Annotated in this window: 80 protein-coding genes, 3 tRNA genes and 1 rRNA gene; 51 read left to right on the plus strand and 33 right to left on the minus strand. The window is 70.3% G+C overall.

The window, feature by feature from the left end; genetic code table 11:
* Positions 1 to 239, plus strand: a 239-nt coding sequence (locus DS837_RS26410) for a TRAP transporter large permease subunit (protein WP_149166867.1), incomplete at its 5' end; no start/stop codon positions are given.
* A gap of 77 nt (positions 240 to 316) precedes the next feature.
* On the opposite strand, the gene mgrA is transcribed toward DS837_RS26410, so the two are convergent.
* Together mgrA and DS837_RS26420 are read right to left on the minus strand one after the other, a co-directional pair.
* Positions 317 to 1357: an L-glyceraldehyde 3-phosphate reductase gene (gene mgrA / locus DS837_RS26415; RefSeq protein ID WP_149167459.1), complete on the minus strand. Its 1041-nt coding sequence runs from the start codon at positions 1355 to 1357 to the stop codon at positions 317 to 319.
* Between the two features lie 210 nt (positions 1358 to 1567).
* Positions 1568 to 2359, minus strand: coding sequence for a GntR family transcriptional regulator (locus tag DS837_RS26420; protein ID WP_425599276.1), 792 nt, complete (start codon positions 2357 to 2359; stop codon positions 1568 to 1570).
* 259 nt (positions 2360 to 2618) lie between these two features.
* Between DS837_RS26420 and DS837_RS26425 the strand changes: the two genes are divergently transcribed.
* From DS837_RS26425 to DS837_RS26445, 3 genes are all read left to right on the plus strand, one after another.
* On the plus strand, positions 2619 to 3053 hold the full coding sequence (locus DS837_RS26425) for a methylglyoxal synthase (protein WP_145687336.1): 435 nt from the start codon (positions 2619 to 2621) through the stop codon (positions 3051 to 3053).
* 197 nt (positions 3054 to 3250) lie between these two features.
* Positions 3251 to 4654 carry a glucuronate isomerase gene (gene uxaC, locus DS837_RS26435; protein WP_149167461.1) on the plus strand — a complete coding sequence of 468 codons (1404 nt, stop codon included), beginning with the start codon at positions 3251 to 3253 and terminating at the stop codon, positions 4652 to 4654.
* Between the two features lie 181 nt (positions 4655 to 4835).
* Complete coding sequence (locus tag DS837_RS26445) at positions 4836 to 6359, plus strand: UxaA family hydrolase (protein WP_149167462.1); 1524 nt, start codon at positions 4836 to 4838, stop codon at positions 6357 to 6359.
* Between the two features lie 128 nt (positions 6360 to 6487).
* On the opposite strand, the gene gcvA (DS837_RS26450) is transcribed toward DS837_RS26445, so the two are convergent.
* Complete coding sequence (gcvA, locus tag DS837_RS26450) at positions 6488 to 7402, minus strand: transcriptional regulator GcvA (RefSeq protein WP_149167463.1); 915 nt, start codon at positions 7400 to 7402, stop codon at positions 6488 to 6490.
* 123 nt (positions 7403 to 7525) lie between these two features.
* Here gcvA (DS837_RS26450) and DS837_RS26455 point away from each other — a divergent pair, with 123 nt between their 5' ends.
* The 10 genes from DS837_RS26455 (at position 7526) to DS837_RS26495 (ending at position 17752) form a co-directional block, all read left to right on the plus strand.
* Entirely contained in the window at positions 7526 to 8278 is a 753-nt protein-coding gene (locus DS837_RS26455; RefSeq protein WP_247890141.1) for a TSUP family transporter, read from the plus strand.
* 306 nt (positions 8279 to 8584) lie between these two features.
* Positions 8585 to 8752, plus strand: coding sequence for a hypothetical protein (locus DS837_RS32200; protein WP_170295986.1), 168 nt, complete (start codon positions 8585 to 8587; stop codon positions 8750 to 8752).
* 52 nt (positions 8753 to 8804) lie between these two features.
* Positions 8805 to 9776 (plus strand): Bug family tripartite tricarboxylate transporter substrate binding protein, encoded by a 972-nt coding sequence (locus DS837_RS26460; protein WP_149167465.1) that lies wholly within the window; start codon positions 8805 to 8807, stop codon positions 9774 to 9776.
* A gap of 62 nt (positions 9777 to 9838) precedes the next feature.
* Complete coding sequence (locus DS837_RS26465) at positions 9839 to 10816, plus strand: Bug family tripartite tricarboxylate transporter substrate binding protein (RefSeq protein WP_247890142.1); 978 nt, start codon at positions 9839 to 9841, stop codon at positions 10814 to 10816.
* Positions 10817 to 10887: 71 nt separating this feature from the next.
* A complete protein-coding gene (locus tag DS837_RS26470; RefSeq protein ID WP_114859909.1) occupies positions 10888 to 11376 on the plus strand; it encodes a tripartite tricarboxylate transporter TctB family protein in 489 nt (162 codons plus the stop codon).
* A 27-nt stretch (positions 11377 to 11403) separates the two neighbouring features.
* The gene (locus DS837_RS26475) at positions 11404 to 12936 is read left to right on the plus strand and encodes a tripartite tricarboxylate transporter permease (RefSeq protein WP_149167466.1); all 1533 of its coding nucleotides are present in this window, start codon (positions 11404 to 11406) and stop codon (positions 12934 to 12936) included.
* A 27-nt stretch (positions 12937 to 12963) separates the two neighbouring features.
* Positions 12964 to 13635, plus strand: coding sequence for a TerC family protein (locus tag DS837_RS26480; RefSeq protein WP_149167467.1), 672 nt, complete (start codon positions 12964 to 12966; stop codon positions 13633 to 13635).
* Positions 13636 to 13648: 13 nt separating this feature from the next.
* Positions 13649 to 14527, plus strand: a complete 879-nt coding sequence (locus DS837_RS26485; protein ID WP_149167468.1) for a universal stress protein — start codon at positions 13649 to 13651, stop codon at positions 14525 to 14527.
* Between the two features lie 38 nt (positions 14528 to 14565).
* Positions 14566 to 15240 carry a response regulator transcription factor gene (locus tag DS837_RS26490; RefSeq protein ID WP_035682711.1) on the plus strand — a complete coding sequence of 225 codons (675 nt, stop codon included), beginning with the start codon at positions 14566 to 14568 and terminating at the stop codon, positions 15238 to 15240.
* The gene (locus tag DS837_RS26495) at positions 15227 to 17752 is read left to right on the plus strand and encodes a sensor histidine kinase (protein ID WP_149167469.1); all 2526 of its coding nucleotides are present in this window, start codon (positions 15227 to 15229) and stop codon (positions 17750 to 17752) included. The genes DS837_RS26490 and DS837_RS26495 overlap by 14 nt, the downstream gene beginning before the upstream one ends.
* A gap of 38 nt (positions 17753 to 17790) precedes the next feature.
* Here DS837_RS26495 and DS837_RS26500 read toward each other — a convergent pair whose 3' ends face one another.
* Complete coding sequence (locus tag DS837_RS26500; RefSeq protein WP_149167470.1) at positions 17791 to 18399, minus strand: hypothetical protein; 609 nt, start codon at positions 18397 to 18399, stop codon at positions 17791 to 17793.
* A gap of 519 nt (positions 18400 to 18918) precedes the next feature.
* On the opposite strand from DS837_RS26500, the gene DS837_RS26510 reads away from it, so the two are divergent.
* The 5 genes from DS837_RS26510 (at position 18919) to DS837_RS26530 (ending at position 24049) form a co-directional block, all read left to right on the plus strand.
* Positions 18919 to 19326: a glycine-rich domain-containing protein gene (locus DS837_RS26510; RefSeq protein WP_149167472.1), complete on the plus strand. Its 408-nt coding sequence runs from the start codon at positions 18919 to 18921 to the stop codon at positions 19324 to 19326.
* Between the two features lie 157 nt (positions 19327 to 19483).
* Positions 19484 to 20539, plus strand: coding sequence for a helix-turn-helix transcriptional regulator (locus DS837_RS26515; RefSeq protein WP_149167473.1), 1056 nt, complete (start codon positions 19484 to 19486; stop codon positions 20537 to 20539).
* Positions 20540 to 20724: 185 nt separating this feature from the next.
* Complete coding sequence (locus DS837_RS26520; RefSeq protein ID WP_149167474.1) at positions 20725 to 22290, plus strand: ABC transporter substrate-binding protein; 1566 nt, start codon at positions 20725 to 20727, stop codon at positions 22288 to 22290.
* On the plus strand, positions 22287 to 23225 hold the full coding sequence (locus DS837_RS26525) for an ABC transporter permease (protein ID WP_149167475.1): 939 nt from the start codon (positions 22287 to 22289) through the stop codon (positions 23223 to 23225). Before DS837_RS26520 ends, DS837_RS26525 begins: the two co-directional genes overlap by 4 nt.
* Entirely contained in the window at positions 23222 to 24049 is an 828-nt protein-coding gene (locus DS837_RS26530) for an ABC transporter permease (RefSeq protein ID WP_149167476.1), read from the plus strand. Before DS837_RS26525 ends, DS837_RS26530 begins: the two co-directional genes overlap by 4 nt.
* 13 nt (positions 24050 to 24062) lie before the next feature.
* Here the strand turns inward: DS837_RS26530 and DS837_RS26535 are convergent, their stop codons facing one another.
* The 10 genes from DS837_RS26535 to DS837_RS26580 all read right to left on the minus strand — a co-directional run bounded on the left by DS837_RS26535 (position 24063) and on the right by DS837_RS26580 (position 33757).
* On the minus strand, positions 24063 to 24833 hold the full coding sequence (locus DS837_RS26535; protein WP_149167477.1) for a GntR family transcriptional regulator: 771 nt from the start codon (positions 24831 to 24833) through the stop codon (positions 24063 to 24065).
* Positions 24834 to 24914: 81 nt separating this feature from the next.
* A complete protein-coding gene (locus tag DS837_RS26540; RefSeq protein WP_149167478.1) occupies positions 24915 to 26186 on the minus strand; it encodes a TRAP transporter large permease in 1272 nt (423 codons plus the stop codon).
* A 29-nt stretch (positions 26187 to 26215) separates the two neighbouring features.
* Positions 26216 to 26821, minus strand: a complete 606-nt coding sequence (locus DS837_RS26545; RefSeq protein WP_247890143.1) for a TRAP transporter small permease — start codon at positions 26819 to 26821, stop codon at positions 26216 to 26218.
* Positions 26822 to 26853: 32 nt separating this feature from the next.
* A complete protein-coding gene (locus DS837_RS26550; protein WP_149167480.1) occupies positions 26854 to 28242 on the minus strand; it encodes an amidase in 1389 nt (462 codons plus the stop codon).
* The gene (locus DS837_RS26555) at positions 28239 to 28448 is read right to left on the minus strand and encodes a hypothetical protein (RefSeq protein ID WP_149167481.1); all 210 of its coding nucleotides are present in this window, start codon (positions 28446 to 28448) and stop codon (positions 28239 to 28241) included. The genes DS837_RS26550 and DS837_RS26555 overlap by 4 nt, the downstream gene beginning before the upstream one ends.
* Before the next feature lie 76 nt (positions 28449 to 28524).
* The gene (locus DS837_RS26560; RefSeq protein WP_149167482.1) at positions 28525 to 29289 is read right to left on the minus strand and encodes a GntR family transcriptional regulator; all 765 of its coding nucleotides are present in this window, start codon (positions 29287 to 29289) and stop codon (positions 28525 to 28527) included.
* A complete protein-coding gene (locus tag DS837_RS26565; protein ID WP_149167483.1) occupies positions 29286 to 30476 on the minus strand; it encodes a CaiB/BaiF CoA transferase family protein in 1191 nt (396 codons plus the stop codon). The genes DS837_RS26560 and DS837_RS26565 overlap by 4 nt, the downstream gene beginning before the upstream one ends.
* Positions 30477 to 30575: 99 nt before the next feature.
* Positions 30576 to 31751: an acyl-CoA dehydrogenase family protein gene (locus DS837_RS26570; protein ID WP_051140958.1), complete on the minus strand. Its 1176-nt coding sequence runs from the start codon at positions 31749 to 31751 to the stop codon at positions 30576 to 30578.
* Between the two features lie 23 nt (positions 31752 to 31774).
* Positions 31775 to 33181: an MmgE/PrpD family protein gene (locus DS837_RS26575; protein ID WP_149167484.1), complete on the minus strand. Its 1407-nt coding sequence runs from the start codon at positions 33179 to 33181 to the stop codon at positions 31775 to 31777.
* 78 nt (positions 33182 to 33259) lie between these two features.
* Positions 33260 to 33757 (minus strand): MaoC family dehydratase, encoded by a 498-nt coding sequence (locus DS837_RS26580; RefSeq protein ID WP_094306085.1) that lies wholly within the window; start codon positions 33755 to 33757, stop codon positions 33260 to 33262.
* Positions 33758 to 33892: 135 nt separating this feature from the next.
* On the opposite strand from DS837_RS26580, the gene DS837_RS26585 reads away from it, so the two are divergent.
* The 3 genes from DS837_RS26585 to dctP all read left to right on the plus strand — a co-directional run bounded on the left by DS837_RS26585 (position 33893) and on the right by dctP (position 37207).
* On the plus strand, positions 33893 to 34789 hold the full coding sequence (locus DS837_RS26585; protein ID WP_149167485.1) for an HpcH/HpaI aldolase/citrate lyase family protein: 897 nt from the start codon (positions 33893 to 33895) through the stop codon (positions 34787 to 34789).
* Positions 34790 to 34842: 53 nt separating this feature from the next.
* Positions 34843 to 36045, plus strand: coding sequence for an MFS transporter (locus DS837_RS26590; protein WP_170295988.1), 1203 nt, complete (start codon positions 34843 to 34845; stop codon positions 36043 to 36045).
* A 130-nt stretch (positions 36046 to 36175) separates the two neighbouring features.
* Positions 36176 to 37207 (plus strand): TRAP transporter substrate-binding protein DctP, encoded by a 1032-nt coding sequence (gene dctP, locus DS837_RS26595; RefSeq protein WP_149167487.1) that lies wholly within the window; start codon positions 36176 to 36178, stop codon positions 37205 to 37207.
* 81 nt (positions 37208 to 37288) lie between these two features.
* On the opposite strand, the gene DS837_RS26600 is transcribed toward dctP, so the two are convergent.
* From DS837_RS26600 to gcvA (DS837_RS26620), 6 genes are all read right to left on the minus strand, one after another.
* The gene (locus tag DS837_RS26600) at positions 37289 to 37990 is read right to left on the minus strand and encodes an SDR family oxidoreductase (protein ID WP_211102417.1); all 702 of its coding nucleotides are present in this window, start codon (positions 37988 to 37990) and stop codon (positions 37289 to 37291) included.
* Positions 37991 to 38126: 136 nt separating this feature from the next.
* The gene (locus DS837_RS33155) at positions 38127 to 38252 is read right to left on the minus strand and encodes a hypothetical protein (RefSeq protein ID WP_282187590.1); all 126 of its coding nucleotides are present in this window, start codon (positions 38250 to 38252) and stop codon (positions 38127 to 38129) included.
* Between the two features lie 207 nt (positions 38253 to 38459).
* Positions 38460 to 39590, minus strand: coding sequence for a glycosyltransferase family 9 protein (locus DS837_RS26605; protein ID WP_149167489.1), 1131 nt, complete (start codon positions 39588 to 39590; stop codon positions 38460 to 38462).
* A complete protein-coding gene (locus DS837_RS26610; protein WP_149167490.1) occupies positions 39587 to 42226 on the minus strand; it encodes a tetratricopeptide repeat protein in 2640 nt (879 codons plus the stop codon). The genes DS837_RS26605 and DS837_RS26610 overlap by 4 nt, the downstream gene beginning before the upstream one ends.
* Before the next feature lie 126 nt (positions 42227 to 42352).
* Positions 42353 to 42883 (minus strand): ankyrin repeat domain-containing protein, encoded by a 531-nt coding sequence (locus DS837_RS26615; RefSeq protein WP_149167491.1) that lies wholly within the window; start codon positions 42881 to 42883, stop codon positions 42353 to 42355.
* A 30-nt stretch (positions 42884 to 42913) separates the two neighbouring features.
* Positions 42914 to 43834 carry a transcriptional regulator GcvA gene (gcvA, locus tag DS837_RS26620; RefSeq protein WP_149167492.1) on the minus strand — a complete coding sequence of 307 codons (921 nt, stop codon included), beginning with the start codon at positions 43832 to 43834 and terminating at the stop codon, positions 42914 to 42916.
* A gap of 117 nt (positions 43835 to 43951) precedes the next feature.
* Between gcvA (DS837_RS26620) and DS837_RS26625 the strand changes: the two genes are divergently transcribed.
* The gene (locus DS837_RS26625; RefSeq protein WP_149167493.1) at positions 43952 to 44164 is read left to right on the plus strand and encodes a YjiS-like domain-containing protein; all 213 of its coding nucleotides are present in this window, start codon (positions 43952 to 43954) and stop codon (positions 44162 to 44164) included.
* Positions 44165 to 44171: 7 nt separating this feature from the next.
* Here DS837_RS26625 and DS837_RS26630 read toward each other — a convergent pair whose 3' ends face one another.
* The gene (locus DS837_RS26630; RefSeq protein WP_149167494.1) at positions 44172 to 44555 is read right to left on the minus strand and encodes a hypothetical protein; all 384 of its coding nucleotides are present in this window, start codon (positions 44553 to 44555) and stop codon (positions 44172 to 44174) included.
* A gap of 218 nt (positions 44556 to 44773) precedes the next feature.
* On the opposite strand from DS837_RS26630, the gene DS837_RS26635 reads away from it, so the two are divergent.
* The 3 genes from DS837_RS26635 to DS837_RS26645 all read left to right on the plus strand — a co-directional run bounded on the left by DS837_RS26635 (position 44774) and on the right by DS837_RS26645 (position 47387).
* A complete protein-coding gene (locus DS837_RS26635; protein WP_014200037.1) occupies positions 44774 to 45169 on the plus strand; it encodes a VOC family protein in 396 nt (131 codons plus the stop codon).
* Between the two features lie 99 nt (positions 45170 to 45268).
* Positions 45269 to 45787 carry a hypothetical protein gene (locus DS837_RS26640; RefSeq protein WP_014200038.1) on the plus strand — a complete coding sequence of 173 codons (519 nt, stop codon included), beginning with the start codon at positions 45269 to 45271 and terminating at the stop codon, positions 45785 to 45787.
* 28 nt (positions 45788 to 45815) lie between these two features.
* A complete protein-coding gene (locus DS837_RS26645) occupies positions 45816 to 47387 on the plus strand; it encodes a GMC family oxidoreductase (protein WP_149167495.1) in 1572 nt (523 codons plus the stop codon).
* An 84-nt stretch (positions 47388 to 47471) separates the two neighbouring features.
* Here DS837_RS26645 and DS837_RS26650 read toward each other — a convergent pair whose 3' ends face one another.
* Positions 47472 to 47864: a ribbon-helix-helix domain-containing protein gene (locus tag DS837_RS26650; RefSeq protein ID WP_149167496.1), complete on the minus strand. Its 393-nt coding sequence runs from the start codon at positions 47862 to 47864 to the stop codon at positions 47472 to 47474.
* 576 nt (positions 47865 to 48440) lie between these two features.
* Between DS837_RS26650 and glf the strand changes: the two genes are divergently transcribed.
* The 4 genes from glf (at position 48441) to DS837_RS26675 (ending at position 57023) form a co-directional block, all read left to right on the plus strand.
* Complete coding sequence (gene glf / locus DS837_RS26660; RefSeq protein ID WP_149167498.1) at positions 48441 to 50756, plus strand: UDP-galactopyranose mutase; 2316 nt, start codon at positions 48441 to 48443, stop codon at positions 50754 to 50756.
* 161 nt (positions 50757 to 50917) lie between these two features.
* Complete coding sequence (locus DS837_RS26665; protein WP_149167499.1) at positions 50918 to 52081, plus strand: glycoside hydrolase family 113 protein; 1164 nt, start codon at positions 50918 to 50920, stop codon at positions 52079 to 52081.
* Positions 52078 to 53844: an ABC transporter ATP-binding protein gene (locus DS837_RS26670; RefSeq protein ID WP_149167500.1), complete on the plus strand. Its 1767-nt coding sequence runs from the start codon at positions 52078 to 52080 to the stop codon at positions 53842 to 53844. The genes DS837_RS26665 and DS837_RS26670 overlap by 4 nt, the downstream gene beginning before the upstream one ends.
* 209 nt (positions 53845 to 54053) lie before the next feature.
* Positions 54054 to 57023 carry a PAS domain-containing protein gene (locus DS837_RS26675; RefSeq protein WP_149167501.1) on the plus strand — a complete coding sequence of 990 codons (2970 nt, stop codon included), beginning with the start codon at positions 54054 to 54056 and terminating at the stop codon, positions 57021 to 57023.
* A 70-nt stretch (positions 57024 to 57093) separates the two neighbouring features.
* On the opposite strand, the gene DS837_RS26680 is transcribed toward DS837_RS26675, so the two are convergent.
* Positions 57094 to 58404: a solute carrier family 23 protein gene (locus DS837_RS26680; RefSeq protein ID WP_149167502.1), complete on the minus strand. Its 1311-nt coding sequence runs from the start codon at positions 58402 to 58404 to the stop codon at positions 57094 to 57096.
* Between the two features lie 268 nt (positions 58405 to 58672).
* On the opposite strand from DS837_RS26680, the gene DS837_RS26685 reads away from it, so the two are divergent.
* Positions 58673 to 59689, plus strand: coding sequence for a sensor domain-containing diguanylate cyclase (locus DS837_RS26685; RefSeq protein ID WP_149167503.1), 1017 nt, complete (start codon positions 58673 to 58675; stop codon positions 59687 to 59689).
* Between the two features lie 40 nt (positions 59690 to 59729).
* Here the strand turns inward: DS837_RS26685 and DS837_RS26690 are convergent, their stop codons facing one another.
* Positions 59730 to 60209 carry a hypothetical protein gene (locus tag DS837_RS26690; RefSeq protein ID WP_149167504.1) on the minus strand — a complete coding sequence of 160 codons (480 nt, stop codon included), beginning with the start codon at positions 60207 to 60209 and terminating at the stop codon, positions 59730 to 59732.
* 553 nt (positions 60210 to 60762) lie between these two features.
* On the opposite strand from DS837_RS26690, the gene DS837_RS26695 reads away from it, so the two are divergent.
* Together DS837_RS26695 and DS837_RS26700 are read left to right on the plus strand one after the other, a co-directional pair.
* The gene (locus DS837_RS26695) at positions 60763 to 61830 is read left to right on the plus strand and encodes an Ldh family oxidoreductase (protein ID WP_149167505.1); all 1068 of its coding nucleotides are present in this window, start codon (positions 60763 to 60765) and stop codon (positions 61828 to 61830) included.
* 164 nt (positions 61831 to 61994) lie between these two features.
* Positions 61995 to 63335 carry an amidase gene (locus DS837_RS26700; protein ID WP_149167506.1) on the plus strand — a complete coding sequence of 447 codons (1341 nt, stop codon included), beginning with the start codon at positions 61995 to 61997 and terminating at the stop codon, positions 63333 to 63335.
* 43 nt (positions 63336 to 63378) lie between these two features.
* Here the strand turns inward: DS837_RS26700 and DS837_RS26705 are convergent, their stop codons facing one another.
* From DS837_RS26705 to DS837_RS26735, 7 genes are all read right to left on the minus strand, one after another.
* Positions 63379 to 64962, minus strand: coding sequence for a gamma-glutamyltransferase family protein (locus DS837_RS26705; protein ID WP_149167526.1), 1584 nt, complete (start codon positions 64960 to 64962; stop codon positions 63379 to 63381).
* A 32-nt stretch (positions 64963 to 64994) separates the two neighbouring features.
* Positions 64995 to 65252 (minus strand): hypothetical protein, encoded by a 258-nt coding sequence (locus DS837_RS26710; protein ID WP_149167507.1) that lies wholly within the window; start codon positions 65250 to 65252, stop codon positions 64995 to 64997.
* Between the two features lie 136 nt (positions 65253 to 65388).
* The gene (locus DS837_RS26715; protein ID WP_149167508.1) at positions 65389 to 66498 is read right to left on the minus strand and encodes a DUF1513 domain-containing protein; all 1110 of its coding nucleotides are present in this window, start codon (positions 66496 to 66498) and stop codon (positions 65389 to 65391) included.
* A gap of 3 nt (positions 66499 to 66501) precedes the next feature.
* Positions 66502 to 67614 (minus strand): imelysin family protein, encoded by a 1113-nt coding sequence (locus DS837_RS26720; protein ID WP_247890144.1) that lies wholly within the window; start codon positions 67612 to 67614, stop codon positions 66502 to 66504.
* Between the two features lie 34 nt (positions 67615 to 67648).
* Positions 67649 to 68905 carry a di-heme oxidoreductase family protein gene (locus DS837_RS26725; protein WP_149167509.1) on the minus strand — a complete coding sequence of 419 codons (1257 nt, stop codon included), beginning with the start codon at positions 68903 to 68905 and terminating at the stop codon, positions 67649 to 67651.
* A gap of 180 nt (positions 68906 to 69085) precedes the next feature.
* Entirely contained in the window at positions 69086 to 70366 is a 1281-nt protein-coding gene (locus DS837_RS26730; RefSeq protein WP_149167510.1) for an imelysin family protein, read from the minus strand.
* 174 nt (positions 70367 to 70540) lie between these two features.
* Complete coding sequence (locus DS837_RS26735) at positions 70541 to 71725, minus strand: cytochrome-c peroxidase (RefSeq protein WP_149167511.1); 1185 nt, start codon at positions 71723 to 71725, stop codon at positions 70541 to 70543.
* Between the two features lie 721 nt (positions 71726 to 72446).
* Between DS837_RS26735 and DS837_RS26740 the strand changes: the two genes are divergently transcribed.
* From DS837_RS26740 to DS837_RS26820, 17 genes are all read left to right on the plus strand, one after another.
* Positions 72447 to 72662, plus strand: coding sequence for a Flp family type IVb pilin (locus tag DS837_RS26740; protein WP_149167512.1), 216 nt, complete (start codon positions 72447 to 72449; stop codon positions 72660 to 72662).
* A gap of 34 nt (positions 72663 to 72696) precedes the next feature.
* Entirely contained in the window at positions 72697 to 73257 is a 561-nt protein-coding gene (locus DS837_RS26745; protein WP_149167513.1) for an A24 family peptidase, read from the plus strand.
* Positions 73248 to 74123 carry a Flp pilus assembly protein CpaB gene (gene cpaB / locus DS837_RS26750; protein ID WP_247890145.1) on the plus strand — a complete coding sequence of 292 codons (876 nt, stop codon included), beginning with the start codon at positions 73248 to 73250 and terminating at the stop codon, positions 74121 to 74123. The genes DS837_RS26745 and cpaB overlap by 10 nt, the downstream gene beginning before the upstream one ends.
* A gap of 31 nt (positions 74124 to 74154) precedes the next feature.
* Entirely contained in the window at positions 74155 to 75612 is a 1458-nt protein-coding gene (locus DS837_RS26755; RefSeq protein WP_149167514.1) for a type II and III secretion system protein family protein, read from the plus strand.
* Positions 75613 to 75635: 23 nt separating this feature from the next.
* On the plus strand, positions 75636 to 76301 hold the full coding sequence (locus tag DS837_RS26760) for a CpaD family pilus assembly lipoprotein (RefSeq protein ID WP_247890146.1): 666 nt from the start codon (positions 75636 to 75638) through the stop codon (positions 76299 to 76301).
* Complete coding sequence (locus tag DS837_RS26765) at positions 76298 to 77509, plus strand: CpaE/TadZ family protein (RefSeq protein ID WP_149167516.1); 1212 nt, start codon at positions 76298 to 76300, stop codon at positions 77507 to 77509. The genes DS837_RS26760 and DS837_RS26765 overlap by 4 nt, the downstream gene beginning before the upstream one ends.
* A complete protein-coding gene (locus tag DS837_RS26770) occupies positions 77506 to 78903 on the plus strand; it encodes a TadA family conjugal transfer-associated ATPase (protein WP_247890147.1) in 1398 nt (465 codons plus the stop codon). The genes DS837_RS26765 and DS837_RS26770 overlap by 4 nt, the downstream gene beginning before the upstream one ends.
* A 16-nt stretch (positions 78904 to 78919) precedes the next feature.
* Entirely contained in the window at positions 78920 to 79885 is a 966-nt protein-coding gene (locus tag DS837_RS26775) for a type II secretion system F family protein (RefSeq protein WP_149167517.1), read from the plus strand.
* On the plus strand, positions 79882 to 80904 hold the full coding sequence (locus DS837_RS32440; protein WP_211102418.1) for a type II secretion system F family protein: 1023 nt from the start codon (positions 79882 to 79884) through the stop codon (positions 80902 to 80904). The genes DS837_RS26775 and DS837_RS32440 overlap by 4 nt, the downstream gene beginning before the upstream one ends.
* 275 nt (positions 80905 to 81179) lie before the next feature.
* Positions 81180 to 81890, plus strand: coding sequence for a tetratricopeptide repeat protein (locus DS837_RS26785; protein ID WP_247890148.1), 711 nt, complete (start codon positions 81180 to 81182; stop codon positions 81888 to 81890).
* A 7-nt stretch (positions 81891 to 81897) separates the two neighbouring features.
* The gene (locus tag DS837_RS26790; protein ID WP_149167519.1) at positions 81898 to 82464 is read left to right on the plus strand and encodes a TadE/TadG family type IV pilus assembly protein; all 567 of its coding nucleotides are present in this window, start codon (positions 81898 to 81900) and stop codon (positions 82462 to 82464) included.
* A 5-nt stretch (positions 82465 to 82469) separates the two neighbouring features.
* Positions 82470 to 83069 carry a TadE/TadG family type IV pilus assembly protein gene (locus DS837_RS26795; RefSeq protein WP_149167520.1) on the plus strand — a complete coding sequence of 200 codons (600 nt, stop codon included), beginning with the start codon at positions 82470 to 82472 and terminating at the stop codon, positions 83067 to 83069.
* Positions 83066 to 84508 carry a TadE/TadG family type IV pilus assembly protein gene (locus DS837_RS26800; protein WP_149167521.1) on the plus strand — a complete coding sequence of 481 codons (1443 nt, stop codon included), beginning with the start codon at positions 83066 to 83068 and terminating at the stop codon, positions 84506 to 84508. The genes DS837_RS26795 and DS837_RS26800 overlap by 4 nt, the downstream gene beginning before the upstream one ends.
* A gap of 139 nt (positions 84509 to 84647) precedes the next feature.
* Positions 84648 to 85022 carry a response regulator gene (locus tag DS837_RS26805; RefSeq protein WP_035682866.1) on the plus strand — a complete coding sequence of 125 codons (375 nt, stop codon included), beginning with the start codon at positions 84648 to 84650 and terminating at the stop codon, positions 85020 to 85022.
* A gap of 95 nt (positions 85023 to 85117) precedes the next feature.
* A tRNA-Asn gene (locus DS837_RS26810) sits at positions 85118 to 85193 on the plus strand.
* Between the two features lie 4 nt (positions 85194 to 85197).
* Positions 85198 to 85274: transfer RNA gene (locus DS837_RS26815), tRNA-Asp, on the plus strand.
* A gap of 4 nt (positions 85275 to 85278) precedes the next feature.
* Positions 85279 to 85353 (plus strand) — tRNA-Gly (locus DS837_RS26820).
* 96 nt (positions 85354 to 85449) lie between these two features.
* On the opposite strand, the gene DS837_RS26825 is transcribed toward DS837_RS26820, so the two are convergent.
* Positions 85450 to 86217 carry an AraC family transcriptional regulator gene (locus tag DS837_RS26825; RefSeq protein ID WP_149167522.1) on the minus strand — a complete coding sequence of 256 codons (768 nt, stop codon included), beginning with the start codon at positions 86215 to 86217 and terminating at the stop codon, positions 85450 to 85452.
* An 83-nt stretch (positions 86218 to 86300) separates the two neighbouring features.
* Here DS837_RS26825 and DS837_RS26830 point away from each other — a divergent pair, with 83 nt between their 5' ends.
* Entirely contained in the window at positions 86301 to 86927 is a 627-nt protein-coding gene (locus tag DS837_RS26830; protein WP_149167523.1) for an MSMEG_1061 family FMN-dependent PPOX-type flavoprotein, read from the plus strand.
* Between the two features lie 227 nt (positions 86928 to 87154).
* Here the strand turns inward: DS837_RS26830 and rrf are convergent.
* Positions 87155 to 87227 (minus strand): 5S ribosomal RNA (gene rrf, locus DS837_RS33360); the annotation flags it as partial.

The raw sequence follows: 87227 nt of genomic DNA on the forward strand, positions 1-87227 counted from the left end.
TGCAGTACGGCATGGACCCGGTGCAGTTCGGCATCGTCATGCTGATCAACTGCGCGCTCGGCCTCAACACCCCGCCGGTCGGCACCACCCAGTTCATCGGCTGCGCCATCGGCGAGGTCTCGGTCGGCCAGGTCATGCGCTCCATCACCCCCTTCTACGGCGCCCTCTTCATCACCCTCCTCCTCGTCACCTACGTCCCCACCTTCTCCCTCTGGCTCCCCCATCTCCTCATGCGCTGAGGCAACCTCCGCAGGGTCATGAAAAAGGGCCGCGCCGGCATCCCCGGCGCGGCCCTTTTATGTTTGCCTATAACGGATCAGCCGGCTTCGGCGTTCGAGGAGTTTTGCCACAGGTTCAGCCCGCCATCGACGGCGTGGCGGTCGATCTCGCCCAATTCCTCCGGTGTGAAGGCGGTGTTCTTCAGCGCGTCGAGCGAGTTGTCGAGTTGCTCCACGTTGCGGGCGCCGATCAGGGCGGAGGTCACGCGCGGGTCGCGCAGCACCCAGGCGATGGCCATCTGGGCCAGCGTCTGGCCGCGCCGCTGGGCGATGGCGTCCAGGGCACGCACCCGCTCCAGATTCTCCGGCGACAGGAAATGCGCCTTCAGCGTGCCGCCCTTGGCGGCGCGGGCGTCGGTGGGCTGGCCGCTCAGATACTTGGTGGTCAGCATGCCCTGGGCCAGCGGCGAGAAGGCGATGCAGCCGATCCCGGTCTCCTCCAGCGCGTCGAGCAGCCCGCCCTCGATCCAGCGGTTCAGCATCGAGTAGGAGGGCTGGTGGATCAGGCAGGGGGTGCCAAGGTCCTTGAGGATCGCCGCCGCCCGCCGGGTCATCTCCGGCGAGTAGGAGGAGATGCCGACATAGAGCGCCTTGCCCTGCCGCACGGCGTGGTCGAGCGCGCCCATCGTCTCCTCCAGCGGGGTGCGCGGATCGACGCGGTGCGAGTAGAAGATGTCCACATAGTCAAGCCCCATCCGCGTGAGGCTCTGGTCCAGGCTGGCCGTCAGGTACTTGCGCGAGCCCCAGCTTCCGTAGGGGCCGGGCCACATGTCGTAGCCGGCCTTGGTGGAGACGATCAGTTCGTCGCGGTGGGCCTTGAAGTCGGTCGCCAGGACGCGCCCGAAATTCTCCTCGGCCGAGCCCGGCGGCGGGCCGTAGTTGTTGGCGAGGTCGAAGTGGGTGACGCCGCGGTCGAAGGCCCGGCGCAGCACGGCGCGCCCGGTCTCGAACACGTCGGTGCCGCCGAAATTCTGCCACAGCCCCAGCGAAATGGCCGGCAGGTCAAGCCCGCTCCGCCCGCTGCGGCGGTAGGTCATGGCGGTGTAGCGGGCCGGATCGGCGCGGTAGAGCGATTGCATCGCGGTCTCCTGGCTGTCTTGCGCGGTGTTGGGAGGAACGTGACTGATATATTAGAAATCAGCTACGGTCCAAAGCCAAGTGCGCAGAGCAGCCTCATACCGTGGGCGGGTGATGGCTTCCATCACCCGCCCACGGTCGGACCCGACAGATCAATGCGATAGCATTGATTGAAAGGGTGATACGGACGAAGCCGTCAGGCGTCGTCCGTATCAGACCGGCTCGGCCTCGTCTTCCGAAGGAGCGGTGAAGTAGAGCGGGTTGGCCTTCTGCGCGTCGGCGATGGTGACCTGGAGATAGTCCAGATGCAGGTCGATGGCCTTCGCCGCCGCCTCCGGGTCGTTGTTGGCGATGGCCTCGATGATGACCGAATGCTCGGCGATCACGTCCGGCACGCGGCCCAGCACCGGCAGGGTCAGCAGGCGGTAGCGGTCCACCTGCACCTTCACCTGCTGCGTCAGGTTCCAGAATCCGGGATAGCCGGCGGTCTCCGCCAGCAGCGCGTGGAAGGTCTCGTCGGCCTGGTGGAAGCCTTCGAAATTCTGGGCGGCCTCCATCTCGCGCTGGAGTTCCAGATTGGCGCGCAGCTTGGCGATCTGGCTGCGGGTGGCGCGCTTGGCGGCGTAGCGGACGGTCGCCTCCTCCAGCGCCTTGCGGATGGCGATGGCTTCCGGCAAGGCGCCCAGCGGGATGCGGGAGACGAAGGTGCCGGATTGCGGGAAGATCTCGATCAGCCCCTCGTCGGCCAGACGCAGCACGGCCTCGCGCACCGGGGTGCGGCTGACGCCGTAATCCTGGGCGATCACCTTCTCCGCGACCGGCTCGCCCGGCTTGCGGCGGAGCGAGACGATCTCGTTGCGCAGGTCACGGTAGATCGTCGCCGCCACGGTGGTGCCGCGCTGGGCCGGACGGGCGACCGCCGCCGCCGTGCGGCGCCGGGTCCGCGCCTTGACGCCCTCCACCTGTTCCGAATCCACCGCCGATGTCTGCGCCGCCTTTTTCAACACCCGCTCCTGCCAGGAAAAGTCAGGGCGCCGGATCTCCGGACAGCGGCGTCGAACCCATTGTTTCACGCCGCGGACGGTCCGCCCTTCATCGCAATATACTAATACCCGGCGGGGTGGGTCAAACGCCTTGGCCCCGCGCGGCGCCCCGACTCCGCGCCAGTTTGTCCCACCGGGAAGCGCGTTGCGTCGCTCGTCAGTATACTAGTATATTCTAGAAAGCTCCACCGCGGAGCGCACAGCCTCAAGGACCGCCACCGTGGACCGCAAACGCATCGCCCTCGTCGCCCACGACGCCCGCAAGCCCGACCTGATCGGCTGGCTCGGCGCCAACATCCGCGCGCTGGAGGGCAACGTCTTCTGGTCCACCGGCACCACCGGCCGGCTGGTCCGGGAGGCCCATCCCCAGCTGGACATCACCTCGCTGAAGAGCGGACCGCTGGGCGGCGACCAACAGATCGGCGCGATGATCGCGGAGGGCCGGATCGACCTGCTCGTCTTCTTCGTCGACCCGATGACCGCCCAGCCCCACGACGTCGACGTGAAGGCGCTGACCCGCCTCGCCACCCTCTACAACATCCCGATGGCCTGCAACGAGGCGACCGCCGACATGGTGATCTCCTCCCCCCTCTTCACCAGCGGCTACCGCCCGCGGGCCGTCGACTTCGCCGCCCACGATTCGCGCCGCCTCTGACCCGCGCCCTCTTGACTTGGGCATCGCGCAGACAGAATTGTGGGCGGGACGCACAAAGCTCTTGCATCCGGAACTGATATATTAATATATTCCGACATGCGGGGCACGACCGGCGCAGCACCGCGCGCCACACCCGAACCACCCATTCAAATGGGCACCGGACACCCGTCCGGCATCCCTCTTTCCGGAGATGAACGATGCTCCACCCCGACCGCCTCTTCCCCAGCGATCCCACGCAGCGCGACATCGCGCGCCGGCTGTACGCGGAGGTGGGCCACCTGCCGATCATCAGCCCGCACGGCCACACGGACCCGTCCTGGTTCGCGAAGAACGAGGCGTTCCCGAACCCGGCGTCGCTGTTCGTGGTGCCCGACCATTACGCCTTCCGCATGCTCTACAGCCAGGGCGTGCCGCTGGAGAGCCTGGGCGTGCCGCGCAAGGACGGCGGGGCGGTGGAGAGCGATCCCCGCAAGATCTGGCGCCAGCTCGCCCAGAACTGGCACCTGTTCCGCGGCACGCCGACGCGCATGTGGCTCGACCACGCCTTCGAGACGGTGTTCGGCGTGACGGAGCGGCTGAGCGGGGCCAGCGCCGACCGCATCTTCGACCAGATCGACGCCTGCCTGCAAAAGCCGGAATTCCTGCCGCGCGCCCTGTTCGAGCGCTTCAACATCGAGCTGCTGGCGACCACCGAGTCGCCGCTCGACACGCTGGAGCATCACCGCGCCATCCGCGAGAGCGGCTGGAAGGGTCGTGTCATCACCGCTTTCCGCCCCGACCCGGTCGTCGATCCGGAGTTCGAGGGCTTCCAGGCCAATGTCGAGCGGCTCGGCGCGCTGTCCGGTGAGAACACCGCGACCTGGGCCGGCTACCTCGCCGCCCTGCGCAACCGCCGCCAGTATTTCAAGGAGGTCGGCGGCGCCACCTCGACCGACCACGGCCACGCCACGGCGACCACCGCCGACCTGTCGGACGCCGACGCCGAGCGGCTGTTCGAGAAGGCGTTGCGCGGCACCATCACGGCGGCCGAAGCGGAGATCTTCCGCGGCCAGATGCTGACCGAGATGGCCAAGATGAGCCTGGACGACGGGCTGGTCATGCAGATCCACCCGGGCAGCTTCCGCAACCACAACCCGGGCGTCTTCGAGCGCTTCGGTCGCGACAAGGGCGCCGACATCCCGACCGGCACCGAGTATGTGCGGGCGCTGAAGCCGCTGCTCGACCGCGTCGGCAACGAGCGCGACCTGACCATCATCCTGTTCACGCTGGACGAGACCAGCTACGCCCGCGAGCTGGCGCCGCTGGCCGGCCATTACCCGGCGCTGCGCGTCGGCCCGGCCTGGTGGTTCCACGACAGCCCCGAGGGCATGCGCCGCTACCGCGAGATGATCACGGAGACGGCGGGTTTCTACAACACGGTCGGCTTCAACGACGACACCCGCGCCTTCTGCTCGATCCCGGCCCGCCACGACGTGGCCCGCCGCGTGGATTGCGCCTTCCTGGCCCGGCTCGTCGCCGAGCACCGGATGGAGGAGGACGAGGCCGCGGAGCTGGCGGTGGATCTCGCCTACACCCTCGCCAAGAAGGCGTACAAGCTCTGACCGGAGCCTGACGACAGCCCCTCTCCCGCCCCGGGAGAGGGTGCCCGCGAAGCGGGCGGGTGAGGGTCGTACGAGGATCAAGACGTTGATCCTTGTCGGCACCCTCACCCTCCCGCCGCAGGGCGGCGGGCCCCTCCCTCTCCCGGGACGGGAGAGGGGATTCAAGAAAAGGACCACCACCATGGCATCGCTGACCATCCGCCTGCATCCCGCGGACAACGTCGTCGTTGCCGGCGCCGACCTGCCGGAGGGCACCCCCCTGCCCGACACCGACATCGCCGCCCGGACCACGATTCCCTCCGGCCACAAGGTCGCGGTGCAGGCCATCGCGGTCGGCGAGCCGGTGCGCAAGTACAACCAGGTCATCGGCTTCGCGACCGCCCCCATCGAGCCGGGCGACCACGTCCACGTCCACAACATCGGCATGGGCGACAGCTTCGAACGCGACCACGCCTTCGGCGCCGACTCCCATCCCACGGACTTCGTGCCGGAGGCGGAGCGCGCCACCTTCCAGGGCATCGTCCGCCCGGACGGGCGCGTGGCGACCCGCAATTACATCGGCATCCTGACCACGGTGAACTGCTCGGCCACCGCCGCGCGGATGATCGCCGACCAGTTCCGCGGCGACGCGCTAGCCGCCTACCCCAACATCGACGGGGTGGTCGCGCTGACCCACGCCTACGGCTGCGGCATGGGCTCCCAGGGCGACGCCATCGACGCGCTGCGCCGGACCATCGCCGGCTACGCCCGCCACCCGAACTTCGCCGCCGTGCTCGTGCTCGGCCTCGGCTGCGAGGTGAACCAGATCGACAAGCTGGTCGAGGTCGAGGGGCTGACCGTCGGCGACACGCTGCAGACGCTGGCGATCCAGGAGAGCGGCGGCACCGCCGCCACCGTGCGGGCGAGCGTGGAGCGCATCCGCACGCTGCTGCCCCGCGTCAACGACGTGAAGCGCGAGACCGCGCCGGCCAGCCACCTGATCCTGGCGCTGCAATGCGGCGGCTCGGACGGCTATTCGGGAATCACCGCCAACCCGGCGCTGGGCCACGCCGTGGACCTGCTGATCCGCAACGGCGGCACCGCGGTGCTGAGCGAGACGCCGGAGGTCTATGGCGCCGAGCATCTGCTGACCCGCCGCGCCGTCAGCCCGGCGGTCGGCGAGACGCTGGTCGAGCGCATCCGCTGGTGGGAGGACTACACCAGCCGCACCGGCGGCGAGATGAACAACAACCCGTCGCCCGGCAACAAGAAGGGCGGCCTGACGACCATCCTGGAGAAGTCGCTGGGCGCGGTCGCCAAGGCCGGCACGACCAACCTCGTCGAGGTGGTGCGCTACGCCGAGCCGATCACCGGGCCGGGCCTCGTCTTCATGGACACGCCGGGCTACGACCCGGTGTCGGCCACCGGGCAGGTGGCGGGCGGCGCCAACGTGCTGTGCTTCACCACGGGCCGCGGCTCCGTCTTCGGCTGCAAGCCGACGCCCTCGCTGAAGCTCGCCACCAACACGGCGCTGTTCCGCAAGATGCCCGACGACATGGACATCGATTGCGGCCCCATCGCCACCGGCGACGCCACCATCGAGGAGGTCGGGCGGGCGATCTTCCAGCTCATCCTCGACACCGCCTCGGGCCGGAAGACCAAGAGCGAGGAGCTGGGATTCGGCTCCGACGAGTTCACGCCCTGGCAGATGGGCGCCGTCATGTGAGCAAAAGGGCTTGCGCTCTGAGTGATATACTAGTATAAGTGTTTTCGTTCGGTTATCCTTTGAAACCCAGTCGGCAGGCCGCACCGCGCGTATGGTTCCGCCGAGTGACGTTTCTCCAAAGTGCGACTTCAGACCGCCGGGGCACGCTCCGGCGGTCTTTTCTTTTCGGGGTCCGACGATCCGACGGCGGCGCGCAGCCAGTCGCGGAAAACGGTGAAGCCCGGCTCCCGGTGCCGCGCCGGCCGCGAGACCAGATACCACGCACGCCCCATCGGCACGGCCAGCGCGAAGGGCGTGACCAGCCGGCCCGCCGCCAGATCGTCGGCGATGTAGAGCCGTGCCCCCAGCGCCACCCCCACCCCGTCCGCCGCCGCCTGCAAGGTCATCGCGTAGCTGCCGAAGGACAGCCCCTTCGAGGACGGCGGCGCCAGCCCCGCCGAGGCGAACCAGTGCGGCCAGTCGTCCGCCCAGTGCGACACCGAGAGCAGCGTCGCCGACAGCAGATCCTCCGGACGGCGCAGGGTCGGTGCCAGGGCCGGCGCGCAGACCGGCAGCATGTCGGCGGTGAACAGCTCCTCCACCTCATAGCCCGGCCAATGCCCGTCGCCCAGCAGCAGGGCGCAGGTCCAATCCTCGCGGATCGGCGCGCCGGCGCCACCGGTGGCGATGCGCACCTCCACGTCAGGATGGCTCTCATGGAAGGCCGACAGGCGCGGGATCAGCCAGCGCACCGCGAAGGTGGCGCCCACCCCCAGGGTCAGCACCGGGCCGTCGCGCATGGCGGCGGCCCGCTCGACGCTGTCCGCGATCGCGTCGAAGGCGCCGGTCAGGCCGGGTTGCAGCGCCCGCCCACGGTCGGTCAGCTCCAGCGCGTTGGCCCGCCGCTCGAACAGCGGGAAGCCCATCCGCTCCTCCAGCAGGCGCACCATGCGGCTCACCGCAGCCTGCGAGACGTTCAGCTCGCCCGCCGCCCCGGTGAAGCTGCCGTGGCGGGCCGCGGCCTCGAACGCCCGCAAGGCGTTCAGCGATGGCAGGCGCCGCATCCGATCCCCTCCGCATCACCCCAACATTTCCTGGGGGTCAGCATCAGACAATCCCGTTTGCGGCACAAGCGTGCCAGGGGCATCATGACCTCCACAGCCAAAGAAAACTTTCGGATGAGCGGGATGCTGACGGTTCCCCTGACACTCGGACTCGGCCTTGCGGCATTGGTGACCTCGTTCCTGTCGGGCCTGTTCGGCATGGCCGGCGGCATGGTGCTGATGGGGTTGCTGCTGGTGCTGCTGCCGGTGTCCTCAGCCATGCTGCTGCACGGGATCACGCAGATGACCGCCAACGGCTGGCGGGCGTGGCTGTGGCGGCGGCATGTGCAATGGGGGATCGTCGCCCGGTTCCTGCTGGGCGGGGCGGTGGCGGTCGGCGTCTTTACCCTGATCCGCTATGTGCCCGGCAAGGCGGAGGCGCTGATCGTGCTGGGGCTGTCGCCCTTCATGGCGATGGCGGTTCCGTCGCACTGGTCGCCGAACGTGTCGCGGCGCGGCCACAGCACATTGGCCGGCGTCCTGTGCATGGGCGTGCAGTTGATCGCCGGAATCTCGGGGCCGCTGCTCGATGTGTTCTTCGTGAAGTCCAGCCTGTCGCGGCAGAGCGTCGTGGCGACCAAGGCGACGATGCAGGTCTTCGGCCACCTGTTCAAGACGGTCTATTTCGGCTCCCTCGTCGCGGCGTCTGAGGCGGAGGCGCTGGACATCACGGTGACGCTCGTCTGCATCGGCATGGCGATCCTGGGAACGAACCTGTCGCGCCGCGTGCTCGACGCGATGAGCGACGCCCAGTTCCGCAGCTGGAGCCAGCGTCTGGTCGCCCTGACCGGCACCGTCTATCTCGGCCAGGGGCTGTTCCTGCTGGTGGTGGGGTGACGGTCGGGGGCGACACACTTTAAATTCCCTCTCCCGCCCCGGGAGAGGGAGGGACCCGCCGCGAAGCGGTGGGAGGGTGAGGGTAGGACCAAGGATCAGAGTCTTGATCCTCGTACGACCCTCACCCGCCCGCTTCGCGGGCACCCTCTCCCGGGACGGGAGAGGGAAAAACAATCCGCACCGGTCTCCGCCTCTTCCGGGTGGAGCGCCGAAATTTTGTGTGCCTGGGTGGTGGCTGACAGGTTCATGACAGGTTCGCCTGATAAACAGTTGGAACAACCAACCACCGTTCCCGGAACCTCCACCATGGCGACCGAATCCGCAGCCCGAAAGCCGGCGGAACCCACGGCGAAGACCGCAGCGGCGGACGAGCGGACCCCGCTCTTTTATGGCGCCGCCTGCGGCGCGGGGGCCGGCGGCTCCGTCCTCCTCTACGAGGCGCGCCCGCGGAGTTCCACCGCCAAGGCACCGTAAGGCGCGCCAAGCGCCATCCAAAAAACAAAAAAGTCCATTCGGAGGAAACACCATGAGCCTCGGCAACCCCGCCAAAGGGATGCTGGCGGCGGCCGTGATGGCCGCTGCCGCCCTGTTCGCCGCTCCCGCGTCCGCGGAGATCAAGAATCTGGAGATCATTGCCCCCGCCAACGCCGGCGGCGGCTATGACCAGCACGCGCGCGCCATGCAGCAGGTCCTTCAGGACCACAAGCTGGCCTCCAGCGTCCAGGTGGTCAACATTCCGGGAGCCGGCGGCACCATCGGCCTCAGCCAGTTCGTCACCGCCAAGAAGCGCAACCCCGGCCTGATGATCTCCGGCCTCGGCATGATCGGGGCGATCCTGATCAACAAGTCGCCGGTGTCGCTCGATCAGGTGACCCCGCTGGCCCGCCTGACCGGCGAGTACCAGCCCATCGTCGTGGCCGCGGATTCGCCGCTGAAGACGCTCGACGACCTCGTCCGGAAGTTCAAGGCCGATCCGGGCTCCGTCTCCTGGGGCGGCTTCGCCGTCGGCAGCCCGGACCACATCCTCTACGGCCTGCTGGTCAAGGCGATCGGCGGCGACGTCTCCAAGATGAACTACATCGCCGCCGGAGCGGGCGGCGAGATGATGGCCTCGGTGCTCGGCGGCCACATCACCGTGGCGACCGGCGGCTACAACGAGATGGCCTCCCAGCTCCAGGCCGGAAAGCTGCGCGCCCTGGCGATCTCCGCCCCGCAGCGCCTCCCCGGCATCGACGTCCCGACCTTCAAGGAGCAGGGCGTGGATGTGGAACTGGTGAACTGGCGCGCGGTGATGGCGCCGGGCAACCTGAAGGCGTCGGAAAAGCAGGCCCTCGACGACGCGGTCGGTGCCATGGTCCGCACCGACGAGTGGAAGCGCATCGCCGCGGAGCGCGGCTGGATCGACCTCTACCTGCCGTCCGACCAGTTCGCCGCCTTCGTGAAGGACGAGCGGACCCGGATCGAAGGCGTCCTGACCGAGTTGGGCCTCGTCAAGTGACGAACAGCCGGCGGCGGCCCGCCGGTTTTCAAAACAAAAACACACCCATGGAGCGAAGCGTCATGACCATCCGCATGCCGGGCGCCGTGAAGGGCGTCCTGACCGCCGCCGTTCTCGCCACAGCCGCCCTCGCCGCCACCCCGTCACTGGCCGAGATCAAGGGGCTGGAGATCATCGCCCCGGCGAGCCCCGGCGGCGGCTGGGATCAGCACGCCCGCACCCTCCAGCAGGTTCTCCAGGACCAGAAGCTGGCTTCCAACATCCAGGTCGTGAACATCCCCGGCGCCGGCGGCACGGTGGGCCTCGCCCAGTTCGTCACCGCCAAGAAGCGCACGCCGACGATTCTGGTCGGCGGCCAGATCATGCTGGGCGCCATCGTCACCAACAAATCGGCGGTGACGCTCGATCAGGTGACCCCGCTGGCCCGGCTGACCGGCGAATACACCGCCATCGTCGTTCCCCCGGATTCGCCCATCAAGACCTTCGACGACCTCATCAAGACGTTCAAGGCGAACCCCGGCTCGGTCTCCTGGGGCGGCGGCTCGGCGGGCGGCAGCGACCAGATCCTCGCCGGGCTGATCGCCAAGGCGGTCGGCGTCGATCCCAACAAGGTCAACTACGTCGCCACCGCGGGCGGCGGCGAGCTGCTGGCCTCGGCGCTCGGCGGCCATGTGACCCTTGGCATGGGCGGCTACAGCGAGTTCGCCCCGCAGTTCCAGGCGGGCAAGCTGCGCGCCATCGCCGTCTCCGCTCCGCAGCGCCTGCCGGGCTCCGACACGCCGACCATGAAGGAGCAGGGCGTCGATCTGGAGTTCGTCAACTGGCGCGGCGTCTTCGCCCAGTCCTCCGCCAAGCCGGCGGAGCTGAAGGAACTCCAGGAGGCCGTCGCCAAGGCGGTCGCCAGCGACGAGTGGAAGCAGGCCGTGAAGCAGCGCGGCTGGATCGACCTCTATCAGCCCTCCGCCGAGTTCGCCTCCTTCCTGAAGCAGGAGCGCGCGCAGATCGAAGGCACGCTGAAGGACATCGGCCTCGTGAAGTAAAGGCCCGAACCAGATGGGCGCGGTCGCCGCGCCCATCGGTCCGCAAAAAAACAGTCTGGGAGGATGAAGCGATGACCACCGGTCGGAGCATGCGCGCCGGAGAGGCGGTGCTGGGCGGCGGGCTGATCGCCCTTGGGGGGCTGATCGCGGTCGAGACCATGCTGACGCCAAGCGTCGGCCGGGCGGTGGTCGGCCCCGCCCTGTTTCCCTACCTGATCTCGGGCGGCCTCGTCCTGGTCGGCCTGTCCCTGCTGCGCGAGGCCTTCGCCGGGGCCATCGCCCACGCCGAGGGGCTGGAATTGGACCTCTGGGCGGTGGCGCTGGTCGCGGCGGGGCTGGCCGTCCAGTTCCTGCTGCTCGACACGCTGGGCTGGATTCCCTCCACCACCATCCTGTTCGCCGCGGTCTCCCGCGCCTTCGGCGGCCGGCGGCTGATGGTCAATCTCGCCATCGGGCTGGCGCTCGCCGCCTTCACCTTCGTGGCCTTCAATTACGGGCTCGGCCTGAACCTGCCCGAGGGCAGCATCGTCGAACGGCTCACGTCAGCCGACGCCGAATAAGCCCCGCATCGGGAAGGAAACCGCACAATGGACACCCTTGCCGCCCTGGGCCACGGCTTCCTCGTGGCGCTGACCCCCTACAACCTGCTGTGGTCGGCGATCGGCGTGACCGTGGGCACCGCGGTCGGCGTGCTGCCCGGCATCGGCCCGGCGCTGACCGTGGCGCTGCTGCTGCCGGTCACCTACGGGCTGGAGCCGACCTCCGCCTTCATCATGTTCGCCGGCATCTATTACGGCGCGATGTACGGCGGCTCGACGACCTCGATCCTGCTGAACGCGCCGGGCGAGTCCGGCAGCATCGTCACCGCCATCGACGGCCACGCCATGGCCCGCCAGGGCCGCGGCGCCCAGGCGCTGGCGACCGCCGCCATCGGCTCCTTCATCGCCGGCACCATCGCCACCGCGGCGCTGACCTTCGTCGCCCCGCTGATGGTCAAGATGGCCCTGCTGTTCGGCCCGGCCGAGTATTTCGCGCTGATGGTGCTGGCGCTGACCACCGTGACCGCGGTGCTGGGCAGCTCGCTGGCGCGCGGGCTGGCGAGCCTGTTCCTCGGTCTGGCGCTGGGTCTGGTCGGCATCGACATGCAGACCGGTCAGGCGCGGCTGGCCTTCGGCGTGCCGGAGCTGCTCGACGGCATCGACACGGTGGTCGTCGCGGTCGGCCTGTTCGCGGTCGGCGAGACGCTCTACGTCGCCTCCCGCCACCGCTTCGAGACGGAGGAGATCTACGCGCTCAAGGGCTCCAAATGGATGAGCCGGGAGGACTGGAGCCGCTCGTGGAAGCCGTGGCTGCGCGGCACGCTGCTGGGCTTCCCCATCGGCACCCTGCCGGCGGGCGGCAGCGAGATCCCGACCTTCCTGTCCTATCTGGTCGAGAAGCGTCTGGCGAAGAAGCCGGAGGAGTTCGGCAAGGGCGCCATCGAGGCCGTCGCCGGTCCGGAGGCCGCCAACAACGCGTCGGCCGCCGGTGTGCTGGCGCCGCTGCTGTCGCTCGGCCTGCCGACCTCGGCGACCGCCGCCATCATGCTGGCCGCCTTCCAGCAGTACGGCCTGCAACCCGGCCCGACGCTGTTCGACAACAACCCGGAGTTGGTCTGGGGCATGATCGCCAGCCTCTACATCGGCAACGTGCTGCTGCTGGTGCTGAACCTGCCGCTGGTCGGCTTCTGGGTGAAGCTGCTGCTGATCCCGCGGCCCTGGCTGTACGCCGGCATCCTCGTCTTCTCGTCGCTGGGCGCCTACACGCTGAACAACAACGTCATCGATCTGGTCATCCTGTGGGTGATCGGGCTGGTCGGCTTCGGCATGCGCGTGCTGAACGTGCCGGTGGCGCCCTGCGTGGTCGGGCTGATCCTGGGGCCGCTGGCCGAACAGCAGTTCCGCCGCGCGCTGGCGATCAGCCAGGGTGACCCGTCGGTCTTCCTGACCCACCCGATCTCGGCGGCCCTGCTGATCGTCGCGGCCCTGCTGGTGATCGGCCCGATGGTCCTGCGCTACCGGAGCAACGGAGCGGGCAAGGGCGACAGCGCTTCCCGGTCCGACACCCATCCCGCGACGTAAGACCGCCACTCCGCGAAGGACTTCTCCATGGAAAGCGTCGATCTCTGGTCCCAGCTCGCCGCCTTGGGACAGGTCATCGCCATCGACCTCGTTCTGGCCGGCGACAACGCCATCGTCGTCGGCATGGCCGCCGCCGCGGTGCCGCTGGCGCAACGCCGCAAGGTGATCGTCTGGGGCATCGGGGCGGCCATCGTCCTGCGCATCTTCTTCGCACTGATCACCACGCAGCTTCTCGCCATCATCGGCCTGACCCTGGCCGGCGGCATCCTGCTGCTGTGGGTCTGCTGGAAGATGTTCCGCGAGCTGCGCTCCCACGGGATGGACGAGGTGGCGCCCGACGAGGCGATGGACGCCCCCGACACGCCGGTGGGCGTGTCCGGAAGCGCCGCCGCCGGTGCCGCGGTCGGCGGCGTCACGGTGGGCGCGGCGATCTGGCAGATCGTGGTGGCGGACGTGTCGATGTCTCTCGACAACGTGCTGGCGGTGGCCGGTGCGGCCAAGGACCACCCGACGATCCTGGTCATCGGCCTGCTGCTGTCCGTCATCCTGATGGGGGCGGCGGCCAACATGATCGCGCATGTCCTGCACAAGCATCGCTGGGTCGGCTGGGTCGGTCTCGTCATCATCACCTATGTGGCGCTCGACATGATCTGGCGCGGCAGCAACGAAGTCCTCATGCACACCTCCCGGCTATCGTGACGGAGCGCTTCCGATGATCAAGAAGGTACTCGTTCCCCTGACCGGACGGCCGCTAGACCGCCGCGCCATCGCCACAGCCTTCCTGCTCGCCACCCGCTTCCGCGCCCATGTGGAGGGGTTGAGCGTCATGCCGCAGGTCGAAATCCGCACCTCCGTGGAAAGCGCCGCGATCCCCAAGGCGCTGGTCGAGCAGCTCATCCGCATCGGGCAGGAGGATCAGGCGCGGGTGATCGACTCCGCCCACGGCCTGTTCGAGGAATTCCGCAACCACTTCGGCGCCGCGGAGGCGGACAGCCTGACCGGCGGCGGCGAGGGCGCGGACGGCCTGTCCGCCTCCTGGCAGCAGGCGACCGGCCCGCTGGCCGAGACCCTGGCGGAGGAGGCGCGGCTCGCCGATCTGGTGGTGATCGCCCAGACCTCCGACAGGACCAACGCCATGGGTCCGGCCATCGAGGCCACCCTGTTCGGCTCGGGCCGTCCGCTGCTGCTGGCCCCGGCGGCCGAACCGGCCTCGGTGGGCTCCGCGGTCGCCGTGGCCTGGGACGGCGGGGCTGCGGCCTCGCGGGCGGTCGCGGCGGCATTGCCCCTGCTGCAACGCGCCGGCAAGGCGGTCATCCTGTCGGCGGAGGTCGCCGATCCCGGACGCACCGCCGACCCCGACCGCCTGTCCGCCTACCTCGCCCTGCACGGCGTCGCGGCGACCATCCGCAAGGTCACGGCGTCGGGTCGCGCGGTCGGGCGGGCCTTGCAGGAGACAGCGGCGGAGGCCGGCTGCGACCTGCTGGTGATGGGCGCCTACGGCCACAGCCGCGTGCGCGAACGGGTGTGGGGCGGCGTCACGCTCGACGTGCTGCGCGAGCCGCCCGCCATTCCCATCTTCATGGCGCACTGATTTGTGCATTACGGTGCCCCGGCACCGGGAGACGGACCATGCGCATACTCGTCGTCGAGGACACCGAGGATCTGGCCGATGCCATCGTCCACCGGCTGCGCAAGCTGGGCTACGCCGTCGACTGGGCGCCGACCGGCGACGAGGCGGAGGAGCTGTTGCGCCAGGAAGCGTACCAGCTCGTCCTGCTCGACATCATGCTGCCGGGGGTGGACGGGCAGACTCTGCTGAACCGCCTGCGCCAGCGCCGCGACGCCACGCCGGTGCTGGTGATGACCGCCCGCTCCCAGGTCAATGTGCGGGTCGACCTGCTCGACCTCGGCGCCGACGACTTCATCGTCAAGCCCTTCGACCTGCGGGAGCTGGAGGCCCGCTGCCGCGCCCTGCTGCGCCGCTCGCACGGGCTCGCCTCCTCGCGGACGCAGTTCGGCAATCTGGTCTTCGACGCCGCGGCCAAGAAGGTGCTGATCGACGCCCGCCCCGTCGATCTGGGTGGCCGCGAGTTCCGGCTTCTGGAGCTGTTCCTCAGCAACCTGAACACCGTCCTGTCCAAGGAGGACCTTATGGACCGGCTGTTCAGCCTCGACCAGCCCACCGCGCTGAACGCCATCGAGTTGTATGTCTCCCGCCTCCGGCGCAAGCTGGAGGGCGCGTCGGTGGAGATCCGGACGGTTCGGGGGCTGGGGTATGTGGCGGAAGTGTGTGCCGAAGGCTGAAGGATTCTCGCTGCGGCGGCGGCTGTTCATCCGGCTGCTCGGCGTGCTGGCCGTTCTGACCGCCGGCCTGTTCCTGTTCGTCAGCGCCTACGCCCAGCGCGCCGCCGACGCCGCCTTCGACCGGCTGCTGATGGCGTCGGCCCTGTCGATCTCCGACACGGTGCGGGTGGAGGACGGGCGCTTTTCCGTCGACCTGCCCTACTCCTCGCTGGGCATCCTGGCCCAGGCGCGGCGCGACCGCGTGTTCTACCGGATCACCGCCCCGGATGGCGAGCTGGTCACCGGCTACCACGACCTGCCGGTGACGCCCGCCAAGGCCGGGGTCGCCGGCGCGGCCGGCAGCGATTCCGCCACCCGGTTCGAGAACGCCACCTTCCGCGGCATGCCGGTGCGGGTCGCCGTCCTGAAGCGGTTCGCGGCACAGCCGGAGCTCGGCGGCTGGGTCACCATCGCCGTCGCCCAGACACGGGAGGAGCGCGGGGCGCTGGCCCGCGACATCCTGGCGAACGCCTTCCTGCCCATCGCCTTCACCGTCGTCGCGGCGGGTGGGCTGATCTGGTTTGGGGTGCGGCAAGCGCTGGCCCCGCTGGGCTCGCTGGAGCGGATGATCCGCGAACGGCAGCCCCACGACTTCTCCCCCATCGCCATGCCGCCGCCGCAGGAGGTCTCCCAGCTCGTCCAGGCGATCAACCAGCTCATGGCGCGGCTCAAGGCCAACCTCGACACCATGCAGACCTTCCTGGCCGACGCCGCCCACCAGATCCGCACGCCGCTGGCCAGCCTGCGCCTGCAGGCCGAACTCGCCATCGACGAGGACGATCCCGACGCCCTGCACCGCATCGCCCAGCGCGTGCACCGCAACGCGGTGGAGGCCAGCCAGCTCACCAGCCAGCTCCTCAACCACGCCATGGTGATCCACCGCAGCGAGGCGCTGAAGCCGGAGGACGTCGATCTCGGCGCCTTGCTGGAGCAGGTGTTCCAGCGCGCCCGCGCGGTGGCCGGCGACACGGCGATCCGCCTGGACATCGACCGCGCGGCGGAGCCGGCCACCGTTCCCGGCGACGCCATCAGCCTGCGCGAGGCGCTGACCAACCTGCTCGACAACGCGGTGAAGTACGCCGGCCCGTCCGGCCCCATCGACCTGACGCTGACCCCCCGGCCAAACGGGCGGGGCCTGCGCGTGGAGATCGCCGACCGCGGCCCCGGCGTGCCGGACGCCGAGAAGCGCCGCGTGCTGGAGCGCTTCGGGCGCGGCAGCTCCGCCGCGGGGGTGGCGGGCAGCGGCCTGGGCCTCGCCATCGTCACCTCGGTGGTGGAGGCGCACGGAGCGGATTTGTCCCTGCTCGACCGCCCCGGCGGCGGGCTGGTCGCGCGCATTGACTTCCCGGAGGCGGGCGGCGCCGCCCCGTCGGGAGGAGGGGCCGCGCGGGCCCTGCTGCCCCTGCTGGTCCTCGTCGCCCTGCTCTGGGCGCCCTGGGCGCAGGCGGCGCAGCTGTTCACCTACCCCGCCCCCGGCGGCGAGCGGGAGCGGCTGCGCATCCATTCGGCCACCGACCGGCAGGCCATCGAGCCGCTGGTCCTCGATTTCCAGCAGCTCCACCCCGACGTCACCGTCGAGTACAAGGACATGGACACCGCCGACCTCTACGCCGAGGCGGTGGCCGTGCCGGCCAAGGGGGCGCCAGCCAAGGGGTCGGCGGAAACGCCCGACCTGCTCATCAGCTCCGCCTCCGACCTGCAGGTGAAGCTGGTCAACGACGGCCATACCCAGCCCCACCGCTCCGCCCTGACGGACGCGCTGCCGGATTGGGCGAACTGGCGGGACGAGGCGTTCGGCTTCACCTTCGAGCCGGCGGTGATCGCCTACAACCGCGATCTTCTGCCGGACGCCCAGGTGCCGCGCACGCGCCCGGCGCTGATCCGGCTGCTGCGCGACGACCCGGCGCGCTTCGGCCGGCGCGTCGCCACCTACGACACCGCCACCAGCGGCATCGGCTATCTGCTGGCCGCCCACGACGCCCTGCTGTTCGGCCAGTACTGGCAGCTCGTCGCGATGATGGGCAACGCCCAGGCGCGGCTGGCCTGCTGCTCCGGCGACATTCTCGACATGGTGGAGCGGGGGGAGGTGCTGATCGCCTACAACGTCCTCGGTTCCTACGCACGGGCGCGGGCGGCGGCGGGGGCGCCCATCGGCATCGTGGTGCCGGAGGACTACACGCTGGTCATCTCCCGTGTGGCGGTGATCCCCCGGACGGCGCCCCGGCCGCAGCTCGCCGGCCGGTTCATCGACTATCTTCTGTCGCCGCGCGGGCAGGAGGTGGTGGCCGACCGCTCCGCCCTCTACGCCATCTCCTCCGGCATCAAGCGGGAGGCATCGGCGTCGGGCCTGCGCTCCAGCACGGCGGCGCCGCTGCACCCCATTGCCCTCAGCCCGGCCCTGCTGGTGTTCCTCGACCGGCTGAAGCGGGAGCGGTTCCTGCAGCAATGGCAGTCGGCGATTTTGCTACCTTGAGCCGGTGACCACCCGCAAACCGCTGCGCCGCGCGACGCTTATCCGTTCCAGCCCCCCGGCGGCACCGACGACCGCAGGGCCATGCCCATGCCGTGCAGACGCGTCCGGCGCTTCTCCACCGGCAGGGCCGCCAGCCCGAGCAGCACCGTGGTCGCGGCATCCAGGCCGCCCGACGGTGCGAGCGCTTCGGCGCCAAGCGCTTCGGCGATTGCATCCGACCGCCCGGCGTCCGGGCTTTCGGCGGCGAACAGCAAGCGCTCCGCGGCGGCGCCGCGGTCCGGCAGAGTCGCGCGCGCGCCCGCCCTCTTAAAAAGTGCCTTCACCCGCTGCCGATCGTTGCGGTCCTGGAAATGGCCGTGCCGCTGCATCAGCCGCACCGCCTCCACCATGTAATCGGCGAAGCTCCGCAACTCCCGGCCCACCCGATGCGGAGGCTGTTCCTGCGCCGTCGCCACCGCCTGGCGCAACCAGCCGCTGGCCCGTGCGGCCAGGGCGACCGCATCGACGGGCGGTGGCGCAACGGTGGCGAAAAGTTCCGCAAGGATCAGCGCTTCCTCGGCTCCATCAAGAGCCGGACGCCGCAAAGCTTCTGCGAGCAGTCCGTTGAGCCATGGCGAAGAAAAAGGACGTGCCTGCCGGTCCCGCATCCGCAACCCCATGACGCTGAGATGAACTGCAACCTTTTGCCGAAGATACCAACTCTTCCGTGGATATCAATGGAAACGATCCAATCAAGTGAGATATTTCACACGAGCCGACCATGACTTTTACGAAACAGACTGCGTATGTATGCCATCTCGGAGAATTGATGGTTCGGATTCAATACAAATCCGCGATATGCTCTTGAGCGCTTGCACAACCGATACTATGATACACCCGGGTATGCAGGAGGGGCGCATGGCGGGCCTGTTGCGAGAGCTAACGGGGCGCGCCACGCGCATGAACGCAGCCTTGGCGGTTTGTCCCCGGCGGCAGCCGGACCATGCCGACCGGGCCATGCACAGGCGCCGGCCGGCGGGACACCGCCAATCAGGCCCCCTCTCGCTTGAACCGGCCCGGGCATGCCGGCGGCCACCATTCTGCCGCAGGGCACAGGTCGGCGTCATCGGGCGGAGGCACTTGGGGACCGAAGTGAACCTCATTCCCTTTTGAAAGGATCATCGAGAATGAACGACAACAGCGAACGCGTCTCGTCCGTGCAGCCGGCGAACCTCGACCTCTCCTTCATCAACAAGCGGCTCGAGATGGCCGGATACACGCCGGATCAGGCCACCGCGTCGGTCGAGGCCTACCGCCAGTTCCTCGTCGTGGTGGCGGCGAAGCCGAACCTGATCCTGGTTCCGACCAAGGCGGCCGACGCGGCGTGGCACGAGCACATCCTGTTCATGGACCGCTACGAGGCGGACATGATGCGGCTGGTCGGCGCCCGGGTCCATCATCACCCGGACGCTCCCGACGCCGCCGCGTGGCAGAAGGCCGTCGCCAACACCCAGGACGCTTTCCGGGCGACGCTCGGCGTGGAGTTGCCGACGGAGGAACTCGCCGGCTGCTTCCTCACGGTCGAGGCGGCCTGAGCGTCATACGATCGTATTGATCGTTGCATGATACGGTGCGTTTGCTGCTAAATTCGCTCGAATGGCAGCGCGTTTCGTGGATGCCCCTCTGAGCGGCGGTCCAGGCCCCGTTCAGGGGGGTGTCCGTCACCCCGGCAGCGAGAGGAAGGAGGGATTCATGTCTGATCTGGTCCACGATCTTTCCGGCCGCGCCAGGGACATGAACGCCGGGCTTGCCATCTTCGACAAAAGCGACACGCTTCTGGCGACCAACGACAAGCAGAAGACAATCTATCCCTTCATCGACTATTCGCGCTCGGTCACGTTCCGCGACATCGTGTGGGAATGCGTAAGGCACAAGAAGTTCAGCTCGGACACCATTTATTCCGACCCGGACCGGTGGATCGGCTACGCCGAGAACCTTCGCCGGTTCAACCGGTTCTGGCAGTCCTTCACACTTCACTCCGACGGGCGGGTCATCCAGATCACCTACGAGCGGTTGGATGACACGGACGGCTGGTGGTACCAGATCCGGCGCGACGTCACCAGCAACGTCCTGGAGAATTTCCGGAGCGGCTTCGACAGCCTGATTTCCCTCAACGATGGCGGGGCCCTGCCGCAACCGGCCCAACCCTCCTTCGTCGTCCGGCTTCTCGACGCCCTGCCCTACCCGGCGGCGTTGCTGACGACACGCTGCCAAGTCATCGACGGCAACCAGTCCTTCGCCTCCATTCTGTCGCGGGGGGATGGGCTGTCCATGGTCGGTGGCCGGCTGTGCATCCCCGATGCCCCGACCGAACAGGCGGAACTGACCAAGCGGGCCGCCGGCTTCTTCCGCCGCCGCACCCGCACGCCGATCACACTGCGCGTGTCGCGCCTGGACCAGCCATCGCCTTATTTCGCCACCCTGACGGAACCGCCGGCCCAGAGCGTCGGAAGCGGCGGCCCGATGAACGGCATCCTGCTCCTGACCCTCGTCGATCCGGACGTGCTGCCCGCCGTGTCGGCGCGCGCCGTCGCCGAGCTTCTCCAGATCACCGGATCGGAAGCCGAGATCGCGCTGGCCCTGTGCTCCGGACGGAGCGTCGACGAGATCGCCGAGGACCGCGGGGTGGAGCGGCGCACGGTCTACAATCAGGTTTCGTCCATCCTGGGCAAGACGGGGCTGCGCAACCAAGCGGGGATCGTCCGGCAGGTGACGACGATCTGCTGGCATTTCGGGTCGCGCGCCTGATCGAATCCGGGTATGGTGCCTGACGCATCGCCGACGGCGCGAATACCTGGATATGGAAGCACTCTTGTGCATACATATGGCGGACGTCCGGGCGGTTCCGGCTCCGCTCTGGCCGGAGGCCGTGAAGGAGGCAGGGGCGCCTGGTTTTCCCACCCCCCGGCCACCGCCCTGCAACGTCCCGCATCATGCCCCTGCCCGCCGCCCTCCGTCTGCTCCTGACCGTTCTGGCCATCGCGGCCGGCGCCTTGGGCGCCGCGTTTCCGGCAACGGCGGGAACCTTGCGGGCCAGTCTGTCCGACGATCTGACGACCATCGACCCGTTCGTCTTTCCCGGCTTGGTTTCTTCGGGGGTTCTGCGGCAGGTCTATGAGGGCTTCACCGCGATCGACGCCGCCGGCAACGCCGTTCCGGCGCTGGCCACCCGCTGGGAAACGCCGGACGGGGGGCGGACCTGGCGCTTCACCCTGCGCCCGGACGTGCGTTTCCATTCGGGACGCCCATTCACCGCCGCCGACGTCCTGTGGACCTGGGAACACCATCTGACGCGCAAGCCCCAGCCCGGCTACAGCGCTTTCTACCTGCGCGGCATCGAGGGGGCCGCGGCGCTGCAGCGGGGGACCGCCGCGTCGCTGGCCGGCGTCGAGATTCCCGATCCCCGCACGCTCGTTGTGCGGCTGACCGAACCCGACGCGCTGTTCCCGCTCTACCCGTTCCTGTTCGTCGACCGCGGGATGGAAGCCGAGTTCGGACCGGCGTGGCACGAGCGGACGTCCGGCGGCACCGGGCCGTTCCGCCTCGTGTCCTGGCGGCGCGGCGAATCCGTGCGTCTGGAGGCCCATGCCGGTTACTGGGGCGGCGCTCCCGCCGTGGACGCGGTGTCCCTGGCGGTGCTGTCCGACACCAACACGCTGCTGGCGCGCTACGACGCCGGAGAGCTCGACATCGCGCCGCTTCCCGACAACGCCGTGCGCACGGTGGTCCGCCAGCCGCGCTACGACGGGCAGATCGCGGCCTTTGCCCGCGCGCAGGTGCGCTATCTCGCCCTGAACCAGGATTTGTATCCGCCCTTCCGCGACCGGCGCGTGCGTGAGGCGGTCGGCCTCGCGCTGGACCGCGTCGCCACGGTCAATGGCCTCCATGCCGGGCGGGCGCTGCTGACGAACGGCTTCGTCACCCCCGGCCTGGGCGGCTACCGGCCCGATGCGGTGCCGCTGCCCCCGACCGATCCGAAGCGGGCCAAGGCGCTGCTGGCGGAGGCCGGCCATCCCGGCGGACGCGGCCTGCCGCCGCTCCAGATCGCCGGCGGCCCCAACGTGCGCGAAGAGGCCACCTATTTCGCCGCCCAGCTCACGGCAGTGCTGGGGGTTCCGGTCGGCGTGCGCATCCTGGAACGGGCGGCTTTCGTGGCGGCGATCAACGAGGGGCAAGAGGCGCTGTTCATCAACGGCTGGACGGCGGATTTCCCCGATCCCATGGACCAGCTCGCCACCCAATGGCACAGCGCCAGCCCGACCAACCGCATCCACTGGCACAACCCGGATTTCGATCGGCTCATGGAGCGGGCGCGCGGCCTCGCCGACCCCGACGCCCGCAACGCACTCTACCGGGACGCCGAAACCCTGCTCCGGGAACAGGCCGTGGCGGTGCCCCTGCCGGCGCCGCAGTTCGTGGCTCTCGTGCGGCCGGGCGTGACCGGGGTGGTCATCCGGCCCGACGGCACGACGGACTACCACTCCGCCCGGCTGCCATGACCGGACGCCGGCTCGGCCGCCGCCTTATGTCCTGGCGATTGGCCCGGCGATTGGCCCGGCGCCTGCCGGGGCTGCTGCTTCTGGCCGGGGCCGCCGTGCTGGCCAGCTTTCTGGCCTCCCATGCGCTTCCCGGCGATCCGGTCATGCTGATGGTCGACGGGCGGGCCGCCGACCCGGAGATGATCCGGAGCCTGAGGGAAGACGCCGGGCTGGACCAGCCGCTGGCGATCCAATTCCTGTCCTACGCCCTGGCCCTGCTGCGCGGCGACCTCGGCCAATCGCTGCGCTACGGCGGCGTTCCGGTGACGGCGCTGCTGGGCGACGCCCTGCCGGTGACGCTGGGGCTGATGGCGGGTGCGGCGGCGCTTGCCCTGCCCCTCGGCCTCGCGCTGGGCCTCGCCGCCGCCGATGTGCGGCGGGCATGGCCGGGCACGGCCCTCACCATCGGGTCGGTGTTGGCCTTGTCCGTGCCGCCGCTGGCGCTGGCGACGTGGCTGATGCTGGCGGGGTCCGGTACGGCGCCCTGGGCCGTGGCAGCGCTGGCCCTGCCGGCGGCGGCGATGATCGCCCGCCTGACGCGGATCCAGGTGTTGGAGGTTCTGGGACGCGACTTCATCCGCACCGCAAGGGCCAAGGGGCTGGGCCGGATCGCCGTTCTCCTGCGCCACGCCCTGCCGAACGCCCTGGTGCCGCTGGCGGCGGCGGTCGGATCGGTGGCCGGAACGATCCTCACAACCACGGCGGCGGTGGAGACCGTCTTCGCCCTGCCGGGGATCGGGCGGCTGACCGTCCAGGCGGTGCTGGCCCGCGACCACACGGTCGCCGGGGCGGCCGTTCTGGTCTTCGTCCTGATGCAAGTTTCCATCAGCCTGACCGCCGAGTTGCTGATCGGCCTCGCCGACCCGCGGCTGCGCGACGATGCGGAGTCGCCGTGATCGTCGCGCGCTCCCTCACCGGACGGGCCGGGCTGCTGCTCGCGGCGGCGCTGGCGGTGCCGCTGGCCCTGGCCGCCCTTCTGCTGCCGCTCGATCCGTCCGCCATGGATCTCGGGCAGGCCTGGGCTGGTCCGTCCGCCGCCCACCCGCTGGGCTGCGACGGGCTGGGCCGCGACGTCGCCGCCCGGCTGATCGCCGGAACGGGGACCTCCTTCGCCATCGCCGGGCTGGCGCTCGCTCTGGCGGTGGGGCTGGGCGTCGCGTCGGGCGGGGTGGCCGGCTGGATCGGCGGGCGCACGGACGCGGCGGTGCTTCGGCTGGCCGACCTGCTGCACGGCTTTCCCGAACTGTCCCTCGCCATCGTCGCCGCCGCGCTGCTGGGTCCGGGCACCGAGGCCATGGTGCTGACACTCGCCCTGGCGGCGTGGCCTTCGCAGGTTCGCTGGTGCCGGGCGCTGGCCCTGTCCAACCGGACCGCCGAGCATGTGAGGGCCTCCGCCGCCCTCGGCGCGGGACCGCTGCACACGGTCCGCCGCCATTTGTTGCCGGCGGTCGCCGGGCCGGTCGCCATCCGCGCCGCCCTGTCCATCGGCCCGGTCATGGTGGCGGAGGCGACGCTGAGCGGTCTCGGTCTGGGCATCCAGGAACCGGCGGTGTCGCTGGGCACGCTGATCCGCGACGGGCTGGCCGACCTGCGCGACGCCCCCCACCTGATCGCCGCGACGACGGTCACCGTCGCCGCCATCGCGCTCGCCGTCAACCTGCTGGCCGAAGGGCTGCGCGAGGGCCTCGACCCGCGAGGAACGCCGTTCTGCCGGCCGTGATGGCTGCCGCCTCTCAGCGCCGCTGCAACGACATGGTGTAGCGGAAACCGGCGCCCGGATGGGTGTTGACGGCGATCTCCACCAGACGGCCGTCGTCGGTGAAATAGCGCCGGGTGATGACGAGGATCGGCGACTGCGGCGGGACATGCAGGCGCGAGGCGACGTTGAGGCTGGCCGGAGCCGCCTCGATGTCCTGCATCACCTCGGCGATGCGCACACCGTAGCGCTGCTCCAGAACCGTGTAGATGGCGTACTGCACCACCTCCAGGTTGCGCACCACGTCGGAGAAGGCGGCGTCGATGTAGACCTCGACGTAGGAGAAGGGTTCCGACGTCTCGCGGGTGCGGCGCAGCGCGCTGATGCGGAACCACTGCGTCTCGGGACGGCAGCCCAGCCGGCCGGCCAGATCCTCCTCCACGATGATGCGGTCGACGGAGAGGATTTCCAGCCGGGTCGAGGTGGCGTACTGCACCAGCTCGTCCAAGGAACTGATGGAGTTGACGAAGCGCCCGTCGGCGCGGCGCGCCGCCAGGACCGAACCCGATCCTTGGCGGCGCAGGATGTAGCCCATCTCCTGAAGCCGGCGCAGCGCCTCGCGCACCGTGTGGCGGCTGACGGCGAAGCGGCTGCACAGCTCCTGCTCGGTCGGCAGGCGGTCGCCGACGGCATAGGCGCCGGCGTCGATCTCCTCCAGCAGGGTGCGGACGATCTCCTGGTAGAGCGGGGTTTCCGCCCGCTCCGCCGCACCGCTGTTGTCCTTCAGGCTGTCCGCTTCTTCCGACATCGCATCCCTCATGATGCCGGAAGATGGACGAGCCGGGGCGCCGATGCAACCGGCGTACGAGGATGTTCCGCGAGGGACGGCTTAGGTGAGCAGAACCAGCGACAGGGCCGGGAAGGCGTTGATGGCGACCAGCGCGACAACCCGCATTCCGTAGAAGGGCAGCACCCCCTTCACGATGGAATGGAGCGGCATCTTGGTGATGCGGCTCATCACGAACAGGTTCAGGCCGACCGGCGGGGTCAGGGTCGCCACCTCGACCAGTGCGGTCATGATGACGGCGAAGTGGATCGGATTCACCCCCACCGCCTGCGCCATCGGGAACAGGATCGGCGCCAGCAGCACGATCATCGACACGCCGTCCAGGAACATGCCGATGACCAGCAGCAGCAGGTTGACGGCCAGCAGGAACTCGAAGGGGGAGACCTGCGCCTCCTTGAGCATCGCGGTCAGCTCGGCGGACAGGCCGAGGCGGGTCAGCACCGCGGTCAGCAGGCCGGAGCCGAGCAGCACGCCGTAGATCATCACGGTCTGGAGCACCGACTCCCGCGCCGTCTCCCACACCGCGACGAGGTTGGCCGTGCGGTAGACCACCGTCACCAGGACGACCGCGTAGATGGCGGCCAGCGCCGACACCTCGGTCGGGGTGAACCAGCCCATGTAGATCGTGCCGATGATGAGCACCGGCATCATCAGCGCCCCGGCCGCACCCGGCAGGCGCTGGCCGAAGCCCTTCCAGTCCGGACGCTCGCCGACATGGCCGTAGCCCTTGAGCCGGCTGACGATCAGCGTGGTGAGGCCGAGCAGGAACGCCTCGAACAGGCCGGGCACGATGCCGGCGATGAACAGGTCGGTGATCGGCAGCCCGACGATGGAACCGATCAGGATGAAGGTCAGCGACGGCGGGATCATCAGGCCCAGCGTGCCGCAGACCGCCACCAGCGAGGCGGCGAAGCGGGGCGGATAGCCCTCCTTCGGCATCAGCTTCACCGCTGCCGGGCCGAGCGCCACGGCGCAGGCCACCGACGAGCCGTTGACCGCCGCGAAGAACACGCTGGACATGGCCAGCGCCAGGGCGATGCCGCCGCGGAAGTAGCGGATGATCGTCCCGACCAGCTCCAGGATGACCAGCGCGAGGTTGCCGCGCGACATCAGGTTGCCGGCGAAGATGAAGAACGGGATGCAGACCAGCGCGTATTTGTCCACGGAATCCCAGGCCATCTGCGCGACCAGCACGACCGGGATGTTGAAATTGAAGGTCAGCAGGCCGACCGCGATGACGCCCAGCGCCAAGGCGATGTGCACGCCCGCCGCCACGAAGAACAGCAGGCTGACGACGGCGACGATGGTGGTCATGGTGTTTCCTCCCCTGTTTCAGCCGTCGTTCAGAGATTCTCGCCCTCGGCGGGCGGATCGGGGTCGTGGCCGCGCAGCAGCAGGATGATGTTGCCGACGAAGGCGAAGCCGTAGAGCACCCCGCCCAGCGGCAGCACCAGCCGGACCGTCCACAGCGGCAGGTCGAGGTTGGACTCGGTGAACATGCCGATGGCCTGGAGATGCGTGACCTCCTGATACCCGGCGATCACCAGAAGCACGCTGAAGGCCAGCCCGATCAGGCTGTTGAGCCAGGCGAAGGCCAGCCGCACCCGGTGCGGCATCATGTTCAGCAGCAGGTCCATGCGGATGTAATGGCCGTGCCGCGTGCCGACACCCAGCGACAGGAGCACGCTCCACACCACCAGGAAGCGGACCAGCTCCTCCGCCCACCAATGGCTTTCCGACAGGAGGGAGCGGCTGGACGCCTCGTAGAACATGAAGCCGATGGCCGCCATCATCAGGATGGTGGCGACGTTCAGGAGGATGCGGTCCTCGATGAAGCTCCACCAGCCCGGCAGACCGCGCCCCGGCGACGCGGCGGCGTCCGCCGCGGGCGACGTCGCCTGGGTGTGCGGGGCCGCGGAGGTCGCCGCGGACGTCCCCGCGGACGTCATAGAATCGGTTCCCGGCATGGGTGGAACTCCCTTCACGAGAAGGCCTGTGTCTGGGGAACGCGGCTCAGCCAGCCGGTGGCGCGCTCATAGGAGTCGGCGATGCGCAGCAGCGTGGCTTCCGCCTGCGGACGGGCGATGAGCTGCATGGCGATCGGCATCCCGTCCGGATCGAATCCGGCGGGCGTGACGAGCGCCGGCAGGCCGAGGTAGGAGACCGGACGGGTCAGCGCCGCCACCCCGGCGACCACCGCGGCCATCGCCGGCCCGGCGCCCACGTCGGTCTGCGCGGCGGTTGGCACCCGGCTGCGCAGGGCGGGGACGAACAGCGCGTCGCACTGGGCGAAGGGGCCCTCGACCATCGCCCGGAGGTGAAGCGCGCGAAGCTGCTTCGCCTGAAGGTAGGAGGCCGCCGGCACCATCAGCCCCTGCAGCAGGCGGGCACGCACCTGCGGGCCGTAGTCCTGCGGACGCTCGCGCAGCCAGGGCGCGTGGACGGCCGCCGCCTCCGGCGTGAAGACGAGGTTGGCGAGGTCGCCGTAGGGCTCGTGGTCTGGGATGTCCACCTCCACGACGCGGGCGCCGGCGCGCTCCAGCACCGCCCGCGCCTGCTCCAGCGCGGCGGCCACGGCGGGGTCCAGGCCGTCGTAGTAGAATTGGCGCGGGATGCCCAGCCGCAGCCCCTCGATCCCCTGGCCGATGACGTCCACGACGTCCGCCCGCCCGGTGATGACCGAGAACAGCGTCGCCGCGTCCTCGGCGCTGCGGGCCAGCGGGCCGACGCAGTCCAGGCTTTCCGACAGCGGCATCACGCCGTCCATCGGCGTCGCCCCCTGCGTCGGCTTCAGCCCGACCACGCCGCACAGCGCCGCCGGAAGCCGCACCGACCCGCCGGTGTCCGAGCCCAGCGAGCCGAAGGCCAGCCGCCCCGCCACCGCCGCACCGGAGCCGGAGGAGGAGCCGCCGGTGATGCGGTCGGGGTCCCAGGGGTTGCGGCAGCGCCCGAGATGGGCATTGTGCCCGGTCGGCCCCATGGCGAACTCCGCCATGTGCAGCGTGCCGAGCGTCACCGCCCCCGCCGCGTCCAGCCGCTCCAGCACCGTGGCCGTCCGCTCCGGCCGGAAGCCGCCGCGGATCGTCGGGGAGCCGCAGGTGCAGCGCTTGCCGGCGCGGTAGAACATGTCCTTGTGGGCCAGTGGCACGCCGTGCAGCGGCCCGCGCAGCCGTCCGGCCCGCGCCTCCGCGTCGGCGGCGCGGGCGGCGGCCAGCACCTCCTCCGGCTCGACCGACAGGAAAGCGTTGAGCGTCGGATTCAGCCGGGCGATGCGGTCCAGACAGGCGTCGACCAAGGCCTCCGCCCGCAGCGCGCCGTCGCGGACCGCCCTTGCGGCGTCCGTCAGGGTCAGCGATGTGGGATCGGTCATGCCCGCTCCCCGGCAATGAGCGCGGTATGGGCGCCCAGCGGCACGTCGAACAGCGAGCCGCCGGGATGCGCCGCCGCCAGCACGCCCGGCACGGCGGCCAGCAGGCGCCCGCACAGGGCGGCGTCGGCGTCGTCCAGGGTCACCCCCTGAATCCTGGCCAGGGTCCGCGCGCAGGCGGCGGCATCCCCGATGTGGTTTTCCGTCATTCCTTCCCTCCCGTCCGGTGCTGTCCCCGCGCGGCTCTTCCGGCCGTTCGCCGCGGGCAGGGCCTTAATGGCCCCTTTACCCGGATCGTTGCAGCGTCATTTCATAGCGGTATCGTCCGGCCGCGTGGCTGCTGACCGCAACCTCCAGCGCGTTTCCTTCGGCGTCCAGATAATGGCGGATCACCACCAGGATCGGGGTGCCGACCTCCACCGACAGGCGGGACGCCAGATTGGCGTCCGCCGAGGTGGCCTCGATCGACTGCACGACCTCCTCGATGCGCAAGCCGTAGCGGCTTTCCAGCACCGCGTAGACGGCGACCGGAAAGGTGCCGATGGCCTGGGCCACGTCGTCGAAGGCGGCGGGCAGGAACACCTCGGTGTAGCAGAGCGGGGTCCGCTCGCCCGGCTGGCGGCGCAGCGCCACCACCCGGACCCAGGGCGTGTCCGGCTGCGAGCGCAGAAGCTCCGCCGTCCGCCCCTCCACCAGGATCTTCTCCACCGCCAGCACCTCCAGCCGGGTGGAGGAGGCGTACTGCCCGATCTCCGCGAGGCTGGACAGCGTGTTGTGGAACCGCCCGTCGGGGCGGGCGGCGGTCACCACCGACCCCGAGCCCTGGCGGCGCGCGATCAGGCCGAGATCCTGGAGCCGGCGCAGCGCCTCCCGCACCGTGTAGCGGCTGGCGGAGAAGCGCAGGCACAGCTCCTGTTCGGTCGGCAGCCGTTCGCCGACCCCGACCCGCCCGCCCGCGATGTCGGCGCGCAGCGCCTCCAGGATCTCCTGGAAGCGCGGCCCCTCCGCGGCGGACGGGCGGACGGAGGCCGGGCGAACGGCGGTCTTCACAGCGCCCCCTGCTCGCGCAGGGCGGCGATCCGCTCCGGCCCGATGCCGATGCGGCCCAGCACGTCCTCGGTGTCGGCGCCCAGCGCCGGGGCGGTGCGGGTGGGCAGCGTCTCACCGCCGATGCGCACCGGCCCGGTCAGCATCCGCACGCCGTGGGACCCGTCCGGGTAGGAGAAGTCGGCCACCCGGTCGCTGTCGCGGACGAAGGGGTTCTCCAGCGATTGCGCGATGTCGAGGACCGGGGCGGCGGGAACCGCGCCGCCGAGGATCTCCACCCACTCCGCCGTGTCGCGCTGGCCGAGCACCTCGTCCAGCAGGACGGTGAGCAGTTCGCGGTTGGCGAGCCGGTCCTTGAAGCTGCGGAAGCGCGGGTCGTCGCCCCATTCGGGCTTGCCGATCTTGTCGCAGAAGACCGGCCAGAACTTCTCCTTGTTGCACATCACGAACAGCCAGCCGTCGCGCGTGCGGTAGAGCTGCGACGGGGTCAGCGAGGGATGCGCGGAGCGCGGCTCCCGCCCCTGGTTGTGGCCGCCGTTGAGGTACCAGGTGGCGAGGTAGGTCATGTTGTGCAGCGCCGTGTCGAACAGGCTGACGTCCACGTCCGAGCCCTTGCCGCTGGCCCGCGCCCCGACCACGCCGGAGACGAGGCCGAAGGCGGTCATCAGGCCGGTCATCATGTCGACCACCGACATGCCGAAGCGGGCGGGCGGGCCGTCCGGCTCGCCGGTCACCGACAGGTAGCCGGCCTCCGCCTGCATCAGATAGTCGTAGCCCGGCCAGGCCCGCCGAGGCCCCGTGCGCCCATAGGCGGACAGGTGGGCGCAGACGATCTTCGGGTTGACCGCCTTCAGATGCTCGTAGGTCAACCCCAGCTTGTCCGGCAGGTCGCCGCGCAGGTTGTCCAGCACGGCGTCGGCGTGGCGCACCAGCTCGTGCAGCACCGCCATGCCCTCGGGGTGCTTCAGGTTGAGGGTGATGCTGCGCTTGTTGCGGTTGAAGGACTGGTAGAAGTGGCTGTTGCCGGGTCCGAAGAAATGGGGGCCGACATGCCGGCCGACCTCGCCGCCTTCGGCGGGATTCTCGACCTTGATGACTTCGGCCCCGAGATCGGCCAGCAGCATGGTGCCGAACGGGCCGGCGCCGTATTGCTCCACGGCGATGACGGTGACGCCTTCGAGGGGTAGCACGCGGTGTCTCCCTGATGGGGGTGTGCGGGGTTGTGGGGTGTGGTTGCGATGAGCCCCCACCCAACCCTCCCCCGCTGACGCAGGGGAGGGATTTTCTCCTCACACCGGATTCTGCTCGATCAGCCGCTTGGCGATGATGATGCGCTGGATCTCGTTGGTGCCCTCGCCGATGCACAGCAGGGGGGCGTCGCGGTAGAGCCGTTCCACCACGAACTCCTTGGAGTAGCCGTAGCCGCCGTGGATGCGCATGGCGTCCAGGGAGTTCTCCACCGCCGCTTCGGAGGCGAAGAGCTTGGCCATGCCGGCCTCGTAGTCGCAGCGTTCGCCGCGGTCGAGCGCCTTGGCCGCCTGCTGCACGAGGAGGCGCGCCGCGGAGACGCGGGTCGCCATGTCGGCCAGCTTCATCGCCACGGCCTGATGCTCGTGGATCGGCTTGCCGAAGGTCTTGCGCTGCTGGCTGTACTTGACGGATTCGTCCAGAGCCGCCTGGGCGACGCCGACGCCGCGCGACGCCACGTTGACGCGGCCCAGCTCCAGGCCGGAGATGGCGCAGGCCATGCCGCGGCCCTCGACCCCGCCGATCAGCCGGTCGGCCGGAACGCGGTAGTCCTCGAAGACCAGCTCGGCGGAATCGATGCCCTTGTAGCCCAGCTTCTCCAGCTTGCGGCTGACCTTGAAGCCCGGCCCCTTCTCGGCCAGGAACATCGTCATGCCCTTGTGGCGAGGCTGCGCCGTCGGGTCGGTCTTGACCAGCAGGGCGAAGCAGCTTCCCTGGATGCCGTTGGTGATCCAGGTCTTGGAGCCGTTGATGACGTAGTCGTCGCCGTCGCGCTTGGCCACCGTGCGGATGGCCTGGAGATCGGTGCCGCAGTCCGGCTCGGTCAAAGCGAGGCCGCCGCGCAGCTCGCCGGTGGCGAAGCGGGGCAGGAATGCCGCCTTCTGCTCCTCCGTCCCCGTCTTGGTGACGATGAAGGCCATGATGAGGTGCGAGTTGATGATGCCGGACAGCGACATCCACACCGACGAGATGCGCTCGATCATCTTGGCGTAGGTCGAGGGGCGCAGGCCGAGCCCGCCGTATTCCTCGGGGATCGTCGCCCCGAACAGGCCCAACTCCTTCATCCGCTCGACGATCTCGTCGGGGTAGGCGTCGTCATGCTCCAGCTTCAGGGCGACCGGCCGGACGTGGCGGTCGAGGAAGCGGTCCACGCTGTCGAGGATCAGGCGGTCCTGCTCGTCGCGTTCCGCGTCGGTCATGGTGTTGGCGTCGCTCATGGCGTGTTTCCCGGATTGAATGGTCAGCGGACGGACGGCGACAGCACGGACAGTGAGTCCGCCGCGCGCGGGCTGGCGTCGAGGCCGAGGACGGCGTCGGCGATGCGCGCCGCGGCGGTCTCGTTCACGGCCATGGCGGCGTTGCCGCGGTACTTGTCCACGATCTCGGCGTTGGACAGCGGACGGTCGGCGGCGCCGCGGTTGATGTGCTCGCGGTGGCGCAGCTCCCGCCCGTCGTCGAGCGTGATGACCAGCTCGCCCGAATAGGCCTTCGGGAAGGGCGAGTCGGGATCGTGGCGGTAGGACACCTTCGACGCAATGTCGAGGATCGCCGCATCGCCCAGCGCGTCGTTCTCCAGCTCCGCCAGGGTCAGGCGACCGCGCACCAGCGCGGCGGCGACCAGGAAGGGCACGCTGAACTGCGCGTCGTAGGAGTTGGACGGCCGCTTCTTGTTGGCCTCCGGCTCGCAGACGGTCTTGACCACCTGCTCGGGCACCAGCGCCTCGATGCGGCGGATGCGCGCAAGGTCGAGGCCGTCGCGGCGCAGCTCCAGGGCGGCGTCCACGCAGGCGTGGGTGAAGTGGCAGGCCGGATAGGGCTTGATCGCCGTCGCCATCAGCTCCCACGTCTCGCCGAGGCCGGCGGTGGCGGTGCCCAGATCGGCGCGCCCGGCCTCCTTGCCGAGATAGGCGTTGAACAGGCCGAAGCGGCCCTCGTAGGGGCGGGTGACGCCGGTGAAGCCCTCGCGAGCCAGCGCCGCCGCGGTGATGCCCGCCGCCGCCGCCCAGCCGGGATGCAGGCGCTTGTTCCAGGCCCCGTCCTCCAGGAACTCCAGGCTGCCGCTCGCCATCGACAGGGCGATGCCCTGCGCGGCGGCCAGCTGCGCGCGGGTCAGGCCGAGCAGACGGCCGGCGGCCAGGGCGCAGCCGAACACGCCGATCATGCCCGTCGGGTGGAAGCCCACCTGATGGAAGCCGCCGCGCGCCACCGCGCCGAGCCGGGCCGCCACCTCGACGCCCAGCACGTAGGCGCTGACCACGGAACGGCCGTCCGCCCCGGTCATCGCCGCCGCCGACAGCACGGCGGGCAGCACGCTGGCGGTGGGGTGGATAACGCCGCCGATGTGGGTGTCGTCGTAATCGAGACCGTGGCAGAGCAGCCCGTTGACCGTCGCCGCGTCGCGGGCGGGCAGCGAGGCGGGCATGCCGATCACCGGCACCGGCCCCTCCCCCGCCAGCCCGCGCAGGGCGGTCAGCGTCTTGTGGGCGAAGTCGTAGCGCGTCGAAGCCAGCGCGATGCCCACGGCGTCCAGCATATGGTGCGGCGCGCGGGTGCGGACCTCCGCCGGAATGGCGTCATCGGGGGTGTCGGCGACGAAGGCCGCCAGCGTGGCGGCGATCGAGTTGGTGGTCGGATCGGTGGCGGGCATGGTTCCTCCCTCTTGTTCTTCTCGGGCCTCAGTTCTTTCGGACGGGGCTGTCGGATTGTCCGGATCAGTCGCCCCGGATCAGTCGCCGATGCCGTGGCCCCGCTTGGGGACGAGGCTGGCCCGCTCGAAGGTCACGAAGACCGTGCCGTCGGCCTTGTAGCCCTCGGTGTAGGTGGTCACGATGCCCTGGGTCGGGCGCTTCTTGGATTCGCGGACGTCCAGCACCTTGGAGCGCGCGTAGATCGTGTCGCCGGGGAAGACCGGGGCGACCAGCTTGATCTCCTTCCAGCCGAGGTTGGCGACCGACTTGTAGGAGACGTCGTCCACCGTCATGCCCAGCACCATGGCCAGCGTCAGGCCGCTGTTGACCAGCGGCTTGCCGAACTCCGACTTCTCGGCGAAGGCGTGGTCGCAGTGCATGGGGTGGCGGTTCATCGTCAGCAGGCTGAACTGGATGTTGTCCGCTTCGGTGATGGTCCGGCCGGGGCGGTGCTCGTAGACATCGCCGACGGTGAAATCCTCGAGGTAGCGGCCAAGGTCGGCGACGATGGTCCGCGGTTCCTGAACATCGGGCATGGGCGGGCGTCTCTTGTCTGCGGATCAGAGGGGTGAGTGCGAGGCGCCGATCATTTCAAGGTGACATGTTCAGCGCGTGTGATAGCATGTTGTACGTACAAATAACACGCCCCCTCACCCTTGGAAAGCGTTTTCATGCCCAACAATCCGCAGAACGCAGCAACGGCGTCGGAATCGCCGGTCCGTCGCTCCTACCTGTTCGTTCCCGGCGCCCGCCCGGACCGTTTCGCCAAAGCCCTGGGGGCCGGCGCCGACGCGGTCATCATTGATCTGGAGGACGCGGTGGCCCCCGGCGACAAGGACAGCGCCCGCGCCGCCGTCGGTGCCTTCCTGCGGGAGCACACCGGCGCGGGCGGGCCGGCGGTGTTCGTTCGAACCAATTCGGTGCGCAGCCGCACCGGCCTGCTCGACATCCTCGCTTTGACCGATCTTCCGGACGGCACGGCGCCGCGCTGGGCGGGCATCCTGCTGCCGAAGGTGGACGGGGCCGAGGATGTCCGGCTGGCCGCCGGGCTTCTCGACGAGCGCAATCTGCCCGGCGCGCTCGGCGCGCTGATCGAGAGCGCCGACGGGCTGGAGAACGTCATGGCTATCGCCGCGGCCTCCCCCCGCCTGTCCTTCCTGATGTTCGGCGGGGCCGACCTGTCGGCGGAACTGCGCGTACCGCTGGCCTGGGAGCCGCTGGTGCAGGCCCGCACCCGGATCGTGCACGCCGCCGCCCGCTTCGGGCTGGACGCGCTGGACATGCCGTGGATCGCGCTGGACGACGAGGAAGGCTACCGCCAGGAGTTGGCGCGCAGCGTCCTGCACGGCTTCACCGCGCGCTCGGCCATCCACCCCAAGCAGATCACCGCCATCCACGACGCCTACACCCCGTCGCCGGAGGCGGTGCTCCGCGCCGGTCGGGTCCTGGCCGCCTTCGAGGCCGCCGGCGGCGGGGTCTGCGTGCTCGACGGCAGGCTGGTCGAGCGGCCCCTGGTGCTGGGGTCCCATCGAATCCTGGCATTGGCCCGCCGGGCCGGAATGCTGTAGCCAGGGATTGCCCGTTCATGCGCACCGCGCCACCGCCACTTGTCCGGACCCCCATGACCACGCAAGAAACCCCGCCCGCCCCCTTTCCCCTGCTGCTGGCGGAGGTGACCAGCGTCCAGACCGTCGCCACCCTGTCGGTCCTGACCCTGGCGACGGTCGCCCCGCTGGCCGCCGCCTCGCTGGGGGTGGGGTCGGAGGCGGTCGGCTACCAGATCAGCGTCATCTACAGCGCCGCCGCCCTGGTGTCGGCCTTCGCCGGTCTGGTGGTCCGCCGCTGGGGCGCCGGCACGGTGGGCGTCCTGGCCCTGGCGCTGGGGCTTGTGGGTTGCCTGGGCATCGCCACCGGTTCCCTGTGGGTCGCGGCGCTGGCGTCGGTGCTGCTCGGCATCGGCTACGGGCTGGTGAACCCGTCCTCCTCCCACCTGTTGAACCGCTTCACCCCGCCGGCCCGGCGCAACCTTGTCTTCTCACTGAAGCAGACCGGCGTGCCGCTGGCCGGCGTGCTGGCCGGGCTGACCCTGCCGGGAATCGGCGAGATTGCCGGCTGGCGCGGGGCGGCGCTGGCGGTGGCCGGCATGTTCGCGCTGCTGCTGGCTCTCTTCGCGCCGGGCCGCCGGGTGTGGGACGACGACCGTAGCCCCGGCCTGCCGATCCGCGGCAATTTGATGGAAGGGCCGCGGCTAGTCTGGCGGGTTCCGGCGCTGCGCGGCTTCGCGCTGATGGGCTTCTTCTTCTCGGCGATCCAGCTGTCGCTGATGGCCTTCACGGTGAACATGCTGGTGCACGACCTGCACTGGTCCATCGTGTCCGCCGGGCTGGCCGTGTCGGTGATGCAGGCGGCGGGGGCGGCGGCGCGCATCGGCTGGGGGCTGCTGGCCGACCGGTTGGGTTCCGGCGTGGCGGTGCTGGGCGGGATCGGCGTGCTGTCCGCCAGCGCCGCATTGGCCACCGCCGGTCTAGGACCAAGCTGGCCGGTGCCCGCGGTGATCGGCGTGCTGACGGTGTTCGGCATCGCCGCCATCGGCTGGAACGGCGTGTTCCTGGCGGAGGTGGCGCGGGTCGCGCCGAAGGGCACGGCCAGCACGGCGACGGGCGGCGCCCTGATGTTCACCTTCTCCGGCGTGGTCGTCGGGCCGGCGCTGTTCGCTACCCTGTTCAACACGGTCGGCAGCTACGGCGAGACCTTCGCGCTGATGACGGCCTTCCCGCTGGCCGGGGCGGCGGCGGTCCTGTTCTGGTCGCGGCGCAAGACATAAGGGCGGCGTCGATCGGCCCCTCGCGAATAGTTGTCCGTACAATAATGTTGGCATACCGCACAGTTTTCCCCTATGATCGTTCGGACAAGCGGGCCAGAAGCGTCCGAACGCAGCAATGGGAGGGAAGCCAATGTTCAATCCGTCACTGTTCAGGCCATTCTGGGCGAAGACGCTGCTGGTCGGAATGACCGTGGCCGGGCTGGCCGCCGGGACGCCGGGCCAGGCCCGCGCGCAGGCGGCGCCGGTCGAGATGGTGATGACGGACGAGATCGCGACGTCCCACTGGACCGCCAAGATGATGGACGAGTATGCGGCCCTGATCGAGGAGCGCTCGAAGGGCCGCATCAAGCCGAAGGTCTTCCACTCCGGTACGCTCTACAAGGACAAGGACGCCGTCGCCGCCCTCGGGTCGGGCGCCGTGCACATGGTCTGGCCGGTCAGCGTGCAGCTTGAGAGCATCGCCCCGCAGTATGGCGTGGTGAACCTGCCCTTCGCCGTCACCGACGCGGCGATGTCCAAGCCGGAAACCGCGCAGGAGGTCTCCAAGCTGCTGTCCGGGCTGGTGTCCGAGAAGGGCATCCGCGTCATGGGGCTGATGCGCACCGCCGACCTGATCTTCCTGTTCAAGGACAAGGAGGTCGCCTCGGTCGGCGACCTGAAGGGCAGCAAGATCCGCCTGACCGGCGGGCGCGTCCTGCAACTGCTGATGCGCGACTTCGGGGCCAGCCCGGTGTCGATGCCCGCCTCCGAAATGGCGGCGGCGCTGATGCAGGGGGCCATCGACGGCATCTACACCTCCGCCGGCGGCTGGGAGATGGTCGGCACCAACGCCGCCAAGGTCGCCTCGCTGGTGCCGGGCATGAGCCTGCTCACCTACTCCGTCCTGGTCGACGACAAGTGGATGAAGGGCCTGCCCGACGACCTGCGCCAGGTGGTGGAGACGACCACCAACGAGATCATCGCCAAGCAGTGGCAGCGCGCCATCGACTCCGACAAGAAGACCATGGACCAGATGATCGCCCAGGGCGGGCGTCTGGCCGTGGCCCCCGAGGCGGAGCAGGCGAAGTTCCGCGAGATCGCCAACAAGGTCAACCAGGACTATGTCCGGCGCTACCCTGAGGTCTGGAAGCAGTATCAGGCCATCGTCGGCAACAAGAGCTGAGGCGATCCCCCTCGCTTCACCTCGCGGTGCGGGCGGCGTTCCGGAAGGGGCGCCACCCGCACCGATTTTTTTAATGTGTGCTCAGACCGACCGCATGAGGCCGCCGTCCACCCGGATGTTCTGGCCGGTGATGTAGCCGGCCCCATCGGAGGCGAGGAATGCGACGGTCGCCGCGATCTCCTCGCTCTTGCCGTAGCGGGCCATCGGCACGCCCTGGCGCCGCTCCTCGGTCGCCGGCAGGCTGTCGATCCAGCCGGGCAGCACGTTGTTCATCCGCACATTGTCGGCGGCGTACTGGTCGGCGAACAGCTTGGTGAAGGAGGCCAGCCCGGCCCGCGCGACCGCCGAGGTCGGGAACATCGGGCTCGGCTCGAACGCCCAGGCGGTCGAGATGTTGATGATCGTCCCGCCCTTCTGCCCGACCATCACCGGAGTCACCAGCCGGACCGCCCGGACGACGTTCAGGAAATAGACCTCGATCCCCTTGTGCCAATCATCGTCGGTCAGTTCCAGCAGGCCTTTTCGCGGGCCGTGGCCGGCGCTGTTCACCAGCGCGTCGATGCGCCCCCAGCGCTCCATCGTCCGGTTCACCAGACGCTCCAGGTCCTCGGCGGACTGGTTCGAGCCGGTCACGCCGATCCCGCCCAGCTCCTCGGCCAGAGCCTCGCCCTTGCCTGAGGAGGACAGCACCGCGACCTTGAATCCGTCCGCCGCGAGGCGCCGCGCCGCCGCGGCCCCCATGCCGCTGCCGCCCGCGGCGATGATGGCAACCTTATCGCCCATGATTCGTCATCCCTCTCCTGCCGGAACGGTTCGTCCGTTCCTTCCGCTCCTGTATCGCACCGGACGCAGGACGGGGCCAAGGGAAGCGTGCGCGCGCCTTCGGGCGCCGAAAGGGCGGCGCCGGATTCAAGGTCGGTCAGAGGGCGAGCAGGAAAGCCAGCGAGGCGACCGGGGCCGCCGTGACGAAGCCGACGGCGACGAAACGCTCGACCGGGCTCCAGGACGCCCAATCCCGCTGAAGCGAGGACAAGAACGACTTCATGATCCCTCACGGACCGGCTGATGTTGCAATGCATATAAGATACGGTTTCCGAGGGCGTTCGTGCCAGGGGCGTGGCTTCCGTATCGCGAAATATCGGGGGGTGATGCAGCGCTGCCACAGGCCGGAAAGCGGCACTCCGAAAGGGCTTTGCCGGACCGACGGCATCACGGGTTGCCCATCGGCCACACTGACCGATGGGCGGGCGGTTCAGGGCGACGCACCGCCGCCTTCGCCGAACAGGTCAAGGATGCGCGCCGCCGCCAAGTCGGGCGGAATCGAGGCGATGCAATGCGCCTCCGCCGCCGTGCAGCTTTCCGGCGGACAGGGCGGAATCGCCGCCGCGGGCCGCAGCACCAGCGCCCGCGCGCACCAGGGGCGGAAGCGTTCCGGCGCGTGGACGTGGTTGGAGTTCCCACCCTCCGGATGGCAGGAGAAGACGGCGACCGGCACGCCGACGGCGGCCCCGAGATGGGCCGGACCGGAATCCATAGCGATCAGCCCCGCCGTCCGCTCGATCACTGCCGCCGCCAACCGCAGGCTGGTCTGCCCGGTGAGGTCGGTCACGCGCCCCGGCAGGGCCGCGGCGATCCGCTCCGCCGCCGCCCGCTCCAGCTCCGTGCCGAGAACCGCCACCCGCGCGCCGAGCGCAATCGCCACCACGGCGACCACCGCCGCCAGCCGCTCCGGCGGGTATTCGCGCCGCGCGGCGGCGGCCCCCGGCGCCACGGCAACGATCCGCTCCCCCGCCGCATCGGCCAGCCGGCGGGCCGCCTCCGCCCGGTCCTCCGCGGTCAGATGCAGTTCCACCCCGTCGCCGTCCGGTTCACCGCCGACGAAGCGCAGCAAAGCGAGGTTCTGCTCGACCTCGTGGTGGCCGGACGGGGGCGTCAGCCGGTGGGTGTAGGCGCGGTCGAAGCCGGCGTTGCCCGCCGCCTTCCAGGGCGTGACCGTCTCCGCGAAGCCGACAACGGCGCGGGCGCGGCTGTTCGCGGCGAGCGCCGTGGCGCCGTGGCGGTCGAAATCGTAGCGGGGGACCAGAGTCAGGTCGAAGCCGGTGCGGAACGCCTCCGCGAAGGCCGCAGCACCGCCCGGCGTGACGCCGCGCAGATCGATGCCACCGTCCGGCTTCGGATAGGGCGCCACCACCGCGTCGACATACGGGCAGGTCTCGGCGAGGTCCGCCACGGCGGGGCGCACCGCCAGCAGGATTCGCGCCCGCGGCGCTGAGGCCCGCAGACCGCGCAGGAAGGGCGTGGCGAGCACGAAGTCGCCCGCCTCGTCCAGCTTCACCACCAGGATGCGCCGGGCGGATGAAAGGTCGATGGGAGCGTCCGTCATGCCGCGCTCATGTCGATGCGGGCGGGCGGCAGGCCGGCGCACCAGCGCCGCCACGCCATGCGGTAGCCGGCCTCGACCGCCCGGACGTACCCCGCCTCGTCCATCAGCGGGGAGCGCGCCATCCGTTCGCGCAAACCCGCGCGCTGCGCTTCCAGGAAGGCGCGGTCCGTGGCCAGCCGGACGGCGAGCGCCACGTAATCGTCCTCACGCTCCACCACCAGCCCGCCCAGCCCGACGCTGCCGAGCATGGTGGCGCCCCAGCGGGAGATCATCGCCTCCCCGGCGATCGACAGCACGGGCACCCCCATCCACAGCGCGTCGCAGGTCGTCGTGCCGCCGTTGGCGAAGACGGGGTCCAGCGCGCAGTCAAGCAGCCGGTAATCCTCGTAGGGGTCCGGGGCGGTGCCGCGCAGCAGCAGCCGCGACTCCTCAACCCCATGGGCGGCGAAGGCGTCCAGCACCCGCCGCGCCACCCCACCGCTGGACAGGCCCCGCCACTTCAGCATCAGCCGCGCCTCCGGCAGCGCCGCCAGCACCCGTCCCCACAGCGCCAGCGTCGAGGCGTTCAGCTTCGTCAGGTTGTTGAAGGAGCCGACGGTGAACACCCCTGCCGTCTCGACCGGTGGGCGGGCCGGCGGCGTGGCGGTGGACTCGGCAGGGCGGTAGCACAGCACGCTTCCCGGCAGGCGGATCAGCTTTTCCGTGTGCAGGGCGTCGGCGCTCGCCGCGGCGAAGCGGTGGTCGGAAAACTGGTAGTCCATCGCCGTCAGCCCAGTCGTGTTCGGGTAGAGCGGCAGACTGACCTGGACCGGCGCCGGGCGGCGGATGAACAGGGGCATGCGGTTGCGCGACATATGCCCGCCGCAATCCACCAGCACGTCGATGCCGTCCGCCCGGATCAGCCGCTCCAGCTCGTCGTCCGGCATCGCGGCGACGGCGCGCCAGCGGTCGGCCAGCGCCGCGAAGCGGGCGGTCGCCGCGTCCTTCGGCAGGTCCACGTAATAGCAGGTGACCTCCACCGCCGCCCGGTCGTGGCGCTCGACCAGCGGCAGCAGGAAATGATAGCCCGGCCCCGGGTAGCGCTGGAAATCCGGCGACAGATAGCCGACGCGCAGGCGACGCTCCGGATCGCGGTTCACCGCGTCGAAGCGCGGGACGGCGGGCGGCGGCGGCATCACGGCGCGCTCGAATTGCCGGTGTTCCCCGAACACCGCGCCGAGGTCAGCCTCTTCGGCGAAGCACAGGCAGAACAGCAGGTTGGAGCGCACCTCCGCATCCTGCGGCGCGCGGTCCAGCGCGGCGCGCAGGGCGGCCACCGCCTCGCCATGGCGGCCGAGCGCCATCAGCGCGACGCCCAGGTTGGAGCTGGCCAGCGCCTCCCGCTCCGCCGTGCGCAGGGCCAGCGCCCGTCGCAGCAGGGTGAGCGCCTCGTCGAAGGCGCCCGCCTCGATGGCGTGGGTGCCGAGGTTGGTCCAGCCGGCGGCCCCATCAGGCTGCAAGGCCACCGCGCGCCGGAACCACCCCTGCGCTTCCTCGGGACGCTTGGCCCGGTGCCGGACGGCCCCGGCGTTGAGGGCGTGGCCGGCCTCCTCCGGGTCGGCGCGGACGGCGCGGCGGGCGGCGGTCGCGGCTTCCTCCATCGCACCCAGGGCCGACAGCGCCATGCCCAGCCCGGTCAGCGCCGTCGCGGAGTCCGGGGCGAGCGCCAGGGCGCGCCGGTAGCAGCGCGGCGCCGCCGCGGGATGCCCCCGCTCCTGCCACAGGTTGCCGAGCACCAGCAGGGCGTCGGGGGCCGGAGCCAGCGCCGCCGACCGCTCCAGCCACGCCGCCCCCTCGCGCCAGGGTCCCGCCGCGGCCAGCGCCGCACCCAGGATCTTCGCGCCTTCGGCGTGGCCCGGCTCCAGCGCCATCAGCCGCCGCCCGGCCTGCGCCGCGCCCGACCTATCGTCCAGCGCGTGGCACAGGCCGGTCACCTGCTCCTGCGCTTGGACGAGCAGCGGCGCCAGAGCGGCGACGCGGCGGAAGGCGGCGAGCGCGTCCCGCGGGCGCCCGGCGTCGCGCAGCGCGGCCCCCTGGTTGTAGGCGGCCAGCACCGCGTCGGGGGCGAGCGCCGACGCCCGTCCGTACCAGTCCGCCGCCGGACCGGGCCGCCCCAGATCGTACAGCGCGTCGGCCAGCGCGTTGGCGGCCTCCCCATCCTCCGGCGCCAACGCCAGCAGGCGGCGGAACGCCCGCGCCGCGGCTTCGGTCCGGCCCAGCTTCGTCTGAGCGGCGGCTTCCAACCGGTGATGATCGGGGGTCAGCGGGTCGAGGCGGGTAGCGTGACCGTAAGCGTCTGCGGCCTCCACCCAACGCCCCACCGCCTCCAGCACGCGGCCCAGGTTGAGGCGGAAGACCGGCTGGCCGCCATCCTTCGCCACGGCCTTGCGGATCAGCGCGATCCCGGATTCCGGATCGCCGGTCTGCGCCGTCAGCAGCCCCAGCAGATGCAGCGCGTCGCTCTGGTCCGGCGCGTGGCGCAGCACCCGCTCGTAGAGGGGTCGCGCCTCCGCCAGCCGTCCGTTCTGGTGATGGACGACGGCCTGCGCCAGCGTCTCCTGGAGCGTGGCAGGGGAAGAATGGCGGCTGGCGCTCATGACGGTCCGTTCGGCTGGCCCATGGACAGGGCATCGAGGGGCGCAGTGTAGCGCGCCCACGCGACCGCGGGTACGAATGCGTCATTGCTTCCGGGACAGACCGGGTTTGCCCCGCGGGCAACCGGTTCAGACGGCTTCCCCACCGGGCGCCAGCCGGGCGGCGGCGTTCGCGGCGCCCATGGCGAGCGCCGCCTCGCGGGCGGTTAGGCCGCGGGCGTCCCGTGCGTCCGGGTCGGCGCCGCGGGCCAGCAGAACGTCCACCATCGCGACGCGGTCGAACATGGCGGCGGTCATCAGCGCGGTCCGCCCGTCCGGCCCGCAGCCGTCGACCGCAGCGCCCTCCTCCAGCAGAACGCGCAGCACCGCCTCATCCCCCTTGAAGGCGGCGGCGGCCAGCGGCGTCTGCCCGCGGTCGTTCGCCAGTTCCGGATCGGCGCCGTGGCGCATCAGGTTTCGAGCCAGTTCGGCATGGCCGTGATAGCTGGCCAGCATCAGCAGGCTGTCACCCTTGTCGTTGCGCAGGTTGGCCGGCAGGCCCATCTCCAGCAGTTCCGTCAGCTCGGCGGTGCCGCCGGACCGCGCCCAATGGAACAGCTTCCCGGCGAAGGCGATGGTGTCCTCGTCGAGTTCCCTGCTCGGCTCCCCCTGCGCTCCCATGGCGGCGCTCCCCCCGGTCGAGGTTTCGGCTCAAACCGGGGAAACAGCCGCCGCAGCGCTTTGTTGCGCCATCTCGTCGCGCGCCTCCTCCAGCAGCCAGCCGCGGAAGGCGGCGACGGCGGGGCGGTCCTGCATCCCCTCCGGGCAGACGAACCAGTAGCTGCCGGACGACGCCTCGATCTCCGGGAAGGGCAGGACGAGGCGGCCCGCCGCCACGTCCTCGGCGCACAGCATGCGGTCGGCGACGGTGGCGCCCATCCCGGCGGCGGCGGCCTGCATCGCCGGGTCCATGGCGTCGAACACCGCGCCCTGGCGCAGCGCCTCGAAGAAGGGCAGCCCCGCCGCGGCCAGCCAGGCCCGCCAATCCTGCCCCTCCGAACAGCCGTGCAGCAGCGGGATGGCGCCGAGGTCCATCGGCACCCGCAGCCGCTCCGCCAGGGCCGGCGGGCAGACGACGGTCAGGCGTTCCGGCAGCACCTCCGCGGCGGAGAAGCCGGGCGGCACCTCCCGGCAATAGGGGATGGCGGCGTCGAACTCCTGCGGGTCGAACTCCAGCCCGCTGCTCCAGGCGACGGTCACCCGCACCTGCACGTCGGGGTGGCGCGCCTGGAAGCGGACGAGCCGCGGCATCAGCCAGCGGATGCCGAAGGAGAAGGCCACCCTGATCCGCAGATCCCGCCCCCGCGCCGCCAGCCGCGCCGCCGTCCCAGCGATCCGGTCAAAGGACTCCGACAGAACGGGCAGCAGGGCGCGCCCGTCGTCGGTCAGCTCGACCCGGCGGGTCAGCCGCCGGAACAGCGGCACGCCCAGCCACTCCTCCAGCCCCATGATCTGCCGGCTGACGGCGCCCTGGGTCACGCACAGCTCGTCCGCCGCCTTGGAGAAGCTCTCATGGCGGGCCGCCGCCTCGAAGGCGCGCAGGGCGTGAAGGGGCGGCAGGGCACGCCGCATGGGACGCTCCATGGATGACTCTCGCTCATCCATCCTATGAGAAAGCATGGTTTGTCGTCCACGGCCGGACGCGCGATTTTCCGGCTTCGAGGAAGGAACGACCGGCGGGAGGGCCGCATGACGAGCATGAGCGGAACGCACGACAAGCGGAGCGGCGGCACGACCGCCGGCCCCACCGCCGGCTCCTGGCTCGACCGCCTGAACGGCTGGCGGGAGCGGCGGGCGCTGCGCCGCGCCCTGGCCCGCATGGACGCGCATCTCTGGGCCGATCTCGGCTTCGACGAGGCGGCGGCGCGCGAGGAAATGGACAAACCGTTCTGGAGGCGGTGATCTCCGCCTAATCCATCGGCTGGTCGAGCGGGCGCCCCATCGCCCCACCCGCCGCAGCCCCCAGGGCGCAACCCAGCGCCGCGGCCGGGCCGGTCGCCGGCAGGGCGGCCCCGCCGGTCGCCGCACCCGCCGCGACGGCGCCCGTCGCCCCCACCGCCCCGCCGGCCAGGCAGCCGAGCGTCAGCCCCGCCACCGTGTGACGGTTCTGGTACAGCAGGGCGCCGCCCAGGATGATCGCGCGCTCCGCCCCGTCGCGCAACCCGCCCGCGCTGTCGGACAGCCAGCCGCGCCACTCCGCCTGCCCCTGCGACGCAGGCGATGCCGCCTGGGACGCCGGCGCAGCCACAAGCACCAGCGTGGCGAGACCCGCCGCGGCGAAGGTTCGGGCCATCCTGTTTCGGGCCATCCTATGTCGCATGGGAAGCTCCTTTTCCGGGCCGTGAGGATACGCCATCGCGGCCGGAATGCCGTCTCGAAAGGAGGGAGAAGGCGCCGCCGGTCGGGCTACCCCCTTCGCGTTCGGCCTGTAGTAGATACTTACTGCCACACCAACAATCCGTGTTCCTAATATTCACGCTGGAGCCACCAACCGGAATGGAGCCAGCCCCCATGGCCAAGGCCATCCACATGATGATCCGGGTCCTCGACGAGGAGCGGTCGCGGGATTTCTACGCCCGCGCGTTCGGCCTGGAATGCGCCGACCGCTACGCCTTCGACGGCTTCACCCTGGTCTATCTGCGCAACGCCGAAAACGACTTCGAGATCGAGCTGACCATCAACCACGGCCGCAGCGAACCCTATGCCCACGGCGACGGCTACGGCCATCTGGCCGTCTGCGTCGAGGATCTGGACGGGGAGCACCGGCGCTTCACCGCGCTCGGCTACGGCCCCAACCCGATCAAGGAGTTCGCGCGGGACGGCGCGCTGATGGCCCGCTTCTTCTTTGTCCAGGACCCCGACGGCTACAAGATCGAGGTCCTCCAGCGCCACGGCCGCTACCGCTGACAAAAGCGCGACACCCGAAACAAGAATCATAATCGGTCTTGGGAGGAAGCCATGCGTTCTCCGACGAGCACAACAGCAAAACCCGCCCCGAGCTCCACCATGCACCGGCGCGCCTTCCTGGCGGCCTCGGCCACCGCCGCCGCGGCGACGGCCATCCTGGTGTCGGGCGGGGCGATCCTCTGCCCGCGCGAGGCCTGGGGGTACGAAACCAAGGCGCTGGCGCCCGACACCATGCGCTCGCTGATCCGGGTGTCGCGGGACATCTACCCGCACGACCGGCTGGCCGACCGCTTCTACGCCGTCGCCATGAAGGCGCAGGACGAGAAGGCGGCCGCCGACGCCGCCCTGAAGGATCTCTACGAGTCCGGCATGGCGAAGCTCGACCGGCTGGCCAAGGCCAAGCACGACGCGCCCTACGCGGAGGTCGGCTGGGAGGCCGACCGGGTCCGGCTGCTGCACGAGATCGAGGCCGATCCCTTCTTCCAGACGGTGCGCGGCGGGCTGGTGACCGGAATCTACAACAACCAGGAGGTCTGGCCGCTCTTCGGCTACGAGGGCGAGAGCGCGGCCAAGGGCGGCTACATCGACCGCGGATTCAACGACATCGAGTGGCTCTGACCACCGTCCCAGGAAGGATGTTTCAGCCATGGCAGCGAAATTCGACCTGAACGACGACAGCGTCGTGGTGATCGTGGGCTCCGGGGCCGGCGGCGGCACGCTGGGCACCCAACTGGCGCTGAAGGGCATCAAGACGGTGATCCTGGAAGCCGGCGGCCGCCACAACATGGAGGATTTCCAGAACGACGAATGGGCCAGCTTCGCCCAGATCTCCTGGCTCGACCCGCGCACCACCTCGGGAAGCTGGCGGGTGTCGCGCGACTTCCCCGGCCTGCCGGCCTGGATCGTCAAGGCGGTCGGCGGCTCCACCGTGCACTGGGCGGGTGCCGCCCTGCGCTTCCAGCCGCACGAGTTCAAGACGCGCACCACCTACGGCGAGGTGGCGGGCGCCAACCTGCTGGACTGGCCGGTCACGCTGGAGGAGATGGAGCCCTGGTACGCCAAGGCGGAGGACCGCATGGGCGTCACCCGGACCAACGGCATCCCCGGCCTGCCCGGCAACAACAACTTCAAGGTCCTGAAGGCCGGCGCCGACAAGATGGGCTACACGGAGTGCCACACCGGCAACATGGCCATCAACTCGGAGCCCCGCGACGGACGCGGCTCCTGCCAGCAGATCGGCTTCTGCTTCCAGGGCTGCAAGTCCGGGGCGAAATGGTCGACCCTGATCGCCGAGATCCCCAAGGGCGAGGAAACCGGCAAGTTGGAGGTCCGCGCCAACGCCCAGGTGCTGAAGATCGAGCATGACGCCAAGGGCAAGGTGACCGGCGTCGTCTACGCCGACAAGGACGGGGCGATCCAGCGCCAGAAGGCCCGCATCGTCGCGGTGGCCGGCAACTCCATCGAAAGCCCCCGGCTGCTGCTGAACTCCGCGTCCTCGATGTTCCCGGACGGTCTCGCCAACTCCTCCGGACAGGTGGGGCGGAACTACATGCGGCACATGACCGGCTCGGTCTACGGCGTGTTCGAGAAGCCGGTGCGCATGCACCGCGGCACCACCATGGCCGGCATCATCCGCGACGAGGCGAAGAACAAGCCCGACCGCGGCTTCGTCGGCGGCTACGAGATCGAAACCCTGTCGCTCGGCCTGCCCTTCATGGCCGCCTTCCTCGATCCCGGCGCCTGGGGGCGGGAATTCACCTCGGCCCTCGACGGCTACGACCATATGGCCGGCATGTGGCTGGTCGGCGAGGACATGCCGCAGGAAAGCAACCGCATCACCCTGCACGCCGACAAGAAGGACAAGTACGGGATGCCCGTCCCCAACGTCCATTTCGACGACCACCCCAACGACGTCGCCATGCGCCAGCACGCCTACCGGCAGGGCATGGCGCTGTATGAATCGGTGGGGGCGACCCGCAGCTTCCCGACGCCGCCCTACCCGTCCACCCACAATCTCGGGACCAACCGGATGAGCGAGAAGGCGCGCGACGGCGTGGTGAACAAGTGGGGCCAGACCCACGACGTGGCGAACCTGTTCGTCTCCGACGGCTCGCAGTTCACCACCGGCGGCGCCGAGAATCCCACCCTGACCATCGTCGCGCTGGCGCTGCGACAAGCCGACTACATCGCCGGCCAAATGGCCAGGAACGCGATCTGACCGCTGTTCTGTCCCATTATTCGGGACGCCGCGCTCTCGTCTGCCCCTCTCTTCCGAATGGAGGAGGGGGGCATTCTTTTGCGCTCAGGCCGTCTCGCGTTCCTTTTCCGGAGCGGCGAAGGACGCTGGAATTCCCGCCGGAAGGACGGCGGCGGCGACGGCGGCGAAATCGGTGCGTGCCTCCCGCTCCAGTTCCTCCACGCAAGGACGGTGGCCCTTCACCTCCTGGGCGTAGGTCAGGCAGGCGCAGCGCAGCAGGCCGGCGAAGTTGCGCCGCTCCACCCCGCGGGCCAAGACTTCATCGTGCAATTTCGACAAGAAGCGGCCAAGCGACACGCCCTGCATCGCCGCGATTTCCTCCAGCGCGTCCCAGAAGGCCGCTTCCAGACAGACGCTTGTCGAATGACCGCTGAGGCGGACCCGCCGGGTTACCATGCGGAAGCGCTCCGGGTCCTGACCGGCAAAAATTCGGCACATCCCTCGTCTCCTTCCAAACTTCCCCGACCCCTTGAATGCACTATGAACGGAAAATCCGTAATGCGCACTAATTTCCGGAAGGCGCTACTCGGTCAGGTCGAGTGAAGAGGGAGAAACATCGCCAAATTCGTGCGCATCGAAAAGTACTGGAAACGCGCAGTCTTCCTCGGATACCACCCCCGCCCGCTGAAATATGCGCTTACCCCAGCCAACCCGGCGCAAAAGAACGAGTGTTGAAAATATGGGGAACCGTTTTCCGCAGCGCATTTCTGTCACGGAACCCACCTCTGCCGACCCCGTTATTGGTTTCCGGTTTGCGACGTCACTCCGCTGCGCCGCGAAAATCCGCTGTATTCGTGGCGAATTTCCAGCGGCACCCCGACGATATGTCACTTAAGAGAGGATGGAAACATGAGTTGGGCCGGCCAACACCAGTTCCCAATCGGCAGAAACCGAAAAAGAACACGTCCGACCGCCGACTCTCCGCATTCCAACACCATCGACACCCCATCGCAGACCCTGATCTGCTTTTCACACCTGCGCTGGAGCTTCGTTTATCAGCGCCCACAACATCTTATGTCGCGATTCGCACGCGACCACCGCGTGCTGTTCGTCGAGGAGCCGATTCACAACGACACGCCGGAACCCTGGCTGGACGTGCGCGAGGACGAGGGGGTCCATGTCCTGGTGCCCCGCCTCCCCGCCGGCATGGACGGCGAGGTGGCCGTCACCGCCCAGCGCCAGCTGCTCGATCGCTATCTGGCCGAGGAGGGGGTGACCGACCCGATCCTCTGGTACTACACGCCGATGAGCCTCGGCCTGTCCGGCCATCTGCGCGGGGCGCTGGTGGTCTACGACTGCATGGACGAGCTGTCGGCCTTCCACGGCGCGCCCCCGGAACTGGTCGAGCGCGAGCGGCAGCTGATGGCGCGGGCCGACGTGGTGTTCACCGGCGGCGTCAGCCTCTACGAGGCCAAGCGCAACCTGCACCCCAACGCCCACGCCTTCCCCAGCAGCGTCGACGTCGCCCATTTCGCCGCCGCCCGCGGCATCGTCGAGGAGCCCACCGATCAGGCGGCCATCCCGCACCCGCGGCTCGGCTTCTACGGCGTCATCGACGAGCGGCTGGACATCGCCCTGCTGGACGCCGCCGCCGAGGCCCGGCCCGACTGGCAGTTCGTCCTGGTCGGCCCGGTGGTGAAGATCGACCCGGCCGACCTGCCCCGCCGCCCGAACATCCACTATCTCGGCCCGAAGAGCTACGACGACCTGCCGCATTATCTGGCGGGCTGGGACGTCGCCCTGATGCCCTTCGCGCGCAACGAGTCCACCCGCTTCATCAGCCCGACCAAGACGCCGGAATATCTGGCCGCCGGGCGCCCGGTCGTCTCCACCTCGATCACCGACGTGGTGCGCGGCTATGGCGACAGCGGCGTCGTGCGCATCGCCGACGCGCCGGAGGACTTCGTCGCCGCCGTCGCGGCCGCCCTGGCCGACGCCGCCGACCCGGAGCGGCTGCGCGCCACCGCGGACCATGTCCTGCGCGACATGTCCTGGGACAAGACGCAGGGCCGCATGACGGCGCTGATGGAGCAGGCCCGCCAGCGCGGACGCGCCGCACCGCCGGCCCACCGTCCGGCTCCGGCGATCCATCCGATCGGGCACCCGGCCAAGCACGTCAACGGGCGCGCCGCCGGCCGCCGCTCCGGCTTCGACTACCTGATCGTCGGGGCGGGCTTCGCCGGGAGCGTCCTGGCGGAACGCCTGGCGGCGGGGCTGAACAAGCGCGTGCTGCTGATCGACCGGCGCCCGCACATCGGCGGCAACGCCTACGATCACTACGACGACGCCGGCGTCCTGATCCACCGCTATGGCCCGCACATCTTCCACACCAACGCCAAACCGGTCGCCGACTATCTGTCCCGCTTCACCAAGTGGCGCCCCTACGAGCACCGCGTCCTGGCGCGGGTGGACGAACGGCTCGTCCCCATCCCGATCAACCGGACGACGGTCAACCAGCTCTACGGTCTGGACCTCGACGAGGCCGGCGTGGCGGAATTCCTGAAAAGCCGGGCGGAGCCGGTCGCCGACGTCCGCACGTCGGAGGACGTGGTGGTCGGCGCGGTCGGGCGGGAGCTGTACGAAAAGTTCTTCCGCGGCTACACCCGCAAGCAGTGGGGGCTCGACCCGTCGCAGCTCGACAAGGCGGTGACCGCCCGCGTGCCGACGCGGACCAACGACGACGACCGCTATTTCGGCGACAGCTTCCAGGCGATGCCGCTGAACGGCTACACGCGGATGTTCGAGAGCATGCTCGACCACCCGAACATCAAGGTGATGCTGAACACCGATTTCGACGACGTGCGCGACGAGATCGCCTACGACCGCATCGTCTTCACCGGCCCGATCGACGAATATTTCGGCCACCGTTTCGGCAAGCTGCCCTACCGCTCCCTGACCTTCCGGCACGAGACGGTCGACCGGGAGTGGTTCCAGCCCGTCGCCGTGGTGAACGAGCCGTCGGAGGGGGTGCCCTACACCCGCGTCACCGAGTACAAGCACCTGACCGGGCAAAGCCACCCGAAGACCAGCATCACCTACGAGTACCCCTCCGCGCAGGGCGATCCCTACTACCCGATCCCCCGCCCGGAGAACCAGGAGCTGTTCCGCAAGTATCAGGCGCTGGCCGACAACACCCCGGACGTGATCTTCCTGGGCCGGCTCGGCACCTACCGCTACTACAACATGGATCAGGTGGTGGCGCAGGCGCTGGCGGTTTACGCTCGCCTGGAGAAGGAGGAGCAGCAGAGCCGCGGTCTTGCCGCCGCCGCGCGGGCCTTCGGCTCGCTGGGCGCGGAGCGGGAGGTGCGGGTCGCGGGGATGGGGGATTAGGCGCGCCCTTGCCCCCACCCTTCCCACGGCTTCGCCGCGGGCCCCTTCCCTCCCCCGCTTTGCAGGAGAGGGAGCTTGATCCCCTCCCCTGCGAAGCGGGGGAGGGTTAGGGAGGGGGCAGAACTCCGAACACCCCGAACGCCCAAAACACAGAGCTCCCCATGCACTCCCCCACCCTGTTCGACAGCGTCTTCCTCGGCGGCTTCGAATGCTCGACGCACCGGCGGCATGACGGGCGCCGGCTCGACCTGATCGCGGCGACCGGTCACGACCGACTGGCCGCGCAGGACTATCAGCGCATGGCCGCCCACGGTCTGCGCAGCGTGCGCGACGGCGCGCGCTGGCACCTGATCGAGACCACGCCGGGCCGCTACGACTGGTCCAGCCTGCTCCCCATGGTCCGGGCGGCGCGGGAAGCCGGGGTCCAGGTGATCTGGGACCTCTGCCATTACGGCTGGCCGGACGACATCGACGTCTGGCGGCCCGCCTTCGTGGAGCGCTTCGCCCGCTTCGCCGGGGCCGCCGCAGCCTTGCTCCGCGACGAGGGCGTGGAGATGCCCGCCTATTGTCCGGTCAATGAAATCTCCTACTGGGCCTGGGCCGGCGGCGACATGAAGCGCTTCAACCCGATGACCGAGCGTCGCGGGTTCGAGCTGAAGCACCAGCTCGTGCGGGCAAGCATCGCGGCCATCGACGCCATCCGCGCCGCCGACCCGCGCGCCCGCATCGTCCAGGTCGATCCGGTCATCCACGTCCTCCCCCGCCCCGACCGCAAGGGCGACGCCGGGGCCGCTGAGGCCGCCCGGCTGGCCCAGTACGAGGCGTGGGACATGATCGGCGGCTACGCCTGGCCGGGACTCGGCGGCAAGCCGGAGTATCTGGACGTGATCGGCGTCAACTACTACTCCGACAACCAGTGGTTCCTGAAGGGCGGCACCATTGGACGGGACGACCCGCGCTATCGCCCCTTCGCCGACATCCTGGCGGAGGTGCACCAGCGCTACGGCCGCCCGGTCCTGGTGGCCGAGACGGGAGCCGAGGGCGACGCCCGCGTGCCCTGGCTCGACTATGTGACGGAGGAGGTGGTCACGGCCCTGCGCGCCGATGTGCCGGTGGAGGGGATCTGCCTCTACCCGATCCTCGACTATCCGGGCTGGGCCAACGAGCGCCACTGCGAGACCGGCCTCTACGGCCTGTGCGACGAGCAGGGCGGGCGTTGCCTCCATCGACCGCTGGCCGCCGCGTTGGAGCGCGGGCAGGCCCGCATCGGCGCGCTGCTCGGCCAGCCCCAGTTCGACCAGCCGGAACTCCAGGCGGCTCAATGAGCGGTTCGAACACGGACACCATCCCGGACCGTCCCGGCCGCTTCCTGCTGCATTACATCCGGCGGCGGCCCTGGTCGTTCGGCGGGCTGTTCTCGGTGATCGTGGCGGCGGCGGGCTGTGCGGTCGCCGTGCAGTACGGGATGAAGCTGCTGATCGACGCCATGGCCTCCCCCGACCGGGCGGCGGCGGATGTCTGGACTCCGCTCGGCCTGTTCCTGGGCTTCATCGCGGCGGAGAACGTGCTGTGGCGGCTGGGCGGCTGGCTCGGCTGCCGGACGGTGCTGGCGACCGGCGTCGACATGCGGCTGGACCTGTTCCGGCACCTGACCGGCCATTCGATGCGCTACTTCTCGGAGCATCTCGCCGGGTCGCTGGGAAACCGCATCGCCGCCACCGAGAACGCGGCAACCACCATCTTCCGCACGCTGACCTGGAGCATCGTCCCGCCGGTCACCGACTTCCTGGGGGCGGTGCTGGTGCTGCTGACCATCCACTGGGGCATGGCGGCGGCGCTGGTGCTGTTCGCCCTGGTGGTCGCCGTCGCCATCGTCGGGCTGGGGCTGCGCGGCCGGACGGTGCACCACGCCTTCGCCGAACAGTCCGCCCGCACCAACGGCGAGCTGGTCGACGTGGTGTCCAACGTCTGGACGGTGAAGGCCTTTTCCGCCCGTGGGCGGGAGCGCGAGCGCCTGCGGCAGGCCTTCACGGTGGAGGCCGGGGCGCACCGCCGGAGTTGGATGCATCTGGAGAAGACCCGCGTCGTCCATGACGTCTGCCTGTGGGTGATGGCCGGGTCGATGCTGCTGTGGGCGCTGCTGCTGTGGCGGGACGGCACGATCACCACCGGCGACGTGGTGATCGTCAGCGCCCTGACCTTCCGCATCCTGCACGGCTCCCGCGACCTCGCCTTCGCGCTGGTCACCGCCACCCAGCAGGTCAGCGCCATCGACGAGAGCCTGCGGGTGATCGCCCGCCCTCACGACGTGCTCGACCCGGTGCCGGCCGAACCCGCCACGCCCGGCGGCGGCGCCATCGCGTTCGAACGGGTCTCCTACCGCTATCCCGAGGGGCGGCGGGTCCTGGAGGATTTCAGCCTGACCATCCCGGCCGGGCAGAAGGTCGGGCTGGTCGGGCCGTCGGGGGCCGGCAAGTCCACCATCATCAGCCTGATCCAGCGGTTGGACGACGTGCAGCGCGGCGACATCCGGATCGACGGTCAGCCGCTCACCGCCCTGGCCCAGGACGACCTGCGGGCCAAGATCGCCGTGGTGCCCCAGGATATCGCGCTGTTCCACCGCCCGATCCTGGAGAACATCCGCTACGGCCGCCCCGACGCCAGCGACGAGGAGGTGTTCGAGGCCGCCCGCCACGCCTTCTGCGACGGCTTCATCCGGCAGTTGCCGGAGGGCTACGGCACGCTGGTCGGCGAACGCGGCGTGCGGCTGTCGGGCGGACAGCGGCAGCGGCTGGGCATCGCCCGCGCCTTCCTGAAAAACGCCCCGATCCTGATCCTCGACGAGGCGACCTCCGCCCTGGACACCCAGTCGGAGCAGGAGATCCAGGCGGCGCTGGCCGATCTGGCCCAGGGGCGGACGGTGGTCGCGGTGGCGCACCGCCTGTCCACGGTTTCGGCCTTCGACCGCGTTCTGGTCCTGGTGGACGGCCGCATCGCCGAGGACGGACACCCCACGGAGCTGCGGCGGCGTGGCGGCCTGTTCAACTCCCTGTGGCAGCTCCAGGCGCAGGGCTTCGCGGCGGAGTAGATGACGGCCCCCGCACCGTGGCGCGGGGGCCGCATCAGCCAGAACGGTTAGGGAAAACCGCCCTTCGACGAGCTATCTTTCCGGGCGTTGTGTGTTAAGACACCAGACGCAACCTCGCCTCGGCCCGAAAGCTCGATGAAAGCCACGACCGACGACAGCATCTTTGCAATTCACACTCTTATTCCGTGCGAAATCCGCGGAGCCGGCGCATGACCGACCTGCCGGTGATTGGCGGCCCGGTGATTGGCGGCGACCTGGATTTCCTGTCCGGCGGGGGCGAGATGGGAGAGCGGATGCGCTCCCACGACTGGGCATCCACGGCGCTTGGCCCGCCGGAGAGCTGGCCGCAGAGCCTGCGCACCATCGTCAGCGTCGTCCTCTCCTCCCGGCAGGCGATGTTCGTGGCCTGGGGGCCGGAGCTGTCCTTCCTCTACAACGACGGCTATGTGCCGATCTTCGGGGCCAAGCACCCGGAGGCGCTCGGCCGCCCCTTCGCCGAGGTGTGGTGGGACATCTGGCCCCAGATCAAGCCGCTGGTCGACCGCACGCTGTCCGGCGAGGCCTCCTGGTACGAGGATCTTCTGATCCCGATGGAGCGCCGGGGCTTCCGCGAGGACGCCTGGTTCACCTTCTCCTACACCCCGGTGCGGGGCGAGGACGGGCGCATTCCGGGAATGTTTTGCGCCGTCGTCGAGACGACCGCCCAGGTGCTCGCCACCCGGCGCACCGCCTTTCATCTCGAGCTGGAATCCCGGCTGCGTCAGCTCTCCAACCCGTTCGCCGTGGCCGCGGCGGCGGCGGAGGCTCTGGGTCGCCACCTGGGGGTCAGCCGCGTCGGTTACGGCGTGATGGACGAGACCGCCCGCTTCTTCACGACGGAGCGGAACTGGACCGACGGCAGCGTCGACCATCAGGCCGGCACCCATGACCTGCTGAGCTTCGGGCCGGAGCTTCTGGACACGCTGCGCGGCGGCGGGACACTGACCATCCACGACGCCACTGCGGACCCGCGCTTCGCCGCGCCGGACCGGCAGGCCGCCTTCGCTGGGCTGAACATCGCCTCCGCCATCACCACCAGTCTGGTGAAGAACGGGCGGATGGTCGCCGCCCTCTACATCCACGACCGCAAGGCACGGCGCTGGCACCCGGACGAGGTCCGGCTGGTCGAGGAGGTGGCGGAGCGCACATGGTCCGCCCTGGAGCGCGCCCAGGCCGAGGAGTCGCTGCGCCGCGCCAACGCCCGGCTGGCCGCGGAGGGGGAGCAGATGCGCACCCTGTTCCGGCAGGCGCCCAACTTCATGTGTGTGCTGCGCGGCCCGGACCATGTGTTCGAACTGGCCAACGACTCCTACCGGCAACTGGTCGGCGACCGCCCCCTGATCGGCAAGCCGGTGCACGAGGCCATGCCGGAGGTCGCCGGGCAGGGCTTCTTCGAGCTGCTGGGCCGCGTCTACGACAGCGGGAAGCCCTTCGTCGGGCACGCCCTGCCGGTGCGGGTCGTCCGCCAACCCGGCGCGCCCGTCGAGGAACGCTTCATCACCTTCATCTACCAGCCGATCAAGGACGCCGACGGGCGGGTGACCGGGATCTTCTGCGAAGGCAGCGACGTCACCGAGGCCAAGCGGGCCGAGGACGCGCTGCGCGACCTGAACGCCACGCTGGAGCAGCGCGTCGCCGAACGCACCGCCGACCGCGACCGCATGTGGCGCCTGTCCACCGACGTCATGCTGGTGGCGCGCTTCGACGGCTCCATCAGCGCCGTCAATCCGGCCTGGACCACCCTGCTGGGATGGTCGGAGGAGGAGCTGGCGACGCGCAGCTTCCTCGACCTCGTGCATCCGGACGACCTGGAGCGCACGCGGGCCGAGGCGGCGCGGCTGGGCGCCGGGCACATCACGCCGCGCTTCGAAAACCGCTACCGCCACAAGGATGGTCATTATCTCTGGCTGTCCTGGGTCGCCGTGCCGGACGACCGCTTCATCCACGCCGTGGGCCGCGACATCACCGCGCAGAAAGAGGCCGACGCCGCCCTGCGACAGGCCGAGGACCAGCTTCGCCAGTCCCAGAAGATGGAGGCGGTCGGCCAGTTGACCGGCGGCGTGGCGCACGACTTCAACAACCTGCTCCAGGCGCTGGAAGGCTGCCTGTCGATGATCGGGCGCCGCACCGAGGAGCCGCAGGTCCACGCCCTGCTCGACGCCGGGCAGCAGGCGGTGGGGCGCGGGGCCAAGCTGGTGCAGCAGCTCATGGCCTTCGCCCGGCGCGACAGCCTGCGTCCGGAATCCATCGGGGTGCGTGACCGGGTGCTCGCCATGTCGGCTCTGCTGGAACGGGCTCTGCGGGCCGACATCGCGCTGGACCTCCGCCTCGGCGACGATCTCTGGCCCGTCGAGGTCGACCCGACCCAGTTCGAGCTGGCGGTCATCAATCTCGCCGTCAACGCGCGCGACGCCATGCCGGCCGGCGGACGGCTGACGGTGGAGGCGGTCAACGCCGTGTTTCCCCACGGCGATCCGCGGGGGGTGGAGGGCGAGTTCCTGCGCCTGTCCGTGTCGGACACCGGCTGCGGCATGCCCGCCGCGGTGGCCATCCGCGCCTTCGAGCCGTTCTTCACGACGAAGGACCTCGGCAAGGGGACGGGGCTGGGGCTGGCCCAGGTCTACGGCCTCGCCCGGCAGACCGGCGGCACCGCCTGGATCGACAGCGCGCCGGACCGGGGCACCACGGTGCATCTGCTGCTCCGCCGCTCCGGCGTGGCTCCGGCGGAGGAACCCGCTCTTCCCGCCGCCATTGTGCCGCCGTCGGGTGGCGCGCGGCGTCATGGCCGCGTCCTCGTGGTGGAGGACGACCCCATCGTCGCCATGACGGTCAGCACCGCGCTGGAGGACGCGGGGTTCGCCGTGCTGTCCGCCGCCAACGCCGAGGAGGCGCTGCCCCACCTGTCGGACGACGGGGTCGACGTTCTGCTGAGCGACGTGGTGATGCCCGGCGGGATGAGCGGCATCGACCTGGCCCGCGAAGCCCGCGAGCGGCGGCCCGGACTGCCGGTTATCCTGGCGACCGGCTACAGCGAGGACATCGCCCGAGCCACCGGCATCCCGGTGCTGGCGAAGCCCTACCGGATCGACGAGCTGGTCGGGCGGATCGACGCGATCCTGACGGGCGAGGTTGGGGAGTAAAGAGGTCGGGGAATGAAAAAGGCGGAGTTCCCCAGGGGGAACTCCGCCTTGGCCGGCCGCGATAGGGTCCTCAGATGTGGTCGGAGGACAGGATGGCCTCGGCGTCGCCGCCGGTGCCGCGGCCCGGCAGGACCGCGTTCAGGACGACGCCCATCAGCGCCGCCAGCGCCATCGAGGAGACGACGAAGCCGCCGTCGCCGAACTTCAGCGACGCGCCGCCGATGCCGATCACCAGGATGGTCGAGGAGATCAGCAGGTTGCGCTTGTCGCCCAGATCCACCTTGCCCTCGATCAGCGTGCGGATGCCCGAGGAGGCGATGACGCCGAACAGGGCGATGGACACGCCGCCCATCACCGCCGTGGGGATGCTGGACAGGAAGGCCGACAGCTTGCCCACGAAGCCGAGGATGATGGCGAGCGCCGCCGCACCGCCGATCACCCACACGCTGAACACCCGGGTCACCGCCAGAACGCCGATGTTCTCGCCGTAGGTCGTCGCCGGGGGACCGCCCAGCGCGCCCGCCACCATGGTCGCCACGCCGTCGCCGAACACCGAGCGGTGCAGGCCCGGATCGGCGATGAAGTTGCGGCCCACGACGCGGCTCAGCACGATCTGCCCACCGATGTGCTCGGCGATGGTGACCAGCGCAACCGGGGCCACCAGCAGGATCATCGCCCAGGCCGAGACGCCCTCCTTCATATCGGAGAACAGCAGGTGGAAGTCGGGCATCCGCAGGAAGGGAGCCGCGGCGACCGGTCCGAAGTCCACCATGCCGAAGACCACGCCCAGCACATAACCGGTCAGGATGCCCAGCAGGATCGGCACCACCGTGAAGAAGCCGCGCAGCACGATGGAGTAGAGGAAGATGCTGCCCAGCGTCGCCAGCGCCAGCAGGAAGTGCGGCAGGCTGTACTCGCCGCCGCCCGCGGTGTTCTGCGCCATGCCGACGGCGACCGAGGCGAGGCCGAGGCCGATCACCACGATCACCGGCCCGACCACGATGGGCGGCAGGATGGCCAGCAGCCAGCGCACGCCGAAGGCGCGGATCAGCAGGGCGACCGCCACATAGACGGCCCCCGCCGCGCAGGCCCCGACCAGCGCGCCGCCGGTCCCGCCGATCTGCGTGGCGGCGACGATCGGGCCGATGAAGGCGAAGGAGGAGCCCAGATAGGCGGGCAGCCGCCATTTGGTGAAGGCCAGATAGATCAGGGTGCCCAGACCGCTGGTGACGAGCGCCACCGACGGATCGAGGCCGGTGAGGATCGGCACCAGCACGTTGGCGCCGAACATGGCGAACAGGTGCTGGAGGCTGAGCAGGAGGAAGGTGGCCGGGGGCGGACGGTCGTGGACGTCCAGCACCCGGTCGCGCGGGGCTGTCATGAACTGCGGTTCCCGTATCGGTGGTTGCCGGGCAAGGGTTACTCCGCGACGGCCTGCCCGGTCAAACGCCACCATGCGGAATTTTTCGGCACAGGACTCCCACCGGGACCCGGCGGCACCATCACGGATGCGGAATTATTCGTCCGTTGCCTTACAATCGCCCTTTTGTTATTGTGGGTTTTAATAAAAATTCCCGTTACCGGACATGAAACTGCGTTCCCACACGCGATGCGGGGATGACGCGCCTGTTTTTAGAGTGACTGACCGCATGGCCGACGAACTGTTTGCTCAACTCACCGACACCCTTTCGTCGGCGAAGACCGTGGAAGACCTGACCCGGCCCCTTCTGTCGCTCCTGGAACTGGTGACGGAGTTGGAGGCGACCTACCTCACCCGGATCGAGCTGGAACACGGCATCCAGCGCATTCTCTTCTCCTGCAACACCAAGACCCTGACCATTCCCGAAGGGCTGGCCGTTCCGTGGGAAGGCACGCTGTGCAAGCGGGCGCTCGACGAAGGGAAGCTCTACACCGACGACGTGCCCAGCTGCTGGGGCGATTCCGAGGCGGCGGCGGCGCTGGGCATTCAGACCTACGTCAGCACGCCCGTCCATCTCGACGACGGCAGCCTGTTCGGCACGCTCTGCGCCGCAAGTTCGGAGCGCAAGCCGCTGACGCCCAAGGGGGAGCAGGTGCTGCGCCTGTTCGCCTCGCTGATCGCCCTCCATGTGCAGCGCGAGCAGCTTCTGACCCAGTTCCGGGAATTGAACGCGGCGCTGGAATCCTATTCCTACACCGACGCGCTGACCGGCCTGCCGAACCGGCGCGCCGTGGTCGCGGAACTGCACCGGCTGTTCGCCATGGCCGAGCGGGCCGGCCAAAGCGTGCTGATCGGCTTCATCGACCTGGACGGCTTCAAGGCGATCAACGACACCCACGGGCACGAGGCCGGCGACGAATTCCTGACCGAGGTGGGGCAGCGCATCGGCGCGGGGCTGCGGGCGGGGGACACGCTGGGCCGGCTGGGCGGCGACGAGTTCATCATCGTCGGCATGGGCGCCACGCCCGGTGCCGAGGGGGATGAGGCCGCCGGCGCGCTGCGTGACCGGGTGGTGCCGCTGATCCGCGGCGGGTACCGCTTGAAGGGCTGCGCCTTCGATTATCCGGGGGCGAGCGTCGGGGTGGTCAGCGCCGATCCTGGCGCCACGACGCCCGACGACGCGCTGCGCGCCGCCGACGCCGCCATGTATGTCCAGAAGAAGATCCGGCGGGCGGTCAGAGCCTGACGCCCAAACCCGACGCCTGCCGCGACGATCGTTCCGAGCCTTATGGACCGGCGGCCGCGCTCCAGGGATCGGGAGCGGTCACCTCGTAGGGCTGGGCGACGCCACCCATCGACAGCGCATGGACGGAATTGCTGGAGAAGCCGCAGGCCTGCTCCGGATTCACGGCGGCGTTGGGACGGAAGGCATAGGGCCGCGGGGCATCGGGCGACACGGAGGTGGCCTTGGTGCGGACGACCAGCCCGTGGCCCGACGGAACGCTCTGCTCCACCCAGACCCACAGGACCTCCGGGTTGTCGCGGAAGCGGGCCAGCAGGGTGGACAGCGCCTCCGTGCAGGCGGCGTGGTCGAGCTGGTGGGCGCCGCGGTCGATGATGGCCGAGGCCGGTCCGGACGACGAGGCGTCCGCGGGATTCCAGGTGACCGCCATGAGGCCGGACAGAGCGATGCCAGCGATGGAGGTTCCCCAGAGGACTCCGGAATCGAAACCGGACTCACCGTGACGGCTGGAATGATCGCGCATCGTGGCCCCTCTACAAAACACTCAACCGCTGCAACCGGCGTCTGCAATGTCCCCATCTGTTTGACAGGAACGCAGGCCCGTGACGTTGATCCAGGACAAGCATTTCATGGGCTCGTCCGGTTCGTTGTTTATTGTGCACCGCAGCATCCGCCCGTCAACACCCACCGGAAGCATGGCAGGGCTGATTCCACGCGCTTTCACGCCCGCGTGGCTATGAACGCGGCAATTTGCCGCTCCTCCGTGCCGGAGCACCGTAGCGACCCGCGGATGCGCCGCTGGCCGGCAGGCCCCCAGACAACGGCCCCGGCGGCGTCATGGTTCCCCAGCGCCGTCTGATTCGCCAACAAAGTCAGTTGGTTATATATACGCATATTCAGGATTACAAACGAAGGCGTCCCTTCAATCCCACGTCCCACGGGTCGATTGCGGACGCGCGGATGCCATTCCCTTTCGCCCCTGCCGCCGCCGCGCGCTATGGTGCGCCCGGCGACCAGCGGACCGGCAAGAGTCCGGGGCGCCCGCAAGAAGAACACGAGAACCGGAAGGGACGAGCATGAGTGACCAGACCCCCAGCCGCCGTGCCGCCGCGGCCTTCGCCCAGACCGCGGAAACCGGGACGCCGGTCGCCTTCGCCGATCTGGTGGCGCTGCTGGAGCGCATCTTCCGGCACCACGGCACGTCGGAGCGGGTGGCGGCGATCCTGGCGGAGAATTGCGCGTCCTGCGAGCGCGACGGCTCCACCAGCCACGGCGTGTTCCGCATTCCCGGCTACGTCGGCTCGCTGAAGAGCGGCTGGGTGGACGGGCGGGCCGAACCGACGGTGGAGGAGGCCGGCCCCGCCTTCCTGCGCGTCGACGCCGCCAACGGTTTCGCCCAGCCCGCTTTCCTGGCCGCCCGCGGCCGTTTCCTGGAGATGGTGCGCGAGAGCGGCATCGCTGTGATGGCGATCCGCAACTCCCACCATTTCAGCGCCCTGTGGCCGGACGTCGAGCCCTTCGCGCGGGAGGGGCTGGTGGCGCTCTCCTTCGTCAACAGCTTCGCCTGCGTCGTGCCGCCGGGCGGCAAGGCCGCCGTCTACGGCACCAACCCGATGGCCTTCGCCACCCCGGTGGCCGGCGGCGACCCGATGGTGTTCGACCAGGCGGCCAGCTCCATGGCCAACGGCGACGTGCGCATCGCGGCGCGCGAGGGGCACGCCATCCCCGCCGGCTCCGGCGTGGACCGCGACGGCAAGCCGACCACCGACCCCAAGGCCGTTCTCGACGGCGGCGCCCTGCTGCCCTTCGGCGGTCACAAGGGCGGCTCCATCGCCTTTATGATCGAGGTGCTGGCGGCGGCGCTGACCGGCGGCAAATACTCGCGCGAGGTGGACTGGTCGGCCCATCCCGGCGCCGAGACGCCCTGCACCGGCCAGCTCTTCATCGTCATCGACCCGGAGCGCGGCGGCACCGGCGCCTTCGCCGACCGCGTCGCCGGCCTCATCGGCGAGGTGAAGGAAGCGGGGCAGGACCGCATGCCGGGCGAGCGCCGCTACGCCCGCCGCGCCCGCACCCTGCGCGACGGCATCCCGCTCGCCCCCGCCCGGCTGGCCGAGCTGCGCGCCCTGGCCGGCGACGCCTGATACCGAAGGCGTTTGATGGCCTCCATCAAACGCCTTCGGTTCAAACCCGGCAGCACATGGCGCAGCCATGTGCGAAAGGGTCATACGGCCGGCCGATCATGGAACTCTTCATGCGCCGGCCGTATGACGCCCCTCCCCTCCTTCAAACCCGGTCGATTCCCGCCATGACGACGCCCACCATCGCCACCTTGTCCCGTCAGCTCGACGACGGCGCCACCAGCAGCCGCCAGCTCGTCGACGCCGCCCTCGCCGCCATCGCGGCCGGGGGCGAGGAGGCGCGCAAGACCTACACCGCCCTGCACGCCGATCCGGCCCGCGCGGCGGCGGACGCCCAGGACCTGCTGCGCCGGGCCGGGCAGCACCCCTCCCCGCTGGCCGGCCTGCCGGTCTCGGTCAAGGACCTGTTCGACGAGGCCGGGCACATCACGCGGGCCGGGTCGCGGGCGCTGGAGGGCGCCGCCCCCGCCACCCGCGACGCCGACGCGGTGGCCCGCCTGCGCACCGCCGGGGCGGTGGTGGTGGGGCGGACCAACATGACGGAGTTCGCCTTTTCCGGCGTCGGCATCAACCCGCATTACGGCACCCCCGGCAACCCCGCCGATCCCGCGCGCATCCCCGGCGGCTCCTCGTCGGGCGCCGGGGTGTCGGTGGCGGCGGGCCATGTCCCGCTGGCGCTCGGCACCGACACCGGCGGGTCGGTCCGCATCCCGGCGGCGCTCTGCGGCATCGTCGGCTTCAAACCGACGCAGCGCCGGGTGTCGCTGCGCGGCGCCCTGCCGCTGTCCTGGTCGCTCGATTCCATCGGGCCGCTCGCCCGGACGGTGGAATGCTGCGCCATCGCCGACGCCGTCCTGGCCGGTGAGGCGGAGTGGGTGCCGCCGCCGGTCGGGCTGGCCGGGCTGCGCTTCGCCGTGCCGCAGACGGTGGTCCTCGACGGGATGGAGGACGCGGTGGCCGCCGCCTTCGACGCCGCCTGCCGCCGCCTGTCCGAGGCCGGGGCGCGCATCGTCGACATTCCTATGGCGGAGCTGGCGGAGATCGGCCCGGCCAACGCCAAGGGCGGCCTGCCCGCGGCGGAGGCGGCCCACTGGCACCGCGCGTTGATGGCGGAGAAGGGCGACCTTTACGACCCGCGCGTCCGCGTCCGCATCGAGCGCGGCCGGACCATGAGCGCCGCCGATTACATCGAGGTCACGCAGCGCCGCGCCGACCTGATCGCCCGCACCGACCGGACAACGGCGGACTACGACGCGCTGCTGATGCCCACCGTGCCGCTGCTGGCGCCGCGCATCGACGCCTTCGCCGAGGACGCGGAGTTCGCCCGGCTGAACCTGCTGCTGCTGCGCAACTGCGCGCTGTTCAATTTCCTGGACCGCTGCGCCATCAGCCTGCCGATGCAGCGCGCCGGCGACCTGCCCAGCGGCCTGATGCTGGTCGGCGCGGCGGGAGCCGACCGCCGCCTGCTGTCCATCGCCGCGGCGGTGGAACCGGTGGTGGGCGCCTGACACAGGGGGAGGCGGCGCAACTGCCCCTCCCCAGAGGCCACCATCAAAATCCCAGGGCGCAGCCGTCCTTGCGGTGGTCCGAGCCGGCGATCAGCAGGCCGGCCGCGTGGTCGATCCAGATCGCCTGACCGCCGCCCATCGGCTCGTCCCGGCGGACCACCGCGTGGCCGCGGCGCGCCAGCTCCGCCGCGGTGTCCTCCGCCACGGTGGGCTCGATCTCCAGAACGCCGTTGAAGGCGAAGCTGCGCGGCTCGTCGATGGCGGTCTGGACGTCCAGCCCGCGGTCGAGCACCGCCGACACAAAGGCGCCGTGCCCCGCCGCCTGGTAATGGCCGCCCATCACGCCGAAGGGGCAGACCGCGCGCCCGTCCTTGCGGATCAGCCCGGGGATGATGGTGTGCAGCGGGCGGCGGCGCGGCGCCAGGGCGTTGGGGTGCCCCTCGGTCAGGCGGAAGGAGGTGCCGCGGCTGTGCAGGAGGACGCCGGTCGCCGGGTCGAGCTGAACGCTGCCGAAGCTGTGGAAGATCGAGTTGATGAAGGAGATGGCGTTGCCGTCGCGGTCGACCACGCTGAGGCAGACCGTGTCCTTGTGCTCCGTCTCGGTCCACAGGGCGGGGGGCTGGGCGCGCGCCGGGTCGATGCGGCGGCGCAGCGCCGCCGTCGCCTCCGCCGAGAGCAGCGCCGCAGCGGCCTCCGGACCGCCCTCCCCCACCAGGATGTCGCGGTGGTGGTAGGCGAGCTTGGTCGCCTCGGCCTGTAGATGGTGGCGGTCCGCGTCGCCGACCGACGGCGACAGGTCGAAGCCGCCCAGCGCGTTCAGGATCATCAGCGCGGCGAGGCCCTGGCCGTTCGGCGGGCACTCGAGAATCTCATAGCCGCGGTAGTCGGTGGCGATGGGCGTCACATACTCCGCCCCGTCCTGCGCCGCCGCGAAGTCGTCCAGCGTGTGCAGCCCGCCGCGGGCGCGCAGGAAGCCGACCAGCGACTCCGCCGTCGCCCCCGTGTAGAAGGCGGCCGCCCCGTGCATTGCGATGTCGCGCAGCCGCTGGCCGAGCAAGGGCTGGGCGTGGCGTTCCCCGGCGCGCGGGGCGCGGCCGCCGGGCAGGAAAATGGCGCGGCAGCCCTCGTCCGCCGCCAGCAGGGGGACCGCCGCCGCCCAGTCCTGGGCCACCCGCGGGGAGACGCCGTAGCCCTCCTCGGCATAGCGGATGGCGCGCAGGAAGACCCGGTCGAGCGGCAGCCGCCCGTGGTCGGCGTGCAGCCGCGTCCAGGCGGCGACGGCGCCCGGCACGGTGACCGCGTGGCCGCCATGGCGCGGAATCTCTCCGGTGACGCCCAGCCCGGCCAGACGCTCCACGCTCGCGGCGGCGGGAGCGCGCCCGCTGCCGTTCAGGGCGACCACCGGCCCGTTCGCCGGGGCGTAAAGGGCAAATCCATCGCCGCCGATGCCGGTCATGTGCGGCTCGACCACACATTGCACCGCGACGGCGGCGATGGCCGCGTCCACGGCGTTGCCGCCCGCCGCCAGGATTTCCAGGGCGGCCGCGCTCGCCAGCGGGTGCGAGGTGGCCACCGCGGCCTCCGTCGCCACCAGCGCCGACCGCCCGGGCCGGCAGAAGTCACGCATCACGATGGGAGCCTCCGGACCGGGGGAAAGGATCAATGCGGGCTGCGGCGCAGGGGGACCACGCGGCGCCCCCGCACCTCCGGCTCTTCCGCGCCGTGGGCGTGCACCTTCTTGAGTTGGATGACGTAACGCTCAGCGCCGTTGACCATCACGGCGATGACGGTCGGCCCGTTCGCCCAGTCGCTGGGCACGAGGTGAAGTTCCTTGATGCGCGCGGTTCCGGCGGTCAGCTCCGCAAGGTCGAGAACCTCGTCTCCGGCGCGAAACCCCAGATATTCATCAACGATCATGGCGTCCGGCGGCAGTGTCTTGGCGGCAGTGTTCCCAAGCCTACCAGCACCGCGGGCGGCGGGCCACCGTGCAGGCCGCCGCCCGGCGCTTTTTCATAGGGGGCCTTACGAACGGCGCGTCATACGGCGACGCGCGTCAGGTGGCGATGCGCGTCATATGATTGTCCCAACGGAAGTCGGCCAGCCGCAGGCCGTCGCCCGGCAGGTCCGGCGCCGCGCCGACCGTCCGGAGATTGCCCAGCCCGCTGCTCGCCAGGAAACCATCGCCGTCCGGGGCGATGCCGCAGCCGTCGGGCAGCGCCGCCGACCCCAGCCAAGCGCCGGTGGCGTCGTCCCACAGCCCGATGATGCCGCCCTTGGGCGAGCTGGCCGCGACCTTGCCCCTGTCGGCCGCGACGCTGCCGATGTAGCCCTCGAACCGGGACAACTCGTCGTCCGGCGTCTCGAACAGGCGCACCGCGCCGCCGCCCGGACGGTGCGTGCCGGTCAGCGGCTGGAGCATGCCGACCGGCCGCTCGTCCTGCGCGCCGAAGGCGATTCCGCCGTCGGCCAGGGCGGCGATGTGGCGGATGCCGAGGTTGGCGTGCTCCTCCGGCAGGCGGACCTGATCGAGCAGCTTTCCGCTCGCCACCTCGACATAGGTGATCGAGGAATCCATCTCGTCCAGGTTCAGCTTGGCCCGGCCGGTGTCCGGGTGGGTGATGACGCCGCCGTTGCCGACCGCCAGGACCGTGCCGTCCGCGATCATCAGAAGTTCGTGCGGCCCCAGCCCGTGGGTCGGCATCGCGCCGACGCGGCGGTAGCCGTCCATCGCGTCATAGACGCCGATCGACCCGGTCTCGCGCGGCACGTCGTCCTCCGCCACGTAGAGCAGCCGCCCGTCGGTGGAGAAGGCGCCGTGGCCGGTGAAGCGGCGGTCGTCCGGCGCGCGGATCACCGGCCCCGGACGCCCATCAGCCAGAGAGAGCGGCATGAACCAGCGCCCCGGACGGCGGGCGAAGGCGACTGCCTCGGCCCGCGTCGGGTGGACGACGATGCCGTGGGCGCGGCCCGGCGTCGGGCTGGTGAAGCGCACGCCGCCCGCCCCGTCCAGCGCCGCCACGCCATAGTCCGGCGAAGCCGCCGCGGTGGCGTAGGCGTTGAGGAACAGCGTGCCCCCGGCGGTCTCCGCCCGCGCCGGCCCCAGAAGGGCGCCGAGCAGGCTGCCTCCGATCAGGAGCAGAGTGCCCCGGCGGGTCGCATCCATCGCTCAGTCTCCATCCAGTTCGTTGAAGCCGATGCTGATGTCCAGCAGCGGCGCGACGGTGCCGGTCAGCAGGTTGCGCAGGTCCTTGGCCCGTTGCAGGGTGGCCTCCACGCTCTTGCGCTTGGCCGGATCGGCGACGGCGACGTTGATTGGCGCGGGGATCGCCTCGGCGGCGCGGACCGCGGCGGTGAAGCCGTCCTCCAGCGCGCGGCGGGCCTGGGCGCCGGGGTCGCCGGCGGGCAGCAACGCCGTCAGGCCGGGACCGCCGCCCTCGCCCAGCATCAGGGCGCGCAGGGCCTCCAGGTTGATGCGGACGTTGCGGGCCGACTGGCCGCTGCGCAGCGCCTCGGCCACCGCCGGCTTGGCCTCCCCGGCGTTGGGGCCGAGCGGCGCCAGCAGCTTCTGGTCGGCGACCACCTGCAGGGCGGTGAGCGACCCGGTGAAGAGGGTGTTGACCGCCGACCCCGCGTCGGGACCGAGCGCGGTCTGCTCCCCGGCGGTCAGCGGCGCCTCCAGCGCCTTCCAGCCGTCGCGAACCTCGCGGGTGATGGCAAGGACGTTCTGCGCCACCGCGGCGGCCAGCGCGCCGCGGAAGCGCCCGGCCTCGTCGCCCTGGAACGACGCGGCGGTGACGCCCTCGTCGAACAGCAGCCGCTCCAGCGCGGTCAGCCCCTGCACCGCGGCGCTCTGACGGGCCAGCCCGCCCGGCTCCAGCAGCTTGGGGTCGCGGTTCTTCAGCATGGCGAGGATCTGGCGCTGCACCACCCCGGCCCGCTCCGGCCAAAAGGCGATGCGGTCGGCGCGCAGCTCCATCGACAGCGGCCCGGCGCGCAGATGCTGGACGCCGGCCCAAGCGTCGTAGACGGCGCGGTGGGCGGCGCGGCAGCTCTCCAGCCCGTCCGCGGTCGGCGCCGCGGCGAACTGCGCCAGCCGCTCCGCATAGATGCCGGCGGCACCGGCCAGAGCGTCGAAGCGCGGCAGGGCGTGGGTTCGGACCAGACCGCCCAGCACGGCGGCGTCTCCCGCCGGCTCCCGCGCCGCCAGGGCGAGCTTGCCCGGCAGGAGGATCGACAGGGCGGCGGCCGACATCAGGCCGATCACGCGGCGGCGTTGCATTCTCATCACCTATGCCATTCAAACCGTGTGGACTTTAGAGCCCCAGAACGAAACGCACCAACTTTTCCCGGTCGCCGCGCGGCAGGGCCATGAAGGCGCCGCGCGCCTTGTCCGCCTCGCCGCCGTGCCACAGGATGGCCTCGGTCACGCTGCGCGCCCGCCCGTCGTGGAGCAGGGCCAGTTTGCCGTCGGACTCCGCCAACCGCTTCATCCCCCACAGCGGCGTCGTGCGCCAGTCGCGGCCCCGCGCCTCGCCCATCGCCACGCCGTCGGCCAGATCCTCGCCCAGGTCGTGGAGAAGCAGGTCGCTGTAGGGGAAGATCGTCCGGCGGGACAGCGCGGGATGCGCGGCATCCTCCGCCGTGGTGAAGGAGGGGCGGTGGCAGGAGGCGCAGCCGGCGGCGGCGAACAGCGCGCTTCCCGCCGTGTCGCGCGGCGCCTCCAGCCCGCCGTCGGGCGGCAGGGTGCGCAGATAGCCGTCGATCAGCCCGATCACCGTGGAGGGGATCTCCAGCCCCTCATACTGCGGGGAATTGCCGTGCGGGGCGTTCCGGCATTCGGTCTGCGCCGGGGTGCAGTCGCCCCAGGGCTCGGGATAGGCCGGGGTGGACATGCCGATGTCGAGGCTGAAGGCCTCCGAATTCTGGCGGTGCAGCGTCGGGTGGACGGCCTTCCAGCCGAAGCGGCCAAGCAGCCGCGTGCCCTCCGGCGCCACCCAGTTGGGGCGTCCGGCGATGCCGTCGCCGTCGCGGTCCTCCGGATCGGCGCCGGCCAGGATGTCGGCCTCGGGGATGCGCTCCAGCAGCCCCATGCCGCGCACGGACGGGGCGATGCGGGCGGAGATCGCCGTTGCCTCGGCCAACGGCCCGTAGTTGAGGTCGGTGACGGTCACCAGCGGACGGCGCAGCGTCGCCGTGTCGCCGTCGGGGAAGCGCACCGTCTCCTCGCGGTAGGTCAGGACGGGCTTGCCCTCGATGGCGAAGCCGAGCACCGCGTTGGTCTGGACCTGCCGCCCGTAGACCGGGTCGCCGCTGAGCTTCAGCGCATAGCCGACGCCGCGGTCATCGGGAACCGCGGGATCGGGCGGTCGCCCCTGCCGGGCCGCCGGATGGCAGGCGGCGCAGGAGCGGGCGTCGTAGAGCGGACCCAGCCCGTCGTTGGCGTGCGTCACCGTCGGGGCGCTGACCCACATCCGCCGGAACAGCTTCTCGCCGATCCGGGCGTCGAGGTCGCCCGCCACCGCCGGCAGGGCCGGCAGCAAGGCGAGCAGGAAGGCGAGGCGGGCTTTCATTGGTCGGGCGGGCATCGGTCGGGCGGAGTGCCCCATCTTATGAAGACGAAAAGACAGGGCTGCGGCCCCTCCCCCGCGCGGGCGGTCGGTGGGGAGCGGACAACGCCGCCCCACGCGGGAAGGAAGGGCCGCAACCCGTGGACCGCCGGCTTGCTTGCCGACGTCTTATTTAACGACGGCTTACTTACCGACGGCCGACGGGTTGTCGAGGCTGTCCGAACCGGCCAGATCGACCGAGACGCCCAGGGCGGCGACGACGCCTTCCAGGGCCTTCTTCTGGTCGACCAGACGCTCCACCGCGGTCGAGACGATCGCGTTGCCTTCGGCGTTGTCGGTGCCGATCATCTGGTCATAAGCCATCTTGCCGAGGTCGGCGGTGTCCTTCATGACCTTCATCGCGGCGGTGGTGGCGGTCATCGCCTCCTTCACCTTGGCGTCGGCCTCCGGCGCGGTGGCGGCGACATACTGCGACAGCGACGGGCCGGTCACGACCTTGCCGTCCACGCGGGTGTAGCGGCCGCTGTAGACGTTGACCATGCCGATCTGGTCGTAATAGTGGGAGTTGTGGGTGTTGTCGGAGAAGCAGTCATGCTCCTCCTCGGGATCGTGCAGCATGAGGCCGAGCTTCATGCGCTCGCCGGCCAGCTCGCCGTAGCTGAGGCTGCCGAGGCCGGTCAGGATGCGGGCGACGCCCTCCGACTCCTTGGCCTTGGCGACGGAGGCGCGGGCCTTGCCCTTGGCGCCCCAGGCCTTGGCCATCTCCTCCAGATCCTCGACCAGCATCTGGGTGGCGACGGTCAGGAACTGGGCGCGGCGGTCGCAGTTGCCGTTGGTGCAGTCCTTGCCCTTGGCGTAGTCGGTCGCCTTGCGGTCGCCGGCCCCCGGACCCGTGCCGTTCAGGTCCTGGCCCCACAGCAGGAACTCGACGGCATGGTAGCCGGTCGCCACGTTGGCCTCGACCTTGCCGGCCTCGTGCAGTTTGTCGGCCAGCAGCTCCTTGGTGATCTTGCGGGCGTCGATGGTCTTGTCGCCGGCCTTGATCTTCGGGTTGGCGATCACGTTGGCCTTGGCGAACGGGTTGCTGTCGCCGCCGGCGTAGCCGTCGTCCACATAGTCGATCAGGCCCTCGTCCAGCGGCCAGGCGTTGACCTTGCCCTCCCACTCGTCGACGATCGGGTTGCCGAAGCGGAAGGCCTCGGTCTGCATGTAGGGGACGCGGGCGTTCAGCCACGCCGTGCGGGCGGCGGCCAGCGTCGCGTCCGACGGGTTGGCCACCAGCGCATCGACAGCCTTCTTCAGCGCCTTGGCGGTGCTGGCGGAGTCCTCGTAGCTGGCCTGGGCGATGTCGGCGTAGGTCTTCACCACGTCCTTGTAGGCGGGCTTGGACGACTGGGCGTCGGCGGCGAGCGGCGCCAGCGCGATGAGAGCCGCGGCGGCAAAGCCGGAGGCGTGCTTGAACATGAAGGTCTCCTCAAGCGTCGGTGATCGGTGGCGTCAGAGCCATGAAAGTGCGAAGCATTCTCAACATGCGCCGCTAATCACTCTCATTGTCAAGATGCAATCGCGATGCGAGGCGCGCTTTGCCGATTTTGCGGCGGACAGCGGGGCCATGATGGCGGCCCCGCCCGCCCGCGCTCACTTCAGAAGCGGTTCGTAACGGGCGTCGGTCAGCGTCTTCATGAAGGCGACCAGCGCCTTGATTCGGCGGTCGTCGAGCGCCGGGCCCTCCTCCAGCTCCTTGATGGAGACGGTGGCGGCGATTTCCGGATTGCCCCAGGGCTTGCCGGTCTCCGGGTTGATCTGGTCCGCCGGCTTGGTGCTGTTGTACTTGTTGTAGAAGCGGACAACGGTCTCCAGGTCCTTGAAGACGCCGTTGTGCATGTAGGGGCCGGTCACCGCGACGTTGCGCAGGGTCGGCGTCTTGAATTTCCCCTCATGCGCCTTCTGGCCCTTCAGCGCCGGATTCTCGGCCAGCCCGCGGTCGATGTGAGTCGCCACCACCCCATTGGCCGCCCGCAGCTCCGCGTTCACCGGAACGCCGATGTTGTGGTACTCGTAGTTGGTGAAGACCTCGTTCGTCGCCGCCGGCATGGCGTTCAGCTTGTGGCAGACGTTGCAGTTGGTGAACTGCTGCGAGAAGAACAGGGTCATCCCCAGCTCCTCCTCGCCGGTCATCTTGTACTCGCCGCGCAGATAACGGTCGTACTTGGAATCGAAGGGCGAGAAGACGTCGGTCGTCTCGAAGGCGGCGATGCTGTCGGTCATCGCGTCGTAGGCGCGGTCGGCGTCGTCCAGCACCCCCGCGCCATAGAGGGCGACGAAGCTCCGCGCGTAGTCGGCGTTCTCCTTCAACCGCCCCTGCACCTCCGCCTTGGAGGCCATGGCCATCTCTGCGGGGTTCAGCGGCGGCCCGCCGGCCTGCTCCTGGAGGGTGGCCGCCCGGCCGTCGTGGAACTGCCCGCCGAAGGGAACCCCGCTGGCCTTGAAGCCGAAGCGCGGGGCGAGATGGGCGTAGGCGGCGGTCGGCGCGTTGCGGTCGCCCAGCGACTTGCCGTCGGCCCCCAGCGACGCAGCACCCCGCGGGTCGGCGAAGCCGAATTCCGGGTTGTGGCAGGTCGCGCAGGACTGGCTGCGGGTGGAGGACAAGTTGTTGTCGAAGAACAGCGCCTTGCCCAGCTCGGCCTTGGCCTTCTGCATCTCCGCCTTCTGGATCTCTGCCGGATCGGCGGCCAAGCCGGAGCCACTGGCGATCAACAGGCCAGCGATCAACAGGGAAGGCAGCGCCGCGGCCGGCGCGACATACTTGCCGAACAATGACATCCTGACTCTCGCTCCTTGACGGCGGTGGCCCGCGGCGGCAATCCATGGCGGGGCCTGCCGGTCAGTATCCATGCCCTTCGGCCTGGATGATAGTTATTCTCATTATCACGAACGTGCGACCTATTGCCACTGGTCGTAGGACCGGCGGGATTAACCCCTCGCCCCATTCGTCCGGCCCCGTTCCCGGATGGACGATCCGGTCCGGGCGCTTCGACATGACGGAAAAGGGTACCCCGACCCGGCTACCGACTCTGCTTCGCCAACCGGTGGGCTTGCCGCCATTCCGGTGTGAGGCGGCACCACCGTCGGGATTCCAAATGCTCCGCGCGCCGCGAAGGGAGCGGTAACCCCGGCGCCGGCACAATCCCGGCATAGTCCGATAATCACTTTAAATTCTAATCATTTTCTTTCAAAGCAATCCGTTCGTTATCCACGCCCCCGCACGGCGCTCTCCTTCCCGTTTCTTTGGCGCGACTCTTCCGCACATGGCGTCACCCGCGCTTTGCCTGAAAACGGCGCGGAAAGTTGTGCTGCGGACTGCAGGGACAACGGCCTCGGCCCGCCGGACTACCCCTATCGATAGGTTTATTAAAATACCGAGCTTCGACATCCTTCAAATCACAGACGCCGTGCATTCCCTAAAAATCAGTAATCAATCCTCTCCGCTTCACTGCGCCGAAGCGAAAACCCTTCGTATCACAATTATCAACGGAGACCATCAATGACCCTGTCCGCCAACATCCGCGCCATCATTTCCCCGGTCCAGGCCGCGACCAAGGACCGCAAGGGCATCACGGCCCTCGAATACGGTCTGGCGGCGGCGCTCGTCGCACTCGTCATCATCGGCGGCGCCCGCACCTTCGGCACCAACGTCAGCACCCTGTTCACCGGCATCGGCACCACGGTCACGAACACCCCGACGGCCATTCCGCAGTAAGCGCCGCAAACCCCCTCCCACGCAAAGCCCCGCCATGGATACGATCGCGCTCTTCGATCCCCTCTCCCTGGCACTGCCCATGGCGGGGCTTGCGCTGGGCTGGGCGGCGGCGGACGACCTGTGCCGCCGCGTCATCCCGGACACGGTGTCCATCCTCCTCACCATTCTCGGCCTCGCGCTTCCGCTGTGGCAGGGCGCCCCTTTTCCCTGGGTCAGCCTTGCCGCCGCCGCCACGCTGTTCCTCGTCCTGTGCGTCCTGCACGGGCGGGGCTGGCTGGGCGGCGGGGATGTGAAGCTGGCCTCGGCCATCCTGCTGCTGGTCGGGGTGGAGCGGGCCGCCTCTTTCGCGACCGCCACCGCGCTGGCCGGCGGGGTGCTCTCCCTTCTCTATCTCGCCGGGTGGCTGGCCCTGCGCAAGGCGCAGCCGGCGCGCCGGCTGCTGCGCCGCTTCGGCGGACGCTCCGCGCCGGTCCGAATCCTGGCTGCAGAAGCTCACCGCATCGCTACCCGCCATTCCGTGCCCTACGGCGTCGCCCTGGCCGCCGGCGGGCTGCTCACCCTCTCCAACCCCACCGGAGGAGCGGCATGGTTCTGAGAGTGCTTTTCCTGTCCCTGCTGCTCGTCGGGCTGTCGCTGGTGGGCTACGTGTCCTTCTCGATGCTGCCGGCCCCGACCGCCGCCGTCGCGGTCCCGGCACCCCAGGCGCCCATGGACTCCGTGCTGGTCGCCGCCCGCCCGATCTCCACCGGCATGCTTCTGCGCGCCGAGGATCTGCGCTGGGAGCCCTGGCCGCCGGGTCGCCTCGGCGACGGCTACATGGTGCGGGGCCGCGTGGCGGAAAGCGCCTACAGCGGCGCCGTCACCCGCCGGTCCTTCGCGTCGGGCGAGCCGATCATGGCCGGCCACATCGTGGCGCCGGGGGAGCGCGGCTTCCTCGCCGCCGTTCTGTCGCCGGGCAGCCGCGCCGTCTCGGTGGCGGTGGACGCAGTCAGCGCGACCGGCGGGCTGATCTGGCCCGGCGACCGCGTGGATCTGATCCTGACCCAGAATTTCGAATCCCACGCGGGGCGCGACCTGCGCAGCCGGGCGGTCGGCGAAACCGTGCTCCAGAACCTGCGCGTCATCGCCATCGACCAGCAGCTCGGCGAGGCCGGCATGGCGAAGAGCGGGCCGGACGGGCGCATCCCCCGCACCGTGACGCTGGAGGTCACCGCCCGCCAGAGCGAGACGGTCACCGTCGCCGCCACCATGGGCAAGCTCTCGCTGGCGCTGCGCAGCCTGCTCGCCGACGAAAACGTTCTCGCCGCCGGGGAAACGGAACCCGCCTCCGCCCCGACCTGGGCCGAGGACGTGTCGCCCGCCCTGCGCCAGCTTCCCGCGGCCCACAGCGCGGAGGCGCCCGCCCGCCGCCCGGCGCTGCTCATCATCCGCGGATCCAAGACGGAAACACTCGAACGCTGAACCGGCGCGCCGACCCAGGGGGGACGAACTCATGACGATGACCACCACAACCACCATGGGCCGGGCCGCAGCCTTCATGGGGGCGGCCCTCCTGGCCGGACTGTTCGCGACGCTGGCCGCATCGCCCGCCCAGGCGCAGCAATCCCAGTTGCAGCAGCGCCCCCGCGAGATCACGCTGGAGGTCGGCGGCGGACAGCCGGTCAACCTGCCAGCCCCGGCGGCCAGCGTCTTCACCTCCGCCCCGGAGATCGCCGACGTGCAGGCCTCCGGCCCGCAGGCCTTCTTCATCGTTGCCAAGACGCCGGGGCGGGCCAGCGTCTACGCCCTGTCGGCGGACAACAAGCCGCTCGCCTCCTTCAGCGTCGTCGTCACCATGCCCATCGGCGACCTGCGGTCGAAGCTGGTCGCCCAGGTGCCCAACGCCGCCATCGACGTGCAGAGCACCGGCAACGGCATCACGCTGACCGGCACCGTCTCCTCCCCCGCCACGGCGCGGCAGATGGTCGAACTGGCCGAACGCTACGTCGGGCAGGGGCAGACCGTCACCAACCGCCTGACCGTCGCCTCCCCCGCCCAAGTGAACTTGCGCGTCCGTGTGGCCGAGGTGTCGCGCCAAGTGACCAAGGAGCTGGGCGTCAATTTCGAGAGCATGTTCAACATCGGCTCCTTCGCCTTCGGGATCGCCACCGGGCGCCCCATCCTGGACGCCGCCGGCAATCTGATCCGCGCCATTCCCCCCACCAACTCCATCGGCGGCAGCTACCGCTCCAGCAACGGCCGGGTGGACATCAACACGGTGGTGGACGCGCTGGCCGAGGACGGGCTGATCACCGTGCTGGCCGAGCCGAACCTGACCGCCCTGTCCGGCGAGACCGCCAGCTTCCTGGCCGGCGGCGAGTTCCCCATCCCGGTCGCCCAGTACGACCGCACCACCACCATCCAGTTCAAGAAGTACGGCGTCAGCCTGGACTTCACTCCCACCGTTCTGGGCGGCGGCCAGATCAGCATGCGCGTGCGCCCGGAGGTCAGCGAACTGACCAACAACGGCGCCGTCGTGGTCGACTCCATCCGCATCCCCGGCCTGTCGGTGCGCCGCGCCGAGACGACCATCGAGCTGGCCAGCGGGCAGAGCTTCGCCATCGCCGGCCTGCTCCAGAACAACACCTCGGCGACGCTGGACGCCGTGCCGGGGCTGGGCGACGTGCCGGTGCTGGGTGCGCTGTTCCACTCCAGCAAGTTCCGCCGCAACGAGACGGAGCTGGTCATCGTCGTGACCCCCTATCTCGTCCGCCCGGTGTCCGCCGCCAACGCCCTGTCCGCCCCGACCGACGGCTTCGTCGCGGCGACCGACGTGGAACGCATCTTCCTGAACCGCGCCCAGAGCCTCCAGCCCCCCACGGGCAGCGCCGCCTCCACTCCCGCCGCCCCTATCGCCATCGGCCCTGGCGCCACCCGCCTGCACGGCGACGCCGGCTTCACCCTCCAATGACCCCTTTCGCGGAGCACAGCGCCATGCCCAGAGCCATGCGAACGCCGATGCTGCTTCTGCCACTCCTCACGGGTCTGCTGGGCGGCTGCGCCGTGCCGCAGACGCCCCCGCCGATGCCCACCGCCCAAGTACCCGCCGTGAGGGCCATCGGCAACACCGTCCCCTTCGCCATCGACCCGCGCAGCGGCGCCATCGCGGCGGAGGAGCGCGCCCGCGTGGTCCGCACGGTGGCCGGGCTCGGCCGCGACACCACCCCCCACGTGACGGTCACCGGCCTGCTGCTGGCCGCCCCGGCGCGGGCCGCCGTCGCCTCCCTGCTGGGCGGGGCCGGGGTGCCGCCGGAGAACGTCACCTTCGCCCCCGACCAGACCGGCGCCCCGGCGCTCCAGGTGACCACCTATGTCGCGCTGGCCCCGGACTGCGGGGCGTGGAGCGACATCTACAACGGCTGGTACCAGAACAGCCCGACCGAGGCTCTGGGCTGCAGCAACCAGCGCAACCTCGCTTTGATGCTGGCCGATCCGCGCGACCTCGTGCAGGGCCGCGAGACCGTGCCCGCCGACGGCCAGCGCATGTCCGGCGCCGTCCAGCGCTACCGCGCCGACAAGGTGAAGCCCTTCGTGAAGGGGAACAGCACCAGCGCCTTCCTGCTGGCCCCCGCCCTGAACGGAAGCCAGGAGGACCAATGAGTCTGCTCGCCACCCTTCTCGGCGACGCGCCGTCGCCGGCCGACGCCGCCCGCGGCACCGGTCCCCGCCTGCTCGCCTACGTCGCCGACGCGGCCAGCGCCGCCCTGCTGACCCGCACCGCACCGTCCCTGCTGCCCTGCGAGGTGCGGACCGGCGACATCCGCAGCGCCGCCCGCGACCTGGCACGCCAGCGCTCGCCCGACCTGCTGCTCGTCGATCTGTCCGGCGTCGCCGAGCCGCTGGCCGCCATGGAGGCGCTGGCCGGGGTCTGCGACCCGTCGGTGCGGGTCATCGCGGTCGGCGACAGCAACGACATCGGCCTCTACCGCGACCTGCGGCGGATCGGGGTCAGCGACTACCTGTTCAAGCCGCTGTCCCGCGACCTGCTGGAGGGCGCGCTGCGCGCCGCCGGCGCCGGCGCCGCGGCGGACGAGGCGGCGGGCCGGCTGGGCAAGCTGGTGGCGGTGGTCGGCGCGCGCGGCGGCGTGGGCACGACCACGGTGGCGGTGCATCTGGGCTGCTGGCTGGCCGACGGGGCGCGCGGGCGCACGGCGCTGGTCGACCTCGACCTGCAGAACGGCACGGTGGCGCTGGCCCTCAACCTGCGGCCCGAGCCGGCGCTGCGCGAGGCGGTCGAGGCGCCCGACCGGGTTGACGACGTGTTCATGGAGCGCGCCATGGTCGCCGCCTCCGACCGCCTGTCCGTCCTGGCGGCGGAGGAGCCGGTGGAGGACGTGATCGACATCGCGCCGACCGCCGCCCTGTCGGTGCTGAACCGGCTCCAGGCCCGCCACAACTACGTCGTCGTGGACGCCGGCCGCGCCCAGGGCAGGGCCGCCCGCGCCGCGCTTGAGGCGGCCTCCATCGCCGTTCTGGTCGGCGACGCCAGCGTCGCGGGGCTGCGCGATCTGGTGCGGCTGCGCGCCGCCATCGCGCGGCGGGCCGGCGGCGGGCGGCTCGTCACCGTCCTGAACCGGCGCGGCGCCCCCGGCGAGCTTCCCGCGGTGGACCTGATGCGCACGCTGGGCGAACCGCCGGAACACGCCCTGCCCTACCGCCCGGTGCCTCTGGCCGTCGCCGCAGGCGTCGGCGAGCCGGCCTTCCGCCACTGCCGCCGCTTCCGCGAGGCCATGGAGCGGCTGGGCGCCGACGTCGCCGGGCAGCCCGCCGCCCAGGACGGCCTGTTCCGCCGCTGGGTGCGGCGATGAGCACGCTTTTCGGCCGCAAGGCCGCGCCCCCCTCCCTGGCGGTCGCCAGCCCGCCGCCCGAGGAGCCGAAGCCCGCGCCGGCCCCGGCCCCGGCGGCAGCGGCGTCCGCACCGCCGCCGCCGGCCGCGCTGCGCCCGGTCAACCGCTCGCTGAACGACATCCGGTCCCAGGTGCTGGCCCGCATCGACCCGGCGACCATCGCCGACATGCCGGCGGAAACGCTGCGCCCGCTGGTCGAGCGGCTGATCGACGACATCGCCACCACCAGCCGCAGCCAGCTGAACGGGCGCGAGCAGGCGACGCTGGCGACGGAGCTGGTCCACGACATGATCGGGCTGGGGCCGCTGGAGCCGCTGCTGGCCGACGACGCGATCACCGACATCATGGTCAACGGCCCGTCCCGCACCTTCGCGGAGCAGCGCGGCAAGTTGGTCGAGATGCCGGTGCGCTTCCGCGACGGCGGGCACCTGCTGAACATCGCGCAGCGCATCGCCTCGGCGGTGGGGCGGCGGGTGGACGAATCCAGCCCCATGGTCGACGCCCGGCTGGCCGACGGCAGCCGCGTCAACATCATCGTGCCGCCGCTGGCGCTCGACGGCGCCTGCATCTCCATCCGCAAATTCGCCCGCCGCACCATCGGCTTCCGCGAGCTGGTGGAGTTCCGCAGCCTGTCGGAGCCGATGGCCCGCGCGCTGGAGATCATCGGGCGCTGCCGGCTGAACGTGATCATCTCCGGCGGCACCGGCTCGGGCAAGACGACGCTGCTCAACGCCATGTCCCGCCCCATCGAGGCGACCGAGCGCGTCATCACCATCGAGGACGCCGCCGAACTCCAGCTCCAGCAGCCCCACGTCGTGCGGCTGGAGACGCGCCCTCCCAACCTGGAGGGCCAGGGGCAGGTGACGCAGCGCGACCTCGTCCGCAACGCGCTGCGCATGCGGCCCGACCGCATCATCATCGGCGAGGTGCGCGGGGCGGAGGCCTTCGACATGCTCCAGGCCATGAACACCGGCCATGACGGGTCGATGTCGACCATCCACGCCAACAACCCGCGCGACGCGCTGAGCCGCGTCGAGAACATGGTGCTGATGGCCGGGATGAGCCTGCCCAGCCGGGCCATCCGCCAGCAGATCGCCGGGGCGGTCAACGTCATCGTCCAGGTCCAGCGCATGCGCGACGGCGTGCGCCGCATCACCCACGTCACCGAGCTGGTCGGCATGGAGGGCGACGTGATCCTGACCCAGGACCTCTTCACCTTCGAATTCCGCGGCGAGAACCGCGACGGCATCCTGGAGGGGCGCTACGCCGCCACCGGCCTGCGCCCGCGCTTCGCCGAGCGGCTGGCCTATTTCGGGCAGGAGGCGGCCTGGAACGCCGCCACCGCCGGCCTGTAACGGGGAAGGACACGCGATGGACCGCATCCAGGCCCTTCAGCTCGCCACCCTGCTCCTCGGCGCCGGGACGCTGCTCTTCGCCCTGTCCACCCTGCGCGCGTTGCGCCGCCACAAGGCGCTGCGCCGCCGGCTGGCCGCCCTGTCGGCGGAGGCCCGGACGGTGGTGGAGGACGGCAGCCCCGACATCACCGGCGCCAGGTCCCTGACCTTTGCCGACCGGGTGAAGCGGCGCATGTCGCGCTTCTACGCGCGGCGCCAGACCGTCTATCTGCCGCCGGGCGTCCGGCTGTGGCGGGCGCTGCTCGCCGCCGTGATCGCCGCCGGGCTGTGCTGGTGGCTGGGCGGCCCGGTGATGGGCGACGCCGGCGCCACGACCGCTGCCACCGTGGCCCTGCTGGTCACCCCGCGCCTCGTCTTCGCCGCCAGCCGCCGCAAGACGCTGGAGGCGCTGATGAACCAGCTTCCCGACGCGATCAGCCTCGTCGTCCGCGCCACCCGCGCCGGCATCCCGGTCTCGGAAAGCCTGCGCATGGTCGGGACCGAGCTGTCCGAGCCGATCGCCCCGCTGTTCCGCCGCATCGTCGACGAGACGGCCATGGGCATCGACCTGGAGACCGTGCTGGCCCGCGCCGCCGCCAACGTCCGCCTGCCGGAGTTCCGCTTCTTCGTCGTCACCCTGCTTTTGCAGCGGGAAACCGGCGGCAACCTGACGGAGCCGTTGGAGAATCTGGCCGACATGATCCGCCAGCGCCGCCGCGTGCAGATGCGCACCCGCGCCCTGACGTCGGAGGCGCGCAGCTCCGCCGCCGTGCTGGCCGCCCTGCCCTTCCTGGCCGGCGGCGGCATGGCGATGCTGAACCCCGACTACGCGATGCGGCTGATCGACGAGCCGAGCGGCCAGACGATGCTGGCGGTGGCCGGCGGGCTGCTGCTGGTCGGCGTCGGGTCCATGCAGCTCCTCATCCGGAGGACCCTGTCATGAGCGGCGGCGTGATGGGCGGCCTGATCCCGCAGCCGGTCCTGCTCGGCTTCGGCGTGCTGATGATCCTGACCGGAGTGGCCGGGCTGCGCTCCTGCGTGCTGCGCGAGCGGCTGCTGGCCCGGCTGGAGCGTCTGCGCGCCGGAACCGCGCCGTCCGCCGCCCCGGAGGCGGAGCGCCGCAGCCTGCTGAGCCGGGTCGGCGCTTGGCTGGCCCGCACGCCGTTGGTCGGGTCCGCCGACCGGGAGCGGATGCGCAAGAGCCTGATCGCCGCCGGCTACAACCAGCCCAGCCACCTTTATTCCCTGCTCGGCATCAAGCTGCTGTGCATCGGCGCCGGGATGGCGCTGGTCCCGGCGGCGGCGGGCGACCTGCTGCCCTCGCTGATCGGCGCGCCGGGTGCGGCGGCGCAGGTGGTGGCCGGCGCCCTGCTCGGCTGGCGGCTGCCCGACCTGGCGCTGGGCCGGATGCGCGACCGCCGGCTGGAGGAGGTGCGCAACGGCCTGCCCGACGCCCTCGACCTGCTGGTGATCTGCGGCGAGGCCGGCCTCGGCCTGGAAGCGGCGGTGGACCGCGTGGCCCGCGAGGTGGCGACCGCCTACCCGGCGCTGAGCGCCGAGCTGTCAGCCACCGCGGCGGAGATGCGCGTGCTGTCCGACCGCGGCGGCGCGCTGAACAATCTGGCCGCCCGGCTGGACATGGAGGGTGTGCGCGGCATGGCGACGACGCTGATCCAGGCCATGCGCTACGGCACGCCGCTGGCCCAGGCGCTGCGCGTCCTGGCCGGGGAGATGCGCGCCCAGCGCCTCGCCCGGTTCGAGGAGAAGGCGGCCCGCCTGCCGGTGCTGCTGACCCTGCCCATGGTGGTCTTCATCCTGCCCTGCGTCTTCATCGTCGTCGGCGGCCCCGCCATGCTCGACGTTTCGCGCAGCTTCGACAACGCCGGCACCAGCCAGCAAACCCATTCCAGCCAAACCCATTCGAACCCGCCCCACAGCCAGACCAAGGGAGGTCAGCCATGATCGCCATTCCAGCGTCATCGCATGCGACATCCCCTCTCCCGTCCCGGGAGAGGGAAGGGGCCCGCGCGGCGCGCGGGAAGGGTGAGGGTACCACCGAGGATGGGTTCGTTGATCCTCGCACGACCCTCACCCGGCGCCTGTGGCGCCACCCTCTCCCGGGGCGGGAGAGGGGATCGTGGACGAAGAAGCGCCTCTCCGGTCTGGGCCGCATCGCCGCGGCCGCCCTCCTTCTGCTGTCGGTCAGTGCCTGCGCCAGCGCCCCGGGCGGCGGACCGGTGGGGTCGAAGACCGGCCCGACGGCCAACGCCACGCTGGACGACAAGGCGCGCGTGCAGCTCCGCCTCGCCCGCGCCGCGCAGGAGGCGGGCAACGCCGGCTCCGCGGTGCGCTTCTACCGGGCGGTGCTGGATCAGGCGCCGGGCCATGTCGGCGCCCTGCTCGGGCTCGGCGAGACGTTGTCGGAGAGCGGGTCCGCCGCCGACGCGGTGGTCGAGCTTCAGAAGGCCGCCGCCGCCGTTCCCGACAATGTGGAGGTGCAGACGGCGCTGGGCCGCGCGCTGGTCCGCGCCAACCGCCCCGCCGACGCGCTGAACCGCTTCGACGCCCTGCTGCGCCGCAACGACGACGACCTGCGCGCCCGCCTGAACCGCGGCGTCGCCCTCGACCTCGCCGGGCGGCACGCGGAGGCCCAGACCGAATACCGCCACGTCCTGAAGACCGAGCCGAACAACGTGACGGCCATGGCCAACCTTGGCCTGTCGCTGGCGCTGAACGGCAGCGCGGAGGGCGTGGCGATCCTGGAGGGGCTGGTCCAGGGCGGCGTGGACTCTCCCCGCGTGCGTCAGAACCTCGCGCTGGCCTATGGGCTGAAGGGCGATCGGGAGGCGGCGGCCCGCGTGGCCCGGCTCGACCTCGACGACGCCAACGTACGCTCGAATCTGGCCTTCTACGAGACGGCGCGCCAGTTCGTCGCCCTCAAGCCGTGAGGCGGTCATGCTTAGCCGCAACCGCAGCCTTTTCCTCCGTGCCCTGCGTGACCGCCGGGGCCTGACCACGCTGGAGCTGGCGATCGTCTCTCCGGCGCTGATCGCGGGCATGATCGCGCTGGCCGAGGTGTCCTACTCGCTGACCGTGGACGGTCTGCTGAATCACGCCGCCCGCGCCGCCGCCCGCAGCGGCTTCACCGGGGAGTTGGCGAACGGCTTCACCGACCGTCGCGCCCAGGTCTGCGACACGGTGCGCCGGCTGACCTCCCGGGTGCTCGACCAGAGCCGCCTGTCGGTGCGCAGCCACAGCTACGCCTCCTTCACCACGCTGGGGCAGGTCAACGGCGGGGTTCCGCCCTCCACCTCGCTGACCGACCTGAATTGCGGCTCCACCAACTGGGACGTGAAGCAGACCGGGGCGGCGCTGGGCGGCAGCGGGCAGGTCGTCGTTTACGCGCTGCGCTACACACAGCCGGTGCTGACCGGGCTCGGCGCCACCGTGCTGGGCCGGGCGGAGCTGGTCCACGAGGCCCGGCTGGCCGTGCGCAACGAACCCTTCATGGTGGGGGAGTGACCGGCATGACGGAGCATCGTCCATTCCACCGAAATCCGTTGCGCGACCGGTGCGGCATCGCGGCGCTGGAGATGGCGCTGCTGGCGCCCGTCCTTCTGCTGCTGGTCACCGCCACGGTGGACGTCGTCCGCTACGTCAGCATCACCCTGACGCTGAACCGCACCGCCGCCAACGTCAGCGACATCGCCACCCAGTTCGACAAGCTGCGCGCCGGCATGACGGTGGTGAAGGGAAACGAGGTCGGCGTGCTGTTCCTCGCCGCGACGGAGGTCGCCCAACCTCTGGACCTGATGGCCGGCGGGCAGGTCATCGTCAGCTCGGTCGCCAACATGGGCCAGGGATCGCGGGTGATGTGGCAGCAACGGGCCGGCACCGGCTCCGCCGCCAGCCACCTCGGCGCTGCGGGCGGGGTCGCCACGCTGCCGCCCGGCTTCACCCAGCAGCCCGGCGACAACGCCATCTTCACCGAGCTGTTCTACCGCTTCACTCCCTATCTGCTGAGCGGACCATGGCTCGGCGACGCCGGGACCTCCACGACGCTCTACGCCAGCGCCGTCTACCAGCCCCGGCTCGGCACGCTCACCACGCTAGAGACCGGGCCATGAGGACAGTGCTCAACTCTGCGGGCCGCTTGCTCACCTCCTTGGACGCGGTGCGGCGAGACCGGCGGGGCGCCACCGCATTGATGTTCGCCGCCGCCGCGGTGCCGCTGCTGGGCATGGTCGGGCTGGCGGTGGATTACGGGCGGGCCTTCCTGGTGCAGTCGCGGCTTCAGACCGCCATCGATGCCGGGGCGCTGGCCGCCGGCAAGATGCTCAACTCCTCTGCGGAGGCGCAGCGGGACATCGCCATGTTCGTCGCGGCCAACCTGCCGTCGGGCTTCCTGGGGGCGGCCATCGGCACCCCGGCGGTGACCCTGGACCAGACGAACCAGCGCGTCGGCGTATCGGTCACCGCCACGCTGCCGACGACTTTCCTGCGCGTCCTGCGCGTCGACCAGCTGACCATCTCCGTCACCAACCAGGTGCAGCGCGCCAACGCCGGGTTGGAATTGGCGCTGGTGCTTGACGTCACCGGGTCGATGGCGACCAACAACCGCATCGGGGAGCTGCGCAGCGCCGCCACCGACCTCGTCAACATCCTGTTCGGGCCGGGCAGCACGCCGCCGAAGAACCTGTGGGTCTCCATCGCTCCCTACGCGGCGGAGGTCAACATCGGCAAGACGCGCACAAGCTGGCTGGCAGCGGGCAGCTACGACGCCACCAAATGGGCATCCCAGGGCTGGCGCGGCTGCGTTCTCGCCCGCACCCAGCCGCAGGACCAGACCGACACTCCGCCGGCCTCCGCGCCCTTCAAGCCCTTCTGGTACCCGAACAACCAGTACAATGGGAACAACAACGACAACCCCTGGACCCCCACGAACATCACCGACGACGGCACCTACCGCCAGACCAACGACATGGCCGGGCCGAACCTCGGCTGCCCGCCGCCGGTCATGCCGCTGACCAACGACCGCTCGGCCCTGCTGTCCAAGATCGCCGGGCTGAAGCCGGTGAACCGCGGCGGCACCATGGCGAACCAGGGGCTTCAGGCGGGATGGTTCACCCTGTCGCCGAAATGGCGCGGCCTGTGGGGCGGCACGACGCCGAACACGCTGCCGCTCGATTACGGAACGCCCGACATGTCCAAGGCGGTCGTCCTGCTGACCGACGGCAACAACGAGTGGTACAAGTACAAGCCGCAGGGCGACTACACCAGCTACCAGCGCCTCAGCGACGGGCTGCTGGGCACCACCAACACCAACCAAGTGACGACGGCGATCGACAACCGCATGCTGACGCTGTGCAGCAACATGAAGGCGGCGGGGATCACCCTGTTCACCATCACCGTCGGCGACAGCGCCAGCAGCGCCACCCGCACGCTTTACCAAAGCTGCGCCTCGCCCGGCCCGAACCACTATTTCGACAGCCCGACGCCGGCGGACCTGCAGACGGTGTTCCGCACCATCGCCGGCCAGCTCAGCAATTTGCGGATCATCCGCTGATCGGCTGGCGCTGAACGGGCGATAGCATGGCCGGGCGCGGTATGGCGGAGACGGCGGTTTATGACCTATTGCGCATTGGTCCGCCGCCGCCCGATGGGCTACAGGATTCGGGACCGTGCAGACAAGAGGCCCGCCCGTCATGTCCCAGACCTTCCCCCAGACCTTCCATGTGATCGTCGCCGAAGACGACCCGGTCGTCGCGGTCACCATTGCCGAAACCCTGGAGGAGCGCGGCTTCCGCGTGACCATCGGGCGCAACGGGTTCGATGCCTTCAAGATCGACCAGAACGATCCCGCCGACATCCTGATCACCGATTTGCGCATGCCGCATTTCGACGGCACCAGCCTGATCGCCCGCATGCAGGAGCAGCGTCCCGAGTTGCCCATCCTGGTGACGACCGGCTACAGCGACAACCTGCCCAAGGAGGAGCCGGGCCAGTTGTCCGTCGTCCAGAAGCCCTTCTCCGAGGACAGCATCGTCCGGGCGGTGCAGAGCCTGCTCGGGGTCGCCTGATCGGACCGCCGGAGGGTGGCAGCGAAAAAAGTTCACCCTCCGGTGAAGTTCCTGCTTGCGCTGCGCCGCTGGGACCCGTATAAGCCGGCCTCCGTTCCGGATTAGCTCAGTCGGTAGAGCAGCGGACTGTTAATCCGCGTGTCGCTGGTTCGAGTCCAGCATCCGGAGCCATATTGCGGGTGTAGCTCAGTTGGTTAGAGCGCCGGCCTGTCACGCCGGAGGCCGCGGGTTCAAGTCCCGTCACTCGCGCCACATTGCGGGCGTAGCTCAGGGGTAGAGCACAACCTTGCCAAGGTTGGGGTCGAGGGTTCGAATCCCTTCGCCCGCTCCAGTTTCGGGGCACGACAGTGTCTACGGGGGCCGCTTGTTCATCAAGCGGCCCCTCGTCGTTTCGGGCCTCGTTCAGGGCCGATCCGCTCCATCCCGCTCAGCCGAAATAGGCCGATGGCGTCACGCCGAGCGTCCGCTTGAACACGGCGATGAAGGCGCTGACGCTGTCGTAGCCGAGGTCGATGGCCACGGTCGTCACCGGCGCGCCCTCGGCCAGCATCTCCAGCGCGCGCATCAGGCGTGCCCGCTGCCGCCATGTGGTGTAGCTGTAACCGGTCTCCGCCACGAAACGGCGGCTCAGCGTCCGCTCGGACACGCCCGCCCAGGAGGCCCAGGCGTCCATGCCGCGCCGATCCCCGGGATCGTCGAGCAAGGCCCGCGCGATCCGGAGAAGGCGCGGATCGCGCGGCATGGGCAGGGTGAAGGGGTCGATGGGCGAGGCCCTGAGTTCGTCGAGAAGAACCATGGCAAGGCGCCATTGCGCCTCGTCCATCTCCCACCCCTGCCATCCGGAGGCGCGGATCACCGCCTCGCGCAACAGGCCGGACACCTTGATGATGCAGGGCCGGTCCGGCAGCGTCGCGCAGGCGGTCTCCGCGATGTAGCAGCTCCACGCCTCGACAGCCCCGTGGGTGTAGCCATGGTGCGGCTGGTGGGGCGGAAGCCAGACCGCATGCTCGGCGGGAACCACCCAGGTGTCCGTCTCCGTGCCGATGGTGAGCAGGCCGCGGCGCAGACCGGAGAGCTGGCCGCGCGGGTGGCTGTGCGTTCCCAACTCGCGATGCTCGGCCTGCGTCTCGTATATGGCGATGATGATCGGGTCGCGCTCATCACGCGCGGCGAAGGCGAACCGCTCCTCGGACATGGCGTCAACCCGCTATCGAATGGCCGCCATAGCTTAGCGCCGCCTTCGATTGCCCGCTAGACTGCCCACGACAGGAGAAAGCCATGCCCCCGCAGAATCCCCCTTCCCCCACGCCCGACCTCGACCGGCTTTACGACCCGCCGATGGAGCATGTCCAGAAGGCGGTCATGACGGAGTTGATCGCGTTCCACGCCGATTACCTCGCCAAGGCCACCTTCTTCTGCCTCGCAACCGGTCGCGCTGCGGGTCTGGACGCCTCGCCGCGCGGCGGCCCGCCGGGCTTCGTCAAGGCGCTCGATGCCAAGACCATCGCTTTCGCCGACTGGCCGGGCAACAACCGGATCGAGTCCATGCGCAACCTGCTGGAGGACAACCGCTTGGGAATGCTCTTCCTGTTCCCCGGCCTGGACGTTTTCATGCGGATCAATGGATGCGGCCGCGTCTCGGACGACGCGGATCTCTGCGCCAGTCTCGCCGAGGGGACGAAGATTCCCAAGACGGCCATCGTCGTGAGCGTGAACGAGGTGCTGTTCCACTGCGGCAAGGCGGTGAACCGGGCCAAGCTGTGGGCTCCGGAATCGCGGATCGGCCGCGGCGTGCTTCCGACGCCCGGCCAAGTGCTCGCCGCCATGACCAAGCAGGACGCCTCCGCTGCGGAGGCCATCGATGCGCACTACGACCATGCGATGCGAAACGACCTCTACGGCTGAGGCGCAGGGCGAAAGGCCGGCGATCAACCTCTTGCTCTTGGTCCCCTCCCCCGCCTGCGGCAGGGAAAGGTTAGGGAGGGGGCCCGCAGCGACACCTCAAGCACAACGAAAAGCCGGCGCTTCCCACAGAGGAAAGCGCCGGCCTTGCCGCTCATGAAGCCGATTGTCAAGTGTGTGTGAAACCTGCTGCGTCCACGTCCTTGGATGGCGTGGCGTGTGCCGTGGTGACCTGGCGGCGACCTACTCTCCCACGTCTTAAGACGCAGTACCATCGGCGCTGAGGCGTTTCACGGCCGAGTT

It is taken from the genome of Azospirillum brasilense (assembly GCF_008365405.1).
In the GTDB taxonomy this organism is placed as follows: domain Bacteria; phylum Pseudomonadota; class Alphaproteobacteria; order Azospirillales; family Azospirillaceae; genus Azospirillum; species Azospirillum brasilense_D.

What these genes read in the sequence shown, in the direction of transcription:
- mgrA (WP_149167459.1), bottom strand. Translation starts at nt 1,357, where the DNA reads ATGCAATCGCTCTACCGCGCCGATCCGGCCCGCTACACCGCCATGACC.
- uxaC (WP_149167461.1), top strand. Translation starts at nt 3,251, where the DNA reads ATGCTCCACCCCGACCGCCTCTTCCCCAGCGATCCCACGCAGCGCGAC.
- DS837_RS26445 (WP_149167462.1), top strand. Translation starts at nt 4,836, where the DNA reads ATGGCATCGCTGACCATCCGCCTGCATCCCGCGGACAACGTCGTCGTT.
- gcvA (WP_149167463.1), bottom strand. Translation starts at nt 7,402, where the DNA reads ATGCGGCGCCTGCCATCGCTGAACGCCTTGCGGGCGTTCGAGGCCGCG.
- DS837_RS26455 (WP_247890141.1), top strand. Translation starts at nt 7,526, where the DNA reads ATGCTGACGGTTCCCCTGACACTCGGACTCGGCCTTGCGGCATTGGTG.
- DS837_RS32200 (WP_170295986.1), top strand. Translation starts at nt 8,585, where the DNA reads ATGGCGACCGAATCCGCAGCCCGAAAGCCGGCGGAACCCACGGCGAAG.
- DS837_RS26460 (WP_149167465.1), top strand. Translation starts at nt 8,805, where the DNA reads ATGAGCCTCGGCAACCCCGCCAAAGGGATGCTGGCGGCGGCCGTGATG.
- DS837_RS26465 (WP_247890142.1), top strand. Translation starts at nt 9,839, where the DNA reads ATGACCATCCGCATGCCGGGCGCCGTGAAGGGCGTCCTGACCGCCGCC.
- DS837_RS26470 (WP_114859909.1), top strand. Translation starts at nt 10,888, where the DNA reads ATGACCACCGGTCGGAGCATGCGCGCCGGAGAGGCGGTGCTGGGCGGC.
- DS837_RS26475 (WP_149167466.1), top strand. Translation starts at nt 11,404, where the DNA reads ATGGACACCCTTGCCGCCCTGGGCCACGGCTTCCTCGTGGCGCTGACC.
- DS837_RS26480 (WP_149167467.1), top strand. Translation starts at nt 12,964, where the DNA reads ATGGAAAGCGTCGATCTCTGGTCCCAGCTCGCCGCCTTGGGACAGGTC.
- DS837_RS26485 (WP_149167468.1), top strand. Translation starts at nt 13,649, where the DNA reads ATGATCAAGAAGGTACTCGTTCCCCTGACCGGACGGCCGCTAGACCGC.
- DS837_RS26490 (WP_035682711.1), top strand. Translation starts at nt 14,566, where the DNA reads ATGCGCATACTCGTCGTCGAGGACACCGAGGATCTGGCCGATGCCATC.
- DS837_RS26500 (WP_149167470.1), bottom strand. Translation starts at nt 18,399, where the DNA reads ATGCGGGACCGGCAGGCACGTCCTTTTTCTTCGCCATGGCTCAACGGA.
- DS837_RS26510 (WP_149167472.1), top strand. Translation starts at nt 18,919, where the DNA reads ATGAACGACAACAGCGAACGCGTCTCGTCCGTGCAGCCGGCGAACCTC.
- DS837_RS26515 (WP_149167473.1), top strand. Translation starts at nt 19,484, where the DNA reads ATGTCTGATCTGGTCCACGATCTTTCCGGCCGCGCCAGGGACATGAAC.
- DS837_RS26520 (WP_149167474.1), top strand. Translation starts at nt 20,725, where the DNA reads ATGCCCCTGCCCGCCGCCCTCCGTCTGCTCCTGACCGTTCTGGCCATC.
- DS837_RS26525 (WP_149167475.1), top strand. Translation starts at nt 22,287, where the DNA reads ATGACCGGACGCCGGCTCGGCCGCCGCCTTATGTCCTGGCGATTGGCC.
- DS837_RS26535 (WP_149167477.1), bottom strand. Translation starts at nt 24,833, where the DNA reads ATGTCGGAAGAAGCGGACAGCCTGAAGGACAACAGCGGTGCGGCGGAG.
- DS837_RS26540 (WP_149167478.1), bottom strand. Translation starts at nt 26,186, where the DNA reads ATGACCACCATCGTCGCCGTCGTCAGCCTGCTGTTCTTCGTGGCGGCG.
- DS837_RS26545 (WP_247890143.1), bottom strand. Translation starts at nt 26,821, where the DNA reads ATGACGTCCGCGGGGACGTCCGCGGCGACCTCCGCGGCCCCGCACACC.
- DS837_RS26550 (WP_149167480.1), bottom strand. Translation starts at nt 28,242, where the DNA reads ATGACCGATCCCACATCGCTGACCCTGACGGACGCCGCAAGGGCGGTC.
- DS837_RS26555 (WP_149167481.1), bottom strand. Translation starts at nt 28,448, where the DNA reads ATGACGGAAAACCACATCGGGGATGCCGCCGCCTGCGCGCGGACCCTG.
- DS837_RS26570 (WP_051140958.1), bottom strand. Translation starts at nt 31,751, where the DNA reads ATGAGCGACGCCAACACCATGACCGACGCGGAACGCGACGAGCAGGAC.
- DS837_RS26575 (WP_149167484.1), bottom strand. Translation starts at nt 33,181, where the DNA reads ATGCCCGCCACCGATCCGACCACCAACTCGATCGCCGCCACGCTGGCG.
- DS837_RS26580 (WP_094306085.1), bottom strand. Translation starts at nt 33,757, where the DNA reads ATGCCCGATGTTCAGGAACCGCGGACCATCGTCGCCGACCTTGGCCGC.
- DS837_RS26585 (WP_149167485.1), top strand. Translation starts at nt 33,893, where the DNA reads ATGCCCAACAATCCGCAGAACGCAGCAACGGCGTCGGAATCGCCGGTC.
- DS837_RS26590 (WP_170295988.1), top strand. Translation starts at nt 34,843, where the DNA reads ATGACCACGCAAGAAACCCCGCCCGCCCCCTTTCCCCTGCTGCTGGCG.
- dctP (WP_149167487.1), top strand. Translation starts at nt 36,176, where the DNA reads ATGTTCAATCCGTCACTGTTCAGGCCATTCTGGGCGAAGACGCTGCTG.
- DS837_RS26600 (WP_211102417.1), bottom strand. Translation starts at nt 37,990, where the DNA reads ATGGGCGATAAGGTTGCCATCATCGCCGCGGGCGGCAGCGGCATGGGG.
- DS837_RS33155 (WP_282187590.1), bottom strand. Translation starts at nt 38,252, where the DNA reads ATGAAGTCGTTCTTGTCCTCGCTTCAGCGGGATTGGGCGTCCTGGAGC.
- DS837_RS26605 (WP_149167489.1), bottom strand. Translation starts at nt 39,590, where the DNA reads ATGACGGACGCTCCCATCGACCTTTCATCCGCCCGGCGCATCCTGGTG.
- DS837_RS26610 (WP_149167490.1), bottom strand. Translation starts at nt 42,226, where the DNA reads ATGAGCGCCAGCCGCCATTCTTCCCCTGCCACGCTCCAGGAGACGCTG.
- DS837_RS26615 (WP_149167491.1), bottom strand. Translation starts at nt 42,883, where the DNA reads ATGGGAGCGCAGGGGGAGCCGAGCAGGGAACTCGACGAGGACACCATC.
- gcvA (WP_149167492.1), bottom strand. Translation starts at nt 43,834, where the DNA reads ATGCGGCGTGCCCTGCCGCCCCTTCACGCCCTGCGCGCCTTCGAGGCG.
- DS837_RS26625 (WP_149167493.1), top strand. Translation starts at nt 43,952, where the DNA reads ATGACGAGCATGAGCGGAACGCACGACAAGCGGAGCGGCGGCACGACC.
- DS837_RS26630 (WP_149167494.1), bottom strand. Translation starts at nt 44,555, where the DNA reads ATGGCCCGAACCTTCGCCGCGGCGGGTCTCGCCACGCTGGTGCTTGTG.
- DS837_RS26635 (WP_014200037.1), top strand. Translation starts at nt 44,774, where the DNA reads ATGGCCAAGGCCATCCACATGATGATCCGGGTCCTCGACGAGGAGCGG.
- DS837_RS26640 (WP_014200038.1), top strand. Translation starts at nt 45,269, where the DNA reads ATGCACCGGCGCGCCTTCCTGGCGGCCTCGGCCACCGCCGCCGCGGCG.
- DS837_RS26645 (WP_149167495.1), top strand. Translation starts at nt 45,816, where the DNA reads ATGGCAGCGAAATTCGACCTGAACGACGACAGCGTCGTGGTGATCGTG.
- DS837_RS26650 (WP_149167496.1), bottom strand. Translation starts at nt 47,864, where the DNA reads ATGTGCCGAATTTTTGCCGGTCAGGACCCGGAGCGCTTCCGCATGGTA.
- glf (WP_149167498.1), top strand. Translation starts at nt 48,441, where the DNA reads ATGTCGCGATTCGCACGCGACCACCGCGTGCTGTTCGTCGAGGAGCCG.
- DS837_RS26665 (WP_149167499.1), top strand. Translation starts at nt 50,918, where the DNA reads ATGCACTCCCCCACCCTGTTCGACAGCGTCTTCCTCGGCGGCTTCGAA.
- DS837_RS26670 (WP_149167500.1), top strand. Translation starts at nt 52,078, where the DNA reads ATGAGCGGTTCGAACACGGACACCATCCCGGACCGTCCCGGCCGCTTC.
- DS837_RS26675 (WP_149167501.1), top strand. Translation starts at nt 54,054, where the DNA reads ATGACCGACCTGCCGGTGATTGGCGGCCCGGTGATTGGCGGCGACCTG.
- DS837_RS26680 (WP_149167502.1), bottom strand. Translation starts at nt 58,404, where the DNA reads ATGACAGCCCCGCGCGACCGGGTGCTGGACGTCCACGACCGTCCGCCC.
- DS837_RS26685 (WP_149167503.1), top strand. Translation starts at nt 58,673, where the DNA reads ATGGCCGACGAACTGTTTGCTCAACTCACCGACACCCTTTCGTCGGCG.
- DS837_RS26690 (WP_149167504.1), bottom strand. Translation starts at nt 60,209, where the DNA reads ATGCGCGATCATTCCAGCCGTCACGGTGAGTCCGGTTTCGATTCCGGA.
- DS837_RS26695 (WP_149167505.1), top strand. Translation starts at nt 60,763, where the DNA reads ATGAGTGACCAGACCCCCAGCCGCCGTGCCGCCGCGGCCTTCGCCCAG.
- DS837_RS26700 (WP_149167506.1), top strand. Translation starts at nt 61,995, where the DNA reads ATGACGACGCCCACCATCGCCACCTTGTCCCGTCAGCTCGACGACGGC.
- DS837_RS26705 (WP_149167526.1), bottom strand. Translation starts at nt 64,962, where the DNA reads ATGCGTGACTTCTGCCGGCCCGGGCGGTCGGCGCTGGTGGCGACGGAG.
- DS837_RS26710 (WP_149167507.1), bottom strand. Translation starts at nt 65,252, where the DNA reads ATGATCGTTGATGAATATCTGGGGTTTCGCGCCGGAGACGAGGTTCTC.
- DS837_RS26715 (WP_149167508.1), bottom strand. Translation starts at nt 66,498, where the DNA reads ATGGATGCGACCCGCCGGGGCACTCTGCTCCTGATCGGAGGCAGCCTG.
- DS837_RS26720 (WP_247890144.1), bottom strand. Translation starts at nt 67,614, where the DNA reads ATGCAACGCCGCCGCGTGATCGGCCTGATGTCGGCCGCCGCCCTGTCG.
- DS837_RS26725 (WP_149167509.1), bottom strand. Translation starts at nt 68,905, where the DNA reads ATGAAAGCCCGCCTCGCCTTCCTGCTCGCCTTGCTGCCGGCCCTGCCG.
- DS837_RS26730 (WP_149167510.1), bottom strand. Translation starts at nt 70,366, where the DNA reads ATGTTCAAGCACGCCTCCGGCTTTGCCGCCGCGGCTCTCATCGCGCTG.
- DS837_RS26735 (WP_149167511.1), bottom strand. Translation starts at nt 71,725, where the DNA reads ATGTCATTGTTCGGCAAGTATGTCGCGCCGGCCGCGGCGCTGCCTTCC.
- DS837_RS26740 (WP_149167512.1), top strand. Translation starts at nt 72,447, where the DNA reads ATGACCCTGTCCGCCAACATCCGCGCCATCATTTCCCCGGTCCAGGCC.
- DS837_RS26745 (WP_149167513.1), top strand. Translation starts at nt 72,697, where the DNA reads ATGGATACGATCGCGCTCTTCGATCCCCTCTCCCTGGCACTGCCCATG.
- cpaB (WP_247890145.1), top strand. Translation starts at nt 73,248, where the DNA reads ATGGTTCTGAGAGTGCTTTTCCTGTCCCTGCTGCTCGTCGGGCTGTCG.
- DS837_RS26755 (WP_149167514.1), top strand. Translation starts at nt 74,155, where the DNA reads ATGACGATGACCACCACAACCACCATGGGCCGGGCCGCAGCCTTCATG.
- DS837_RS26760 (WP_247890146.1), top strand. Translation starts at nt 75,636, where the DNA reads ATGCCCAGAGCCATGCGAACGCCGATGCTGCTTCTGCCACTCCTCACG.
- DS837_RS26765 (WP_149167516.1), top strand. Translation starts at nt 76,298, where the DNA reads ATGAGTCTGCTCGCCACCCTTCTCGGCGACGCGCCGTCGCCGGCCGAC.
- DS837_RS26770 (WP_247890147.1), top strand. Translation starts at nt 77,506, where the DNA reads ATGAGCACGCTTTTCGGCCGCAAGGCCGCGCCCCCCTCCCTGGCGGTC.
- DS837_RS26775 (WP_149167517.1), top strand. Translation starts at nt 78,920, where the DNA reads ATGGACCGCATCCAGGCCCTTCAGCTCGCCACCCTGCTCCTCGGCGCC.
- DS837_RS32440 (WP_211102418.1), top strand. Translation starts at nt 79,882, where the DNA reads ATGAGCGGCGGCGTGATGGGCGGCCTGATCCCGCAGCCGGTCCTGCTC.
- DS837_RS26790 (WP_149167519.1), top strand. Translation starts at nt 81,898, where the DNA reads ATGCTTAGCCGCAACCGCAGCCTTTTCCTCCGTGCCCTGCGTGACCGC.
- DS837_RS26795 (WP_149167520.1), top strand. Translation starts at nt 82,470, where the DNA reads ATGACGGAGCATCGTCCATTCCACCGAAATCCGTTGCGCGACCGGTGC.
- DS837_RS26800 (WP_149167521.1), top strand. Translation starts at nt 83,066, where the DNA reads ATGAGGACAGTGCTCAACTCTGCGGGCCGCTTGCTCACCTCCTTGGAC.
- DS837_RS26805 (WP_035682866.1), top strand. Translation starts at nt 84,648, where the DNA reads ATGTCCCAGACCTTCCCCCAGACCTTCCATGTGATCGTCGCCGAAGAC.
- DS837_RS26825 (WP_149167522.1), bottom strand. Translation starts at nt 86,217, where the DNA reads ATGTCCGAGGAGCGGTTCGCCTTCGCCGCGCGTGATGAGCGCGACCCG.
- DS837_RS26830 (WP_149167523.1), top strand. Translation starts at nt 86,301, where the DNA reads ATGCCCCCGCAGAATCCCCCTTCCCCCACGCCCGACCTCGACCGGCTT.